This is a genomic window from Nocardia sp. NPDC041819 (assembly GCF_055590505.1).
Genome location: NZ_JBVJAP010000013.1, coordinates 1 through 113,570, shown reverse-complemented (window position 1 = coordinate 113,570; position 113,570 = coordinate 1). Strand labels below are relative to the sequence as shown.

Annotated in this window: 109 protein-coding genes, 3 tRNA genes and 1 pseudogene (1 of these 113 running past the window's edge); 53 read left to right on the top strand and 60 right to left on the bottom strand. The window is 69.2% G+C overall.

Features of this window, described 5'->3' with window-relative positions; all coding sequences use genetic code 11:
* From ACZ6DL_RS29435 to ACZ6DL_RS29415, 5 genes are all read left to right on the top strand, one after another.
* Positions 1-243, top strand: partial view of an AMIN-like domain-containing (lipo)protein gene (locus ACZ6DL_RS29435; protein WP_040869644.1) — the end only. It extends 333 nt beyond the left edge of the window; 243 of the gene's 576 nt are visible here — the last part of the coding sequence; its start codon lies off the left edge, out of view; its stop codon occupies positions 241-243.
* Positions 244-291: 48 nt separating this feature from the next.
* The gene (locus tag ACZ6DL_RS29430; RefSeq protein WP_466055951.1) at positions 292-957 is read left to right on the top strand and encodes a hypothetical protein; all 666 of its coding nucleotides are present in this window, start codon (positions 292-294) and stop codon (positions 955-957) included.
* 87 nt (positions 958-1,044) lie between these two features.
* Positions 1,045-1,656: a DUF305 domain-containing protein gene (locus tag ACZ6DL_RS29425; RefSeq protein ID WP_466055949.1), complete on the top strand. Its 612-nt coding sequence runs from the start codon at positions 1,045-1,047 to the stop codon at positions 1,654-1,656.
* Positions 1,657-1,793: 137 nt separating this feature from the next.
* Complete coding sequence (locus tag ACZ6DL_RS29420) at positions 1,794-2,345, top strand: hypothetical protein (RefSeq protein ID WP_466055947.1); 552 nt, start codon at positions 1,794-1,796, stop codon at positions 2,343-2,345.
* A 299-nt stretch (positions 2,346-2,644) separates the two neighbouring features.
* Positions 2,645-8,812 (top strand): non-ribosomal peptide synthetase, encoded by a 6,168-nt coding sequence (locus ACZ6DL_RS29415; protein WP_466055945.1) that lies wholly within the window; start codon positions 2,645-2,647, stop codon positions 8,810-8,812.
* A gap of 6 nt (positions 8,813-8,818) precedes the next feature.
* Here the strand turns inward: ACZ6DL_RS29415 and ACZ6DL_RS29410 are convergent, their stop codons facing one another.
* Both ACZ6DL_RS29410 and ACZ6DL_RS29405 read right to left on the bottom strand, forming a co-directional pair.
* Positions 8,819-9,160, bottom strand: a complete 342-nt coding sequence (locus ACZ6DL_RS29410) for a hypothetical protein (protein WP_466055943.1) — start codon at positions 9,158-9,160, stop codon at positions 8,819-8,821.
* A gap of 95 nt (positions 9,161-9,255) precedes the next feature.
* A complete protein-coding gene (locus ACZ6DL_RS29405) occupies positions 9,256-10,659 on the bottom strand; it encodes a three-helix bundle dimerization domain-containing protein (protein WP_466055941.1) in 1,404 nt (467 codons plus the stop codon).
* A gap of 461 nt (positions 10,660-11,120) precedes the next feature.
* Between ACZ6DL_RS29405 and ACZ6DL_RS29400 the strand changes: the two genes are divergently transcribed.
* Together ACZ6DL_RS29400 and ACZ6DL_RS29395 are read left to right on the top strand one after the other, a co-directional pair.
* Positions 11,121-11,924, top strand: coding sequence for an SDR family oxidoreductase (locus ACZ6DL_RS29400; RefSeq protein ID WP_466055939.1), 804 nt, complete (start codon positions 11,121-11,123; stop codon positions 11,922-11,924).
* A gap of 5 nt (positions 11,925-11,929) precedes the next feature.
* Entirely contained in the window at positions 11,930-12,160 is a 231-nt protein-coding gene (locus tag ACZ6DL_RS29395) for a hypothetical protein (RefSeq protein WP_466055937.1), read from the top strand.
* 80 nt (positions 12,161-12,240) lie between these two features.
* On the opposite strand, the gene ACZ6DL_RS29390 is transcribed toward ACZ6DL_RS29395, so the two are convergent.
* The 4 genes from ACZ6DL_RS29390 to ACZ6DL_RS29375 form a co-directional block, all read right to left on the bottom strand.
* Positions 12,241-12,314, bottom strand: a tRNA-Leu gene (locus ACZ6DL_RS29390).
* Between the two features lie 217 nt (positions 12,315-12,531).
* Complete coding sequence (locus ACZ6DL_RS29385) at positions 12,532-13,449, bottom strand: ribonuclease Z (RefSeq protein ID WP_466055935.1); 918 nt, start codon at positions 13,447-13,449, stop codon at positions 12,532-12,534.
* 45 nt (positions 13,450-13,494) lie between these two features.
* On the bottom strand, positions 13,495-15,003 hold the full coding sequence (locus ACZ6DL_RS29380) for an amino acid permease (protein WP_466055933.1): 1,509 nt from the start codon (positions 15,001-15,003) through the stop codon (positions 13,495-13,497).
* A 9-nt stretch (positions 15,004-15,012) separates the two neighbouring features.
* Positions 15,013-15,177, bottom strand: coding sequence for a hypothetical protein (locus ACZ6DL_RS29375; RefSeq protein WP_466055931.1), 165 nt, complete (start codon positions 15,175-15,177; stop codon positions 15,013-15,015).
* 235 nt (positions 15,178-15,412) lie between these two features.
* Between ACZ6DL_RS29375 and ACZ6DL_RS29370 the strand changes: the two genes are divergently transcribed.
* Positions 15,413-15,931, top strand: a complete 519-nt coding sequence (locus tag ACZ6DL_RS29370) for an SRPBCC family protein (RefSeq protein ID WP_466055929.1) — start codon at positions 15,413-15,415, stop codon at positions 15,929-15,931.
* A gap of 27 nt (positions 15,932-15,958) precedes the next feature.
* On the opposite strand, the gene ACZ6DL_RS29365 is transcribed toward ACZ6DL_RS29370, so the two are convergent.
* From ACZ6DL_RS29365 to ACZ6DL_RS29325, 9 genes are all read right to left on the bottom strand, one after another.
* A complete protein-coding gene (locus ACZ6DL_RS29365) occupies positions 15,959-16,906 on the bottom strand; it encodes a Ppx/GppA phosphatase family protein (protein ID WP_466055927.1) in 948 nt (315 codons plus the stop codon).
* Entirely contained in the window at positions 16,906-17,439 is a 534-nt protein-coding gene (locus tag ACZ6DL_RS29360; protein WP_466055925.1) for a DUF501 domain-containing protein, read from the bottom strand. The genes ACZ6DL_RS29365 and ACZ6DL_RS29360 overlap by 1 nt, the downstream gene beginning before the upstream one ends.
* On the bottom strand, positions 17,436-18,050 hold the full coding sequence (locus ACZ6DL_RS29355) for an FtsB family cell division protein (RefSeq protein WP_466055923.1): 615 nt from the start codon (positions 18,048-18,050) through the stop codon (positions 17,436-17,438). Before ACZ6DL_RS29355 ends, ACZ6DL_RS29360 begins: the two co-directional genes overlap by 4 nt.
* A gap of 91 nt (positions 18,051-18,141) precedes the next feature.
* Positions 18,142-19,428 (bottom strand): phosphopyruvate hydratase, encoded by a 1,287-nt coding sequence (eno, locus tag ACZ6DL_RS29350; RefSeq protein ID WP_040869660.1) that lies wholly within the window; start codon positions 19,426-19,428, stop codon positions 18,142-18,144.
* Between the two features lie 114 nt (positions 19,429-19,542).
* Positions 19,543-20,268 (bottom strand): lytic transglycosylase domain-containing protein, encoded by a 726-nt coding sequence (locus tag ACZ6DL_RS29345; RefSeq protein ID WP_466056085.1) that lies wholly within the window; start codon positions 20,266-20,268, stop codon positions 19,543-19,545.
* 80 nt (positions 20,269-20,348) lie between these two features.
* Positions 20,349-22,034: an ABC transporter ATP-binding protein gene (locus tag ACZ6DL_RS29340; protein WP_466055920.1), complete on the bottom strand. Its 1,686-nt coding sequence runs from the start codon at positions 22,032-22,034 to the stop codon at positions 20,349-20,351.
* Positions 22,031-22,852 (bottom strand): ABC transporter permease, encoded by an 822-nt coding sequence (locus tag ACZ6DL_RS29335; RefSeq protein WP_466055918.1) that lies wholly within the window; start codon positions 22,850-22,852, stop codon positions 22,031-22,033. Before ACZ6DL_RS29335 ends, ACZ6DL_RS29340 begins: the two co-directional genes overlap by 4 nt.
* On the bottom strand, positions 22,849-23,790 hold the full coding sequence (locus ACZ6DL_RS29330) for an ABC transporter permease (protein ID WP_466055917.1): 942 nt from the start codon (positions 23,788-23,790) through the stop codon (positions 22,849-22,851). The genes ACZ6DL_RS29335 and ACZ6DL_RS29330 overlap by 4 nt, the downstream gene beginning before the upstream one ends.
* Positions 23,775-25,292, bottom strand: a complete 1,518-nt coding sequence (locus ACZ6DL_RS29325; protein WP_466055915.1) for an ABC transporter substrate-binding protein — start codon at positions 25,290-25,292, stop codon at positions 23,775-23,777. The genes ACZ6DL_RS29330 and ACZ6DL_RS29325 overlap by 16 nt, the downstream gene beginning before the upstream one ends.
* A 381-nt stretch (positions 25,293-25,673) precedes the next feature.
* Here ACZ6DL_RS29325 and ACZ6DL_RS29320 point away from each other — a divergent pair, with 381 nt between their 5' ends.
* The 7 genes from ACZ6DL_RS29320 to ACZ6DL_RS29290 all read left to right on the top strand — a co-directional run bounded on the left by ACZ6DL_RS29320 (position 25,674) and on the right by ACZ6DL_RS29290 (position 34,244).
* Complete coding sequence (locus ACZ6DL_RS29320) at positions 25,674-26,771, top strand: TauD/TfdA family dioxygenase (RefSeq protein WP_466055913.1); 1,098 nt, start codon at positions 25,674-25,676, stop codon at positions 26,769-26,771.
* Positions 26,743-27,753 (top strand): ornithine cyclodeaminase family protein, encoded by a 1,011-nt coding sequence (locus ACZ6DL_RS29315; RefSeq protein WP_466056083.1) that lies wholly within the window; start codon positions 26,743-26,745, stop codon positions 27,751-27,753. The genes ACZ6DL_RS29320 and ACZ6DL_RS29315 overlap by 29 nt, the downstream gene beginning before the upstream one ends.
* 94 nt (positions 27,754-27,847) lie before the next feature.
* Positions 27,848-29,152 (top strand): alanine racemase, encoded by a 1,305-nt coding sequence (locus ACZ6DL_RS29310; RefSeq protein WP_466056081.1) that lies wholly within the window; start codon positions 27,848-27,850, stop codon positions 29,150-29,152.
* A 25-nt stretch (positions 29,153-29,177) separates the two neighbouring features.
* Complete coding sequence (locus tag ACZ6DL_RS29305; protein WP_466055911.1) at positions 29,178-30,209, top strand: PLP-dependent cysteine synthase family protein; 1,032 nt, start codon at positions 29,178-29,180, stop codon at positions 30,207-30,209.
* Between the two features lie 73 nt (positions 30,210-30,282).
* Entirely contained in the window at positions 30,283-31,686 is a 1,404-nt protein-coding gene (locus tag ACZ6DL_RS29300; RefSeq protein WP_466055909.1) for an MATE family efflux transporter, read from the top strand.
* 352 nt (positions 31,687-32,038) lie between these two features.
* Positions 32,039-33,127 carry a glycerol dehydrogenase gene (locus ACZ6DL_RS29295; protein WP_466055907.1) on the top strand — a complete coding sequence of 363 codons (1,089 nt, stop codon included), beginning with the start codon at positions 32,039-32,041 and terminating at the stop codon, positions 33,125-33,127.
* Positions 33,128-33,290: 163 nt separating this feature from the next.
* Entirely contained in the window at positions 33,291-34,244 is a 954-nt protein-coding gene (locus ACZ6DL_RS29290) for a phosphodiesterase (protein ID WP_466055905.1), read from the top strand.
* Here ACZ6DL_RS29290 and ACZ6DL_RS29285 read toward each other — a convergent pair.
* Positions 34,192-35,655 (bottom strand): stealth family protein, encoded by a 1,464-nt coding sequence (locus ACZ6DL_RS29285; protein ID WP_466055903.1) that lies wholly within the window; start codon positions 35,653-35,655, stop codon positions 34,192-34,194. The two genes, ACZ6DL_RS29290 and ACZ6DL_RS29285, sit on opposite strands and share 53 nt — an antisense overlap.
* Before the next feature lie 506 nt (positions 35,656-36,161).
* On the opposite strand from ACZ6DL_RS29285, the gene ACZ6DL_RS29280 reads away from it, so the two are divergent.
* The 3 genes from ACZ6DL_RS29280 to ACZ6DL_RS29270 all read left to right on the top strand — a co-directional run bounded on the left by ACZ6DL_RS29280 (position 36,162) and on the right by ACZ6DL_RS29270 (position 37,884).
* Positions 36,162-36,617 (top strand): flavodoxin domain-containing protein, encoded by a 456-nt coding sequence (locus ACZ6DL_RS29280; protein ID WP_466055901.1) that lies wholly within the window; start codon positions 36,162-36,164, stop codon positions 36,615-36,617.
* A gap of 141 nt (positions 36,618-36,758) precedes the next feature.
* Positions 36,759-37,244 carry a hypothetical protein gene (locus ACZ6DL_RS29275; protein ID WP_466056079.1) on the top strand — a complete coding sequence of 162 codons (486 nt, stop codon included), beginning with the start codon at positions 36,759-36,761 and terminating at the stop codon, positions 37,242-37,244.
* A 64-nt stretch (positions 37,245-37,308) separates the two neighbouring features.
* Complete coding sequence (locus tag ACZ6DL_RS29270; RefSeq protein ID WP_040869776.1) at positions 37,309-37,884, top strand: TerD family protein; 576 nt, start codon at positions 37,309-37,311, stop codon at positions 37,882-37,884.
* Positions 37,885-38,049: 165 nt separating this feature from the next.
* Here ACZ6DL_RS29270 and ACZ6DL_RS29265 read toward each other — a convergent pair.
* A pseudogene (locus ACZ6DL_RS29265) lies at positions 38,050-38,169 on the bottom strand (DUF397 domain-containing protein); the annotation flags it as partial.
* A 46-nt stretch (positions 38,170-38,215) separates the two neighbouring features.
* On the opposite strand from ACZ6DL_RS29265, the gene ACZ6DL_RS29260 reads away from it, so the two are divergent.
* Positions 38,216-39,763: an MAB_1171c family putative transporter gene (locus tag ACZ6DL_RS29260; protein ID WP_466055899.1), complete on the top strand. Its 1,548-nt coding sequence runs from the start codon at positions 38,216-38,218 to the stop codon at positions 39,761-39,763.
* Positions 39,764-39,902: 139 nt separating this feature from the next.
* Here ACZ6DL_RS29260 and ACZ6DL_RS29255 read toward each other — a convergent pair whose 3' ends face one another.
* The 5 genes from ACZ6DL_RS29255 to ACZ6DL_RS29235 form a co-directional block, all read right to left on the bottom strand.
* Positions 39,903-40,226 (bottom strand): hypothetical protein, encoded by a 324-nt coding sequence (locus tag ACZ6DL_RS29255; RefSeq protein ID WP_466055897.1) that lies wholly within the window; start codon positions 40,224-40,226, stop codon positions 39,903-39,905.
* A 218-nt stretch (positions 40,227-40,444) separates the two neighbouring features.
* Entirely contained in the window at positions 40,445-41,086 is a 642-nt protein-coding gene (locus ACZ6DL_RS29250; RefSeq protein ID WP_466056077.1) for a nucleoside triphosphate pyrophosphohydrolase, read from the bottom strand.
* Positions 41,087-41,235: 149 nt separating this feature from the next.
* Positions 41,236-44,847, bottom strand: a complete 3,612-nt coding sequence (mfd, locus tag ACZ6DL_RS29245) for a transcription-repair coupling factor (protein WP_466055895.1) — start codon at positions 44,845-44,847, stop codon at positions 41,236-41,238.
* A 643-nt stretch (positions 44,848-45,490) separates the two neighbouring features.
* Positions 45,491-46,138: a TetR/AcrR family transcriptional regulator gene (locus ACZ6DL_RS29240; RefSeq protein WP_063052570.1), complete on the bottom strand. Its 648-nt coding sequence runs from the start codon at positions 46,136-46,138 to the stop codon at positions 45,491-45,493.
* Positions 46,139-46,319: 181 nt separating this feature from the next.
* On the bottom strand, positions 46,320-46,934 hold the full coding sequence (locus tag ACZ6DL_RS29235; RefSeq protein ID WP_040869782.1) for a TetR/AcrR family transcriptional regulator: 615 nt from the start codon (positions 46,932-46,934) through the stop codon (positions 46,320-46,322).
* A 419-nt stretch (positions 46,935-47,353) separates the two neighbouring features.
* On the opposite strand from ACZ6DL_RS29235, the gene ACZ6DL_RS29230 reads away from it, so the two are divergent.
* The 6 genes from ACZ6DL_RS29230 to ACZ6DL_RS29205 all read left to right on the top strand — a co-directional run bounded on the left by ACZ6DL_RS29230 (position 47,354) and on the right by ACZ6DL_RS29205 (position 51,988).
* Positions 47,354-47,424: transfer RNA gene (locus tag ACZ6DL_RS29230), tRNA-Gln, on the top strand.
* A gap of 90 nt (positions 47,425-47,514) precedes the next feature.
* Positions 47,515-49,005: a bifunctional UDP-N-acetylglucosamine diphosphorylase/glucosamine-1-phosphate N-acetyltransferase GlmU gene (gene glmU / locus ACZ6DL_RS29225; protein ID WP_357121944.1), complete on the top strand. Its 1,491-nt coding sequence runs from the start codon at positions 47,515-47,517 to the stop codon at positions 49,003-49,005.
* Positions 49,002-49,982: a ribose-phosphate diphosphokinase gene (locus tag ACZ6DL_RS29220; RefSeq protein ID WP_466055892.1), complete on the top strand. Its 981-nt coding sequence runs from the start codon at positions 49,002-49,004 to the stop codon at positions 49,980-49,982. The genes glmU and ACZ6DL_RS29220 overlap by 4 nt, the downstream gene beginning before the upstream one ends.
* Before the next feature lie 94 nt (positions 49,983-50,076).
* Complete coding sequence (locus tag ACZ6DL_RS29215) at positions 50,077-50,337, top strand: hypothetical protein (protein ID WP_357035844.1); 261 nt, start codon at positions 50,077-50,079, stop codon at positions 50,335-50,337.
* Between the two features lie 104 nt (positions 50,338-50,441).
* Positions 50,442-51,290: a hypothetical protein gene (locus ACZ6DL_RS29210; RefSeq protein ID WP_466055890.1), complete on the top strand. Its 849-nt coding sequence runs from the start codon at positions 50,442-50,444 to the stop codon at positions 51,288-51,290.
* 50 nt (positions 51,291-51,340) lie between these two features.
* Complete coding sequence (locus tag ACZ6DL_RS29205) at positions 51,341-51,988, top strand: DUF2461 domain-containing protein (protein WP_466055888.1); 648 nt, start codon at positions 51,341-51,343, stop codon at positions 51,986-51,988.
* A gap of 27 nt (positions 51,989-52,015) precedes the next feature.
* On the opposite strand, the gene egtD is transcribed toward ACZ6DL_RS29205, so the two are convergent.
* From egtD to egtA, 4 genes are all read right to left on the bottom strand, one after another.
* Positions 52,016-52,987, bottom strand: coding sequence for an L-histidine N(alpha)-methyltransferase (gene egtD, locus ACZ6DL_RS29200; protein WP_466055886.1), 972 nt, complete (start codon positions 52,985-52,987; stop codon positions 52,016-52,018).
* A gap of 15 nt (positions 52,988-53,002) precedes the next feature.
* Positions 53,003-53,812 carry an ergothioneine biosynthesis protein EgtC gene (gene egtC, locus ACZ6DL_RS29195; protein ID WP_466055884.1) on the bottom strand — a complete coding sequence of 270 codons (810 nt, stop codon included), beginning with the start codon at positions 53,810-53,812 and terminating at the stop codon, positions 53,003-53,005.
* Positions 53,813-53,899: 87 nt separating this feature from the next.
* Positions 53,900-55,246 carry an ergothioneine biosynthesis protein EgtB gene (gene egtB / locus ACZ6DL_RS29190; RefSeq protein WP_466055882.1) on the bottom strand — a complete coding sequence of 449 codons (1,347 nt, stop codon included), beginning with the start codon at positions 55,244-55,246 and terminating at the stop codon, positions 53,900-53,902.
* Positions 55,247-55,346: 100 nt separating this feature from the next.
* On the bottom strand, positions 55,347-56,684 hold the full coding sequence (egtA, locus tag ACZ6DL_RS29185) for an ergothioneine biosynthesis glutamate--cysteine ligase EgtA (protein ID WP_466055880.1): 1,338 nt from the start codon (positions 56,682-56,684) through the stop codon (positions 55,347-55,349).
* A 176-nt stretch (positions 56,685-56,860) separates the two neighbouring features.
* Between egtA and ACZ6DL_RS29180 the strand changes: the two genes are divergently transcribed.
* Positions 56,861-58,051, top strand: coding sequence for an aminotransferase class V-fold PLP-dependent enzyme (locus ACZ6DL_RS29180; RefSeq protein ID WP_466055878.1), 1,191 nt, complete (start codon positions 56,861-56,863; stop codon positions 58,049-58,051).
* Between the two features lie 21 nt (positions 58,052-58,072).
* Here the strand turns inward: ACZ6DL_RS29180 and ACZ6DL_RS29175 are convergent, their stop codons facing one another.
* Positions 58,073-58,627, bottom strand: coding sequence for a TetR/AcrR family transcriptional regulator (locus ACZ6DL_RS29175; RefSeq protein WP_466055876.1), 555 nt, complete (start codon positions 58,625-58,627; stop codon positions 58,073-58,075).
* Positions 58,628-58,732: 105 nt separating this feature from the next.
* Between ACZ6DL_RS29175 and ACZ6DL_RS29170 the strand changes: the two genes are divergently transcribed.
* The gene (locus tag ACZ6DL_RS29170) at positions 58,733-59,392 is read left to right on the top strand and encodes a lysophospholipid acyltransferase family protein (protein ID WP_466055874.1); all 660 of its coding nucleotides are present in this window, start codon (positions 58,733-58,735) and stop codon (positions 59,390-59,392) included.
* 98 nt (positions 59,393-59,490) lie between these two features.
* Positions 59,491-61,143: a fatty acyl-AMP ligase gene (locus tag ACZ6DL_RS29165; RefSeq protein WP_466055872.1), complete on the top strand. Its 1,653-nt coding sequence runs from the start codon at positions 59,491-59,493 to the stop codon at positions 61,141-61,143.
* A 36-nt stretch (positions 61,144-61,179) separates the two neighbouring features.
* On the opposite strand, the gene pth is transcribed toward ACZ6DL_RS29165, so the two are convergent.
* On the bottom strand, positions 61,180-61,767 hold the full coding sequence (gene pth / locus ACZ6DL_RS29160) for an aminoacyl-tRNA hydrolase (RefSeq protein ID WP_466056075.1): 588 nt from the start codon (positions 61,765-61,767) through the stop codon (positions 61,180-61,182).
* On the bottom strand, positions 61,760-62,362 hold the full coding sequence (locus ACZ6DL_RS29155) for a 50S ribosomal protein L25/general stress protein Ctc (protein WP_466055870.1): 603 nt from the start codon (positions 62,360-62,362) through the stop codon (positions 61,760-61,762). The genes pth and ACZ6DL_RS29155 overlap by 8 nt, the downstream gene beginning before the upstream one ends.
* Before the next feature lie 304 nt (positions 62,363-62,666).
* Between ACZ6DL_RS29155 and ACZ6DL_RS29150 the strand changes: the two genes are divergently transcribed.
* Positions 62,667-64,310 carry a peptide chain release factor 3 gene (locus tag ACZ6DL_RS29150; protein ID WP_062972610.1) on the top strand — a complete coding sequence of 548 codons (1,644 nt, stop codon included), beginning with the start codon at positions 62,667-62,669 and terminating at the stop codon, positions 64,308-64,310.
* A 1-nt stretch (position 64,311) separates the two neighbouring features.
* Here the strand turns inward: ACZ6DL_RS29150 and ACZ6DL_RS29145 are convergent, their stop codons facing one another.
* Positions 64,312-64,839 (bottom strand): nuclear transport factor 2 family protein, encoded by a 528-nt coding sequence (locus tag ACZ6DL_RS29145; protein WP_157114124.1) that lies wholly within the window; start codon positions 64,837-64,839, stop codon positions 64,312-64,314.
* A 443-nt stretch (positions 64,840-65,282) separates the two neighbouring features.
* Positions 65,283-66,161, bottom strand: coding sequence for an Abi-alpha family protein (locus tag ACZ6DL_RS29140; protein ID WP_393233692.1), 879 nt, complete (start codon positions 66,159-66,161; stop codon positions 65,283-65,285).
* Between the two features lie 192 nt (positions 66,162-66,353).
* Here ACZ6DL_RS29140 and ACZ6DL_RS29135 point away from each other — a divergent pair, with 192 nt between their 5' ends.
* Positions 66,354-67,676 (top strand): DUF445 domain-containing protein, encoded by a 1,323-nt coding sequence (locus ACZ6DL_RS29135; RefSeq protein ID WP_391464118.1) that lies wholly within the window; start codon positions 66,354-66,356, stop codon positions 67,674-67,676.
* On the top strand, positions 67,667-68,560 hold the full coding sequence (locus ACZ6DL_RS29130; protein WP_357952906.1) for an Abi-alpha family protein: 894 nt from the start codon (positions 67,667-67,669) through the stop codon (positions 68,558-68,560). Before ACZ6DL_RS29135 ends, ACZ6DL_RS29130 begins: the two co-directional genes overlap by 10 nt.
* Here ACZ6DL_RS29130 and ACZ6DL_RS29125 read toward each other — a convergent pair.
* A complete protein-coding gene (locus ACZ6DL_RS29125; RefSeq protein WP_466055866.1) occupies positions 68,557-69,150 on the bottom strand; it encodes a TetR/AcrR family transcriptional regulator in 594 nt (197 codons plus the stop codon). The two genes, ACZ6DL_RS29130 and ACZ6DL_RS29125, sit on opposite strands and share 4 nt — an antisense overlap.
* 76 nt (positions 69,151-69,226) lie before the next feature.
* Here ACZ6DL_RS29125 and ACZ6DL_RS29120 point away from each other — a divergent pair, with 76 nt between their 5' ends.
* A complete protein-coding gene (locus ACZ6DL_RS29120; protein ID WP_466055865.1) occupies positions 69,227-69,979 on the top strand; it encodes an SDR family oxidoreductase in 753 nt (250 codons plus the stop codon).
* Positions 69,980-70,069: 90 nt separating this feature from the next.
* Positions 70,070-71,005: a 4-(cytidine 5'-diphospho)-2-C-methyl-D-erythritol kinase gene (locus tag ACZ6DL_RS29115; RefSeq protein WP_062972681.1), complete on the top strand. Its 936-nt coding sequence runs from the start codon at positions 70,070-70,072 to the stop codon at positions 71,003-71,005.
* Positions 71,006-71,098: 93 nt separating this feature from the next.
* On the opposite strand, the gene ACZ6DL_RS29110 is transcribed toward ACZ6DL_RS29115, so the two are convergent.
* The gene (locus ACZ6DL_RS29110; protein ID WP_466056072.1) at positions 71,099-72,055 is read right to left on the bottom strand and encodes an LLM class flavin-dependent oxidoreductase; all 957 of its coding nucleotides are present in this window, start codon (positions 72,053-72,055) and stop codon (positions 71,099-71,101) included.
* Between the two features lie 164 nt (positions 72,056-72,219).
* On the opposite strand from ACZ6DL_RS29110, the gene ACZ6DL_RS29105 reads away from it, so the two are divergent.
* Together ACZ6DL_RS29105 and ACZ6DL_RS29100 are read left to right on the top strand one after the other, a co-directional pair.
* On the top strand, positions 72,220-74,022 hold the full coding sequence (locus ACZ6DL_RS29105; RefSeq protein ID WP_466055862.1) for an ABC-F family ATP-binding cassette domain-containing protein: 1,803 nt from the start codon (positions 72,220-72,222) through the stop codon (positions 74,020-74,022).
* Between the two features lie 102 nt (positions 74,023-74,124).
* A complete protein-coding gene (locus tag ACZ6DL_RS29100; RefSeq protein ID WP_062972683.1) occupies positions 74,125-74,331 on the top strand; it encodes a heavy-metal-associated domain-containing protein in 207 nt (68 codons plus the stop codon).
* Between the two features lie 70 nt (positions 74,332-74,401).
* On the opposite strand, the gene rsmA is transcribed toward ACZ6DL_RS29100, so the two are convergent.
* From rsmA to ACZ6DL_RS29080, 4 genes are all read right to left on the bottom strand, one after another.
* Positions 74,402-75,283 (bottom strand): 16S rRNA (adenine(1518)-N(6)/adenine(1519)-N(6))-dimethyltransferase RsmA, encoded by an 882-nt coding sequence (gene rsmA / locus ACZ6DL_RS29095; RefSeq protein WP_466055860.1) that lies wholly within the window; start codon positions 75,281-75,283, stop codon positions 74,402-74,404.
* Positions 75,284-75,333: 50 nt separating this feature from the next.
* Complete coding sequence (locus ACZ6DL_RS29090; RefSeq protein ID WP_466055858.1) at positions 75,334-76,461, bottom strand: transglycosylase family protein; 1,128 nt, start codon at positions 76,459-76,461, stop codon at positions 75,334-75,336.
* Positions 76,462-76,463: 2 nt separating this feature from the next.
* Positions 76,464-76,595: a hypothetical protein gene (locus tag ACZ6DL_RS29085; RefSeq protein ID WP_466055856.1), complete on the bottom strand. Its 132-nt coding sequence runs from the start codon at positions 76,593-76,595 to the stop codon at positions 76,464-76,466.
* 63 nt (positions 76,596-76,658) lie between these two features.
* A complete protein-coding gene (locus ACZ6DL_RS29080; RefSeq protein ID WP_357122007.1) occupies positions 76,659-77,486 on the bottom strand; it encodes a TatD family hydrolase in 828 nt (275 codons plus the stop codon).
* Positions 77,487-77,557: 71 nt separating this feature from the next.
* Here ACZ6DL_RS29080 and metG point away from each other — a divergent pair, with 71 nt between their 5' ends.
* Positions 77,558-79,144 carry a methionine--tRNA ligase gene (metG, locus tag ACZ6DL_RS29075; RefSeq protein WP_466055854.1) on the top strand — a complete coding sequence of 529 codons (1,587 nt, stop codon included), beginning with the start codon at positions 77,558-77,560 and terminating at the stop codon, positions 79,142-79,144.
* Between the two features lie 223 nt (positions 79,145-79,367).
* Positions 79,368-80,036: a TetR/AcrR family transcriptional regulator gene (locus ACZ6DL_RS29070; RefSeq protein WP_062972630.1), complete on the top strand. Its 669-nt coding sequence runs from the start codon at positions 79,368-79,370 to the stop codon at positions 80,034-80,036.
* 80 nt (positions 80,037-80,116) lie between these two features.
* On the opposite strand, the gene ACZ6DL_RS29065 is transcribed toward ACZ6DL_RS29070, so the two are convergent.
* Positions 80,117-80,869: an isocitrate lyase/PEP mutase family protein gene (locus ACZ6DL_RS29065; RefSeq protein ID WP_393233662.1), complete on the bottom strand. Its 753-nt coding sequence runs from the start codon at positions 80,867-80,869 to the stop codon at positions 80,117-80,119.
* A 76-nt stretch (positions 80,870-80,945) separates the two neighbouring features.
* Positions 80,946-81,785, bottom strand: a complete 840-nt coding sequence (gene rsmI / locus ACZ6DL_RS29060) for a 16S rRNA (cytidine(1402)-2'-O)-methyltransferase (RefSeq protein WP_466055851.1) — start codon at positions 81,783-81,785, stop codon at positions 80,946-80,948.
* Positions 81,786-81,957: 172 nt separating this feature from the next.
* Here rsmI and ACZ6DL_RS29055 point away from each other — a divergent pair, with 172 nt between their 5' ends.
* Complete coding sequence (locus tag ACZ6DL_RS29055) at positions 81,958-83,583, top strand: dolichyl-phosphate-mannose--protein mannosyltransferase (RefSeq protein WP_466055849.1); 1,626 nt, start codon at positions 81,958-81,960, stop codon at positions 83,581-83,583.
* A gap of 5 nt (positions 83,584-83,588) precedes the next feature.
* On the opposite strand, the gene ACZ6DL_RS29050 is transcribed toward ACZ6DL_RS29055, so the two are convergent.
* The gene (locus tag ACZ6DL_RS29050) at positions 83,589-83,948 is read right to left on the bottom strand and encodes a GntR family transcriptional regulator (protein WP_063052633.1); all 360 of its coding nucleotides are present in this window, start codon (positions 83,946-83,948) and stop codon (positions 83,589-83,591) included.
* Between the two features lie 8 nt (positions 83,949-83,956).
* Positions 83,957-85,213, bottom strand: a complete 1,257-nt coding sequence (gene arcA, locus ACZ6DL_RS29045; RefSeq protein ID WP_040869824.1) for an arginine deiminase — start codon at positions 85,211-85,213, stop codon at positions 83,957-83,959.
* Between the two features lie 134 nt (positions 85,214-85,347).
* On the opposite strand from arcA, the gene soxR reads away from it, so the two are divergent.
* Complete coding sequence (soxR, locus tag ACZ6DL_RS29040; protein WP_040869825.1) at positions 85,348-85,836, top strand: redox-sensitive transcriptional activator SoxR; 489 nt, start codon at positions 85,348-85,350, stop codon at positions 85,834-85,836.
* On the opposite strand, the gene ACZ6DL_RS29035 is transcribed toward soxR, so the two are convergent.
* The 7 genes from ACZ6DL_RS29035 to ACZ6DL_RS29005 all read right to left on the bottom strand — a co-directional run bounded on the left by ACZ6DL_RS29035 (position 85,805) and on the right by ACZ6DL_RS29005 (position 93,888).
* The gene (locus tag ACZ6DL_RS29035) at positions 85,805-86,644 is read right to left on the bottom strand and encodes an SDR family oxidoreductase (RefSeq protein ID WP_466055846.1); all 840 of its coding nucleotides are present in this window, start codon (positions 86,642-86,644) and stop codon (positions 85,805-85,807) included. The genes soxR and ACZ6DL_RS29035 overlap by 32 nt on opposite strands.
* 114 nt (positions 86,645-86,758) lie before the next feature.
* Positions 86,759-87,886 carry a glycosyltransferase gene (locus ACZ6DL_RS29030; protein ID WP_466055844.1) on the bottom strand — a complete coding sequence of 376 codons (1,128 nt, stop codon included), beginning with the start codon at positions 87,884-87,886 and terminating at the stop codon, positions 86,759-86,761.
* 93 nt (positions 87,887-87,979) lie between these two features.
* Positions 87,980-89,797, bottom strand: a complete 1,818-nt coding sequence (locus ACZ6DL_RS29025) for a putative bifunctional diguanylate cyclase/phosphodiesterase (protein ID WP_466056070.1) — start codon at positions 89,795-89,797, stop codon at positions 87,980-87,982.
* A 67-nt stretch (positions 89,798-89,864) separates the two neighbouring features.
* On the bottom strand, positions 89,865-92,003 hold the full coding sequence (locus ACZ6DL_RS29020; protein WP_466055843.1) for an Rv1355c family protein: 2,139 nt from the start codon (positions 92,001-92,003) through the stop codon (positions 89,865-89,867).
* Positions 91,993-92,766, bottom strand: a complete 774-nt coding sequence (locus ACZ6DL_RS29015; RefSeq protein WP_466055841.1) for a hypothetical protein — start codon at positions 92,764-92,766, stop codon at positions 91,993-91,995. The genes ACZ6DL_RS29020 and ACZ6DL_RS29015 overlap by 11 nt, the downstream gene beginning before the upstream one ends.
* Before the next feature lie 247 nt (positions 92,767-93,013).
* Entirely contained in the window at positions 93,014-93,448 is a 435-nt protein-coding gene (locus tag ACZ6DL_RS29010; RefSeq protein WP_062975927.1) for an effector binding domain-containing protein, read from the bottom strand.
* Positions 93,445-93,888 carry a GyrI-like domain-containing protein gene (locus ACZ6DL_RS29005; RefSeq protein ID WP_040869994.1) on the bottom strand — a complete coding sequence of 148 codons (444 nt, stop codon included), beginning with the start codon at positions 93,886-93,888 and terminating at the stop codon, positions 93,445-93,447. Before ACZ6DL_RS29005 ends, ACZ6DL_RS29010 begins: the two co-directional genes overlap by 4 nt.
* 363 nt (positions 93,889-94,251) lie before the next feature.
* On the opposite strand from ACZ6DL_RS29005, the gene ACZ6DL_RS29000 reads away from it, so the two are divergent.
* A complete protein-coding gene (locus ACZ6DL_RS29000; RefSeq protein WP_466055838.1) occupies positions 94,252-94,989 on the top strand; it encodes a uracil-DNA glycosylase in 738 nt (245 codons plus the stop codon).
* Between the two features lie 29 nt (positions 94,990-95,018).
* On the opposite strand, the gene ACZ6DL_RS28995 is transcribed toward ACZ6DL_RS29000, so the two are convergent.
* From ACZ6DL_RS28995 to ACZ6DL_RS28985, 3 genes are all read right to left on the bottom strand, one after another.
* The gene (locus tag ACZ6DL_RS28995) at positions 95,019-95,252 is read right to left on the bottom strand and encodes a hypothetical protein (RefSeq protein WP_357035746.1); all 234 of its coding nucleotides are present in this window, start codon (positions 95,250-95,252) and stop codon (positions 95,019-95,021) included.
* A 90-nt stretch (positions 95,253-95,342) separates the two neighbouring features.
* Positions 95,343-95,528 (bottom strand): ferredoxin, encoded by a 186-nt coding sequence (locus tag ACZ6DL_RS28990; RefSeq protein ID WP_357122046.1) that lies wholly within the window; start codon positions 95,526-95,528, stop codon positions 95,343-95,345.
* Complete coding sequence (locus tag ACZ6DL_RS28985; protein ID WP_466055836.1) at positions 95,525-96,994, bottom strand: cytochrome P450; 1,470 nt, start codon at positions 96,992-96,994, stop codon at positions 95,525-95,527. Before ACZ6DL_RS28985 ends, ACZ6DL_RS28990 begins: the two co-directional genes overlap by 4 nt.
* A 101-nt stretch (positions 96,995-97,095) precedes the next feature.
* Between ACZ6DL_RS28985 and ACZ6DL_RS28980 the strand changes: the two genes are divergently transcribed.
* A complete protein-coding gene (locus tag ACZ6DL_RS28980) occupies positions 97,096-97,761 on the top strand; it encodes a TetR/AcrR family transcriptional regulator (RefSeq protein ID WP_466055834.1) in 666 nt (221 codons plus the stop codon).
* Here ACZ6DL_RS28980 and ACZ6DL_RS28975 read toward each other — a convergent pair.
* Entirely contained in the window at positions 97,745-98,371 is a 627-nt protein-coding gene (locus tag ACZ6DL_RS28975; protein WP_393233627.1) for a TetR/AcrR family transcriptional regulator, read from the bottom strand. The two genes, ACZ6DL_RS28980 and ACZ6DL_RS28975, sit on opposite strands and share 17 nt — an antisense overlap.
* A gap of 137 nt (positions 98,372-98,508) precedes the next feature.
* On the opposite strand from ACZ6DL_RS28975, the gene ACZ6DL_RS28970 reads away from it, so the two are divergent.
* The 3 genes from ACZ6DL_RS28970 to ACZ6DL_RS28960 all read left to right on the top strand — a co-directional run bounded on the left by ACZ6DL_RS28970 (position 98,509) and on the right by ACZ6DL_RS28960 (position 100,411).
* Positions 98,509-98,961, top strand: coding sequence for a hypothetical protein (locus ACZ6DL_RS28970; protein WP_466055832.1), 453 nt, complete (start codon positions 98,509-98,511; stop codon positions 98,959-98,961).
* A 158-nt stretch (positions 98,962-99,119) separates the two neighbouring features.
* On the top strand, positions 99,120-99,491 hold the full coding sequence (locus ACZ6DL_RS28965; RefSeq protein WP_466055830.1) for a DUF2511 domain-containing protein: 372 nt from the start codon (positions 99,120-99,122) through the stop codon (positions 99,489-99,491).
* Between the two features lie 383 nt (positions 99,492-99,874).
* A complete protein-coding gene (locus tag ACZ6DL_RS28960; RefSeq protein WP_466055828.1) occupies positions 99,875-100,411 on the top strand; it encodes a hypothetical protein in 537 nt (178 codons plus the stop codon).
* A gap of 55 nt (positions 100,412-100,466) precedes the next feature.
* On the opposite strand, the gene ACZ6DL_RS28955 is transcribed toward ACZ6DL_RS28960, so the two are convergent.
* On the bottom strand, positions 100,467-101,033 hold the full coding sequence (locus ACZ6DL_RS28955; protein WP_466055826.1) for a CGNR zinc finger domain-containing protein: 567 nt from the start codon (positions 101,031-101,033) through the stop codon (positions 100,467-100,469).
* A 103-nt stretch (positions 101,034-101,136) separates the two neighbouring features.
* On the opposite strand from ACZ6DL_RS28955, the gene ACZ6DL_RS28950 reads away from it, so the two are divergent.
* Together ACZ6DL_RS28950 and ACZ6DL_RS28945 are read left to right on the top strand one after the other, a co-directional pair.
* On the top strand, positions 101,137-102,351 hold the full coding sequence (locus tag ACZ6DL_RS28950) for an epoxide hydrolase family protein (protein ID WP_466055824.1): 1,215 nt from the start codon (positions 101,137-101,139) through the stop codon (positions 102,349-102,351).
* A gap of 177 nt (positions 102,352-102,528) precedes the next feature.
* The gene (locus tag ACZ6DL_RS28945; RefSeq protein WP_466055822.1) at positions 102,529-103,230 is read left to right on the top strand and encodes a 2'-5' RNA ligase family protein; all 702 of its coding nucleotides are present in this window, start codon (positions 102,529-102,531) and stop codon (positions 103,228-103,230) included.
* A 4-nt stretch (positions 103,231-103,234) separates the two neighbouring features.
* Here ACZ6DL_RS28945 and ACZ6DL_RS28940 read toward each other — a convergent pair whose 3' ends face one another.
* Entirely contained in the window at positions 103,235-104,491 is a 1,257-nt protein-coding gene (locus ACZ6DL_RS28940) for a helix-turn-helix domain-containing protein (protein WP_466055819.1), read from the bottom strand.
* Positions 104,492-104,706: 215 nt separating this feature from the next.
* Between ACZ6DL_RS28940 and ACZ6DL_RS28935 the strand changes: the two genes are divergently transcribed.
* From ACZ6DL_RS28935 to ACZ6DL_RS28920, 4 genes are all read left to right on the top strand, one after another.
* Complete coding sequence (locus ACZ6DL_RS28935; protein ID WP_466055818.1) at positions 104,707-105,018, top strand: hypothetical protein; 312 nt, start codon at positions 104,707-104,709, stop codon at positions 105,016-105,018.
* Between the two features lie 3 nt (positions 105,019-105,021).
* Positions 105,022-105,348: a hypothetical protein gene (locus tag ACZ6DL_RS28930; protein WP_466055816.1), complete on the top strand. Its 327-nt coding sequence runs from the start codon at positions 105,022-105,024 to the stop codon at positions 105,346-105,348.
* A gap of 5 nt (positions 105,349-105,353) precedes the next feature.
* A complete protein-coding gene (locus tag ACZ6DL_RS28925) occupies positions 105,354-105,680 on the top strand; it encodes a hypothetical protein (protein ID WP_466055814.1) in 327 nt (108 codons plus the stop codon).
* Between the two features lie 70 nt (positions 105,681-105,750).
* Positions 105,751-106,212, top strand: a complete 462-nt coding sequence (locus ACZ6DL_RS28920) for a hypothetical protein (protein ID WP_466055812.1) — start codon at positions 105,751-105,753, stop codon at positions 106,210-106,212.
* Between the two features lie 635 nt (positions 106,213-106,847).
* On the opposite strand, the gene ACZ6DL_RS28915 is transcribed toward ACZ6DL_RS28920, so the two are convergent.
* The 5 genes from ACZ6DL_RS28915 to ACZ6DL_RS28895 form a co-directional block, all read right to left on the bottom strand.
* Positions 106,848-106,923: transfer RNA gene (locus tag ACZ6DL_RS28915), tRNA-Ala, on the bottom strand.
* A 91-nt stretch (positions 106,924-107,014) separates the two neighbouring features.
* Positions 107,015-108,145 (bottom strand): divisome protein SepX/GlpR, encoded by a 1,131-nt coding sequence (gene sepX / locus ACZ6DL_RS28910; RefSeq protein WP_466055810.1) that lies wholly within the window; start codon positions 108,143-108,145, stop codon positions 107,015-107,017.
* Positions 108,146-108,408: 263 nt separating this feature from the next.
* Positions 108,409-109,059, bottom strand: a complete 651-nt coding sequence (locus ACZ6DL_RS28905) for a GNAT family N-acetyltransferase (protein WP_466056068.1) — start codon at positions 109,057-109,059, stop codon at positions 108,409-108,411.
* 12 nt (positions 109,060-109,071) lie between these two features.
* A complete protein-coding gene (glp, locus tag ACZ6DL_RS28900) occupies positions 109,072-110,328 on the bottom strand; it encodes a molybdotransferase-like divisome protein Glp (protein WP_466055809.1) in 1,257 nt (418 codons plus the stop codon).
* A gap of 151 nt (positions 110,329-110,479) precedes the next feature.
* Positions 110,480-111,436 carry a UTP--glucose-1-phosphate uridylyltransferase gene (locus ACZ6DL_RS28895; protein ID WP_466055808.1) on the bottom strand — a complete coding sequence of 319 codons (957 nt, stop codon included), beginning with the start codon at positions 111,434-111,436 and terminating at the stop codon, positions 110,480-110,482.
* Between the two features lie 68 nt (positions 111,437-111,504).
* Between ACZ6DL_RS28895 and ACZ6DL_RS28890 the strand changes: the two genes are divergently transcribed.
* The 3 genes from ACZ6DL_RS28890 (at position 111,505) to ACZ6DL_RS28880 (ending at position 113,241) form a co-directional block, all read left to right on the top strand.
* Positions 111,505-112,113 (top strand): 5-formyltetrahydrofolate cyclo-ligase, encoded by a 609-nt coding sequence (locus ACZ6DL_RS28890; RefSeq protein ID WP_466055807.1) that lies wholly within the window; start codon positions 111,505-111,507, stop codon positions 112,111-112,113.
* Positions 112,114-112,182: 69 nt separating this feature from the next.
* Positions 112,183-112,488: an FmdB family zinc ribbon protein gene (locus ACZ6DL_RS28885; RefSeq protein ID WP_466055805.1), complete on the top strand. Its 306-nt coding sequence runs from the start codon at positions 112,183-112,185 to the stop codon at positions 112,486-112,488.
* A gap of 87 nt (positions 112,489-112,575) precedes the next feature.
* Positions 112,576-113,241 (top strand): SAF domain-containing protein, encoded by a 666-nt coding sequence (locus ACZ6DL_RS28880; protein WP_466055803.1) that lies wholly within the window; start codon positions 112,576-112,578, stop codon positions 113,239-113,241.
* 173 nt (positions 113,242-113,414) lie between these two features.
* Here the strand turns inward: ACZ6DL_RS28880 and ACZ6DL_RS28875 are convergent.
* On the bottom strand, positions 113,415-113,570 hold a 156-nt coding region (locus ACZ6DL_RS28875; protein WP_466056066.1), incomplete at its 5' end, for an MspA family porin.

Sequence of the window (113,570 nt, the reverse complement as noted above, 5' to 3'; positions counted from 1 at the left end):
CGCTCGATCCTTGAAGTGCGCATTCTCGGGTCGGCCTACCCGTTCGACAGCGGCGTGACGCCGTACGAGGGCCCCGACCCCGCCGTGAACCCGGAGGTCCCCGGCATCGCGGGCGTTTACCGGACGACGGTGTTCGAGGGCGTGACCCAGTCGTTCATCGGCATACAGGCCGACCGGCCCCCGTTCACCGTCACCGCGCTCTCCAACCCGACCCGGCTCGTCGTGGACATCGCACACCCCTAGATACGGGTACCACCAACGGGTATCCGAGCAGGGGTAGACTGGGCGCTCGTGGTCGAACGCCGCATACTCGACGCCACCGGGCCTGCCCGGCTGCTGGGGATGCTCGCGCTGCTCGCCGGGGTGGTCGTTATGCATTCGGCGGTCTTCGGGTCCTCTGGCCACGTCCACGCCGGTGCGCACGCCGCGCCAGCGCTCGCTTCCGGAGCATCGGCCGATGGCCGCGGGCGGGAGGCCGCGATCCGTGATATCTCCGGTCACGATGTCGCCCGGTCGAGCCACGCGACAATTGACAGCCGCGAACCGGCAACCACTCCTCCACGCACCTCCCGTCACGACGCGACCCGCCCGCACCACACGACACCCGACAGTCGCGAACAGGCCACCACAGGCGCTCCGGCATGGGCTGGAAACGCGCGAGGCGTCGCGGCCAGCACAGACACCGCACCAGGGATCGTGACCACGCGAGCCATCGGCGCGGCGACGCTCCCGCACTGCGCGGGCGGCGGGTGCGACGGCACGCACAGCGCGCTGCACAGCTGTGTGTTCATCTTGACCGGCCTGAGCGCGCTGGCCGCGTTGGTGCTGCTCTACCGGATGGCTGTCGATCGGCCCGGCGGCGGCGCGGCGCGGCCACGGCACTGGCGGGCGCGGCGGGAACGACCGCCGCCATGGACCGTGCTCACCTTGGCCGAACTGGCGATTCTGCGGATCTGAAAGGTCCGCCGCGGCCGTGTGTCCGAACCACGGTCGCGGCGTTGTCCACTCCGTCCCTCAGACTTCGCACCTCGCAAGGAGCAATCCATGTTCATCACTCGCACCCGCTCGATCCTCGCCCTCGCCGCGATCGCAGCGATGAGCCTCGCCGGATGCGGCGACGCCGACACCGGGCACACCACCGAGCACGGCACCTCGGCAACCGCCTCGGCCGTCACGAGCGCACCCGCACGCGCGGAGTACGACGACGCCGACGTGATGTTTTTGCAGATGATGTATCCGCATCACGCCCAAGCCGTGGAGATGGCGCGGCTGGTGCCGAGCCACACCGACAACCCGCAGTTGCGGACGCTCGCCACGCAGGTCGAGCAAGCTCAAGCGCCGGAGATGCAGCAGATCACCGCCCTCCTGCAAAGCTTCGGCAAGCCGGCTCCCACCGCGAACGAAGGGCACGGCGGCCACGGGATGCCCGGCATGATGTCCGCCGAGCAGATGACCGCGCTGCAGGCGGCCTCCGGTCCGGACTTCGACCGTCAGTGGCTGACCATGATGATCGAGCACCACGCGGGCGCGATCACCATGTCCGAAACGGAATCGGCCGAAGGCCGCAATGCCGACGCGAAGGCGCTCGCCGAGGCGATCATCGCCGCTCAGCGGACCGAGATCGAGCAGATGCGCACCATGCTCGGCCAGCGCTGAACCCCACTCCGCGCCGATATCGGTTGGCCATCGATATCGGCGCGGGCGGGCGTGTCCCGCCTACGCGACGTACGGTCGGAATGTCCGGCGCTCCTGCTGTCCCGGCCGGACTTTCGAGGGGAGTGAGGGGACCGACCATGCGACGACTCGAACGCGCGGGCCTGCTGGCCGCCGCCGTGGCCACCACGGCCGGCGTGCTGCTCATCGGCGCCTGCGCACAGCAAGTTTCCGGCACGGCGGAGGTCAACCGGACCGACCTGGCCGCGTATGCCTCGGAGGTCACTTCCTCCTCGGCCGCCGCATCCTCGTCCAAAGCCGCGGCCGTCGAACGCGCGACCGGATCGGCGTGCGGCGCCTTCCTGGCCGCGAACGGCAGCTCGGTACGGGCATTCAACGATTACATCGATGCCAGCAACGCCAAAGGCCGCGGCGATCCCGATACGAACAGCAAAGCCGACACCGCGGTGTCGACGCTGCGCAACAACGCGCGCTCGGTCGACCAGAACGTGACCAGAGAGGTGCCGTCCGGGGTCGCCGACCCGCTGCGCGCCTACCGCGACGACACGAACGCCCTGGCCGACACGTTGGCCCGTCGCGCCGACACCGACACTCTGAACGCGGTGATCGACCGGTTCAACGCCACCAAGAACACCGCGCTGACCGCCTGTCAGGGGCACGGCACCCGCTGACGGGCAACGCTTCCGGGCGACACCGGACGCAGCGCGCCGACCGGAGCCCGGTCCGCGCGCGGGCCACCATGCGAACGACCTGGTCCGGACGCCGAGGTCGTAGCGAGCGGCGCGTATCCGGAGTTCGCCCGGCGGGTGGTGACGCGGAGGTCTTGCGTGCTGGACGAGGTTGCGGCACACGCCGCCGGATGGCCCGAGCGGCGCGTGAAGCCGGTGCGGACGCCTTCTCATCGGTGAAGAATCCCGCCGCACGGCTATAGCATCTGGCGCGTTACTGCCACGCGGAACGGGACGAAGATATGACCAGCGGTATCCGGAATCCTCGTCCACCCGCTCGGAACAGCCGTCGCCGCAGATCAGCCGACTCCGCCACACCGACGTTCGCCGCCCTGCTGGCCGCCGCGGCGGAGCACAATCCCGACGGCGTCGCGGTTCTGGACGGCGACACCACGATCACCTACCGCGACCTCGACGCCCGCTCGTCCCAGCTGGCCCGCACGTTGATCGGCGCCGGCGCGGGGCCCGAAACAGCAGTGGCGGTGGCGCTTCCGCGATCCCTCGAATCGGTGCTCGCGGTGTGGGCGATAGCCAAGACCGGCGCCACCTTCGTCCCGATCGATCCTGCGCTTCCGTTGTCGCGCATCACGTTCCAAGTGATCGACAGCGGCGCTGCGCTGGGGCTGACCCGAACCGGGCTCGCGACGACACTGCCCACCGAGGTGCACTGGCTCGCGCTGGACGACGCGGAAGTGATCGCGCGGGTAGCGGCGAACCCCGCGAACCCGATCGCGTACTTCGAACGAACGGCGCGAGTTCGAGCCACCCACGCGGCCTACCTGATCTACACCTCGGGATCTACCGGACGCCCGAAAGGCGTCGCCGTCACCCATGCCGGGCTCGCCCCGCTGTGCACCGAATTGGCCGCGCGGCACGGGCTGGACAAAGACTCGCGGGTGCTGCACTTCGCGTCACCGAGCTTCGACGCCTCGATTCTGGAGTTGCTGCTCGCGATCTGCTCCGCGGCGACTCTCGTGATCGCCCCGCCCGGCCTCTACGGCGGCACCGCCTTGGTGGAACTGCTCGCGCGGCACGCGATCACCCATGCCTTCCTCACCCCCTCCGCGCTGGCCACGATCGAGCCGGCCGGACTGCCGGCCCTGCGGTCGGTCCTGGTCGGCGGTGAGCCCTGTCCCCCGATGTTGCCGCAGCACTGGGCCGCCGACGGCCGCCTGTTCCACAATGCTTACGGCCCTACCGAATCCACCATCGTGGCGACAATCAGCCCGGCGCTGTCGCCGGACACACCGGTCACCATCGGATCTGCCGTGCCGGGCACGCGCTGCCAGGTGCTCGATCACCGGCTGCGGCCGGTCGGCATCGGCGTCGTCGGCGAGCTGTACGTGGCCGGACCCGGCGTGGCGCGGGGATATCACGGACGCCCCGATCTGACCGCGCAACGGTTCCTCGCCGATCCGTTCGGACCGCCCGGTTCCCGGATGTACCGCACCGGCGATCTCGTCCGGCGCACCACCACCGGTGATCTGGACTATTTCGGCAGGGCCGACGACCAGGTCAAAGTCCGCGGCTTCCGCATCGAGCTCGGCGAGATCGACGCGATCCTTTCGACGCAGCCCGGCGTCCGGCTGGCGGTGACCGTCGACCGCAAGACCGCCGTGGGCGAGACCACGCTCGCCGCGTTCGTCCAGCCCGAACCGGGACACGCCCCGGATCCCACCGCTCTGGCCGACGCGCTCGCCGCGCTGCTGCCGAAGTACATGGTGCCCAACACGATCACCGTCGTCGAACGGATCCCGCGCACTCCCACGGGCAAGGCCGATCGGCCCGCACTACGCCTGCGCGCCCTCGACGAGCCGGACTATCGGCCCGCCGCGGACCTCGGCGAGGAAACGGTCGCCGAGGTCCTCGCCCGCGTGCTGGGCCGGGAGCGGTTCGGCGCCGACGCCGATTTCTTCGCCGCGGGCGGAAATTCGCTGCTGGCGACGCAGGTCGCCGCGCGATTGAGCGAAATCTGGCGGCTGCGCATTCCGCCGCGGCTGGTGTTCGACCATCCCACCGTCGCGGGCTTGTCGAAGGCGATCCGCTCGCAGCAATTCGATACCGCGCGCCCGGTTCTGCGTGCGCGAACCAGGCCGGAACGCATCCCCCTGTCCCCCGCCCAGCTGCGGTTCTGGCTGCGCAACCAGTTCGACACGACGTCCTCGGTGGACAACATCGGCTTCGCGCTGCGGCTGTCGGAGCTGGACGTGCCCGCCTTGCGCGCGGCGTTCGCCGATACCGTCGAACGGCACGAGTCGTTGCGCACCAGATACCCCGCCGACGAAGCCGGACCACGGCAGTTGATCCTCGACACCGAACGGGTGGTCGAGGATTTCGCGGTCGAGGAACTGTCCGACAACGCGGTGCCCGGCCGGGTACGCGCGATCCTGCGGCACGGGTTCGACGTAGCGGCCGAGGTGCCGCTGCGTGTCCGGCTGCTGCGCACCCCCACCGAGTACGTGCTGGTCTGCGCCTTGCACCACATTTGCGCCGACGGGTCCTCGCTGGCGCCGCTGGCCCGCGACGTGGCCCTGGCCTACGCCGCACGGAGCGCGGGCGCCGCTCCGGCCTGGCAGCCGCCGGACGTCCAGTACGCCGACTACGCCCTGTGGCAGCGGGATCTGCTCGGCTCCCGTGACGACCCGGATTCGCCGCTGTCGCGGCAACTGGCGTACTGGACCGGCGAGCTGGCAGGCCTGCCCGACGAACTCGACCTGCCCGCCGACCGGCCACGCCCGCCGGTGGCCACGCTGCGCGGCTCGGCCACCCAGCGGACGGTGCCCGCGACCCTGCACCGCGACCTGCTCACCGTCGCCCGCGCACACCGGGCGACGCTGTTCATGGTGATGCGCTCGGCGCTCGCCGTGCTGCTGTCCCGCCTGTCCGGCAGCACCGACATCGCGATCGGCGTGCCGATGACGAACCGGGCCGAGCCCGCGCTCGCCGACGTCGTCGGCATGTTCGTCAACACGACCGTCTCCCGGACCGGGATCGAGCCCGCGGAGAGTTTCACCGCCCTGCTGCGGCGCACCAGGGAGCGCGATCTGGTCAACTTCGCGCACTCCGAGGTGCCCTTCGAGCACGTGGTCGACGCGGTCGATCCGACCCGATCGCCCGGGCGTCACCCGCTCTACCAGGTCGGCTTCGCGTTCCAGAATTTCACGCAGGCCACCCTCGAGCTGTCGGGGCCCAGCGTGTCGTTCCTCGATGTGGACGCCGACACGGCGAAGACCGACCTGCACATCGGTGTGGTCGACACCCGCGACGACGACGGCGAGCCGGGCGAGATCATCATCCGATTCGGTTACAGCACCGACCTGTTCGACGAACACACCGTGCAACGTTTCCTCGACGGTTACATCCGCATCCTGCTCCAGGTCGCGGCCGACCCCGGTGCCGTCGTCGGTGACATCGACATCATGGACCCGGTCGAGCACAAGCGCATCCGTTCCTGGGGCGCCGGAGCCGAGCACGAGGTCCCGGTCGAGCCGCTCACCGCCGCGACGGCGCGGCAGGCCGCGGCGACCCCGGACGCGATCGCCGTGGTCTGCGGAACCGAGACCCTCACCTACGCGCGGCTGCGCGAGCGGACCGCCCGCCTGGCGCGCTGGCTGATCGAACGGGGCGTGGGTCCGGAGACCGTCGTGGCGGTGGCGATGCGGCGGTCGATCCAGCAGGTGGTCGCGCTGAACGCGATCGTGGAGGCGGGCGCGGCCTGGGTGCCGATCGATCCGGGCCATCCCGCCGAACGCATCCGCTACGTGCTCGAATCGGCGGCGCCGCGATGCGTGCTCACCACCGCCGCCGACGGCTTCACGGCCGCCGAGGCCTACGACGTCGACACCTTGGACCTCGACCGCTTCGGTCCGGAGCCCGTGGCCGACGCCGAGCGCCGAGCGCCATGGCGCGCCGATCAGCCCGCCTACCTCATCTACACCTCCGGCTCGACCGGCCGCCCCAAGGGCGTCGTGGTCGGCCATCGGGCGATCGTGCACCAACTCGCCTGGATGCAGGCCGAATACGACGTCGACGCCACCGACGTCTATCTGCACAAGACCCCCGCGACCTTCGACGTGTCCCTGTGGGGCTACTTCCTGCCGCTGCGCGCGGGCGCGCGGCTGGTCCTGGCCGGGCCGGACGAGCATCGCGATCCGGCGGCGCTGGTCCGGCTGATCGCCGAGCACCGGGTGACGCTCACCGATTTCGTTCCCGCGATGCTCACCGTTTTCGCCCAGCACGCGACCGAGGACGAACTGTCCTCGCTGCGCGCGGTCTTCGTCATCGGTGAAGCGCTGCCTCCGGAGACCGCACGGGCTTTCGCGAGCGTGGCCCCGGCCGACTTGCACAACCTGTACGGACCGACCGAGGCCGCGGTGAGCATCACCCGGCACGCCGTCTCGGCTGCCGACCGCACCGCTCCCGCCGTCTCCATCGGTGTGCCGGAATGGAATTCGCGCTGCCACGTACTGGACGACCGTCTGCGGCCGGTTCCGGTGGGCGTGGCGGGCGAACTCTACCTGGGTGGAGTTCAGCTCGCACGCGGCTATCACGGCGCGCCCGGCCTGAGCGCGGCCCGGTTCGTCGCCGATCCCCTGCATCCCGGCGAGCGGATGTACCGGACCGGCGACCTGGTGCGGTGGAACCGCGGCGGCACCCTGGACTATCTAGGCCGCACCGACTTCCAGGTCAAGGTCCGCGGCCATCGCATCGAACTCGGCGAGATCGAAGCGGCCTTGCTGGCCGATCCGGCGGTCGGCAGGGCCGCGGTGGCGGTCAAAGGCTCCGATGCGGGAGACCGGCTGGTCGGCTACGTGGTGGCCGCGCCGGGGGCCACGGTCGATCCGGATGCGGTGCGTCACTCGGTGGCCCGGGTGCTGCCCGGTTACATGGTGCCGTCGGCGGTGCTGGCGCTGGACACGTTCCCGGTGAACACCAGCGGGAAACTCGACCGCGCCGCGCTGCCTCAGCCGGTGTTCACCGCACGCGCCGGCGCGCGCCCCGGCACCCCGCTGGAGCGCACGATCGCGGAGGTCTTCGCCGATGTGCTCGCCGTGTCCCCGATCGGGGTGGGCGACGACTTCTTCGAACTCGGCGGGTCGTCACTGCTCGCGTTCACCTTGCACCAGCGGCTGTCGGACCGGCTGCGGCGCGACGTGCCCATGTCGGCGATTCTCGCGGCCCCGACCGTCGGCGGCCTCGCGGCGCGGCTGACCGGCGAGTGCGCGCCCGCCGCGCCGACGCCGGAACGCGACGCCGTCCTCGAGCCGGAAATCGGCATCGGGGGCTGCGCACCCGCGCACAGCGGGCCGCCGCAGGAGGTCCTGCTCACCGGCGCGACCGGCTTTCTCGGCGCGCACCTGCTGCAAGAACTGCTGGATCGCACCGAGGCGCGCGTATGGTGCGTGGTGCGCGCCGACGACGCCGAAGAGGGCATCGACCGGATCCTGAGTGCGCTGAACCACTACCGGCTCTCCGGGACGACCGCGGCGGAGCGGATCGTCGTGGTCGCGGGCGATCTCACCGCACCGCGCCTCGGCCTGGACCCCGCCGACTACGACTGCCTGGCCGACAGTATCGACGCGATCTACCACAACGGCGCGCGCGTCAATCACGTCGATCCCTACGCCCGGCTACGGCAGGCCAACGTAGAGGGCACCCGGGAGTTGTTGCGGCTGGCGACCACTCGCCGGGTGAAGCCGTTCCATCTGATCTCCACGATGGGCGCGGCCGTCGGCGCCGCACCGGAATCCCCGGTGGTCGCCGAGGGCGTCCGCTTGCGTGCCGACCAGGTGCCCGGGAACGGCTATCTGGCGTCCAAATGGGTTGCCGAGGAACTGGTCCGCCAAGCAGGTGAGCGCGGGCTGCCGATCGCCATCTACCGGCCGGGCACCATCTGCGGTTGCCCGGAGGTCGGGGTGAACAGCCCGGACGATTCGCTGTGGAACATGGTCCGCGCCGCCGTGATGCTCGGTATGGCGCCCGATGTGGGCGACGCCACCGTCTCACTGGTTCCGGTGAGCTATGTGGCGGGCGCGGTGGTAGAGATTTCGGCCCGCCCGCGCCCGGAAACCGTATTTCACCTGGTCAATCGGGCCCCCGTCGCGGTCGGCGACATTCTCGCCAGTCTGCGCGCCCACGGGCTGCCGGTGGCGACGATGCCGGAGGACGCCGTGCGCGCCGGTCTGGTCAGGGAAGCGCGCCGCCGGGACGCGCTCGGCGACGATTCGCTGGTGCGCGCGGCGCTGCTGAGTCACGGTTTCGCCGAACTCGCCGGTCACCTCGACTGGGCCGACGAGCACACCCGCGCGGCACTGGCGGGCACCGGCGTGGACTGCCCGAAGGTGGACCGCACGGTGGTGGACACCTTCGTCCGCGAGTTCATCGCGTCCGGTTTCCTGCCCCGGGATTGAGGAAGCTCAGTACCCCGGCGGGACGGTGGCCCGCTCGGCGGGCTGTTCGGTGTGCTCACGGGCCCGCGCTCGTGCGCGCACCTGCTCCAGCACGATCAGGCCCACCCCGATCACCAGGAAGACGGCCGCGATGATCGCGGCTACGGTCGATAGCTGGGCGAACCCCCAGCCCGCCAGCACCGCGGCGGCTATCGCGACCGCCGCCGCGACCAGCAGCAACCCGTAGCCCGGCCAGTTCCTGGTGTCGGCCATCGTCGCTCCGGGCGCGGGCGCGGGCGCGGAGTCGCGCGCGATGTCCGGAGCGTTATCGATCGGAGGGATCTCCCATGGCCCGTCGTCCGCTGTCACCGGTGTTTCCTCCCGCCGCGATACCGGCCGTTTCTTCCGGTACCTGATGCGGAGAGGATGCCCGCATCATCTCCACCGAAACCGCGCCCCCGGCTTCAGTTGTAGGTCTTGGTGACTCCGTCGAGCAGGTGCTCGAGCGTGTCGTAGGTCGGGGTGGCGACGACGTCCAGCAGATCCGCGGCCACCGGAGCGTTGCGTTCGGCGGCGACCTTCGCGAACTGGGCGCCGTCGTTGGTCCGGAAGCCGTGCTCGGCGGCCAGCCGCTGCAACTCCGGGTCGGTGGACAACAGGCGTCCGAGCCGGTCACCCGTCTCGCCGAACGGCACCAGCGTGTGCCGGGACAGCACCGTCGGGGAGGGGTACACCAGCGTCATCTCGGGTTTGATCTGGCCGCGCACCAGCGCCTCGACGTACTGCGCCTCGTAGATCCACGCCATCGGCGTCGGGCCCATTCCCGTGGCGAGGTAGTTGTTGAACGGGCCCTCGGTGGTGTTCTCGGTGTAGCCCTGGCCCACGAACAGCCGCGACACCGCGGGCAGGACGGCCTGCTCGGCGGTTTGTCCCTGCACGATCGTGTTGTTGTTCGCGGCATAGCTCGCCGCGGCCAGGTACATGGCGGCGGAATTCGAGCTACGCGGGTCGGTGGTGGAGATCAGGATGTTCTTGCGCACCGGGTAGGCGGTGTTGTCGGGCAGCTCGTCCCAGCGCGTGCCGCTGCGAACGAGTTCGAGGTAGCGGCGCAGGTCCAGCGCCGGCACCGGGCCTGGGCGCACCGCGCCCGCCCGGGTGAGCAGATCGGTGATCGGCGCGAACGTCGCGACGGCCATCGGCGAGGAGAACGGGGTGTACTTGGCGGTCACATTGCGCTGCCGCTGGATTCGCTCGGCCGCCTGCTCACTGGATGGGAAGGCGAAGTCGAATTTCGCGAGATCGATGGACGTGGCGATCTGGCGGGACCCGGCGGGCTCGACCTCCACCCGCACGCCGCCCCGCGCCAGCGCGTCGATCACCTTCGGGTCCTGGAAGAACGGCATCTTCTCCGACCCGACCACGCCGCGCACGACCGTGAGCGGCGCTACGGGAGCCGGAGCGGCCGCGGGCGCTTCGGGACCGGGTTGCCGCACGGCGAGAACGACCGCGATCACCGTCAGGATGACGACGGCGCCCACCGCATAGGGTGCGAAACGCTTCTTCGACGACCACAAGTCACGCAGCCGCGACAGTTTCCCCGCAGGGCTCGCGGAGGGCTCGGGCGCCTTGTCCATCGAGACCGTAGCGGGTTGGACTTCCGCTTCGGGAGACTTCTCCAACTCCCGTCGCACCACGCGCTCGATCAGGATCGGAACGAATTGCCGCACCGGATGGCCCGCGAACTTCTGCCGAGCCGCGCCCACGGTGCTCTCGATATGCTCGGGAGAATAGGTCTCGGTGTAGTTTTCGACCAGCCGCTCCGTCATCTGACGGATCGCCTGTTCCTCGCGGACGGTATCGACAACCACCACAGTCTCCTCGGCGTCGGGGTAACGCGGCAGCGTCTCCGGCCTGCACCGCGCCGGCCAACACTAGCCCCATCACGCGACCGCCGACATCCGCGCGGACTTCCCTCGGTTGAACGATTTCGGCTGCGCCGGTGCGCATCTCACGACGATGCGCGGGTCCGTCTGCCCAGGTCACAGGCTCGCGATCGACCCGAGCGGAGCGCACGCGGCAGCACCGTGCCACCGCGGGCGGTGCCTGACCCGCCATGGAGAATTCAATGGGCAATCCCCGACCCGCCACCACACGTTGTATTCCCGTTTCCCGCCGCCGCGCGGACGGGACGTGCCCATCGACGCCACACTCGTGGCGCTCGGTGCCCCACCCCACCGGACACCCTCGTCAGCGGCAGAAGGTTACTTCCGGGTAGCGCGAACCGAGGAGTTGACGATATCGTCAGCGTATTACCGTCGAAAGGAGCCCCATGTCTCGCGTCGCCGTGGTCACCGGTGCGTCGTCCGGAATCGGGAAGGCCACGGCCGCCGCACTGGCCGGGCGGGGGTATCGCGTGATCGGAACCAGCCGCAACCCTGCCACCATCGGCTCCGACGCCGTTGTGCCCGGCGTCGAGTACCGGGCGCTCGACCTCACCGACCCGGCATCGATCGCCGCCTTCGCCGCCGGCCTGGACCAGGTCGACGTACTGGTGAACAACGCGGGCGAAAGCCAGGCGGGCCCGCTCGCCGAATTGCCCACCGACGCCGTCGAACGGCTGTTCCAGCTGAATGTGCTCGGGCCTGTCGCCCTGACCAGTGCGGTGCTGCCCGGCATGCGGGAACGCCGGTACGGCCGCGTCGTCATGGTCGGATCAATGCTCGCCAGCTTCCCGATGCCCTACCGCTCGTCCTACGTCGCCACCAAGGCGGCGCTGCGCGGCTTCGCGGTGGCCGCCCGCTTCGAGGAATCCCCCTTCGGCGTCTGGATCACCGCCGTCGAGCCCGGCCAGATCGACACCGGTCTGCGCGAGCGCCGCACCAAGTACCTCACCGAAAACTCCCCGCACACCGCCGATTTCACGACTTTCATGGCGAAACTGGACGACAAGCAGGGCAAGGGCATCACCCCGGAGAAGGTCGCCGACACGATCGTCAAAGCGATCGAAGCCGACCGCCCCCAACCCCTCTACGCCGTAGGCAGCAACGCCCCCGCCCTCTTCACCCTCCGCCGCCTCCTCCCCCGCACAGTCATGGAACGCATCATCGCCCGCGCCCACGGCCTTTCGCGCTGAAACGCATGGCACTGTACGCGGAGATCCGAAAGATAGCGGAAGACCAGCGACAGGTCCGCTACGCCTACACCACCGCGTCGGGAATCGAGCGAACCCTTCTCCTCGACAAGGTCGCCGAGACGATACGCCCCGAGACCGGCACCGAGGACATACTGTTCCGCGTGGTCGCACGCAAGATCGCCTCGACGTGGTTGAACGACAGAAGCGCACCTGATCGTTTACTCGTGCAGTCGTAGCCCGCTCCGAATCACACCGGTCGGCCGTTATGGTTCCGAGCCGACAAGGTCGCGCCGTCGCGAACTCGGGGTGATCGCGGTGCCCCCAGTCGGACTCGAACCGACACTTGGCGGATTTTAAGTCCGCTGCCTCTGCCAATTGGGCTATAGGGGCGTCCGGGACAGCGTACCGAGTCGTACGGCTGTACCGGAATTCCGAGTGTTCCTCGGGGTGGCGGGGCGTCGGCCGTGGGCGGATGCCGGAGGGCGCGGTCGGGTGACCGGCGCCGGTGGCGGTTGTTTCGAGCCCGGGTCGGCAGGCGTCCCAGAGAACTAGATCGGTTTGGGCGGGCCGGTGTTAACGTCCGCCGGTCGGCTCGGCGTGTCGGGCGTCAGCGCCGGGGTGGCACCGGGATTCGGGCGAGGTCGGTGGCGATGTGGATCTCGCCGGTGAAGTACTTCGCCGCTTCGGCCAGGTGCTCGTCGAGGTCGCGGTAGCGCTGGGAGAAGTGGGTGAGGACCAGGGTGCGGACGCCCGCGTCGGCGGCGGCCCGCGCGGCTTGGCCCGCGGTGAGATGGCCGTATTCGACGGCCAGGTCTTCGTCGGCGTCCAGGAAGGTGGCTTCGATGACGAGCATGTCGGCGTCGGCGGCGAGTTCGCCGACCCCGGCACACAGCCGGGTGTCCATCACGAAAGCGAAGCTCTGACCGGCTCGGGGTTCGCTGATCTCCGCCAAAGTGATGGTGCGACCGTCGAACTCGACCTCGCCGCGCTGTTGCAGTTCGGAGATGATCGGCCCGCGCAACCCCAAGGCGCGCAAGCGATCCGGCAGGATGCGCCGGCCGGGCGGCTCACTGAGCCGATAGCCGAAGGTGTCCACCGGATGCGAGAGCCGTACCGCCGTCACCGTGAACGGCGCCTCCGGCAAGTCCACGGGGCCGGGGCCCGCGACCGGGCGCGGCCGCAGTTCGGCGCGGTGATAGTAGGACGTCGCGTTGACCAAGCGGTCGTAGTACACGGCGCCCGACGCCGGGAAGCAGACGTCGACCGGATGCGGCACCCGATCGAGGTTGATCCGCTGCACCACCCCGGCCAGCCCGAGGCTGTGGTCGCCGTGGAAATGGGTGATGGCGATCCGGGTGATCCCGGTGACGGACACACCGGCGTAGGTCATCTGCCGCTGCGTACCCTCACCGGGGTCGAACAGGATCGCCTCGTCGTCCCACCGGAGCAGGTACCCGTTGTGGTTTCGCTGTTTCGTCGGCACCTGACTCGCGGTTCCGAGCACAACCAACTCACGCTGCGACACCGCGTCAGGCTACCGCCGGCCTGCGGCACGCCGAACAGGGCCGCGCTACCGGGTGGCCGCGGCCTTCCGGACCAGGGAGTGGCGCCGGGAGTAGGCGAAGTAGACGACGAAGCCGATCAGCATCCACACCAGGAACCGCAGCCAGGTCTCCACCGACAGGTTCAGCATCAGCCACAGGCACGACAGCACCGCCAGGATGGGGATCAGCGGCACCAGCGGCACCCGGAATCCGCGCGGCAGGTCCGGACGCGTGCGTCGCAGGATGAGCACGCCGATCGACACCAGCACGAACGCGAACAGCGTCCCGATGTTGACCATCTCCTCCAGCGTGCCGAAATCCACGAACCCTGCCAGTAGCGCGCAGGCCACGCCCACGATGACGGTGACCCGCACCGGCGTGCCGTTGGTGCCGGTGTGCGCGAGCCTGCGCGGCATCAGTCCGTCGCGCGCCATCGCGAACAGCACCCGGGTCTGTCCGAGGTACATCACCATGACCACCGTGGTGAGACCGGCGAGGGCGCCGATCGAGATGATGTTCTTCGCCCAGGTCACCCCGTGGATGGCGAACGCCGTCGCCAGCGTCGCGTCGCCGCCGGACAGCTCGGTGTAGGGCACCATGCCGGTGAGCACGAGCGACACCGCGACGTACAAGACGGTGACGATCAGCAGCGAGCCGAAGATGCCGCGCGGCACCGCCTTCTGCGGGTTGCGGGTCTCCTCCGCGGTCGTGGCGACCACGTCGAAGCCGATGAACGCGAAGAACACCAGGCTGGCCGCGGCGAGCAGGCCGTACCAGCCGAAGTTGCTAGCCCCGGCGCCGGTCAGATAGGAGAACAGCGACTGCCGCAGGCCCTCGCCCCGCTCACCGGGTTGCGACGGCGGAATGTAGGGCGAGAGGTTCGAGGACTTGAAATAGGTGAAGCCGACGACCAGCACCAGCGCGATCACACCGAGCTTGATGGCGACCGCCACCGCCGACACCCGCGAGGACACCTTGGTGCCGGTCGCGAGCAGCACGCCGAGCACGGCGATCAGCAGCACCGCGCCCCAGTCGAAGGTCACCGGGCCGAGGTGCGCGATCGGGGAGATGTCCCCGAGCACCTCCCCGAGGTACTGCGACCAGCCCTTGGCCACCACCGCCGCGGCCAGGGCGAACTCCAGGATCAGGTCCCAGCCGATGATCCAGGCGACGAGCTCGCCGAAGGTGGCGTAGGAGTAGGTGTAGGCGCTGCCCGCCACCGGCACGGTGGAGGCGAACTCGGCGTAGCACAGCGCGGTCAGCCCGCAGGCGATCGCGGCGAACACGAAGGCCAGCGAGACCGACGGTCCCGCGACATTGCCCGCGGTGCGTGCGGTGAGGGTGAAGATGCCCGCCCCGACCACGACGGCCACGCCGAAGACGGTGAGGTCCCAGGCGGTCAGGTCCTTGCGGAGTTTCGAGTCGGGTTCGTCGGTGTCGCGGATCGACTGTTCGATGGACTTGGTTCGGAACAAACCGCCCCACCGAGACGAGACATCACCCGCCGGATCGGCTTGTGGCCCGGGGTTAGTCACGCGTTCTCCTTAGATCGTGCTGCTGTGCTTGGTGTTCTGTACCCATACGGCGAGGTGATGCACGCCGGCCAGGAATTTGCTGATCCATGGTGCGATGGCGGCGACGATCAGCCCCCGCACAAACCATGACCGTCCCGGCGGTACCGGAATCGGCGAACTCGTGACCTGGGTCATAGAACCGAGCCAAACTACCCGACATCGACATTCCGAGACCAACCGAGCCGTGGTGTTGCCGCTTCAACCATTCTTAGAAGATCGCAGCTCGGACCGCGTTGTGGAGGATTCGTATGTTCTGTTCACGCCCCTGGGGCAGCCAGGTCGCGGCAGGTGGTTTGCCCGCCGCACCACCGGGCACCCCGCAATCGACAGGCAAACCCGCAACGGCCTACCTCCAGAAAGCGTTGAGCTGATGGTCCACGTGGAAATCACCGTGCCGACGACACCGGAACAGGTCTTCGACGTCCTCGCCGACGGATGGCTGTTCTGCGCCTGGGTGGTCGGCGCCACGCACATCCGCGACGTCGACGGCGAATGGCCCGGCGTCGGCTCCCAGCTGCACTACAGCGCGGGCGTATGGCCGTTCACCGTGAACGACACCACGCAGGTCGTGTCGGTGGAGCCGCCGCACATGCTCGAACTCGAGGCCAAACTCTCGCCGCTCGGCGCCGCGTGGATCCGCCTGGAACTCGTGGAGACCGCACCCGGCGAGACCCAGATCCGGATGTACGAGCACGCCGAGCGAGGGCTGGGCAACCTGGTGCCCAACATTCTGCAAGAGCTGCTCCTGGTGCCGCGGAACAAGGAATCGCTGTCCCGGCTGGCCGATATCGCGGTCGGCAAAGCCCGTCTCGCGGGCCGCACGCAAGCCCGCCCGGGAGCGGAGACACACGCCGAGGCGCGGCTCGACGGTCACGTACCGCAGAACTGACCGGCCCGGTCGCCGGATGGGGCCCGGTCAGGCGATCGACAGGGCGATGCCGTCGAGGATGTCGTGCTCGCTGACGACCAGCTCGGCGATGCCAGCGCGCCGGGACAGTTCCTCCGCGAGCACCTCGGTGATGACCGCGCCGCCGCCGATCACGTCGACCCGGCCCGGGTGCATCGGCCCCAGCGCGGCGCGCTGATCGTGGTCCATGGCGATCAGCCGGTCGCAGACCTGGCGGACCTGGTCCATGGTCAATCGGGTGAGATGCACCCGCTCCGAGTCGTATTCGGGAAGATCGAGCGCGACCGCGGCCAAGGTGGTCATCGTGCCCGCCACGCCGACCCAGGTGTGCGCGCCCTCCACGGGGACGTGCGTGAACGCTTCGGTCAACCGCTCGGTGGCGAAGGCGCGGGCTGCGGCGATCTCTTCGGCGGTGGGCGGGTTGCCCGCGAGGCAGCGCTCGGTGATCCGGACGCAGCCGATGTCGGCGGAGAACGCCGATCGCACCCCCGCGCTGTCCCCGAACACCAGCTCGGTCGACCCGCCGCCCAGATCCACCACGACGAAGGGACCCGAGGCGCTGGACAGTTCGCCGATCGCGCCCGCGAACGACAGGCGTGCCTCCTCGTCGCCGGTGATCACCTCGGCTTCCGCACCCGCGACCACGGTGCCGAGTTCGGCCCTGGCCATGGCGAAGAAGTCCTCGCGGTTGGCGGCGTCCCTGGTGGCGGAGGTGGCCACCATCCGCACCCGGCCGACGCCCGCCTCACGCATCAGCGCGACGTAGTCGGCCAGGGCGGCGCGGGTGCGTTCGATCGCCTCGGGCGCCAGCGAACCGGTCGCGTCGACCCCTTGGCCCAGGCGGACGATGCGCATCTCGCGGTGCACGTCGGCCAGGCGCCCGTCACCGAGCACGTCGGCGATCAGCAGCCGGATGGAGTTCGTGCCGCAATCCACGGCGGCTACGCGGTCACTCATCACTGTGCTCCAGTCTCTCGCGGGCCGGTCGGGCGCGGCGCGGGCCAGTCGGCCGGAATGGCGGTGCCACGCAGGCCGTGCTCGGCGGCCAGCGCCACCGCTTCGTCGCCGAGCGGATTCACCCCCGGCCCCTTGGCCAGTGCGTGCGCGATCAGGACGTGCAGGCACTTGACCCGCTCGGGCATCCCACCGCCGGTGAAATCCGTACCGAGCGATTCGATTTCGTCCCGTTCGGCCAGATAGCTCTCGTGCGCGGCGCGGTAGGCGGCGGCCAGCTCCGCGTCGGCGGCCAGCCGCTCGGTCATCTCGCGCATCACACCGGCGGATTCCTGCCTGCTCGCCTCCGCGGTGAGCCGGGGATCGGTCAGATAGTAGAGCGTCGGGAAGGGGGTGCCGTCGGGCAACCGGGGCGCGGTCTTCACCACGGCCGGGATCCCGTCCGGGGTGCGATAGGCGATGGCGAGCACGCCGCGCGGCGCACGGCCGAGCTGCTCGGCGATGATCGCGAGATCCTGGTCGTTCGGGGCGGTCACCTAGGTCCTTCCAGTACTTGCGGTGCGGCGGGCGGCGGCGGAGCGGCCCCGGGCGTCGGCTGTGGCTCGGCGATGCTGCGCCACAGTTCGGTGTACCAGGGATCGGGTTGCCTGGCTCTGGTGGGCGCCGGGGGCGGGGCGGGCGCCTCGATGCCGGGCACCTGCACGATGTACGGCGTCTCGCCCGGCAGCACCAGGCGAAGGCGGTCGCGCGCCTCGGTCCGGATGTAGGCCGGATCTTGTTGCTGCGCACGGCGATCCCGCAACCGGGCCAGATCCGCCTCGAGTTCCTCGCGCTGCTGCGCGAGTTGCGCGGCCTCCGCGCGCTGGGTGAAGTACGTGCGCATCGGCACGGCGAGGGTGAGCGCGAGCCCGCACACCACCATCGCGAGGATCACCGCCTTGCCGGTGGAGAGCCCCAGGAACGTGTGGTCGTGCCTGCCGACGGCCGAACCCCGCGCGCTCTTGCGCGGTTTCGGCTTCTCCGCGGTCTCCGATCGCCTGCGGCCGCGCTTGGCCGCGGCATCGGCCGGGCGCGATCCGTCGGCACGCGACGTGCGGCGGTCCCCACGTCCGGCCGGACTGGTCCCACGCGCACGTCGCTCCGTCATCTCACGCCTCGGTCTCTGCTTCGCGGCACTCCCGGGGCCCTGGGTGGTCACGCACCGCTACCTCCTCAGGGCCCGTCGCTCGTACCGCAGGTCAGCCTTCGAACGCGAAGCGAGGAAACGCGACGTCGCCGGCGTAACGAGCCGAATCGCCGAGCGCGTCCTCGATGCGCAGCAGCTGGTTGTACTTGGCGACCCGCTCGCTGCGAGCGGGGGCGCCGGTCTTGATCTGGCCGCTGCCCACCGCGACGGCGAGGTCGGCGATGGTGGTGTCCTCGGTCTCGCCGGACCGGTGCGACATCATCGTCTTGTAGCCGTTGCGGTGCGCCAGCTCCACCGCGTCCAGGGTCTCGGTGAGCGTGCCGATCTGGTTGACCTTCACCAGCAGCGCGTTGGCGGCGCCCTTGGCGATGCCCTCTTCCAGGCGCTCCGGGTTGGTGACGAACAGGTCGTCGCCGACGAGCTGGATCTTCTCGCCGATCTGGTCGGTCAGGGTCACCCAGCCGTCCCAGTCGTCCTCCGACAGCGGGTCCTCGATGGACACCAGCGGGTAGGCGCCGATCAGGTCGGCGTAGAACTGCGCCATCTCCTCGGCCGAGCGCACGACGCCCTCGAACTTGTAGCCGCTGCCGGTGCTGTAGAACTCGGTGGCCGCGACATCCAGCGCGAGTGCCACGTCGCTGCCCAGCTTCAGGCCGGTCTTGGCGATGGCCTCGCTGATCAGGTCGAGCGCGGCCTTGGTGCCCGCGACGTCGGGTGCGAAACCGCCTTCGTCACCGAGGCCGGTGGACAGGCCCTTGGCCTTCAGCACCGACTTCAGCGCGTGGTAGACCTCCGCGCCCCAGCGCAGCGACTCCTTGAAGGTGGGCGCGCCGATCGGGGCGACCATGAATTCCTGCACGTCGACGCCGGTGTCGGCGTGCGCGCCGCCGTTGAGGATGTTCATCATCGGGACGGGCAGCACGTGCGCGTTCGGACCGCCGAGGTAGCGGAACAGCTCGAGCCCCGAGGACTCGGCGGCGGCGCGGGCCACGGCCAGCGAGACACCGAGCAGGGCGTTTGCGCCGAGCCGGGACTTGTCCTGGGTGCCGTCCAGGTCCAGCAGCACCTGATCGACGGTGCGCTGCTCCACGGCGTCCAGGCCGATGACGGCGGGCGCGATCTCGTCGAGCACACCATCGACCGCCTTGCGCACGCCCTTGCCGCCGTAGCGTTCGCCACCGTCGCGCAGTTCGACGGCCTCGTGCTCGCCGGTGGACGCGCCGGAGGGCACGGCCGCCCGGGTCAGGGTGCCGTCGTCGAGAGCGATCTCGACCTCGACGGTGGGGTTACCGCGGGAATCCAGGATCTCGCGAGCTCCGACCTGTTCGATGATGGCCACGAAAACGACACTCCTTCGGCTGCTGACACGGTTGGTCTCACGGGATGGGCCGTGCGTTGCGAGCCTATCGTCCCGGCAGCGAGGCGGGTAACCGGCACTCCGGGGACCGGAGGATCACACCCGGCGGCCGACGCTGTAGCTCGCGGCTCGATCGCGCACCGTCAGCAGGTAGCTGTGCGACTGGTTGTAGGTGAGCAACGCGCTCTGCCAACCGTGCTCGGAGGTGAGATCACCGCCGCTGGCGCACAGGTACCTGGCGGCGGTGAGCGCGGCGTCGTCGATGTTCTGCGGATCCGCGGTCGCGTCTCCGTTGGCGTCGACGCCCCAGCGCTTCCAGGTCTCCGGGATGAACTGCAGCGGGCCGACGGCGCGGTCGTGCACCGGATCGCCGTCGAGTGCGCCGCGGTCGGTGTCCTCGACCAGCGCGACGCCGGGTGAGCCGTCCAGCGGGATGCCGATGATCGGCGGGCGGATCGAGCCGTCATCGCCGAGCCGCGCACCGCGATGGGTGCCGTGCCCGCTCTCCACGCTCGCGATGCCCGCCAGCGTCGTCCACGCGATGCCGCAGTCGGGGCGGGCCCTGGTCATCACGGCCGCGGCGTAGCCGTACGCCTCCAGGGCGACCTGCGGGATGCCGAGCCGCCCGGCCTGCTCGCCTGCCCAGCCGTGCAACTGGACGGCTGTGCGGCCGGGAGCGTCCAGGTCGATCACGGGCAGCGGCGCCCCGGGTCCGGGCGGAATGCCCTCCGGGATCGGGGTGCGGTCGATCCCGCAACCGGCGAGCCCGAGAATCACCACGACGGCGGCCGAGACGCCGGTCTTTCGCAACACCCCTTCCATGATCCAGATGACGGCTCGTGCCCGCGGGAAGCCGGTGACGGAGTCCACGGCGTGTCGCCGCGCGCATGACCCGCGGCGGTTCAGACGAGCAACTCGTTGGTCGCGTTGTGGGTCGGCGCGGCGAGAACGGTTCCGGTGTGACCCGATTCGGCGATCCGCCCCTGATCGAGGACCAGCAGGCCGGGACAGTATTCGGCGACCAAGGCCATGTCGTGGGTGATGATCAGCAGGGCGGTGTCGCGTTCGGCCCGGATCCGGTCCAGCAGTGCCATGATCGCGGATGCCGTGGTGTGGTCCAGTGCCGAGGTGATCTCGTCGCACAGGAGCACGGCGGGTTCGGCGGCGAGGGCGCGCGCCAGGGCCACGCGCTGGCGTTGTCCGCCGGACAGCTCGTGCGGGTAGCGGGCGGCCAGGTCGGCGGACAGTTCGACCGCGGCGAGCAGCTCGGTGATCCGCAGCGCGAGGTCCCGCCGCGCGACGCGCCCGATCCGCCGCAGCGGACGGCCGAGCGTCTGCGCCACGGTGCGGCGCGGGTTGAGCGCGGAGCGCGGGTTCTGGGTGACCAACTGAATGCCGCCCGCGCCGTACCGGATTCGCCTGTTCGCGCCCACGACGATCGGGGTCCCGCGCAACTCCAGTGATCCGGTCGCCGAACGGTGCAACCCCGCGATGACGCGCGCCAGAGTGGTCTTGCCCGCGCCCGACGCGCCGACCACCGCGAGCGCCGAACCCGCTTCGAGCGCGAAACCGATGTCGGCGAGCACCTGGTGTCCGTCGATCGAGGCGTTGATCCCCTCGGCGCGCAGCGCGAGGTCCGGCGGTCGATCGTCCGTCGCGACGACAACGGAGGACGTGTGACCGTTGCTCGCCGAGCCGCCGGGCCGCAACCATCCGCTGTCGGGCACCGGCGCGAGCTCGGCCCGGCCACCGACCGCCATGGCGTCGACCGGATCAGCGGACGTGGCGGTCGGCGGGCCGAGTGCGGACCCGGTGACCACACCGGATGTTCTCGCTGCTGTAGCGGTCGCCCGAACCGGAGGTACGGACACCTGAGGCACCACACCGAGTTCGACGATGTCGTCGGCGATCGAGTGCACGAGGGCGGTGTCGTGACCGGACAGCAGGATCGCCGTCGACCGCTCACGGGCGAGCGCCGCGAGTTGTCCGGCGATGTCGGTGCGCAGCGCGCCGTGCAGCCCGGCGAGCGGCTCGTCGAGCACCACCACGCCGGTGCGGCGGATCAGTGCCCTGGCGAGGGCGACGCGGCGCTGCTGGCCGCCGGAGAGTTCACCGGGACGGCGGCGCAGATAGTCCGGCGACAGGCCGACCAGTGCCAGCGTGTCGGTCAGGGTGGACTCGGGCGCGTCCGGAGCGACCTCGCGCAGCAGGGCGCGCACGCGCAGCAGCGGATTCAGCGCCGAACCCGGGTCCTGCCCGACGAATGCGATGTGCCGACGCCGAAACCTGTGCAGGGCAGAACGGTCGAGCGTCAGTACGTCGTGTCCGGCGACCGACGCCGATCCCGTCGCGCGCGCCTGAGCGGATGGCAGCTGCCCGAGCAGGGCGCGCATCACCGTCGTCTTACCCGACCCCGACGGGCCGGTGAGCGCCGTCACCGTGCCCGCCGGGATCCGGAAAGTCGCGGGACCCGCCAATTCCCGGCCGTTCGGTCCCAGCACGGTCAGACGGTCGACCGAGACGAGATCGGTCGCGGCACCCTCCGCCTCCACCGCAGCCGCCGGGCAACCGCGTTTCGTCACGTTCATTCCCGCTCCCCTCGCCCGAACGCCGAGACCGCCAGGTTCACGCTCACCGCGACGATCGCGATGGCGAGGCTCGGGGCCAGCACGGCCCATGGATTGAGCAGCATTCCGGAAGTGTTCTCGCGCACCATGACCGCCCAGTTGGTCGCGCCGAGCGTCGTGGGCAGTTGCAGGAAGGACGCCGTGCTCACGAGATAGACCCCAGCCACGAAACGCAGCCCGAGCTGCGTCGTCGACACTTCGCGCAGATTCGGGATCACTTCCCGGAACACCAGGTGCGTCAGCGGCTCACCGGCGGCCCGGGCGCTCTCGACATATCCGGATGCCGCGACCCCGGCAGCGGCGGCGGTGAAGATCCGCGCGCAATAGGGGACGCCGAACAGCAGCGCCAGAACGATCAGGCCCCAGGTGCCGGCGTCGGGCCACGAGGTGAGCACGAGCAGGATCCCCAGCACCGCGGGCAGCAGAATGAACAGGTCGGTGCCCAGTTCGATCCACTCCCCTATCCGCGGGCGCAGTGCCGCGACCGCGCCGAGGACACACGACACCCCGGTCACCGTCACCGCGATGATCGCGGCCACCAGCAGCAATCCCCAACCGCCGTACAGCAGTTGGCTGAGCACGTCGCGGCCCAGCCGGTCGGTGCCCAGCGGCGCGCCCGCGCCGGGATCGCCGAACGGGATGCCGATCGCTCGCTCCGCCGGGTGCGGCGCCAGCGTCGGGCCAAGCACCGCCAGCAGGGTGACCAGCAGCGCCGGCGCGACCGTCAGACGGCCGAGCCGTCGCCGCGCCGGACTCGCGCCCGCGGAGGAGGGCTTCATCGCCGCCCCCGCAACGACCAGCTGCGGATGCCGTCGGCGGCGGCCAGCATGATCATGATGATCACCCCGGACAGCGCGACCACCGCCGCGACCACCGAGGTGTCCCGATCGGCCACCGAGCCGGCCAGGACCGCACCGAGACCGGGGTAGTTGAAGACCGTCTCCACCACCAGGGCCCCGCCGAGCAGCATCCCCACCGTGGTGGCGAAGCTGGCGACGATGGTCGGCAGCGCGAACGGCAGCACGTGCCGAACCAGCACCGTCCTGCTCGAAATCCCGTCCAGCACCGCGCTTTCCACATGCGGCGCCAGCGCGGCGTCGGCCAGGGCGGCACGTACCACCCTGGTGTTCCAGCCGGCCTGGGGCAATGCGAGCGCAAGCACCGGCAGCACCAGCATCTCGGGCCCGGCGGGCATCCCGGAACGGCCGGTGATGGTGACCGCGGGCAGCCACCCGAGCGCCAGCGCGAACACCAGGATCAGCAGCGTGGAGATCACGAACTCGGGAACCGCCACGGCGGTGGTCGTCGTCGGCTGCAACACGCGCGCGGCCACGCTGCCCGGACGCGTCGCCCACCACGCGCCGAGCGCGAGCGACGCGAGCACGGTCACCGCGAGGGCGAGCCCACCGAGCAGCAGCGTCGGCGGGAACTTGTCGACGAGCAGGTCGTTGACCGGCCGTCCGCGCGCGGTGCGCCCGAAATCACCGGTCATGACGCCCGATATCCAGTGCCAGAACCGCACCGTCAGGGGGCGGTCCAGTCCGAGTTCGTGTTCTTTGGCCGCGATCTGCTCCGGTGTGGCCTCCCGGCCGAGGACGGCGCGGGCGGTGTTGCCCGGCAGCAGGTCCACGGCGACGAAGACGCAGGCCAGCAGCGTCACCAGCAGGATGACGCGCCGGAGCAGGAGTCGCGCGAAGGAGATCACCCGGCCAGCCAAGCCCTTTCCAATTGGACGCGGGCGAAGCCGCCGAGCGTCGGCAGGTCGCGCACCCGGGACGCGGCGATGTCGATACCGTCGGCCATGCCCCAGACCAGGTATCCGCCGCGCTCGTACTGGATGCGCTGTAGTTCCTTGGCGGCCAGCTGATATTCCTCGTCGCTGTGCGCGCCGAGCGCTTTCGCCGTGGCCGCGTCGAACGCCGCGTCCTTGAAGGCGGTCTCGTTGCGATTCGATCCGCCCGCCAGCAACTTGCTCGCGAAGAAGAGCGTGGAATCGTTCGTGCCCCAGGAGATCGTGTACAGCGGCGCCTTCAGCCAGGTCTGGTCGTAGAAGGCGTTCGGCTCCTGGGTGACCACGTCCAGCCGCACACCGATCTCGGCGAGCTGGGTGGCGATCACCTTCGCCGACTCGACCTCGCCGGGCGCCTCGGCCTTGGTGACGAACGGATAGCCACGCCCGGTGTCGAAATTCGCCTCGCGCAGCAGCGCCTTCGCGCGGTCCACGTCGCGGGTGCGCTGGGCGAGGGAGGTGTCGTAGAGCGGGTCTCCGGTGCCGAGGACGTCGTTGGCTACTGTTCCGTATCCGGAGTGCACCTGGTTGACCAGAGCTGTGCGGTCGACGCCGAGCCGCAGGGCGGCGCGCACCCGCGGGTCGGCGAACGGGCCGTCGGAGGTGCGCATGGCGACGCCGACCACCGTGTCGTTCGGGCGGCGCACGACTGTCAGGTCACCGCGGCCCTCGGCGGTGCGTCCCGCGATGGCGCCGACGTTCGAGGCGAGATCGATCTGCCCGCCGAGCACCGCGTTGCCCAGCGCGGTCACGCTTTCGAATATGGTGACCTCGATGGCGTCCAGCGGCGGCGGCCCGCCGTGCCACTGCTCGTTGCGCACCAGTCGGGCGTTGCCGCCCTGATAGGACTCCAACCGGAACGGTCCGCTGCCGACCGCCTTGGTGAAATCGGTGCTGTCCTTCTTCATCGTGAAGGTCATCAACCGGACCAGCAGCGGCAGTTGATTATTCGGCTCGGGCACCGTGAGGATCACGCGGTTCGGCCCGTCGGCGGTGATGTCCTCCACGGCCACCGGCATCTTCGACGCGCCGCCGACCGTGCGCAGCCTGCGCAGCGACCACACGACATCCTCGGACGTCACCGGTGATCCGTCGTGGAAGGTCGCGTTCTCGGCGAGGGTGAAACTCCAGCGCCGCCGATCGGCATCCGGCTCCCAGCGAGTGGCCAAGCGCGGCAAGACATTCGGGTTACCGCCCGGCACGGTGAGGGCGTCGTACACCAGGGAGGCGATCAGGAAGTCGCTGTCGTTGCTGAGGTTGGCGTGTGGGTCGCGTTCGATGCGAGCCGCGGTGCCGAGCACGCCCACCCGCAGCGTGCCGCCGCGCCGCGCGGGGCCGGACGAGTCCGCGCCGTCGGAACAGGCGGCTACCAGCAACACCGCCCCCGCCCCGAGACTCGATCGCAGCAGTTGCCGTCGATTCAAAACCATTGCGTTGCCCTCATTCCTGAACCGAACCCACCTCGGTACCGCCCACCCAGTGTATTGATCAGGACAGGCTAGCCTAATGGATTGCGCGACTCGCCGATTCCGGCACCGAAACGGCAGCGCAAGGGCGTACCGCCCGCAAACTCCCGAATCGAGCGCGAGCACACCCGCCGACCGCAGGCCCGGAGCGAAGCGTGGCTATACGATCCGGCTATTTTTCGCCGACTCGCTTAGGTAAGCCTTGCTTCACTAAGACGGAAGGGATACCTTCGCATACAGAACGTGACCCCTGCTTTTCGAACCGATGCGAAGAAGGGACTCTTGGTGAAAAGCGTTCTCTCCGAACGTAAGACGCTTCACCCACAAGACCTCGAACGACGTGAGATGTCCGCGGAGGCGGGCCGGGCGGTGCGGGAGCTCGCCAGAGCGATATCCGCCACACTCGATCACGCACTCGCCGATCCGGCCACCGCCGCGCGCACCCTCGCGGACCCGGCGATCATCGAACGGATCGATGCGGGCGCCGCGGAACTCCCGAGCGAGGTGCGCGATGCCATGCGCCCGCCGGCCACCGCGGCGGGCGCCGCGGTCGTAGGACGTCTTCCGCTGGCGGACAACGAGTTCGGGCCGACTCCGCCGAGCTGGCGCGAGGCGGCGAGCTGGAGCGGCGATCCGGTGCGCCGCGCGCGTTCGTTCGAACTCGACCTGGTCATGCTCTTGCTCGCGCGCAGTACGGGTGAGCCGTTCGGCTGGCAGGGGCAGCAGGGCGGACGGTTGGTCAACAACATCGTTCCCGCGGCCGGTCACGAATACGAACAGTCCGGCGCCAGTAGCGAAGTGCTACTGAGCCCGCACACCGAGGACGCCTTCCACCCGCAACGCGCCCACTTACTGATGCTCGGTTGCCTGCGCAACCCGGACCTGGTGGGCACCACCGTGTCGTCGGTGCGCCGGATCGAACTCACCACCGAGCAGCGCGCATTGCTCAGCACTCCCGCCCTGCCGATCCTGCCCGACGTCTCCTACGGCGGCACACACGAAACATACTCTGCCGCAGCTATTCCGACGCTGTGGAGCGCTGCCGGGCCAGACCGGCAGACACTGCGCTACGACCCCGCATACACTCCGCTCGCCGAGGCGGACGCCGAATTCCGCGCAGCCTACGAACAACTCGCCGCCGAACTCGAACGTGTCTGCGTGACCGCCACGCTGTCCCCCGGTGAGTTGTTGTTGGTGGACAACGACGTCGCCGTGCACGGCCGGGTACCGTTCACCGCGCGATACGACGGCACCGACCGATGGCTCAAGCGAGTGAACATCCGGCTTCCGGAACGACAGCGGCGGGCCGAGGAAGCCGACGAGAATGGCTACGGGCAACAAATCGTGGCCCCGTTCCGGACGGCGGACACCCCGCCGGTCGCGAGCGGCACTCATGAGCGGGATGCAGTACGACATGATCGAGGACCCCTTGAGCACGCGTGACCGAAGCACACCTTTGCGGGTGTTGAGCCGCAGCGACCTCGCCGACGTGCCGATCACACCGGCCGCGGTGGTGCGCGCGGTGGAGGAGGCGTATCTCGCCTTCGCGGCGGGCGATTCGGACAACCCACGCAAACTCAGCGTCGCGAACCCGGACGGCTGGTCGGTCGCCTACGCCATGCTCGGCCGGGACGGCCGCAGGCGCGTGGTGGCGATGAAGACCTCCTACAAGTTCGACCCCGGCCACGATCGCAGCACCAAGCGGTACTACACGACCATCACGCTCTACGACGACAGCACCGGTGCGCCGATCGCGATGATGGACTGCGCACGGGTCGGCGCGTTGCGCACGCCCGCGGTGTCGGCGCTGCTGGTGCGCGAGACGATCCGGCGCGGCGCGGAGAGCGTGCTGCTGATCGGTACCGGCACCCAGGGCCGCAACGCCCTGCCGCATCTGCTCGCCGCCAACCCGCAGCTGCGCAAACTGATGGTCTACGGCACCCATCCGGAGGGGCTGGAAGCCGTGCACCGCGGGCTCGCCGAGCATCATCCGCACGCCCTGCTCGAGACCGTGACCGATCCCCGCGCCGCGGCGGCCACGGCCGATGTCGTGCTGGCCACCGCGGGCCCGGCCACCGAGGTGGCGCTCGAATCCGAGGATCTGGCACCCGGTTCGGTGGCGGTGCTGGTCGGCTACGGACTCGCGCCCTCGACGCTGGCGGATGCCGATCGCGTGATCGCGACCAGCGCCGAGCAGATGGCGCTGACCGGCACCGACATGGCGGGGCCGGACGGCACGCTGCGCGCGGTGGACGCCGAGCTGCCGCAGATCCTGAATCGCCGTGCGTTGGCCCGACGCTCGGACGACGAACGCGTCTTCGTCTACAACAGCGGACTGGTGCTGACCGACATCGCGGTGGCCCACGCGCTGGCCGAGCGAGCGATCGCGGAGGGCCGGGGTACGGAGGTGCCGCTGTGGGACTAGCGCAGGGAGGCACGCGGTGGAACTAGAACATTCGAGTATCGCCGTGGAGCCGGGGGCCGACGCGAACGCGCACGAGTCGATCAGCGCGCCACCGATGCCCGCGCATCTCGACCCGTGGGAGCGCCGCCTGCTCGCCGATCCGAACCTGCTCGGTGACCTGTCTTTCGCGATGGGCGGCCCGTTTCACGTGATGTATCCGGCACGGGTCGGCCACAACGTCCGCGCCTTCCGCGCCGCTTTCACCCGCGCCGGAGTGCACGGCACGATCTACTACGGCAAGAAGGCGAACAAGGCCGCTTGTGTGGCGCGGGCGTGCGCGGAACACGGCGCGGGCGTCGACGTCGCCAGCGTCGGCGAGTTGACCGCCGCGCTGGCGCAGGGTGTGCGCGGGCCCGAGCTCATGGTGACCGGCCCGGCCAAGGCGGACGAGCTGCTGTGGCTGGCCGCCCGGCACGGTTCGCTGATCGCCGTGGACGACCTCGGGGAACTCGAGCGGCTCGCGGCGCTGACGTCTCCCGGCGAGCCCGCGCGCGTGCTGCTTCGCGTGCTGCCCGCTGCCTCGGCCAGCCGATTCGGCATGACATCCGGCGAAATCGAGGACGCGCTGGCGCTGTGCGGCGCTCGCGCATCGATCCGGCTGGAAGGTTTCAGTTTTCACCTGTCCGGCTACGACGCGGTCGCGCGGGCGGAATTGGCGGGCGAGCTGATCGCCCGCTGCCTGCACGCGCGCACACTGGGGCATCCGGCCACCACCGTGTCGATCGGCGGTGGCTTCGGCGTCGACTACGTTCCGGCGGACGCCGCCCTGGAGTTCACCGCGGGGATGGGCAGGCAGTGGTTCCACTCCGGGAAGTCCTTCGATTCGTACTACCCGTACCACTTTCCGGCACCCGGCGCGGCCATGCTCACACAGATCCTCGACCACGACGATCTCGCCGGGCGACTGCGCGACAACGCCGTGCGCCTGGCGATCGAACCGGGCCGCGCGCTGCTCGCCCACGCGGGCTGCACCGTCTTCCGCGTCCAGGGCGGCAAGACCAGGCACGCGCACGGCAAGCCCTACCGATTGCTCACCGTCGACGGCACCAGTCTCAGCCTCTCGGAGCAATGGTTCGACAGCGAGTACCTGCCCGATCCGGTGCTGTGGCCCGCCCGGCCCGGCGCAGTGACGCCGACGTGCGTCGGCGCGGCCAGTTGTCTGGATTCCGACATGCTGAGCTGGCGCCGGGTGCCGCTGCCGCGCCCCGCCGAAGTCGGTGACCTGCTGATCTACCCCAATACGGCGGGCTATCAGATGGATTCGAACGAGTCCGCCTTCCACGAACTGCCCATCCCACCGAAAGTCGTGCTGCACGACGCGTCCGGCGAGCGCTTCCGCTGGACCCGCGACGGTAGCTGACCCCGACCCGAACCAGGAGACATCAATGCCGCTCGTCACGCGCGTGACGGATCTGATCGGCCGCACGCCGCTGTTCGAGCTCGCGGCCACCGCGGCGGGCACCCGCCTGCTACTCAAACTCGAGCAGTTCAACCCGACCGGCGCGGCCAAGATCAGGATGGCGCGCGAAATGGTGCTCGATGCCGAGCGTCGCGGTTTGCTGCGCAGTGGTGGACATATCATCGAGTCCACGTCCGGCAACACCGGGCTCGGCCTGGCGGTAGTCGCCGCCGAACGTGGGTATCGCTTCACCGCAGTGGTCGACCATCACGCATGTAAGGACAAACTGCGCGCGATGCGGGCAATGGGTGCGGAACTCGTGTACGTCGCCGACGAGGGCGACGACAATCTCGCCACCTCGGCACGGGAGGACCTGGCCGAGGCGATGGCGGCCGAGCGCGCCGACGCGTTCTTCACCGAGCAGCACAACAACGACGCCAACGCGGTGGGCTACTACCCGGTGGCGGAGGAATTGCTCGAGGACGTCGAGCGGGTCGACATTCTGCTGTCCGCGGTGGGAACCGGAGGTTCGCTGTTCGGCACCGCGACCCGGCTGCGCCAGCTCGGCTGCCCGCCCTACGTGATCGGCGTCGAGCCGGTCGGTTCGATCGCCTTCGGCGGGCCCGGCGGCCCGTATTGGCAGTCGGGCACCGGCACCCCGCCGGGCGCCACCATCGGCACCGCCGTCGACTATTCGCTGCTGGACGAGGGCGTGAAGGTCTCCGACGTGGCGGCCTTCGCGACCGCCAGGGCGGTGGCGGCCGAGCTCGGCCTGATGATCGGCGGGTCGGCGGGCGGTTCGGTGCACGCCGGGCTGACCCGGCTCGAGGAGTTCCCGCCGGGCTCGACCGTGGTCACCATCGTCTGCGACGGCGGGGAGAAGTACCTGGACACGGTGTTCGACGACGACTGGATGAACGAGCGCGACCTGCTCGACGCCGACGCCGAACGCGAGGTCGCGGAACTGCTGCGGCGCTACACGCCCGCTGCCAGGAACACGCTGGTGCAAGCGCGGTGAGGTCCGGTCGCTCGTACCGCATGACGTTGCGCCCGCGCGGGACCGCGCTCCCGCCTTCCGCGAAGGAGAACCGGTGATCGTGACGAGTTTCCGCGGCGACGGCGGGCGGCTCACCGCGCTCGCGACGCCGATCGCGCTGACCCAGCTGGCCCAGATCGCGGTGTCCACCACCAACATCGCGCTGATGGGCACGCTCGGCGTGCGGCAGGTGGCCGCGGGCGGCCTGGCGATCGTGCTGTTCAACCAGATCCGCACCATGTGCGTCGGCTTGATCACCGGCAGCGGCAACCAGATCGCCACCGCCGTGAGCGCGGCAGGCAAGCGCGGCGACTCGCCGGATCCGGAGATCCGCGACCTGCTGCGCTCGAGCTTCGCGATCGCCACGGTCGCGGGCCTGCTCGGCGGCGCGGCGCTGATCGGGCTGGGCTGGGTGCTGCCGTGGCTCGGGCAGGACCCGGGCGTGCTCGCCGACGCCCGCCCCCTGCTGGTGGCGCTCGCACCGGGCCTGCTGCCCTGCCTGTGGTTCCAGGTGCTGCGCCAATACACGGTCGGCATGCAGCGCCCGCAGGCGCTGTTGCTGGTGACGCTCGGCTCGGTGGCGCTGAACCTGCTGCTGGCCCTCGGCTTCATCCACGGCAAGGGCGGGCTGCCCGAGCTCGGGCTGACCGGCATCGGCGTCGCGACCTCGCTCGTCTTCCTGATCACCTTCGGCGTGTTCTGGGCGATGGTGTGGCGTGACGAGGAACTCGGCCGCACCCTGCCCGTGACGCCGTTGCCGGTGCGGCTGAGCACGGTGCGCGCCGAGCTGAAACTGGGCACGCCGATCGCGTTGACCTACGGCTCCGAGGCGGGCATGTTCTCGGTGCTCGCCCTCGTCATGGGCAGCATCGGCCCCGCGGCGCTGGCCGCCCACAACGTCGTCTACCAGATCATCTACATCGTCTTCCAAGTCGCGATCGGCCTGTCGCACGGTGCGTCGATCCTGGTCAGCCACGCGGTCGCGCGCGACGAGCACACGCACGCACGCGCGCTGGCGTGGCTCGCGCTGCGGCACGCCGCGGTGATCGCGGCGGTGACGGGCGCGGTGTACGTGGTCGCTCCCGATCTGGTGCTGCGCCCCTTCCTGGATTCCTCGGACGCCGACACCATCCGGGTCGCGCACACCCTGCTGCTGATCGGCATCGTGCTCCAGTTCTTCGACGCCGCCCAGAACATCGGCAACGGTTTGCTGCGCGGACTCAAGGCGACCAATGCGGGCTTCCAGCTCTCGCTGATCGGCTACTGGGGCGTGGGCCTGCCCGTCGCCCTGCTGCTGGCCTACCCCGCGGGTCTCGGCGCGGCGGGCGTCTGGTGGGGCCTCACCGCAGGCCTGGCCACCACCGCCATCCTCATGCTGCGCCGCTACTTCGCGTTGCTGAGCGAGCGGGCACACGACCGACCCCGCCTGCTTCCGGAAACCCTCACCACACCGAGCTGACCGGGCCGCGAGCGCTCCTTACGCCACACACGGGTGGAGGAAGGGGGGCGCTCGCGATCGCAAAGGCCGCCTCGGACCGGACAAGCGGCCGCACGGCAGACGACAGATCCTTTCCGGCTGCGGCAGACCTGATCCCGAGAACGCGGGAATGCGTTCCGGCACCGGCAGTCCCGGAGGGCCGGAGTTCGCGGCCGCAAGCGCGCCGAGCACCGTCGCAGGAAGCGACGCGCCGTCCGAACGAGGGTCCGGCGAGTTCGGCTGACCACGGCCGCGGGAGCGGGAGCCTCGCGTAATGTTGAATCGTCGTCGGTCGGTCCGGGATGACGTGCGGCCCGGGATCGGGAGGTGCCAGGTGCTGAGTGTGTTCTCCTCGCCGGGACATTATGTGCAGGGCCGGGATGCCACCGCCGCGCTCGGCGCCGAGATGACGCGGCTCGGGATCGGCGGTCCGGTGCTGATCGTGGCCGGGTCGAGCGCCTTCCGGCTGCTCGCCGACACCTGGGAACGCTCGCTGACCGACGCGAAGATCGCCTATTCCATCCATCTGTCCGGCGGGGAATGCAGCAGGGCCGAGATCGCGCGGATCGCCCACGCCGTCGAACAATCCGGCAGCACGGTGGTCCTCGGCGCGGGCGGCGGCAAGGTGCTCGACGCGGCCCGCGCGGTCGCCGACGATCTCGACCTGCCGATGATCAGCTGCCCCAGCACCGCCTCCAGCGACGCGCCGTGCAGCGCGCTGTCGGTGATCTACACCGATGCGGGCGAGTTCGAGGCCTATCAGCTGGTCCGGCGGAATCCGGCGCTGGTGCTGGTGGACACCTCGGTGGTCGCGCAGGCCCCGGCCCGGCTGCTGACCGCGGGGATGGGCGACGCCTTGGCCACCTGGTTCGAGGCGCGCACATGCAGCGCCGCCCAGGTGCGCAATATGCGCGGCGGGGCCTCCACGCGCAGCGCCACCGCCTTGGCCGAACTCTGCTACCGCACCCTGCTCGCCGACGGAACGCAGGCGCTGACCGCGGTCCGCGCGCGCAGCGTCACACCGGCGCTGGAGCGCGTCGTCGAGGCCAACACGCTGCTGTCCGGGCTCGGCTTCGAATCGTCGGGGCTGGCCGCGGCGCACGCCGTGCACAACGGCCTCACCGCCGCCGCGCAAACGCGCCCGTTCCTGCACGGCGAGAAGGTGGCCTTCGGCACCGTCACCCAGCTGGTGCTCGAGGGCGCGCCCGCGTCCGAGATCGGCACGGTGCTCGATTTCTGCGCCGAGGTGGGCTTGCCGACCACGCTCGCCGCACTCGGTCTGCCCGACGCCGACGACGAGACACTGTGGGCCGTCGCGAAGCGAGCGACCGCCGCGGGCGAGACCATCCACAACGAACCCTTCACGGTGGATGCCGCGATGGTGGCGGACGCCCTGCGCACCGCCGACGCGCTCGGCCGGTGACCAATCCCACACCGGTCGGCGTTTCCCCAGCGTTCGACACCGAAAACTCACCTTCCCGCAAGCGTGTCTTCATCAAACGTCGGGAAACCTGTCCGTAACCGACGCTATCGTTGCGACGGAGCCAAGCCAATGGCGGGCAAACCGCCAGGAGGAGTTCGGTCCGGTGTCCATCACCAGAGTCGCGGAGTATCCGCGTCCGGATCACGTGTTGTTCCACTTCAGCGACACACATCTCATCGCGGGCGACGACCCCTTGTACGGCGATGTCGACGCCGACCTGCGGTTACGGCAACTGCTCGAGCAGGCCGCGGCCAGCCGGATCCGACCGACCGCGATCGTGTTCACCGGCGACCTCACCGATCGGGGCGAGCCCGCCGCATACGCCAAGCTGAAGTCGATCGTCGAGCCGTTCGCTAGAAGTTTGCAATCGCCCATTGTGTGGGTGACCGGCAACCACGACGACCGCGCCGCCCTGCGCGCCCGCCTGCTCGGCGAGTACCCCACGACTTCCCCGCTGGATCGCGTGCACCTGATCGACGGGCTGCGGGTCATCGCCCTGGACACCTCGGTCCCCGGGCACCACCACGGCGAGATCTCCGACGGCCAGCTGGAGTGGCTGCGCTCGGTGCTGGCCGAGCCCGCTCCCTTCGGCACCATCCTGGCCATGCACCACCCGCCGGTGCCGTGCGTGGTCGACCTCGCCGTCACCGTGGAACTGCGCGATCAGCGCAGACTGGCCGACGTGCTGGACGGCAGCGACGTGCGCGCCATCCTCGCGGGGCACCTGCACTTCTCCACCAGCGCGACCTTCGCGGGCATCCCGGTCTCGGTGGCGTCGGCCACCTGCTACAGCCAGGATCTCGGTGTGGCGCAGGGCGGCCTGCGCGGCCGGGACGGCGCGCAGGCCTTCAACTACGTGCACATCTACCCGGACACCGTGGTGCATTCGGTGGTGCCCATCGAACGCGGCAGCACGGTCGGCGTTCCCGCGACGCCGGAGGAGGCGCAGCGGCGGCTGGCGGAGGAGGGCATCGTGATCCCGCCCGCCGGGCGCATCCCGCACGTCATGCGGCGCCCTGCGTCGACTCCGGAAGCGGATGACGAGGCGGTGTGCTGAACCGCTCCCACGGCGCGGGCTCCGGGTAGTACGCGGCGAGGAACTCCGAGACGATCCGCACCCGCTCCGACTCGGCGACCTCGGGGAAACTGCCGTCGTTGAGGCAGAAGAAGTCGACGTCGCGCCTGCGCGCCAGCCCGTCGAGCAAGGTCAGTCCGCTGTAGCTGGTGGTGTCGACGTAGCGCACCTTCGCCGCCTCCTGCGGCACCGCGCGTCCGGTCAGCATGGCGTAGTAGTGGTACAGCGAATTGGTGACCGAGATGTCGGTGGCCGCCCGGAACCGGCTCGCGCTGGTGCGTGCGAAGTCCCCGGCGAATTCCTCTTCCATCTCCAGCAGCACGCTGCGGCGCAACGGCACCGGCGTGTGCTCCAGGTGCCGGGTGATGACATGACCGAAGCGATCGGCCAGCAGAGCCCGGTTCACCCGCGCGGCGTTCTCGAAACCGCTGCGCCGCTCGTCGCTGTGCCCCGGACCGATTCTGAGGTCCGCTTCGATGAACCGGCTCACGCCGCCCGGCGTGAAGAACATCGACGGACGCACCGGCCGCGCGAAGAACATGTCGTCGTTGGAGTACAGGAAGTGCTCGCTGAGCCCGTCGATGTGCTGCAACTGGCATTCCACCGCGTGCGAGTTGAACACCGGCAAGCCGCTGACGTCGCGGAAGTGGTCCACCGCCCGCACCACGGTCACCTTCGGGTGCGCGGTCAGCCAGCGCGGCGGCGTTGAGTCGGTCGCGATGAAGATCCTGCGGATCCACGGCGCGTTCTTGTGCACCGACCGCAGTGCGTACTTCAGCTCGTCGATCTGCCTGATCCTGGCGTCCGCGTCGTCGCCCTCACCGACCACGACCTGGGCGAGCATCCCGGCTCGGCGGGCACGGAATTCCGGATCGGAGCCGTCCACCCAGGAGAACACCAGGTCGATGTCGAAACCGACGTCGTCGGTCTGCGGCGCGAACATGTCCACCAGGGTGGGCCAGGTCCGGTCGAACAGCCGCACCTGCGTGCGCTGGACGTCGGCGAGGTCGAAGACCGTCCGGGTCAGCGCGTTCGGGCGCGGGCAGGTCACCGTGTCACCGTGGTACTCCCACAGTTCCAGCTCGACGTGATGCGCCGGATCATGGTCGCGCCCGAGCCGGAAGACGTTGTGCTGCACCTCGACGCAGGTGAATCCGGCCGAGATCGCCGCGGCGGTCACCCGGCGCACCATCAGGCGGTGCGCCGCGTCCGCCGCGAGCACGAGCCGGTGCTCGCCGTCGCGTACGAGCAGAAACGGCACCTCGGCGGCCGCCAGCTCCGCGCGCAGATGCCCGAGATCCGCGATCGTCGCGGCCGACACGGCGAAGTTGCTCGCCATGAGCCGCGTCACCATTTCCACTGCCCCCGAATCCACTGCTCCCCTGTCCACCATGACTGTCTCCACATCCGTCGATCCACCGGTTTCGATACGTCCGGGGCACCGCGCCGAGCTGCGAGTCCGCCGATGCGAGACATCGGCGAGAGAAGACCGCGCCCGGCGCGGTGACATTCAGAAGTGGGGAAGGGAGCCGAAGCGGGCGCGCGAATTGATCACCTGGAATGCAGACGACTGGTAGACCATTTCGTTTTCACCTCACTCACGGCCGGACGCGCGAAGCGTCGTGGATGGAAGCGCTGCACTCGTGCGAGAACTCGAAGGGCACGGGTGGCAACCGCGCAGCCGGACGGTCATCGGCCGGCGAAAAAGTGGTCAGCCCAGAAAACACCGGGCACCCTTACGAATGATGCAACGCGCTGGGGATTCCGTCAATCGTTGCAGCTCGACCGCCCGTGTCCGGCCTCTGACGCCGGTGACGACCATCCACCGGAGCCGCAGCGCATCTTCGGCTATAGTTAGGGTAGCCTCACCACATTCACGCTGGAGAAAGGGTCGCGCCGGTGCGTGTCGTCATCCTGTTCGGAACCGAGATGGGTACCGCGGAGTCCGCGGCGGACAGCATCGCCGAGGAACTGCGCGGGGCGCACAAGGTCTCGGTGCACGATATGGCGGAGGTCGACATCGAGGATCTGGACGTCCGCGACTTTCACATCGTCGTGTGCTCGACCTACGGCGACGGCGACCTGCCGACCGGCGCCGAGCCCTTCGCCGACGCGCTCGACCGCCTCGCGCCGGAATTGAGCGGCCTGCGATTCGCCGTCTTCGGGCTCGGCGACACCGTCTACGGCGACACGTTCAACCGGGGCGGCGAGATCATCGCCGAGAAGCTCATCGCCCGCGGCGCCGTCCAACTCGGCGAACACGCGCGGCACGACGCCTCGACCGAGATCCGCGTCCGGGACATGGCTCGGCGATGGGCCACCGCGCTGGACATTCCCGCGCTGCTCTCGGCGTGACCGCGCCCCGCACGGACCACGGGTCTCCGAAGTGAGGTCCGGACAAAGCACCCAGCGCCAGCGCGCAAGGGGCACAGCGCCTTAGACTGCTATCAAGCGCGGCACAGCCCGCCGCGCTCGACGATCCATGAGGTGACGAAGATGGCAGCCGGAGCGAGCCCCGCCCAACGTCAGCACAACTCGACAGATCATCCCGAGCTGGACGTGCTCCCGGAATGGCCACTGGAAACGATCGGCGTGCTGGTGACGACCGATCCCGCGCCGCATGCGATTCCGGTGTCCTGGCCGGTGCGGGCCGGTGACCGGCGAATCCTGCTCAGCCTGAAGTACGATCGCGGCTCGCTGGCCCGGCTGCGCGACCATCCCGAGGTGGCGCTGCTGATCCTCGGCGGGGGCAACGTGGCGATGTGCGCCCGGGGCACCGCGCACGTGGTCGCCGAGCAGATGCCCGGCGCCGACGACTACGTCGCCGTCCGCATCGACGTCGACGTGATCGACGACCACCGCCAGTCGGCCTTCGCGGTCGTGCAAGGCATCCAGCGCACGGTGCTCGACGACGAGAGCGAACTGCGCGCGCTGAAGGACCGGGTCAGCACACTGCGATCCTGGGCCGACCACCAGAACTGAAGCAGCCCGACGTTTCCGGGAGCAGAGAGAAGGCGGCACCGGCCGTGCCGCGCGGAAGGGGATCATGAGCGTCACTCTGGCCAAAGGCGGCAACGTCTCGCTGTCGAAGCAGGCGGCGAATCTCACCAAGGTGTCGGTGGGGCTCGGCTGGGACGTACGCACCACCACCGGCGCCGACTACGACCTCGACGCCAGCGCGCTGGCCTGCGGACCGAACCTGAAAGTGCTGTCCGATCAGCATTTCATCTTCTACAACAACCTGCGTTCGCCCGATGGATCCATCGAGCACACCGGCGACAACCTCACCGGCGCGGGTGAAGGCGACGACGAGGTGATCAACGTCGACCTCACCGCCGCCCCGCCGGAGATCACCAACATCTTCTTCCCGGTGTCCATCCACGACGCCGACGCCCGCGGCCAGTCGTTCGGCCAGATCCGCAACGCCTTCATCCGCGTCGTCGACGCGGGCACGGGCGTCGAACTGGCTCGCTACGACCTCACCGAGGACGCGTCCACCGAGACGGCCATGATCTTCGGCGAGCTGTACCGCCACAACAACGAGTGGAAATTCCGCGCCATCGGACAGGGCTACGCCTCCGGCCTGGCGGGCATCGCCCGCGACTACGGCGTCAACGTCTGACCGAATTCTTTGACGCCGTTCGAGTCTTCCGGTCGATGCACACCATCGAATTCCGGAAGACCCGAGCGCCGTCGGTTCGGTACCGGCCGAGCTGAGCCCAACCGCTACCGCCTGTGCATGTGGTGGATCACGTCCGATCGAACCCCCCGCGACTACTCCGGCCGTAAAGACATCCCACTCGTCACGAGCGAAGACCAACGCCGGACCAGTGGTGTTCTTCGAGTCTCGGACGCCGACGACGCCGCTATCGAGGAACGCACCCTCGACGCACTCCACATCTCCGGCGCTGTTAGTACTCTCGAATCACTTCGCGGTAGATAGATCGACCTTCATGCTGGGCACTCGTTTCATGGGAGCCTTCGGCGCGCAGCGACCAGGCTGCGCGGGATCTGGCACCTGCCGTGTTCTCACTGTGGTGTCGGTATCAGTCGTCATCGATTTCCACCAGATCCCCTTGCCCCGGATCGTCGATAGGAGCACACTCGGCTATGGTCCGGTGGTGTTGTCGCCACTTCCCGGAGTCATCGCGTGGCCGGCGATCGGCTATGCCACGGTTCTGATCGCCGGAAGGCTGCTGCTGTTCAGGGACAGGATCGCCGACCAGTTCCTGAATCGGATATTCCTGTGGTGCCTGCTCAGCTTGCTGCTGTTCCGGTGCACGTGGACGCCCGGCATCACCAGTCTGGCGCAGCTGTTGGCCCTCGGCTGCCTGGTCATGATGTCCATGTACATTCTTGGCCTCGCTCAATTCTGGGACGCCGACAGCGATGTGGCGGCGATCTGGCGCCGCCAGCGCTGCTACTGCCAGGTCGCGGTTGTCGCGGCGGTCGCGATACTTGTTGCAGGGGCCCACGCTCGCGCCGCAGAGGGGTCGGTCGATTTCGGCCTGGGGCTCCAGGGGATGATCCTCGCGATCGCCTTCGGCGTCCCAATGGCGGTGTGCACGTCGACGCTGATGTATGCCGGTCTTCGAGAACTCCGGCGAAGTGAATCGGCGACGGAAAGGATCTTCTGCTTCGCCCAGATAGGCTGCTGCGCCTTCATCCTCACCAATCAGGCGGTCTCTACGACGCAGGCACTGACCGGATGGCCCGATCTCGGACCCCAACTGCCGCGCGTGGAGTTCATCACCGTCGTATGCTTCCTCATCAGCATAACGTTCGCCGCGGTACCGCTGGGTACCTGGTTGATCGAAAGCGGGGGTTTGGACCGGAGCGGACGATCCTGTCGTCGGCTGCAACCACTGTGGCGCGATCTAACCGCCGCGGTGCCGGAGATCGTGCTGTCACCGGACATCGACGCGCCTGCGCCGACCATTCCGGACACCCGCCTACTTCGGATGACCGTCGAGATCCGCGACGCCCTGTTGCATCTGAGGCCATATCTTCTAGAGGAACTCGACAGTTCGAGCACGGAAATTGACCAATCGCATTCGGGTGTAGCAGATTACGCACATCGCCTCGCCCACGCCGTGCAGGCCAGGAAAGCTGGTGGATCACCGACTGGTTCGGAGGCTATTCCGCAGCTATCCTCGGGCGCACAGGATTTCGACACCGACCTGCGGTTTCTGCTCGATCTGGCGCGCGTCTGGCCACGCGCTTGCGCCGCGATCGCCCGGGATGAGCCGAGCAAGTCGGCCGGTACCTGCGTCGAATACTCAGCTGTGAGCGGAAAACATTGGCCGCGATTTTCCCAGCCGGCGCCTTCCGCCGCGCGGATGGTTGCGCACAGGCGGGTGGCCTCGCGGAGGCATTCCGCGCGGCAGGTCGGTTCGGCCGGATTCGAACGTCTTCATCCGCGCGAGTCGGCCCAGCATGTGACGCCTGCCGATATCGCGCCTACGACCGAGAGAACTTGCCCTCGGCAACGCCAGCGGTGAATGCTTCCCATTCGGCCGGAAAGACAACCAGCGCGGGGGCTCTGGATGGTCGATCCCTCACGCCACGCGACACTTTCCGCTCTTCAGGACCGGCTGATCACCGACATCGTGTGCCCATGGAAATCCATGCGCACATCGGTCAACCGCAGCAGACTGGGTCGTCGCAGGGTTTCCCTACTTCACTGCCGTAGGCCATGAAGTCCTTGAGGCGCGCCAAGATCTTTTCGGCTGTTTTGGGCTCGAGCGGCGGTAGAGATCGAGTGCTCGGTCCACCCCAGGTGGCCGGGGGGTCATCGAGGTCGAAACGCGGTGCGCCGTCGATGAACAGTGTCCACAGCGGATGGTCGGGAAAACCGTTCATCCGCAAGACCCACCACTGGCCGTCGACGTGGGCGGCGACGGGAAACCGGCCGTTCCCGGTCGACTGCCATCGTGGTCGTGCTTTCAGCTCGGGGTACGGCATCGTCTCAGTGTCCCTGCTGATTTGTGTTCCTCCCAGAGGCATTCCTGCACGGCGGTCTCCGCAACCGACGCGGACAGGTCGACCGACCGTCCGACGGGTGCTAACCGCGAATTTGCCAGTGGGGCAATTGAGCCGACATGGCAAAAAGGCGCAGGTCATTGGGGGTGGGTCACAGTGTGGGGATTGGTTGTCTGAGTTGTGTGGCAGAGGCGCCCGGCCTACTCGTCTTCCTTCGGCCAGAAAGCGCGCCAGTCCTCGGCGGTGAGCGGGAGGCGTTCACCGCGTTCCTTTTCCGCCGCGTCCTCGGTCGCACGGATAGCGGCGGCGAACGTCAGCGTCGCTTTCCGGAGACGTTCTTCGGCGCTTTCCGGACCACCGAGACGCACCACCCCCAGCGCTTCGGGGACGAGATCGGGCGGGAGACCGGCCTTGGTGCTGCGGGAGACGACCTTCTCGGCGAGTGCCAGGGCGGGCTGGGCCATGGCGATGCCGTCCAGGCAGGAGCGGCGGGACTTCTCGGTGGATTTGCGCTCCTCCCAGGCGCGTTCCTGCGCGGCGATCTTCTCCGCTATCGAGGCGGACGGATCGATCGGGGCGTCGACGAGGTGCGGGCTGCGGTTGACCAGCTTGGCGACCAGGGCGGCGGCGACGTCGTCGACCGTGAACTCCCCCGCCGCCTCGGCGATCCGGGAATGGAACAGCACTTGCAACAGCAGGTCGCCGAGTTCTTCCTTGATCGTCTCGGCATCGCTGTGCTGGATGGCGTCGAGCAGCTCGTAGGTCTCCTCGAGCAGATAGGGACGCAGGGAATCGTGGGTCTGGGTGACCTCCCACCCACCGAAATGCCAGAGGCGGTCCATCACCTCGACAGCACCGGCCAGCCCCGCCGCGACCACCGCCGTGTCCGTGGGCGGCAGCGAGTCGCCGTTCGGCGCGCTACCGGACGACACGCCCGCGGCGGCACGATGCCGGGCGGCCCGAAGGACGGACTCGTCGCGACCCGTCGAACTCATCGCGGCGCCATCTCGGCGGCGACGGTGAGATCGACCGCCCCTTGCGCCTTTCCGTCCAATGCCAGCAGCAGATCGGCGACGAATTGCAGCAGCACCACATCTCGGACGCGCTCGGCCCCGACACTGTCCTCGACACGCGGCAACGGAAGCTGCACCACTCCGGACGCGGCGCGGTATCCCGCGCTCGGGTAGAGCCGCTTGAGCCGCATCTGCTTGGAATCGGGCAGATGCAGGGGCGAGATCTTCAACGTCGTCCCGGTGACCGCGATCTCGGTGACCTCGTACTCGCGGGCGAGCAGCCGCAACTTGGCCACCGACACCAGGCGCCCGACCTCCACCGGCAGCGGGCCGTAACGGTCGACGAGTTCTTCCACGACCAGCGCGAGCGCCGCATCCTCTTGCGCCGCGGCCAGTTTGCGATACGCCTCCAGGCGCAGCCGGTCGCTGGCGATGTAGTCGGGCGGGATGTGCGCGTCCACGGGCAGGTCGATGCGCACCTCCTTGACCTCCTCGGTGGTGATCGGCTTGCCGTCCGCGGCGGCGCGGTACGCCTCGACGGCCTCGCCGACCAGCCGCACGTAGAGATCGAAGCCGACGCCCGCGACGTGACCGGACTGCTCGGCGCCGAGCACGTTGCCCGCGCCGCGGATCTCCAGGTCCTTCATCGCGACCGCCATGCCCGCGCCGAGGTCGGAGTTCTGCGAGATGGTGGCCAGCCGGTCGTAGGCCGTCTCGGTGAGCGGCTTCTCCGGCGGGTACAGGAAGTAGGCGTAGCCGCGCTCCCGGCTGCGCCCCACCCGGCCGCGCAACTGGTGCAACTGCGAAAGGCCCAGCGCGTCGGCGCGTTCCACGATCAGCGTGTTGGCGTTGGAGATGTCCAGGCCGGTCTCGATGATCGTGGTGCACACCAGCACGTCGTATTCGCGCTGCCAGAAACCCTGCACGGTGGACTCCAGCGCGTCCTCGTTCATCTGGCCGTGCGCGACCACCACCCGCGCCTCCGGCACGAGATCGCGAATCCGCTTGGCGGCCTTGTCGATCGACGACACCCGGTTGTGCACGTAGAAGACCTGCCCGTCGCGCAGCAGTTCGCGGCGGATCGCGGCGGTGACCTGCTTGTCGTTATATCCGCCCACATAGGTGAGCACCGGGTGGCGTTCCTCCGGCGGGGTGAGGATGGTCGACATCTCGCGGATCCCGGCCAGGCTCATCTCGAGGGTGCGCGGGATCGGGGTCGCCGACATGGTGAGCACGTCGACGTGCGTGCGCAGCGCCTTGATGTGCTCCTTGTGCTCGACACCGAACCGCTGCTCCTCGTCGACCACGACGAGGCCGAGGTCCTTCCAGCGCACGCCGGTCTGTAGCAGCCGGTGGGTGCCCACCACGATATCGACGCTGCCGTCGGCCATTCCCTCCAGTACGGCACGGGCCTCGGCCGGATCGGTGAAGCGGGACAGGCCCTTCACGGTGATCGGGAAACCCGCGACACGCTCGGCGAACGTCTGTAGATGCTGTTGGGCGAGCAGCGTGGTCGGCACCAGCACGACGACTTGTTTGCCGTCCTGCACCGCCTTGAACGCCGCGCGCACCGCGATCTCGGTCTTGCCGTAGCCGACGTCGCCGCAGACCACGCGGTCCATCGGGACCGGCTTCTCCATATCCGCCTTCACCTCGGCGATGGCGGTCATCTGGTCGACGGTCTCGGTGAACGCGAACGCGTCCTCCATCTCCTTCTGCCACGGCGTGTCGGCCCCGAAGGCGTGGCCCGGCGCGGCCTGACGGGCCGCGTACAGCTGCACGAGCTCGCCCGCGATCTCACGAACGGCCTTGCGCGCCTTGCGTTTCGTGTTGGCCCAGTCCGAGCCGCCGAGCTTGGACAGGCTGGGCATCTCGCCGCCGACGTAGCGGGAGAGCTGGTCGAGCGACTCCATCGGCACGAACAGCCGGTCGCCGGGCTGGCCGCGCTTGCCCGGCGCGTACTCGATCACCAGGTACTCGCGGCGGGCGCCGCCGACGGTGCGTTCGATCATCTCGACGAACTTGCCGATGCCGTGCTGGTCGTGCACCACCATGTCACCGGCGCTCAACGCGAGCGGGTCGACCTGGTTGCGCCGTTTCGCGGGCATCCGCTTGCCCTCGGTCGGCGCGGTGACCCGGTTGCCGGTCAGGTCGGACTCGGCGACCACTACCAAACGGGCGTCTTCGAACACCAGGCCGTCGTGCAGGGAGCCGCACAGCACGCCCACCACGCCCTCGTTCGGCTCGCCGCCCGTCTCCAGCTCCGCGGCTGGCACGTCGGCGTCCGCCAACCGTTCCATGATGCGCTGCGCGGTGCCGTGACCTGCGACGACCACCACTGCCCTGCCGCCGGTGGTCACGTGGGCGCGCAACGAGGCGAACATGGTCGCCACCAGTTCGTCGGACCCGCGCGCGGCGGGGCCGGGCAGCACCCCCAGGACGACCTCGGACGAATCGCCGGAGGCGAGCGGGCTCAGCGTCCACCAGGGCAGGCCCTGCCGGTCGGCGCTGGCGCGGACGTCGGACAGCGGCTGGTAGGCCGACGCGGCAAGGTCGAGCCCGTGGCCGCCGAGCGGCGCGGCGCCACCGAACGAGGCAGCCGTCCAGGACGCCTCCAGGAATTCCTCACCGGTGCGCACCAGGTCGGCGGCGCGGGTGCGGATCTTCTCCGGATCGCACAGCAGCACGTGGGTGTCTTCCGGCAGCACCTCGGTGAGCAACCGCAGCTGCCCCGGCCGCAGCACCGGCAGCAGCGCCTCCATGCCCTCTACCGGGATGCCCTGGGCCAGTTTCTCGAGCATCTCCACCAGCGCCGCGTCGGCGGAGTTGGCGGCGGCCACCTCGGCGGCCCGCTCGCGCACCTCGGTGGTGAGCAGCAGCTCCCGGCACGGCGGCGCGACCACGACGTCCACCGCGACGTCCGGCAGCGAACGCTGGTCGGCGACGGCGAACGGCCGCAGTTCGGTGATCTCGTCGCCCCAGAACTCGACACGCACCGGATGGTCGGCGGTGGGCGGGAAGACATCGAGGATGCCGCCGCGCACCGCGAACTCGCCGCGCTTGCCCACCATGTCGACCCGGGTGTAGGCGAATTCCACCAGCCGCAAGAGCAATTCGTCGAAGTCCAACTCGACCCCCACGCGCAGCACGATCGGCTCGATGTCGCCGAGACCGCCCGCCATCGGCTGCATCAGCGATCGCACCGTCGTCACCACCACGCGCAGTGGCGCGGGGAAATGCGGGTCGTCGGGGTGCGCGATCCGGCGCAGCACCTCCAGCCTGCGCCCCACCGTGTCCGCGCCCGGTGAGAGCCGCTCGTGCGGCAACGTCTCCCAGGACGGGAACTGCGCGACCGCGGGACCGAGCATCTCCGCCAGCTCGACGGTCAGGTCGTCGGCCTCCCGCCCCGTGGCCGTGACCACCACCAGCGGCCGCTCGGCGGCCACCCGCGCCGCGACGAACGGCCGCACCGCCGACGGCGCGACCAACGCCACCGACGTGGTCCCGATCAGCTCCGCGACGGTCCGTAGCGAGGTATCGGCACCGGCCGCAGCGGCCAGTCCCGCCAACGGTGGGCGGTGGGTGGACATCGACAACTCCTGAGCGCAGGCGACACGGTTCGAGCGGCCAACCGAGTCTAGTTAAGCGGGTGTCCCGTAATTGCAGCGCCTGCGGCGACGCGCGCTCCCGGGCCTGTCATCGATGTGCGCCGCAGCGACCGCCTCAGGACGGCGCCGCGGCGAACACGGCGATCACCTGGTCGCCCACCGGCGAGCCGGTCAGAGCCCCGGTGATCGAGCCGCGCCGCGGCACACCTGACTGTGAACGCCGTCCGCGAAGACCATCCGCACCTCGACCCCGGACCCACACGCCGCCCGAACCTCCTCTACCCGCCCCACTCACGTTCCCGGCGCACCCCCCACGCCAGAGCACGAACGAAGCATGCGGCCCGCCCTGCATACGTGCGACGAGGCAGCCATCGAAGAATCACACCCACCGGCCCACCGAACTCCCCCACCCGAACCGCGTGCGCTTCATCCCACGCTCGAGAACTCACGCGCCCAGCTGACCTCGACTCCCGGTTCCGAGCGAAGCGAGACCCAGCATCCGCCGTTCGCGGCCCGGCTCGCGTCCGAGTGGCCGCCGCGTCCGCGACGAAGTCGCCAGCGGTGGTCGCTCGGACGCGAGCCATAAGAGGGCCGCGAACACGCCGCGCCGCAGGCGCGGCCAAAATTACGGCACGTAGCGGCGCAGGCGCCTAGCGGCGAACTCGCGGAAGTAGGACAACTTCTCCGGCGGCACGAGGGCCGGGAGCAGGAAGTACCACGCGCGCTCCATCCGGACCGCCATCTGGTCGATGGATTCGGTGCCGACGGCGATGATGTGCACGCCCGCGGCCATCTCCTGCCAGAGCAGGCCGATGACCTCCGCGTCCAGGTCGGCGATCAGGTCGCCCTGGGCGATGGCTCGCTCGGCGAGCAGCCGGTAGGTGTCGCCCCAGTTCTTGGCGATGTTGTCGCCTTGGGCGCCGCGGTAGTCGCCGATCTGGTGGGTCAGCTTCAGCATGGCGCCGACCATCGGGTCGTTCATCGATAGATCGGCGACGACGTAGGTGATGCCGATGCACGCTTCCAGCGCGGGCACCCGGGGATCGAAGAAGCCCTGACACGAGCTGGTCAGTCGCTCGTTGCCCTGGTCGACCACGGCGCGCGCCAGCTCTTCCTTCGAGCCGAAGTGAAAATACAAGGCGCCCTTGGTCACATTGGACTGCGCGATGATCTCGCTCAGGCTCGCATTCGCGTATCCCAAGCGCAGAAAGACATCGGCCGCGCCTGCCAGGACGGAGTCGCGGGTGATCTCCGCGCGCGCTTGCCTAGCCATCAGATCCGCCTGTCATCCCAAAACCAGCCATCCTGAAGTAGACCGACATCCCGAAGTTGACCGACTTACCGCCCGAACAGCACCCAAAGGATGGGTGAACCGTACCACCAGGCGCGCGCCCGGCAGCCAATTCGAGCATTCGGCAAGACCCGTCGCGCAATTTGCTGGTTAACAATCCGGGTCACTCACCTGCGCTCGCGCGCCACTCCGAACTCAGTTGCGGCTCGGCCTCCAGATGGCTCAGCCCGTTCCAGCACAGGTTCACCAAGTGTGCCGCCACAACCTCTTTCGAGGGTTGGCGCTCGTCGAGCCACCAGGTCGCGGCGGTGGCGACCTGGCCGACGAGCGCCTGCGCGTAGAGGGTGGACAGACTGGTGTCGAACCCGCGCCGCGCGAAATCTCCGGCCAGGATGTGCGCCACCTGATTGGTCGCCTCGTTGAGCAAACTGGAGTACCTGCCCTCCGCCGCCGCGGCGGGCTGATCGCGCACCAGAATTCGAAACCCGTCGGTTCGTTCTTCGATGTAGGTCAGCAGTGCCAGCGCGACCTGTTCGAGCCGGATACGCGATCGGTTCTGCGTGAGCGAGGAGGTGATCATGTCGAGCAGCATCGACATCTCGCGGTCGACGACGACCGCGTACAACCCCTCCTTGCCGCCGAAGTGTTCGTACACCACGGGTTTGGAGACCTGGGCGCGTTGCGCGATCTCCTCGATGGAGGTCGCGTCGTAACCGCGTTCGGCGAACAGCGCGCGCCCGATCTCGATGAGCTGCTGACGCCGCTGCGTACCGGTCATCCGCGGCCGGGACACTCGATGCGACTCACCCGAAGACACCCCTGCTCCTCCGCCCTCTCCGCGTTGTTGCCGGTCGTGAGTGCCTCGGCGGTTCCCTCCGACCGACGGTCGCATGCCGGGCGGGTCGCGGGGCGAGCCCGGCGAGTTGCCCTCGTGCGTGTCGAGTCGGCCGTCGCACCGGGGCTCCGACGCACGACACCGACATTCGGATACCACTGTCCCAGACCCGCCGGGGATCCACCCGCCCGGCCCACCGGTCCGCCGCCGGCGTGTCTCCGGCCGTCCCGGCTCCGCCCTGGTACGGCCGGAATACGCGCACAGGCGGGCCGAACAATTCGCGGGGAGGCGGCCGAGTATGCGAGGATTCATCCCGTGCCGTGGCACAGCGGCGGGGTGTTCGCCAACCGCCGGTGTGGCAATCCGCCGTGGTGTAATGGCAGCACATCTGATTTTGGTTCAGAGAGTTCAGGTTCGAGTCCTGGCGGCGGAGCTCGAGAGCACGATGCCCTATCGTTGGCCCGCAGATCGCTGACCAAGCACGACGATGCCCCGCACGAGGACAGGCAGCCGAGGGAGATCCATGCCACAGCAGACCGCCGTCGTCGTTCTCGCAGCCGGTGCCGGGACGCGAATGCGGTCGAAGACCCCCAAGGTCCTGCATTCGCTGGCCGGTCGGAGCATGCTCGCGCACGCGCTGCATGCGGCGAACGAGATCGACCCCGCGTACCTCATCACCGTGGTGGGGCACGACCGCGAGCAGGTCGGCGCGGCGGTGACCGCGGTCGCCGACGAGCTGGGCCGGGAGATCACCCCGGCGATCCAGGAACAGCAGCTCGGCACCGGGCACGCCGTACAGTGCGCGCTGGCCGCCCTGCCGGTCGGATTCACCGGTGACGTACTGGTCACCTCCGCGGACGTGCCGCTGCTGGACGGGCACACCCTGGCCGCACTGCTCGACGAGCACCGCAGCTACGCCGAACGCCCCGCGGTCACCGTGCTGACCTTCGTACCGCCGGACCCGAACGGCTACGGCCGCATCGTGCGCGACGCCGAGGGCCAGCTGGCCGAGATCGTCGAGCACGCCGACGCCACCCCCGAGCAGGCCGCGATCACCGAGGTGAACTCCGGTGTGTACGCGTTCGACGCGGCGGTGCTGCGCACCATGATCAGCCGGCTGTCCACCGCCAACGCCCAGCACGAGCTGTACCTCACCGACGTGCTGCGCCTGGCCCGCGAGGCGGGTCACCCGGTGCACGGCGCACGCCTGGTCGACGCGGCCAAAGTCACCGGCGTCAACGACCGGGTGCAACTGGCCTCGGCGGCGCACACACTCAACCGCTACATCCTGGAACGCCACATGCGCGCGGGCGTCACGATCATGGATCCCGCCTCGACCTGGGTCGACGCCGGGGTGCGCATCGGAAGGGACGCCGTGCTACGCCCCGGCGTGCAACTTATCGGCAACACCGTCGTGGGCGAGGACGCCGAGATCGGGCCGGACAGCACGCTCACCGATGTCGTCGTGGGCGACGGCGCCCGGGTGATCCGCACCCACGGCGAGGGCGCCACCATCGGCCCGAAGGCGACCATCGGTCCGTTCAGTTACCTGCGGCCCGGCACCGTCGTGGGCGAAGTGGGCAAGCTCGGCGCGTTCGTCGAGACCAAGAACGCCTCGATCGGCGCGCATTCGAAGGTCCCGCACCTGACCTACGTCGGCGACGCCACCATCGGGGAGCACAGCAACATCGGTGCGTCCAGTGTCTTCGTCAACTACGACGGGGTGACCAAGCACCACACCGTGGTCGGCTCGCACGTGCGCACCGGCAGCGACACCATGTTCGTCGCGCCGGTGACGGTGGGTGACGGAGCCTATACGGCGGCGGGTACTGTACTGCGCAGAAACGTTCCGCCCGGAGCTCTCGCGGTCTCCGGCGGACCGCAGAAGAACATCGAGGGCTGGGTGCAGCGACACCGTCCTGGGACGGACGCGGCCCGTGCGGCGGCGGAAGCCGTCGCGGCCAAGGAGATGTCGGGTCAGGCAATAGAGCAAAAGGATGGCAATCAGCAGTGACCGCGTCATGGATCGACAACCAGAAGAACCTGATGCTCTTCTCGGGACGCGCTCATCCTGAGCTGGCCGAGCAGGTCGCCAAGGAACTCGACGTCCACGTCACGCCGCAGATCGCGCGGGACTTCGCCAACGGCGAGATCTTCGTCCGGTTCGAGGAGTCGGTCCGCGGATCCGACGCCTTCGTCCTGCAGAGCTTTCCCGCGCCGCTGAACCAGTGGCTGATGGAGCAGCTCATCATGATCGACGCGCTCAAGCGTGGTTCGGCCAAGCGGATCACCGCGGTGCTGCCGTTCTACCCCTACGCCCGCCAAGACAAGAAGCACCGCGGCCGCGAGCCCATCTCGGCCCGTCTGGTCGCGGATCTGCTGAAGACCGCGGGCGCGGACCGGATCATCACCGTCGACCTGCACACCGACCAGATCCAGGGCTTCTTCGACGGTCCGGTCGATCACATGCACGCCCAGCTGCAGCTGGCGGAGTACATCCGCAACAACTACAGCCTCGAGCACATCACCGTCGTCTCCCCCGACTCCGGCCGCGTGCGCGTCGCCGAGAAGTGGGCCGACTCGCTGGGCGGCTCGCCGCTGGCCTTCATCCACAAGACCCGCGACCCGCTGGTGCCCAACCAGGTGAAGTCCAACCGCGTGGTCGGTGAGGTCGAGGGCCGCACCTGCATCCTGATCGACGACATGATCGACACCGGCGGCACCATCGCGGGCGCGGTCAAGGTGCTGAAGGAGGCCGGCGCCGGTGACGTGGTCATCGCCGCGACCCACGGCGTGCTGAGCTCGCCCGCCGCCGAGCGCCTCGCCTCCTGCGGCGCCAAGGAGGTCGTGGTGACCAACACCCTGCCCCTGGCGGAGGAGAAGAAGTTCCCGCAGCTGACCGTCCTCTCCATCGCGCCGCTGCTGGCCCGCACCATCCGCGAGGTCTTCGAAAACGGTTCGGTCACCGGCCTTTTCAACGGCAACGCCTAAGCCTCACACCGCGGAAACGGCGGCTCGGACTCCGGTCCGGGCCGCCGTTTTCGCGTTCGCGTTAGCCGCGGCGATCGGTGGGGATACTGAGGGTATGGACCGTGACCCGCTGGAGACCGAGATGGGGGATGACGACCAGGAGGACGAGATCCGCGAGTATCAGCGCAATATCGAGGATCCGCCCGACGACCTGCGCATCCGCTACCACGAGGACGAGGACGACGGCAGGCTCGGCATCGGTGACGAGCTGGATCAGGAGTGGACGCCGCACGACGGCCGCACCGAGGACGACGAGGCGGACGACCGGTCCGCCGAGGTGGCCGCGATCGAGATCGTCGACGACGAGGACCTCTGAGCCGAATACCGCCCCGACGCGCCGCGCTGTAGCAATCGGCTATGACGATGCGTGCAGCGTGGTAGGCATAGGTTGCGTGACCGGGACGACACGAGGAGGGTGCGATGAGCACGCCGAAGGATCCGGACCACACCGGCGACGAGCGGCGGGAGCCGGAGGCACCGTCGTTGTCGAAACAGACCGGTGACACCTCCGGTGACGAGCCTGCTCAGCCACTGACCGGCGCCGCCCCGGCCCAGACCGGCGCACCACCCACCGAGCACGATCCGGCCGCCGCGCGGCCACCGGAAAGCGAGCAGGGCCCGGCGGACCAATGGTGGCAGTCGGGCGGCACACCGCCCGCGGGCCCGCTGGGCGGTCAGTGGGGCGCGGAACCCAGCGGTCAACCGGCCGAACCTCAGCCGTGGGGCGCCGACGGGCCGGGCGGCCAGCAGTCCTGGGGCGCCGAACCCGCCGCGCCGGGGTCCCCGCTGTCGGGTTCCGCTCCACAGCCTCCGACCGACGAGGAGACGCGCCGGTTCACGCCGGACGACCACGCTCGATACGGATCGGGCGGACAACTGCCCTACCCGCCGTACGGACAGCCCGCTGACGCCGGGCAACCGTATCCGCCGACCGGGCAACCTCAGTACCCGGCGGGCGGAGGGTACGAACAACCGCCGGCCGGTCCGCAGTACGGCTACCCGTCCTACCCGCAGGAGGGGTACGAGCCGTATGCCACCCCGCCGAGGCAGCCGGGTAGCCAGGTGTACTCGATCATCGGGTTCGTCTGCGCGGTGACCGCGGTGCTGTTCTGCCCGATCTTGTTCGGTCCGGCCGGGATAGTCCTGGGGATCGTCGGGCACAACAAGGGCGAATCGCTCGGCAAATGGGCAGCGATCGCGGCGGCCGTCGGGATGCTCATCGGCTTCATCGTGGGATTCGCCGTGTTCGGCGGAGACTTCACGACGTAGATTTCCGGTATGCGTTCCTTCGGTGACACCAGCGCGGCGAGTGTGCGCGCATGACCGGATTCACAGGCTTCCCGCTGGCCGGGCTGGACTTCTACGAAGACTTGGAGGCCGACAACTCCAAGGCTTTCTGGACCGCGCACAAGAGTATCTACGACGAATCGGTACTCACGCCGATGAAGGCGCTCGCAGCCGAGCTGGAGCCGGATTTCGGCGCGGCGAAGATCTTCCGGCCCTATCGGGATGTGCGATTCGCCAAGGACAAGACGCCGTACAAGACCGCGCAGGGCGCGGTGGTGCGCGCCGCGCCTGGCGTCGGCTGGTACGTCCAGATCAACGCCGCGGGCCTGTTCGTCGGCGGCGGCTTCTATCAGGGCTCGCCCGATCAGCTCGCGCAACTGCGCGCCACCATCGACGACGAGGTGCGCGGCGGCGAACTGGCGGCGATCCTCGCGAAACTCGCCGACGCCGGCTTCACCATCGGCGGCGAGAAGCTGAAGACCAAACCCAAGGGCTACGACGCCGACCATCCGCGCATCGACCTGCTGCGGCACAAATCCATCACGTGCGGCAGGGAATTCGGCGCACCCGGGTGGCTGGACACGCCGCGGACGGCGAAGGAGGTCCGCGCCGCGTGGGAGACGATGCGGCCGCTGGTCGAGTGGCTCGCGGCGGTGGCCGGCGGCGTGCCCTCCCGGTGACCGCCGCCGACCGGAGCCGAGCCCCGGTCAGCGCCGTCCGGCGAGGACCAGCGCGAAGCGATCGTCCGGATCGGTCCACACGTGCCCGGTGGCGAAGCCCGCGGCGGCGAGCTCGGCGTCGAGCCCCTCGACCCGGAACTTCGCGGAGATCTCGGTGCGCATCTGTTCGCCGCGGCCGAAACGCACGGTGAGACCGAGGTCGGCGACCGTGACGGTCATGTCCTCGCTCGCCTCCAGTCGCATCTCGATCCACTCCCGCGCCGCGTCCCATACCGCGATGTGCCGAAACTTCTCCGGCGCGAAGTCGGCGCGCAGGCGAGCGTTCAACACGTGCAGCACATTCCGGTTGAACTCGGCGGTGACGCCCGCCGCGTCGTCGTAGGCGGGCACGAGCACCGCCGGGTCGGTGACCAGCCCGGCGCCGAGCAGCAGTTGCTCGCCCGGCTCGAGCACGGCGTGGATCCTGGCGAGGAATTCGGCCCTCTCCTCGGGGACGAGGTTGCCGATGGTGCCGCCGAGGAAGGCGATCATCCGGCGACCGCCGCGCGGGAGGTTGTCCAGGGTGTCGGTGAAATCGCTGACGACACCGTGCACGCCGAGACCAGGGAACTCGGCCGCGACCTCGTCGGCCGCCGCTCGCAGCGCCGCGGACGAAACGTCCTGCGGTACATACGTCTTCAAGGGACCGCGCGCGCTGAGGGCGGTGAGCAGCAGGCGGGTCTTGGCCGCCGATCCGGCACCCAGTTCGACCAGCACCTCGGCCTGGGCGGCGTCGGCGATCTCGTCGACCACCCGCTCGAGCAGCGCGCGCTCTGTGCGCGTCGGGTAGTACTCGGGCAGCTCGGTGATCCGCTCGAAGAGTTCGCTGCCCTTGGCGTCGTAGAACCATTTGGGCGGCAGCCATTTCGGGGTCGCGGTCAGGCCCTGTGAGGCGTCCGAGCGGAGCGCCGTGTTCAGGTCGTCTTCGGTGAGGTGGATGTCCAGCGTGACTGCGGTCATGGCGGGCCTTTCGGGTCAGAGGAGGGCGTCGACGGACAGCGCGCCGGGCCTGGCGCTCACCAGGCTGCGGTCCGGGATCGACCGCCAGCGGGGGTCGTCGTCGAAGGGTTCGGAGGACACGAGCGCGAAATCGTCGGTGACCAGCACCGACAACGAATGGTGGCAGGTGGTCGCCCACAGTTTCGCGCCGTCGGAGAGCAGGAGATTCAGGCGTGCTTCCGGCGCCCGGTCGAGGATCGCGGACACCAGCAGCCGCAGTGCCGCCGGAGCAGCGGACCATTCGCCGTCTGGTGCGCCGGTCGCCAGCAGATCGCACAGCAGTACCCACAGCGTGGCCGCGTCGGTGGCGGATTCCGCCTCCAGCAAACGCGCAGGGGTGAACAGATCCTCGGCGCCGAGTTCGGCGGCGATGAGCGCGAACTCCTCGGCCACGCCGGTCAGCGTGCGCCGCCAGTCCGGCACCACGCCGTTGTGACTGAACGCCCAGCGGTCACGGGTGAACGGCGCGCACGCGGACCGCTCGACCGGCATGCCGACCGTCGCCGACCGCACCGCCGCGAGCACGGCGGCGGACTCCAGCTGCGGAAGCACCTCGTCCACGGCCGGGTCGGTCCAGATCGGGGCCGCGTTGCGATAACGGCTGGCGGTGACCGTGTCGTCCGCTCCGACGCGCCACCAGGCGACGCCGAACCCGTCGGCGTTGATGGTGCCGCCGTGGCGCATGTCGCGCGGCGCCCACGCCTGCGTGCGCAACGAATGGGAGCCGAGGGTCACCATGTCGCCTACCCGCACCGGCGGGCCGATGTAACCCAGGTGTCTACACATCGGCACCCGCCGACGCCACCTTCGACCTGCACGGACCGCTCACCGCGTGACCACGGCCCGGCCACCGGCCGGAATGACGGGCGTCGCTCACTCGCCTTCTCCCGGACCCAGATCCCGCGCCAGGCGGAACCCGGCGAAGATCTGGCGACGGATGGGATGGTCCCAGTTGCGGAAGGTGCCGCGACAGGCCACCGGATCGGTGCCGAAGGAACCGCCGCGCAGCACACGGTAATCGCCGCCGAAGAACACCTCGGAGTACTCCCGGTACGGGAATACGCGGAAACCCGGGTACGGCTCGAAACCCGAAGCGGTCCATTCCCACACGTCACCGATCAGCTGGTGCACGCCCGCGGGAGACGCGCCGGACGGATACGCGCCGACCTCGGCGGGTTCCAGATGCCGCTGCCCCAGGTTCGCGGTGGTCGCGTCGGGATCGGCGTCGCCCCACGGGAATCGGCGCGACGCGCCGGTGGCCGGATCGAACCTGGCCGCCTTCTCCCATTCCGCTTCGGTGGGCAGGCGCTTACCCGCCCAGTTCGCGTAGGCCTCGGCCTCGAACCAGCACACGTGCACGACCGGCTGCCGCGGCCGCAGCGGGGTCATCACCCCGAATACCCGCCGCCACCAGCGCCCGGACGGATCGCGCTCCCAGAACTGCGGCGCGACGAGGCCCGCCTCGGTGCGATGCGCCCAGCCGCGCTCGGACCAGAGCTCGGGCCGCTCGTAGCCGCCGTCGTCGACGAAAGCCAGATATTGCTCGTTGGTCACCGGCGCGGCATCGATCGCGAAGCCGGGCACCCGGACCGGATGTGCGGGGCGCTCGTTGTCCAGCGCCCACACGTCGGTCGAGGTGCCCATGGTGAATTCGCCCGCGGGGATCACGACTTCTCCGGTGGCCGGCGTCGCGGCGGTGGGTGCGGCCGCCGCGGCGAGCACGGGCGCGCCCGCGCGCAACTGATGGGTGGCCAGCATGGTCTCGTCGTGCTGCTGCTCGTGCTGGGCGATCATGCCGAACGCGAACCCGTCATCGATCAGTTGCCGGCCTCGTAGGTCGCTGCGCTCCAGCACATCCCACACCTTGTCGCGAACGGCGCCGACGTAGTCGCGGGCCTGGCCGGGATCGAGCAACGGTAGTTCGGGCCGGTTCGCGCGGGCGTGTTTGAAGGCGTCGTAGAGCTCGTCGATGTCGGCGCGCACCGCGTCGCGTCCGCCGACGTCGCGCACGAGCCAGAGTTCTTCCTGATTGCCGATGTGCGCGAGGTCCCAGACGAGTGGGCTCATCAGTCGCGAATGCTGGGCTACCAGTTCGGCTTCGTCGAGGCAGTCGGTGAGGGTGAGGGTTCGTTGCCGGGCGCGCGTGAGCACCTCGGCGATCCGGTCGCGCAGCTGTTCGGTACCGGAGTGGTCGGTGAAGGCGGAATGGGAAGTGGTCACGGGAAACGTCTCCGGGATTCGTGCTGATCGGCGTCTGCGCTGCTGGGCGACTCGGTGCGGTCGACCGGGTCGCTGTCGGGGAAATGCGGTCGGCTGCTGGTCACAGGGCTGTCTCCGTGGGCTCCGGGCTGTGCTCCGTGTCGCCCTCGGTCGGGGTGCGTCCGTGGCGACATCGTTTCGCGGCGGATTCCACGGCGCGGGCCGCGTCGTCGGTCGCGGTGTGCTCGGCCGCCAGGCGTAGCAGGGCGACCGCACCGGCCCTGATGTCGGGATCGGCCAATCCGTAGCGGGCGGCATCGACCCAGCGGCCGGCCAGCGGCGCGGCGATCGAGCTCGCCTCCGCGACCACCGCCGGGCTGGACATGAGCGCGTCGATCACGTGCACCGGCACGGTCCACGCGTCGCCGGGCTGGGCGTCGATGTAGCGGACCTCCAGGTGGCCCGAGGCGCGCACCGGCGGGAACAGCGTGGTCAGGTGGTAGTCGAGGTCGCCGATGCCGGGGCGGCGGCCGACCTCGTCGTCCAGTGCGCCGGACAGCCAGTCGGCGAAGGTCGCACCGGGCGGTGCGGACCATTCCGCGCAGTCGCCGTCACCGCCCTCGGCGCCGTCCGGTCGGCGCACGCACAGCAGCGGCACGTCCAGCGCCCATCTGCCGTACGCGGCGATCGGGTCCGCCCAGTCCAGCACCGGCGGGCGGGTGCGCGTGTTGTCCAGCCGCAACCAGGCCCGCATGCGCTGAGAGGCCCATGCTCCCGGCGGCGCGCCACGCAGGCCGGGTGAACAGGCGAAGGCGGCCAGCAGCGCCGGGCCGACGGCGTAGAGGGCGCTCCAGCGCGCGGTGACGTCCGCGCGGTCGGCCCCTGCGTCGACGCTGACCTGGGTGGCCGCGGTATTGCACATCATCAGTTTGCCGAACGGCCCGATGCCGCCGAAGGAGCGCTCCATCGCGCGATAGCGCGGCAGCTGAAGCAACCGCTTGGGGCGGCGGTCCGCGTCGGCGGCGACGGAAACGGTGCGGATGGACCGGGATTCGAGAAGTTCCCGCAACAGGCGGGCATCATCGCGCAGCCGATCACACAACTGCGCGGCGGCTCCGTACGGAGCGCTGGAGAGTTCGATCTGACCGCCGGGTTCCAGAGTGACCCGGCTGCCCCCCGGCAAGGCGAGCGCCGGCGAATCGGGGGCGATGGACCGTGGTGCGTACGGTCCGAGTGCGTCCGCCATGGCGGACAGCTGGGGGCGCGGAGCGGCCGAAGGACCCGACGCCGAACACTCACCCTGCACCGTGAGCCATTCGAGTTCGGCGCCGATCAGCGCCGGTGGCCCGAGCTTGAAACACACCCCCCCGATATATGCTTCCGCCGCCGCGCGGGAGGACAGTTCTCCCTGCTCGGTGGCACACCCGGCCGACTCAGGACTCTCGAGCGTGACCGCCATGCCAACCTCCAGTGGGCTCCGGGACGTAGTCCGCTGCTCTTCGGTTATCGCCATTCTGGGCGGTGGTATTCCACTCCCCGGCCGAAATTCGCGTGCGGCGATCCATCCAGCGTAGCGACGCAGGCCGACAAGAAACCGACATGAAGCCGAACAATTCACCCGATAAGGTCGGCTCCATGCTGGATGACGATCGCGTACGAGCCGACACTCCCGGATGCGCGCCGGGGCCCGGACCGGGACCCGTTTTCCTAGATAGCGCCGGCTCGTCGCTGCCCCCTCGGGTCGTCACCGACACCGTGATCGCGCATCTGCGCAGGGAGGCGGAGATCGGCGGCTATCGCGCCGCGAACGAGCGGCTCGACGATCTGGCCGACGTCAAGGCCGCGATCGGCGCGCTGATCAACGCCGCACCCGAGAGCATCGCGCTCAGCGACAGCGCCACGCGCTCGTGGGCGGACTTCTTCTACTCGGTACCGCTCGCCGCGGGCGATCGCATCCTGGTCTCCGAGGCGGACTACGCCAGCAACGCCATCGCCGCTCTGCAGCGGGCCCGCGCCACCGGCGCAACGGTGGAGAAGATTCCCAGCGACGGGACCGGGCAGATCGACTTGGACGCGCTGTCGGCGCTGGTCGACGAACGGGTCAAGCTGGTGTCGGTGCTGCACGCGCCGACCAACGGCGGGCTGGTGAACCCGGCGGCCGAGGCGACCCGGATCGCGCACTCGGTCGGCGCGCTGGTGCTGCTGGACGCCTGTCAGTCCGCCGGTCAGCTGCCCTTGGACGTGGCCGAACTCGGCGTCGACGCCTTGTCGGCCACCGGCCGCAAGTGGCTGCGCGGCCCGCGTGGCACCGGTTTCCTCTACCTGCGGCCGGAGTTGGCGCGCTCGATGGAACCCGCCCGGCTCGACCTGCACGGCGCGCAATGGACCGGACCGCACGACTACCGGCTCGCGCCCGATGCCAGCCGCTTCGAGTTCTGGGAATGCGACGTCGCGGGCAGGCTCGGCCTGGGCGCCGCCGTGCGATACCTGCTCGAACTGGGCCAGGAAGACGTCTACGCCGCGATCGCGGCCCGCGCCGAGCACCTGCGCAAGGCGCTGCCGGAGATTCCGGGGGTGACCGTGCGCGACATCGGTCTGCGGCACAGCGGCATCGTGTCGTTCACCGTGGACGGCGTCGACTCCGTCGAGGTGCGCGACCGGCTGCTGGCGCAGGACATCACGGTCACGGTCAGCCACGCCGGTTCGACCCTGCTGGATATGACCGGCCGTGGCCTCGCCTCCGTCGTGCGCGCCTCGCCGCACTGCTTCGTCGGCTTCGACGAACTCGATCGCTTCGTCGCCGCGGTGGCGGAACTGCGCGCTTGAGCCGTGAGCGGCCCGCGACACTCAGGCCAGATGCACCGCGAGCGCCCTGGCCACCAGAGCCTCGACGTCGGCGCCGGGTGCGACCAGACGCAGGCTGCGATTGGCCTGCGTGGTGGCGATGCCGTGCAGATTCGTCCACAGGGCGATCGCGCGGTCGCGCGGATCGGTCGTGCCCGCCGCCGCGCCGACCAGCTCGGCGAACCGCGCGAACAGCGGCAGGGTGACCGACCGCAGGTTCTCGCCGGAGCCTTCGAGCAGATCGTGCCGGAACATGAGGGTGAACATCTCCGGCCGCCGCGCGGCGAACTCGATGTACTCGGCGCTCATCCGCCCGAGACGGTCGCGCGCGGACTCGGCGTCCACCGCCGTGAACCGGTCGGCGAGGTCGGCGAACCCCCGGGCGGCAATGGCGGCCAGCAGTGCGCGGTGGGTCGGAAAGTAGCGCCGCGGCGCACCGTGTGAGACGCCCGCCGCCCGGGTGATCGCACGCAACCCCAGGTGCGCGACGCCCACCTCCTCGAGCAGGTCGACGCCGACGTCGACCAGTCGATCTCGCAACGTCTCGCTCTCGGCCATGCGGACATTGTCTACGCCTGCCACGGCAGAACCACACTCCCGCACATAGACACTGTCTACGCGATGCGGTAGACAATGTCTACGCATTCGTCTACGGAGGTCTCCATGTGGTACTCGCTGTTCAAGTACGTGCTGCTCGGTCCGCTGCTGCGGCTGCTGGGCAGGCCCGATGTCGCTGGGCTGGACAACATCCCGCGCACCGGGCCCGTGATCATCGCGGCCAATCACCTCGCCGTGATCGACTCGCTCTACCTCGCGCTGGTCGTCCCCCGGCGCGTGACGTTCCTGGCGAAACAGGAGTACTTCACCGGGACGGGCCTGCGCGGCCGGTTCAATCGGTGGTTCTACTCCGTCTCCGGGCAGGTTCCGGTCGACCGGACGGGCGGCGACGCGGCCGCGGGCGCACTGGCCGCGGCCACCCGCATCCTGGAAGCGGGCGGCGTCTGGGCGATCCATCCCGAGGGCACCCGTTCACCGGACGGGCGGATCTACCGCGGCCGCACCGGCACCCTGCGGGTCGCCATGGCCACCGGCGCGCCGGTCGTTCCGGTGACGCTGTCGGGTACCGATCGGGTGAACCCACGCGGCAGGCGTCTGCCGCGGTTCGGCAAAGTGCGCATCGAGTTCGGGACGCCGCGCCGCTACCCGCCCGCCGAGCAACACCACATGGTGCGCGCCGCCACCGACGAGCTGATGCGCGAGCTGGCCGCGCGCTCGGGCCGGTGCTATGTGGATCGCTACGCGGCCACCTTCTCGTCGCTGTGACCTGGGGCCCCCGGAAAAGGGGTTAACGCCGCCCCCCGATGGCGGGATAGTGGGGGGAGGCCGGTTCCCGGCGACAGCTGGTGGTTAGGAGATGAACGTTGAGCAGGTTCACCGACGAAATGTATGCCACGGCGCGAAACTCCGAGCGCGGACTGGTAACCGGCGAGCCCAGCGCCCCGCTGCGGCGCACCTGGGCGGAGATCCACCGGATCGCCCGGCGCATGGCGGGCGGGCTGGCCGAAGCGGGCATCGGGCACGGCGACGCGGTCGGCGTGCTCGCGGGCATGCCGGTCGACATCGCCCCGGCCTGCCAGGCCGTCTGGATGCGCGGCGCGTCGATCACCATGCTGCACCAGCCGACGCCGCGCACCGATCTGGTGGTCTGGGCGCGCGACACCGAGACCGTGCTGACCATGATCGAAGCGCGCGCGGTCGTGCTGGGCGCGCCGTTCGAGGCGGCCGAGCCGCTGCTGCGCGAACGCGGCATCACCGTGGTGCGCATCGACCAGCTGCCCGACGGTCCCGACACCGACCCGGTGCCCACCGCCGAGGGCGATATCGCGTTGCAGCAGTTGACCTCCGGGTCCACCGGCTCGCCCAAGGCGGTCCGGATCACGCACGAGAACTTCTTCGTCAACGCCCACGCCATGTTCGACCGGGTGAAATTCCAGCTCGACGACGACGTGATGGTCAGCTGGCTGCCCCTGTTCCACGACATGGGCATGGTCGGATTCCTCAGCGTCCCGATGCAATTCGGTGCCGAAGTGGTGTGCGTGACACCGCTGGACTTCCTCACCAGGCCGCTGCTGTGGGCCGAGCTGATCAGCAAGTACCGCGGAACCGTCACCGCCGCGCCGAATTTCGCCTACTCGCTGCTGGCCCGGCGGCTGCGGCAGGCCGACGACGGCGCGTTCGATCTCAGCAGCGTGCGCTACATGTGGAACGGCGCCGAACCGGTGGACCCGGACACCATGGACGCTCTGGCCGCCGCCGGGAAACGCTTCGGGCTCAACCCGATGGCGCTCACCCCGGTCTACGGCATGGCCGAGACCACGCTCGCCGTGTCGATCCCCGACGCCGGTCACGGACAGGTGCTCGACGTGATCGATGGCGATCTGCTCGAAGCGATCGGCAAGGCGGTGCCGGTGCCGGAGGAGCACGGCCAGCCCGCCAACATCCGCAGACTGCCCACCCTCGGCTATCTGGTCGACCATCTGGAGGGCCGTATCGTCGACAGCGAACGTCAGCCGCTGCCCACCCGGTCGGTGGGCGTGATCGAATTGCGCGGCCCCGCGGTCACTTCCGGGTATGTGACGGTGGACGGATTCCAACCGGCCCAGGACGACGATGGCTGGCTGGACACCGGCGACATCGGCTACTTCACCGACGAGGGGCTGATCGTGGTGTGCGGCCGGATGAAGGACGTGATCATCATGGGCGGCCGCAACATCTACCCCACCGACATCGAGCGCGCCGCGACCAGGGTGAGCGGCGTACGTCCGGGCAACGCGGTGGCGGTGCGCCTCGACGCGGGCCAGAAGCGGGAGAGTTTCGCCGTGGTGGTGGAGAGCGGCAGCCACCAGAACCCCGACGAGGTCAAGCGCATCGAGCGCGAGATCGTGCATTCGGTGTTCGCGGAGGTCGGCGCCCGGCCGCGCACCGTCACCGTGCTCGGCCCCGGCGCACTGCCGAAGACCTCTTCGGGCAAACTGCGCAGGGCCGCGACCGCGATTCATCTGCCGCGCGGATGATCGGCCGGGCGCACCCCGTATCGAGCGAGGTGCGCCTCAGTGCACTTGGTTCTGCGCGGTCTCGAGACCCACGCGCAGCAGCAGCTCCACCGCGTCGGCGGCCTGCTCGACGATCACCGGGACCTCCTTGCGCTCCGGCGCGGAGAACGGCTTCAGCACGTAGTCGGCCGGATCCTGGCGGCCCGGCGGGCGGCCGATGCCGATGCGGGTGCGCAGGTAGTCCTTGGTGGTCAGGGCGCTGGAGACGGAGCGCAGACCGTTGTGCCCGCCCTCGCCGCCGCCGCGCTTGAGCCGGATGGCGCCGAACGGAAGGTCGAGTTCGTCGTGCACGACGATCACCTCGGTCGGCGGCACGGAGAAGAACTTCGCCAGCGCGGCCACCGGCCGCCCGGACAGGTTCATGAACGCCCGCGGCTTCGCGATCAGCACTTGGCGCCCGTCCAGCCGCGCCTGCAGCAGGTCGGCGCCGGATTTCTTGTGCACACCGAAACGGCCGCCGACGCGCTCGGCGAGCACGTCGGCGACCAGGAAACCCACATTGTGCCGGGTGCGCTCGTATTCGGGACCGGGGTTGCCCAGTCCGACGACGAGCGCGGGCCCGGCGGACGGTGCGCTGTTACTCAGCGCTCTCGCCCTCGGCCTCGGCCGTTTCCTCGCCCTCGACGGGCTCCGCGGCCGGGGCGGCGATCACGTTGACGATCAGGATCTCCGCATCGGCGGCCAGCTCGACGCCCTCGGGCAGCTGCAGCTCGCCGGCGGTGATCTGGGTGCCCGCCTCGACGCCCTCGACGGAGACCTCGATGGCCTCGGGCAGCTTCATCGCGTCGGCCAGGACGGAGACGGTGGTGGCTTCCTGGGTGACCAGGGTGCCGGGGACGGCGTCGCCGGCGACGGTGACGTTCACGTCGGCGGTGACTTTCTCGCCACGCTTGATGATCAGCAGGTCGGCGTGCTCGATGTAGCGGCGGATCGGGTGCACCACGACGGACTTGGTCAGCGCGAGCTGCTTCTGTCCGTCGATGACGAGGTTCAGCACCGCGTTGGTGCCGTGCTCACGCAGGATGGCAGCGAAGGCCTGGGCGTTCACCGACAGGTGCTGCGGGTCGGCCTGGTGGCCGTACAGCACGGCCGGGACGTTGCCCGCACGACGGGTACGGCGGGCGGCGCCCTTGCCGAACTCGGTACGTACGGATGCTTCGAGAAGGTTGACGTCGGACATGACTGGATCTACTCCTACGGCTCTTCCGGGCTGTCAGTTACACGTCAGGGGTTCCGCACACCTGACGGGGGTGGTCTACTCGTCGGGGCGAAGACCGAACGAGGACGGCCGGAAGCCGAGCCGCGTCGATCACGGTGTCGCAAAACTGGTCTGCGGTCACCCTCGCCGAGACAACCCGAACACCATACCCCAGCGCAGAGGCGCTCTTTGAATCGGGTGGTCACCGGCGGTTCGGCTCGCGCTCGAGCGAGTCGCGTACGCTGGCGTGGTTGCCGATCGGTTGTCTGCGAAAGGTTGTCTTGCGTTGAGCGCCTCCCCTGAGGGTGTTGTCGCGCCCGCACCCCGCGGGCTGTCCGCCGAGGTAGCCCGCCGGCGCACGTTCGCGGTGATCTCCCACCCCGACGCGGGCAAGTCCACGCTCACCGAGGCACTCGCCCTGCACGCCAGGATGATCTCCGAGGCGGGCGCGATCCACGGCAAGGCCGGGCGCAAGTCCACCGTCTCGGACTGGATGGAGATGGAGAAGGCGCGCGGCATCTCGGTCAGCTCGACCGCGCTGCAGTTCAACTACCGCGCAGCGGGGTCCGAGGTCGACAGCGTCATCAACCTGGTGGACACCCCCGGCCACTCCGATTTCTCCGAGGACACCTACCGGGTGCTCACCGCCGTCGACGCCGCGGTGATGCTGATCGACGCCGCCAAGGGCCTGGAGCCGCAGACGCTGAAGCTGTTCCAGGTCTGCCGCCACCGCGGCATCCCGGTGATCACCGTGATCAACAAGTGGGACCGGCCGGGCCGGGCTCCGCTGGAACTGCTCGACGAGATCGATGAGCGGATCGGCCTCACCCCCACTCCGCTGTTCCTCCCGGTCGGTATCGCGGGAGACTTCCGCGGCCTGCTGCGCCGGGGCCCGGACGGCGCGGCGCTCGAATACATCCACTTCACTCGCACCGCGGGCGGCGCGACCATCGCGCCGGAGGAGTCGCTGACTCCGGAGGCGGCCGAGGCGCGCGAAGGCGAGCCGTGGACCACCGCCGCGGAGGAGAGCGAGCTGCTCTCGGCCACCGGCCAGGACCACGACCAGGAGTTGTTCCTGGCCGGGCAGACCTCACCGGTCATCTACGCCTCCGCGATGCTGAACTTCGGCGTGCGGCAGCTGCTGGAGACCCTGGTGGCGCTCGCGCCCGCCCCGGGTCCGCGCCGCGATGTCGAGGGCAAGCCGCGCGAGACCGGCGATCCGTTCAGCGCGGTGGTGTTCAAGGTGCAGGCGGGCATGGACGCCGCCCACCGGGACCGGCTCGCGTTCATGCGGATCGTGTCGGGCGAGTTCGAGCGCGGCATGGTGGTCACCCACGCGCAGACCGGGCGGCCGTTCGCCACCAAGTACGCGCTGACCGTGTTCGGCCGCGAACGCGCCACCGTCGACACCGCCTACCCCGGTGACGTGGTGGGCCTGGTCAACGCGACGGCGCTGGCTCCGGGTCACACGCTGTTCGTGGACAAGAAGGTGGAGTTCCCGCCGATCCCGTCGTTCGCACCGGAGCATTTCGCCGTGCTGCGGGCCCGTAGCGCGGGCAAGTACAAGCAGTTCCGCAAGGCGATGGACCAGCTCGACTCCGAGGGCGTCGTGCAGGTGCTGCGCAACGACATCCGCGGCGACGCCGCTCCGGTCCTGGCGGCCGTCGGCCCGATGCAGTTCGAAGTGGTGACCGCGCGCATGCTCACGGAGTTCAACGTCGAGACCACGATGGAGCACCTCGGCTACACGCTGGCCCGGCGCACCGATGCCGCGTCGGCGGACGAACTCGGGCGGCAGCGCGGGGTGGAGGTGTTCACCCGCTCAGACGGTGCGCTGCTCGCGCTGTTCAGCGATAAATGGCGGCTGCAATACATCGAGAAGGAGCACCCGGCGCTCACCTTGGAGCCCCTGGTGGCCACCGCCGACTGAGTCAGCCGGCCTCGGACTCCGGCCGCATCGGCGGGGCCCCTGGGTCGCGTTCGATCGAAGAGATGCCGTCTTCTTTCGCGATCAGGCCCCAGCGGCTCGAGGTCAGCCGCAGGCTGGGCAGGTCGCTGAGGGAGAGCACCACTTCATAGGTGCGTTCGTAGCCGGTGTGCGAGATGCGCCAGTGGCCGTCGTCGCAGCGGACGTAGCGGTCGGTGTAGAAGGCCGCGCCGCGCAGCAGCATGTTGTGGCCCGGAATGAGCACCGTGTCGGCGAGGTACCACGTGCCGGTCGCGGTGTCGCCGTCCACATCGATTTCCGGGTGGTCGCAGCGGTGTTCGGTGATCACGTGCGGCCCGAGCGTGTTGCGCATGAACGCGATGAACGCCTCGCGCGACTCGAACTGCAGATATTCGCTGTAGGTCGCGGTCGCCTCGGGCACCATGGTGTCGGCGAAGTCATCCCAGGATTTGGTGTCGAGGGTGCGCAGGTACCGGTACTTCAGCCGGGAGATCGCCGAGACGTCGTCCAGCTCCCGCTCGTCGCGGCCGCGGCCCGCCCGCGGATCGTCGCGCACCTGCCCGAAGTCGATGGTTCCCGCGTCGAAGCGCAGCCGGTCCTCGGCGTCCGCATCCCCTTCACCGGCGCTGGTCGCCCGCCTGTCGCGGTTCGGACCCGCACCGACCGGGTCGAAATCTCGTTCCTCCGGCTCCGGTATGCCGGAATCGATGTCCACCCCGCCGCGCTCTTGGCCACCCGGGGGAAATCCCAGGTCGTCGCGCTGCGGCCCACCGGAGCCCGTGCCCCGGTCGTTACGCACTTGCCCAGCGATGCCCAAACCTGGGTCGCCGCGCCCCTGCCCGCCGGTTCGCTGATCCATACCCTCAACAATCCCATTCCGAGTGCCGGATTGGGAGGGTTGTATCAGATTGCTATCACGGCGAGCGGAACATTCCGGTCAAGATCAACTTCGGGTCAGCTTCCGATCGTGAAGCAGGTACGGCAGAAGTCCTCGCCGAACTCGGTCAGCCGGAGACTCTTGCGCACGATCTTCGGCGCCCGGCCCGCCTTCTTCAGCGCCGCCTCCACCACGGGCTGCACCTCGAGCACCATGTACCGGCTCAGCACTACCGGATCGTCCGAGGTCAGCGTCAGCCCGAGGCGATTGAGATTGATCAGGTAGGACCGCGCGCGGTCGGGGTAGCGCACGCCGGCCTGCTCGGGCACCGAGGTGAGATCGCCCTGCACCAGTTCCGAGCCGATCCCCAGCGGCCGGTTGGTGCGCACGTCGACCGCGGGCTGCGGGCCGTTGAGCGCCATGAAGCGCAGGATGCGCGCCTCGTCGGGAGCGAGTTCGTCGAGGATGCGGTCGTAGGCCGGGTGTACGTCCTCGGTGAAGTAGACGTCGGCGGACCTGGCCAGCAGCGCGTCGCCACGGCGGCGCAATTCCTCGGTGCTCGCCGAACGCAGGTAGGGGCCGACGGCGAGCGGCTGCTGCGAGGTGGGGCCGTTGGAGGTCGGGACGTAGCTGACGATCTCCCGGACCGAGCCCTCGGTGACGCCGAGGGCGCTGCGGGCGATGGAACGCAACGCGTTTCCGGTCCGCTCGGCGATCTCGGCCGAGGACTCCCCGTCCAGTGCGGCCTGGGTGATCTCCCTGGTGACCTCGTAGGTCGTGCCGACCGCCCATTGGCTTCCGCGCACGACGGTGCCCGCGGCCACTCCTGCCGCGCGGAACACGCCGCGGATCAGCCGGGCCTCATTGCTGATCTGCCGCTGTTCGACATCCGAACTGCGCTCGACGGCGCGGGAACCTGGCCGTGCCACGTCCTGTCCGGTCCTGTCGTCTGCCACGTTTTCTCCGATATCGCCGGGGGAACGAATCCGCTCCACAGATTACTTCCCCTTGTGTCGCGGGTCATTCGCACCGCCTGACTCGGACAGTGCGACCGGCACGCGGCGCGCAATAGGGTTTCCTCGAGGAGGGGGTGCTAGTTTTGGGTGCCGGTGAGGCGGCGATCACCGGTGTATCGGCAGGAGGGTGTCGTGTTAGAGAGCGTATTCGGAATCCACCCCACGATCCTCCTCGAGCTCGTGACCATACCGCTTTTCACCGGCGTGATCGGCTACATCACCAACTGGACCGGCGTGCTCATGCTGTTCAAGCCGGTCGCCTTCCACGGTGTCCGAGTTCCCGGTCTGCGCGCGCTGTATCCATTCCTGCCCAAGCGAATTCAGGTCCTCCCGCTGCTCAGCTATGACGGCCGGTTCGGGTGGCAGGGCATCGTCCCGTCGCGCGCCGACAAGATGGCGAGCATCGCGGTCGACAAGGGCCTGGCCAAGCTGGGCAGCGTAGCCGACTTCTACCGGGAGCTCGAGCCGGACAAGCTGGCCGAGCATCTCACCAGCATCGCCGACGCGCAGATCAAAGACATCGTCGAGGACATCCTGCGCCGCGAGCATCCTCAGCTCTGGTACAACCTGCCCGCCCAGGTGCGCGACATGGTGCATGCCAGGGTGCGCCAGCAGCTGCCGGAGATCCTGCGTGAGCTGACCGAGGAATTAGGCGCGAATATCGATCAGCTGCTCGATGTGAAGCAGATGGTGATCCGCTACTTCCAGGCCCGGCCGCATCTGCTCAACACGCTGTTCCAAGTGCTCGGCGCGAAGGAACTGCGATTCATGCAGAACTTCGGTTTCTACTTCGGCGCGCCGATGGGCGTGCTGCTGGTGGCCGTCCTGCATCTGAGCGGCTGGTCCAGCCTGGTCGTGCTGCCGATCGGCGGCGTGATCATCGGCTGGGTGGTCAACTGGATCGGCATCAATATGATCTTCGCGCCCGCATATCCGAAGTGGTGGGTCCCGTGGCGGCAGGGCCTGCTGATCAAACGCAAGTCCGAAATCACCGACGGATACGCGGAATTGGTTTCCAGCCAGGTGATCACCGTGGCGAATATCGGCGACGAGTTGCTCAACGGCCCGCGCTCGGACCGCACCATGCAGATGCTGGAGGACACGCTGCGCCCGGCCGCCGACCGCGCGCTCGGCCCCGCGCGTCCTGCGGTCAAGTTCATGCTCGGCAGCCGCGAATACGACTCGTTGCAATCGACCTTCACCAACGAAGCCATGTCCATCGCGCCGATCGCGTTCGCGGACCCGGAGTTCAATGTCCGCCAGGGCAGGCAGATCAACGAATACATCGCCAGGCAGATGGCGATGTTGTCGCCGCCGGACTTCGTCGACATGCTTCGCGCGGCCATCAAACAGGATGAATGGCTCCTTTTCGTCCATGGCGGCGTGCTGGGGCTCTTCGCCGGATACGCTCATATCCTGATCTTCGGAACGGGAGTGGCGACATCATGGCTGTAGCGAGTCCGGACGACGGCGATCTCGAGGCCGTCGAGCACCTCGACGCGACGGCGGCGAATGCCGGGCCATCGCAGGAGATCGCCCGGCGGCCGGCTTCGGACATCGCTCACACCGACGAATTACCAAGACGGGTCACGGTTCCCGTGGCCACCGTGCGCGCCGCGACGGGCGTCGCACGGGTCGCGTGGACCGCCGTCACCGGGGTGACCTCCTGGGGAGTCGGCACCGCGGTCGACGTCACCTCGACCGTCGTGCGGCGCAGCATCGAGGGAGCGCCGCCGCGAGAAGTGCTGGCCGAGGCGGAGTCCGAAGTCCGTGACGCGATGCGCAAAGCGCTCGGCCTGTCCGCCGCCGCGCAACCGCCCGCGCAGGATGCCGTGCCGACGCTGCGCGAGCAGGGCGCCGCGCTGCTGCGGTTGTCGGCGAGCCCGCACGGCGAGGACGACAACCATCCGGCCTTCGCGGGCATGCTCGCCGAGCTGACCCCCGACGAGGCGCGCATCCTGCGTTTCCTGCATCTGGACGGGCCGCAGCCCTCGATCGACATCCGCACCGGACGCCCGCGCGCGCTCGGTTCCGAACGCCTCGGCTCGATGCTCACCCTGATCGGCGAGCACGCAGGCCTGCGCTTCCCCAACCGGATCCAGCAGTACCTGACCAACCTGCGCAGACTGGGCCTGGTCGAGCACGCGCGCGAGCCGGTCGGCAATCCGAACCGGTATCAGCTGCTGGAGGCGCAGTCACCGGTGCGGGAGATGCTGAAGCGGTCCGGCTTCGGCACCAAGGTGATCTACCGCAGCGTGGTGCTCACCGACTTCGGCGCGGACTTCGTGCGCACCTGCCTGCCCGTGGTGGTGCAGGACGGACGCGCCTCGGGGCACTAGGGTTCCCAGCCGCGCAGCGCCAGCTCGGCCACCCGCTGCAATTCGGCCCGGCTCGCGCCGTCCCGCGCCGCCTGGGACATTCCCTGCATCACCGTGCCGACATAGCGGGCCAGCGTGCGCGCGTCGAGGTGACGCGGCAGGACGCCCGCGTCGATGTCGGCCTGGATGCGCGCGGCGAACGCGTCGATGTTCCGGTTGCGCATGTCGCGCAGGAAATCGGCGATCTCGGCGCTCGTGGTGTTGACGCCCGCGCTGATCACCAGACAGCCGTGCGGGCACTCCGGCCGGGTGTACTCCACCGCCGCCTCCCGCAGGATGCGCCGGACCGCCGCGTCGGCGGTGCCCTCCTCGGCGAGCGCTCGCGTGACGAATCCGCCGTAGCGCGCGCCGAATTTCGCGACGGCCTCGGCGAACAACGTCTTCTTGTCCCCGAACGCCGCGTACAGGCTGGGCGCACCGATGCCCATCGCCGCGGTCAGGTCTCCGATCGACGTGGCCTCGTACCCGCGTTCCCAGAACAGCCGCATGGCCTTCTCCAGCGCGGCGTCCCGGTCGAAGGATCGGGGCCGCCCGCGGGTCGTGGTACTCATGCCGCAATTTTATAGCGGTCACTAGAGAATGTGCTACCTTCCTTTCTGTAGCGACCGCTAGAGAAAGGGGCCCGTGATGGGCGCACTGACGGGCAAGACGGCACTGGTGACCGGAGGCAGCCGGGGTATCGGCCGGGCGATAGCCGAACGACTGGCCCGCGACGGCGCACGGGTGGCGGTTCACTACAACAGCGACGAGCAGGCCGCGAAGGCGACCGTGGCCGCGATCGAGGCGTCGGGCGGCGCGGCATTCGCGATTCGCGCCGAACTGGGCGTGCCCGGTGACGCCGAGGCGCTGTGGGCGGCCTTCGACGCGCACGCCGACGGCCTGGACATCCTGGTGAACAATGCCGGCACCGACGGCATCCGGGAGCCGATCGCCGGGACCGACGAGGCGGCGTTCGACCGGGTCTTCGCGATCAACGCCAAGGCACCCTTCTTCATCACCCGTCTCGGCCTGGATCGGTTGCGGCCGGGCGGGCGGATCGTCAACATCTCCACCGGCCTGACCCACGGCGCGTACATGCCGCAGCTGATCGCGTACACCATGACCAAGGGCGCGATCGACAGTTTCACCAGCGTGCTCGCCAAGGAGGTCGGGGCGCGCGGCATCACCGTGAACGCGGTGGCGCCGGGCATCATCGACACCGACATGAACGCGAACTGGCTGCGCAACGCCGAAAGCCAGGCGGCGGTGGCGGCGATGTCCCCGCTGAAACGAGTGGGGCAGCCCGCCGACGTCGCCGACGTGGTCGGATTCCTCGCCTCCGACGAGGCGCGCTGGGTGACCGGGCAGTGGATCGACGCCACCGGCGGCGGCCTGCTGTAACGGCCAGGGGATTGCCCCGCCCCCGGTTCCTTTTCGCGACGCCCGCTACGGAACGGCATCGCCCGGCCGCTCCCATTAGGCTTGAGCACCGTGCTGTCAGTTGTGCCGAGTCCCGTCACCGTGCGGGCGCCGTCGAAGGTGAACCTCCATCTCGGAGTGGGCGACCTGCGTGCCGACGGCTACCACGACCTGACCACGGTGTTCCAAGCGCTGTCCCTGAGCGACGATCTGGAGATCTCCCCCTCGGGTTCGCTGGCCGTCCGGGTCACCGGAGAGGGCGCCGCGGACGTGCCGACCGACCGGACGAACCTGGTCTGGAAGGCGGCCGTCCGGCTCGCACACCTCGGCGGCCGCGCTCCCCTGGTGGAAATCGCCATCGCCAAAGGCATTCCGGTAGCCGGGGGTATGGCGGGCGGGAGCGCCGACGCCGCCGCCGCGCTGGTCGGGCTGAACGAGCTGTGGGACCTGGGACTGTCCAGGGAGGAACTGAGCGCGGTGGCGGCCGAACTCGGCAGCGATGTGCCGTTCGCCCTGCACGGCGGCACCGCGCTGGGCACCGGCCGCGGGGAGCGCCTGCTGCCGGTGCTGTCGCGCAATACCTTTCACTGGGTGCTCGCCTTCGCCAAAGGCGGCCTGTCCACGCCAGCGGTCTTCGCCGAACTCGACCGGTTGCGCGAGCACGGCGATCCGCCTCGGGTCGGCGAACCGCAGCAGTTGATGCAAGCCCTGGCCTCCGGCGACGCGCACCAGCTCGCACCCTTGCTCGGCAACGACCTCCAGGCGGCGGCGGTGTCGCTGAAGCCGGAACTGCGCCGCACGCTGCGGGCGGGCGTCACGGCGGGCGCGCTGGCCGGGCTGGTGTCCGGCTCCGGGCCCACGTGCGCGTTCCTGTGCGAGAGCGAGGAATCGGCGATCTCGGTGGCCGCCGAACTCGCGGGCGCGGGCGTCTGCCGCAGCGTGCGGACGGCCGGCGGACCCGTGCCGGGCGCGCGCATTCTCAGCGCCGACCCGTCGGGGAAGCACTGACCGGCAGCGCCTCGCCGACGGACTGAGGCGCCCGACCGGCAGCGACCGGAGGACAGAAGCGTCCAGTCCTCCGCCGCTGCACGAAGGCGTTGCTCAGGGCAGGGCGTCGGCGAGCCGATCGACCTGATCGGCATCGCGCCCGTAGCAGTAGAACATCACCTCGTCCGCGCCCAGATCGCCGAATTCGGCGATGGTGGCGCGGATCTGCGCGGGCGTGGTGAGCATTCCGGCGAGGAAGCCCTCGGCGTAATCGCTGAACGCGTAGTAGGCGCCCATCGACGCGCGGGCGTCCTCGATGACGTGATCAGGGCCGAGAGCCACGTTGACCTGGGCGACGATCCTCGGCTCACCCGAGCGGCCGTGGTCGACCCAGGAACGGCGCACGGTATCGAAGAGGTTGCCCGCCCAGGAGGGCGGCGCGGCGGCGAGGAATCCGCCGCCGAACCGCCCGACACGTTCGAGCGCGGCGGGCTGGAAACCGCCGAACAGGATCTCGGGCCCTTCCGGGCGCAGCGGCGCGGGGCCGATCGGCCCGCACTCGTCGCTGTAGGCCTCCCCCGCCCACAGGCGGCGCAGGAGCGCGAGTTGCTCGTCGAGGCGGCGGCCGCGGGTGCGCAGGTCGGTGCCCGAGGCGAGGTGGTCGTCGGCGCGTCCGCCGACGCCGAGGCCGAGCACCAGCCGTCCGCCGGTCATCCGGTCGAGCGTGGCGGCCTGCTTGGCGAGCAGCACCGGATCGCGCAGCGGCGCGAGCAGCACTTCGGTTTGCACCTTGACGCGGCTGGTCGCGCCGGCGATCGTGGCCAGCGCGATCAGCGGTTCGGGGTTGTCGTAGACCAGCCGGTCGAGCAGGCCGAGCGTGCGGAACGGGCCCGCGTCGGCGCGCCGGGCCCAGTCGAGCAGGGCGGCGGGATCGGAAATGGGCAGGCCGAGGCCGACGTGCATGGAATTCCTCCAGGGAAGCGATGCGGAATGGGACGGGTGCCGCCCGCCGACACCTCGAGGCGAGGTGGGCGTCCCACTCTGCGGCTGTACTTCTGGGGAACGCCGGATCGGTTACATGGAACGAACAGTGTTCGTTCACCGATCAATCTAAACGAACATTGTTCGTCCCGCAAGCTCTCCCGCTGCTCGCCGGGCGAACGGACGCCCCGCCCTGGTCGGTACGCTGGCCCGGGGCGCTCATCGGAGCGCTCCCGCAAGACACGGAAGGATCCATGTCCAACCTGATCAATCTCGAACAGGTCCACAAGAGCTTCGGGATCAAGCCGCTGCTGGACAACGTCTCGCTCGGCGTGCACGCGGGCGAACGGATCGGAGTCGTCGGCCTCAACGGCGGCGGCAAGACCACCCTGCTCGAGGTGCTCACCGGTATCGAGGAACCGGACAGCGGCCGAGTCAGCCGGCTCGGCGGCCTGCGCATGGCGGTGGTGACCCAGCGCGGCGTGCTGCCGCCGGGGGCGACGGTCGGTTCGGTGGTGCTGGCCGGGCTGGCCGACGACGCCATGACCGACGAGGTCGCCGAACACGAGTGGGCCGCCGACCCGCGCATCCGCTCGGTGATGGAAGGCATCGGCATCGCCGATCTCGGCTTGGACACCTCGGTGGACAATCTCTCCGGCGGCGAGCGCCGCCGGGTCGCGCTCGCCGCCGCGCTGGTGCGCGAACTCGACCTGCTGGTGCTCGACGAGCCGACCAACCACCTGGACGTGGAGGGCGTGCAGTGGCTGGCCGCGCATCTGCTCGGCCGCCGCAGCGCCCTCGTCGTGGTGACCCACGACCGCTGGTTCCTCGACACCATCGCCACCAACACCTGGGAAGTGGTCGGCGGCAAGGTCGAGAGCTACGAGGGCGGCTACGGCGATTGGATCTTCGCCCGCGCCGAGCGCGCCCGCCAGGCGGACGCGTCCGAGGCCCGGCGGCGCAATCTGGCCCGCAAGGAATTGGCCTGGCTGCGGCGTGGCCCGCAGGCGCGCACCTCCAAGCCGCGCTATCGAGTCGAGGCCGCCGAGGCCCTGATCGCCGACGTGCCGCCGCCGCGCGACAGCGTCTCGCTGGCGGCCTTCGCGCGCAAACGCCTCGGCCGCGTCGTCGTCGAGCTGGAAGACGCCACGCTCACCACCCCGGACGGCAGGGAACTGGTGCGGGACCTGACCTGGCGGCTGGCGCCGGGCGAGCGCGTCGGCCTGGTCGGCGTCAACGGCTCGGGCAAGACGACGTTGCTGCGCGCTCTGGCCGGAGACACCGGCGCGATCTGGGCCGGGGGCAAGCGCGTCCAGGGCCAGACCGTCCAGATCGGCTGGCTGCGCCAGGAACTCGACGACCTGCCGACCGGCCTGCGGGTGCTGGAGGCGGTGCAGCAGGTCGCACAGCGAATCATGCTGGGCGACAAGGAGGTCTCCGCCGGCCAGCTGGCCGAGCGGCTCGGCTTCACCCCCGCCCGCCAGCGCACCCCGGTCGGTGACCTGTCCGGCGGCGAGCGGCGGCGCCTGCAACTGACCCGCATCCTCATGTCCGAGCCGAACGTGCTGCTGCTCGACGAGCCGACCAACGACCTGGACATCGACACCCTGCAACAACTGGAGGACCTGCTCGACAACTGGGCGGGCACGCTGGTCGTGATCAGCCACGACCGGTATCTCATCGAGCGGATCTGCGACTCGACCTGGGCGCTGTTCGGCGACGGCAAGCTCACGAACCTGCCCGGGGGCATCGAGGAGTACCTCACCAGGCGCGCGGCCATCACGGCGAGCCGGAGCCGCGCCGCCGCGCCGGAGGCCAAGCCCGCCGACGCACCGGCCACCGACTCCGCCACCTACCGCGCGGCCCGCAAGGAACTCACCCGGCTGGAACGCGCCATCGACAAGCTCTCCGAACGCGAGCAGCGCTTGCACTCGGCGCTCGCCGACGCGGCCACCGAGCCGGACAAGCTGGTCACCTTGGGCGCGGAACTCAAGCAGGTACTCGCGGAGAAGGAGACGGCAGAGGAGCGCTGGCTGGAACTGGCCGACGACGTGTGAGTTCGCGGCACCCTTGCGAACTCATACCCATAGGGGGTATCTTTCGGAGGTGGTCGAGGTACCCCCCGGCCGTATGAGAATTTGGATGCGAAGGAGTCGGACATGCCCACTACCACCTACACCGTCACGGGGATGACCTGCGGGCACTGCGTCAGCTCCGTCAAGACCGAGATCGGCAAGATCGACGGCGTGACCGGCGTGGATGTGGATCTTGCCAGCGGCGCCGTCCGCGTCGACAGCACCGCGCCGATCGCCGACGCCGACATCGTCGCCGCGGTGGACGAAGCGGGCTACGAAGTCGCCGTCTGATCCGGACCGTTCGCGTGGCTCCTCGCTCCGGCCGATGCCGGTACGGGGAGCCACTGCCTTGTGCGCAGTGCTACGCCGGGGCCGCCAGGCGGACGAAGGCGGCGGTGTCCAGGGTTTCGCCGCGGGCGGTGGGGGCGATGCCCGCGGCGAGCAGGCGGCGCTCGGCTTCGGCGGGCGAGCCCGCCCAGCCGGCGAGCGCGGCGCGAAGGGTCTTGCGGCGCTGCGCGAACGCGGCGTCGACGACCGCGAAGACGCGGCGGCGATGCTCGGCGTCCATCGGCCACGGGGGCTGGGCGTAGCGGTCGATCCGGACCAGCCCCGACTCGACTCGCGGAACCGGCCAGAACACCTGGGTGCCCACCGCCCCAGCACGCCGGACCGTCCCGAAGAAGCCCGCTTTCACACTGGGCACGCCGTAGGTGCGACTGCCGGGAGCGGCGGCAAGCCGATCGGCCACCTCCGCCTGCACCATGACCAAAGCGACTGCGATGCTGGGCAATTCGGCGAGCAGATGCAGCAGCACGGGCACTGCCACGTTGTACGGGAGATTGGCCACCAGCGCGGTCGGCGCCGCGGGCAGATCCGCGGCGGTGACGCGCAGCGCGTCCGCCTCGACCACCGACAGGCGCGCCGTCAGATCCGGCGCCCGGTCCGCGACCGTCATCGGAAGGTGGCGCGCCAGCACGGGATCGATTTCGACCGCGACCACCGAGTCCACCACGTCCAGCAGCGCGAGGGTCAGCGAACCGAGACCGGGCCCGACCTCGAGCACCACGTCCCCGCGCCCTACCCCGGCGGCCGCGACGATCCGCCGCACCGTGTTCGCGTCGTGCACGAAGTTCTGCCCGAGTTGCTTGGTCGGCCGCACCCCCAGCCGCTCGGCGAGCACCCGCACTTCGGCGGGCCCGAGCAGCGCCGCACTTCCACGAGCGGAGATTTCAGGTTCGGACACCTCGAGAATCTATCAACCGCGCCGCGACGCCCCCGGCGTCCGGTGGAGCGTCAGCCGATACCGAGCCGGCCGGTGCAGGCGGGCCACGCGCCCCAGCCCTGCCGCTGGCGGGTGATCTCGGCGATGGCGATCTGCTCTTCCCTGGTGGCCATGTCGGCGCGGGGGGCATACCGCAGCCCGCCCTGCCGCTCCCAGGTGCCCTGGTCGAACTGCACGCCGCCGTAGTAGCCGTTACCGGTGTTGATCGACCAGTTGCCGGTCGACTCGCAGCGGGCCAGCGCGTCCCAGATCGCGCCGTCGCGCACCGGCGGCACCTCGGTGCCCGGCTTGGCGCCCTTGCGGACGGTCTTCGGCTGCGCCGCCACGGTCACCGTGGAACCGACCGCCTGACGGTCCACTTCCTGGCCGTTGACCATGGTGACCGCGAACGTGACGTCCTGGACGCCGGGAGCGCCGGGTGACTCGACCACCGTGCGGCTCATGTTCATGGTCGGGTCTTCGATGACGTTCTCCGGCGGGTCCAGCGGCAGCGTCTCGGTGTGCTGTTCTACCCGCTTGCGCGTCACGGTGACGCGCAAGCCGTTCGTCACCGGGGTGGACGCGGCCGGTTCGACGGAATCCTGCTCGATCAGCGGGATGCCCGCCACCTCGAGGAATTTGCCGACGGTGGGGGCGGCGGCGCGCACATCCACCGGGCTACCGATGCCGTCGACCAGCGAGACCACGCGCGGGGTCGCGATCATGAGCGTGGCGCCCTGCAACGGGAGCCGCTCATCGCGGGCGGGCGAGACGTACACCTCTTTCGAGATCTTCAACTGCTCGAGCGCCTCGCCCGCGGTCACGCCGGTGGTCCAGACCCGCTGCGTCATCCCGTCCACGGACAGATCCACCTCGCGGGCGCGGTTGAGCGTGATGGTCGCGCCGTCGCCGATGTGCGCGGCCAGGGCGGGCGCCACCTTGTCCCGATCGGTCACGGCGAAGCCCGCGGCCTTCAGCACACCCCGCACGTCGCGCGACATCGTGGTCTGGAAGAGCTTCTCGCCGTCCACGACGACGGTCACCGTCTTGCGATTCACGATCGCGAGGCCGGCGCCGATGATCAGCGTCAGCAGCAGCGCGCCGACCGCGATGTGCAGCAGCGGCGAACGCGACTGGTTGATCCGCGTGAAGGGGGACATGGTCACAGCACGATAACGAGGGGGGCGGGGGCGGACAACAGCAAGCTCAGGAACAGCGCCTTTTCAATATCACGATCAAATATCGACCCCGCAGGTAAATCACGAAACGGAACACCGAAAGTGACATAGGACACATTTCGCATACACCGATGCATTCCGGGCATCCGTGGGCCCCCGCGGGTATGCGGGCGCGGCGCTCAGAGCCGGTAGACGCGCCGCGCGTTGTCCGTGGTGATCTTCGCCAGTTCCAGCGGATCCTGGCCGCGCACCTCGGCCAGCGCCCGCACGGTGTACGGCAGGCAATACGGCTCGTTCGGCGCTCCGCGGAACGGATGCGGGGTCAGATACGGCGCGTCCGTCTCGACCAGGATCTGGTCGTCGGGCACCACCTTCGCCGCTTCCCGCAATTCGTGCGCGTTCTTGAAGCTCACCGTCCCGGAGAAGCTGAGGATGTAGCCCTCGGCCACGCAGGACAGCGCCATGTTCGTGTCCGAGGAGAAGCAGTGGAAGATCACCCGATCCGGCGGGCCCTCGTCCAGCAGCACGGTCAGCAGGTCGTGATCGGCCTCGCGGTTGTGGATCATGAGCGGCTTGCGGACCCGCTTGGCCAGGTCGATGTGCCAGCGGAAACCGTCGATCTGCGTCTCGATGTCGGCGCAGCCGTCCAGCTTGCCCGGCCAGTAGTAATCGAGGCCGGTCTCGCCGACAGCGACCACCCGCGGGTCGTCGGCCAGGCGCTCCAGCTCGGCCTTGGCGTCGTCGTCGAGTGCGTTCGCCCTGGTCGGATGCAGCGCGACGGCGGCGTACACGCGATCGTCCCAGTGCGCGGCCCGCACCGCCCACTGCGCGGCGGCCAGGTCGTCGGCGACGGTGACCACTCGGCCGACGCCGACCGAGGCGGCGCGGTCGACGATCGCGGCGGTGGACGCCGCGTCGGTCGCTCCACAGGCGTCCAGGTGGGTGTGCGCGTCCACGATCGGCGCCAGCGGCTCGGGCAGCTCCGGCGCGGGACGTCCTGCGCTCATCGGCGGCCACCGCGCGGCGCGGAGGCGGGGACCCGCGCGTCGGCGCAGGGCATATTCACGCGAGCGAAAGAATGCACGCGCATTACAGTAGACACACCATGAGCGAAGCTGACCGCCCCGCCTTCTACATCACCACGGCCATCGCCTACCCGAACGGCGCGCCGCACATCGGGCACGCGTACGAGTACATCTCGGCCGACGCCATCGCCCGCTTCAAGCGCCTCGACGGTTACGACGTGTTCTTCATGACCGGCACCGACGAGCACGGCCAGAAGATGCAGCAGGCAGCGGCCGCCGAGGGCCTCCCGGTGGAAGAGCTCGCGGCGCGCAACTCCGACGTGTTCGAGGCGATGGACAAGACGCTCGACATCTCCTTCGACCGGTTCATCCGCACCACCGACGAGGACCACCACGCCGCCAGCGTCGCCATCTGGGAGCGGATGCTGGCCAACGGCGACATCTACCTGGGCAACTATTCGGGCTGGTACTCGGTGCGCGACGAGGCGTTCTACACCGACGAGGAGACCACGGTGCTGGAGGACGGCACCCGCATCTCGACCGAGTCCAAGACGCCGGTCACCTGGACCGAGGAGTCGAACTACTTCTTCCGGCTGTCGGCCTACCAGGACAAGCTGCTGGCGCTCTACGAGGAGCACCCGGAGTTCATCGCGCCGGCCACCCGGCGCAACGAGATCGTCAGCTACGTCAAGGCGGGCCTGAAGGACCTCTCCATCTCGCGCACCACCTTCGACTGGGGTGTGCCGGTGCCCGGCCACCCCGACCACGTCATGTACGTGTGGGTGGACGCGCTGACGAACTACATCACCGGCGTCGGATTCCCCGACACCTCCTCCGCCGCCTTCGGCAAGTTCTGGCCTGCCGATGTGCACATCATCGGCAAGGACATCACGCGGTTCCACACGGTGTACTGGCCCGCGTTCCTGATGTCGGCCGGCATCGAGCTGCCCAAACGCGTGTTCGTGCACGGGTTCCTGTACAACAAGGGCGAGAAGATGTCCAAGTCGGTCGGCAACGTGGTCGACCCGCTGGAACTGGTCGAGAACTACGGCTTGGACGCGGTGCGCTTCTTCCTGCTGCGCGAGATCTCCTACGGCCAGGACGGCAGCTACAGCCACGAGGCCATCGTGGGCCGGATCAACAGCGACCTGGCCAACGAGTTCGGCAATCTGGTGCAGCGCAGCACCAAGCTGGTCGCACGGGACTGCGGCGGCGTGGTGCCGACCCCCGGCGAGTTCATCGATGACGACCGCGCGCTGCTGGATCTGGCGGGCGGTCTGCTGGATCGCTGCCGGGCCGAGTTCGACGCGCAGCAGATGCATCTCGCGCTGGAGGCGATCTGGCTGACCCTGGGCGAGACCAACCGGTACTTCTCCGCGCAGGCGCCGTGGGCGCTGGCGAAGTCCGGTACGCCGGAGGATCTCGCCCGCGAGGCCACCGTGTTGTACGTGACGCTGGAAGTGCTGCGCATCGTCGCGATCCTGGTGCAGCCGGTACTGCCGGGGTCGGCGAGCCGCATCCTCGACCAACTGGGACAACAGAGCCGGACGTTCGCCGATATCGCCACCCCGATCGAGCCCGGACTGACGCTGCCCGCGCCGGAACCGGTGTTCCCCAAGTACATCGAGCCGAAGGACTGATCGCTTCGGCCCAGCGTCGCGGCGGGCCGGAAAGATAAGGCGCACAACACTTTCGCCGTGTTGCGCGGCACCATGCCCACGGGTGGATCCACCTGCCTTCCCACCGTGGAATGCGTTGTCGGATAATGAAACACCGGTTCGCGGCCTGGCGACACCCCGGACCGTGTGCGATCGGTACGACGACGTTCCGTTCGGGATCGGTTCCGGCACAGAGAGGGCACACATGGGCCAGCAGCACGCGACGGCATCCGTTCACCGGTCCGGTTTCGCCGAGCGGCATCGGGCGGCACGCGAAGCCGTGCTCACGTCGCAACGCGGCAGGCTGGTCGAGGCGATGGTGGAATCCGTGGACAGCAAGGGCTACCCGGCCACCACACTCACTGACATCGTTGCCAGAGCCAGGGTTTCGCGCACCACCTTCTACGACCACTTCGCCAACAAAGAGGAGTGCTTCGCCGAGGCGGTGCACACCGGGGTCGACATCATGGCGACCCGGATCGCGGACGAACTCGCCCAGTTGCCGCCGGACGCCGACGCCTACGCGAAGATCGAATCCATCGTGGTCACCTTCTGCCGGACCGTCGCCACCGAGCCGGATTTCGCCCGGCTGGTGCTGGTGGAGTCGTTCAAGGTGAATCAGGACGCCGTGGGCTACCGCGACCTGGCCGTCGACCGGTTCGCCCAGCTGTATCGGGTGTTCTACGACCAGGCTCGCGCGGCGGACCCCGCGCTCCCGGAACTCTCCGACGGGCTGATCGCCCTGATCCCGGACGCGATCGGCGAACGGACACGGCGGGTGATCGTCTCCGACGGACCCGCGCGGGTGCCGGATCTGGCGCCGCTGTTCGTCGAGTTCGTCATGACCGCCCTGGGGCTGGCGGTTCCGTCCTGAATACCGCGACTGCCGTGCGGGCTCTCACCGGGCGCGGCCGGTAACCCACCCGTCGTCCGGTGGGGTACCGGCCGCGGGTCTCACTTCCAGCGGCCGAGCAAGGTCTCGATCTCCTTGGTCAGCACGGCTTGCAGGAAGGGGCCGAAGGTGATCCGTGCGACGCCCTGGTCGGCGAGGGCGGCCTTGTCGGCCTGGTCCGGCGCGACGGTGGCGCTGATCGGCAGCGGCAATTCACCGGTCAGACGGCGCATGTCGGCCTCGGCGTGGCGGCCCACCGGGAACAGCACGTCCGCGCCCGCCTCGGCGGCCAGCTTCAGGCGCTCGATGGCACGGTCGACGCGATCGGAAGCCTCGCCGTCCTGACGCAGGAACAGATCGGTGCGCGCGTTGATCACCAGGTGCACACCCGCCGCGTCGGCGGCCTCGCGCAGGCCGTGCACGAGGTCGGCGTGCTCCTGCGCCGCGCGCAGCCGCTTGCCCTCGCTGTGCACCGTGTCCTCGATGTTGAGCCCGATCGCACCCGCTTCCAGCAGCCCGTCGACCAGCCGGGCCGGCTCCTGCCCGTAGCCCGACTCGATGTCGACCGATACCGGAACGTCCACCGCGGCCGTGATCTGCCGTACCCGGGTCATCGACTCGTCGAACGTCATCTTCTCCCCGTCCTCGCGGCCGATCGAGTCGGCCAGCGGGTGACTGCCGACCGTCAGGGCCGGAAAGCCCGCCGCCACGGCGACTTTCGCGGACCAGGCATCCCACACCGTGGGAAAGACTCCGGGGTCCCCCGGCACGTGCAATCCGAGGAACGTCGTGGCCTTGCTCTCCAGAGAAGTCATACCGATGATCATGCCCGCCGCACCACCTCGGGTCGACTACCCGCGGCGGAGCGAAACCTCACAGGGACGCGTCGGCCTACGAGGTGCGGCGCGCGGTGAGAACCGCGTCGTAGAGTTCGCGACGGGAAACGGCGTGGACGGCGGCGACCTCCGCGCAGGCGTCCTTGAGGCGCGCGCCCGCGGCGGTCAGCGATTCGACGGCGTCGACCAGGTCCGCGGGGTCGGCGGCGGAAGGCTGGGCGCCCGCCAGCACCACCGTGATCTCGCCGCGCGCGCCCTCGACTGCCCACTGGGCGAGTTCGGCCAGCGTGCCGCGCACCACTTCCTCGTAGGTCTTGGTCAGCTCCCGGCAGACGGCGGCGCGGCGGTCCGGACCGAGGATCTCGACCGCGTCGGCCAGGCAGTCGGCGAGCCGGTGCGGCGCCTCGAAGAAGACGCAGGCACGTGATTCGGCGGCCAGCGTGCGCAACCATTCCCGGCGCTGGCCGGATTTACGCGGCGGGAATCCGTCGAAGCAGAACCGTTCTACCGGCAAGGCCGACAGCGCGAGTGCCGTGGTCACCGCCGAGGGGCCGGGCAGGCAGGTCACCGGCAGGTCGCGCTCGACACACGCCGCCACCATGCGGTAGCCGGGATCGCTCACCGACGGCATGCCCGCGTCGGTGACCAGCAGCACCGTGCGGCCGTCGGCGATCTCCTCGAGCAGCATCGGGATCCGCGCGGCCTCGACGTGGTCGTAGAAACTCACCACCCGGCCGGCGATCTCGACGCCCAGCGCCTTGGCCAGCGACTTGGTGCGCCGGGTGTCCTCCGCGGCCACCACGTCGGCGGTCGCCAGTCCCTCGCGCAGGCGCTGCGAGGCATCCCCGATGTCGCCCATCGGTGTCGCCGCGAGCACCAGCCTGCCCGTCGTCACTGTCGCTGTTCCGCCTCTCCGAGTAGTCAGGCCGTCCGAGTCGGGTGTCGAGAGATTCGCGAGCTACCCGTGTGCTGAGGAAATCGGTTCGTAGCGTATTCCGGTCCCGGCGAAACCACCCAACGCGTACGGCCTGAATACTCGGAGAGGCGGCACAGCATACGATCGGGGCGTGACCCAGGTGACCGACCAGCGCGCGACCGCACGGTTCGGAACCGTGCCCTCCTGGTCGAGCCCGGGCCCGCTGCGGCCGCCGCCCGACTTCGGGCCCGACGACCGCCTGCGCGGCTGGCTGGTGACCGCGTTCCTCACCGCGATCGCGGCGGTGACCCGCTTCACGATGCTCAACTACCCGACCGACGCAGGCACCCCGGTGTTCGACGAGAAGCACTACGCCCCGCAGGCCTGGCAGATGCTCACCGGCGGCTGGGTGGAGGACAACCCCGGCTACGGGCTGGTGGTGCATCCTCCGGTCGGCAAGCAGTTCATCGCGATCGGCGAGGCGATGTTCGGCTACAACGGCTGGGGCTGGCGCTTCACCGCCGCGCTGGCCGGAACCGTGCTGGTGCTGCTGGTCATCCGGATCGTGCGCCGGATGGCGCGCTCCACCCTGATCGGCGCGATCGCGGGCATCCTGCTGATCGCCGACGGGCTCACCTTCGTGTCCTCGCGCATCGGCATGCTCGACATCTTCATGGGGTTGTTCGTCACCGCAGCCTTCGGTTGCCTGATCGTCGATCGCGACGAGGTCCGCGCCCGGTTCGCCCGCGCGGACGCCGAGGGCCGGATCGGCGTGACGGACTGGGGGCCGCGTCTCGGGGTGCGCTGGTGGCGCTTCGGCGCGGGCGTGCTGCTCGGCCTGGCCTGTGGAACCAAATGGTCCGGCGTCTATTTCATCGCCGCCTTCGGCCTGCTGAGCGTCTACTACGATCTCGCGGCGCGGCGCGACTACGGCGTGCGCCGTCCCTGGCTCGGCGTCGCGCTGCGCGATATCGGGCCCGCGCTCTACGCGCTGGTCCTCGTGCCCCTCGGCGTCTATCTGGCCGGCTATTGGGCCTGGTTCGCGAGCGAGACGGGCGTGTACCGGTACATGCCGGGCAATCCGTCCGCGCCGACCGACCCGATCGGTACCGGCGGATTCTGGTCGCATGTGGCGCCGGGCGCGCTGCGTTCGCTCTGGTTCTTCAACGCAAGGTCGCTGGAATTCCACACGGAGCTGACCAATTCGGCGGGCAACCATCACCCGTGGGAATCCAAACCATGGACCTGGCCCATGGGTCTGCGGCCGATGCTGTACTACTACGCCGACAGCGGCGTCAGCGGTTGCGGCCAGACCCAATGCGTGAAGGCCGTGATGCTGATCGGGACGCCCGCCATCTGGTGGGTCGCGGGCCCGGTGCTGGCCTGGATGCTGTGGCGCGCCGTAACCCGTCGCGACTGGCGCTACGGCGCCGTGCTGGTCGGCTACGGCGCCGCGCTGCTGCCCTGGTTCGCCACGCTCGACCGGCAGATGTACTACTTCTACGCCGTCCCGATGGCCCCGTTCCTGGTGATGGGCGTGGCGCTGGCGCTCGGCGACGTGCTCGGCCCGGCGCACCCGAGCACCATTCCGCGCAGCCCCGCCGGGACCTATCTACCCGCCCCGCCGAACGAACGGCGCAGCCTCGGACTGCTCGCGGTCTGTCTCTACCTGGGCCTGGTGATCGCCAACTTCATCTGGCTCTGGCCGATTCTCACCGCCCTCCCGATCACCCCGGGCAATTGGCACGACCATCTCTGGCTGCCAAGCTGGCGGTAAGGGGCTCACCCTTCCAAGGCCGCCTGCACGTAACGCAGGGCCGTGGCGTCGTCCAATCCCAATCTGCGCACTGTCGCGACGTAGGCGGTGGCCGCGCGGCCCGCGACGTCGCGGGTGGGGTCGCCGGATGACGCGATGAACGAGCCTTGCCTGCCCCGGGTTTCGACCACGCCGTCGGCCTCCAGCTCACGGTAGGCCCGCGCCACCGTGTTGGGGGCGAGGCCGAGCTGGGCGGCCAGGGCGCGGACGGTCGGGATCTTGGTTCCGGCCGTCAGCTCACCGGAGCGCACCTGGGCGATGACGGCGAGGCGTAGCTGCTCGTAGGGCGGCACAGCGGATTCGTGGGAGACCGTGACGGTGAACATGCCCGCGCTCACAAGTCGTCTCGGGACAACGGGCAGGACAGGCAGCGGGGTCCGCCGCGGCCGGAGCCCAACTCGGAGCCGGGGATGCGCAGCACCTCGATGCCCGCGTCCTCCAGCCTGGCGTTGGTCATCTCGTTGCGCTCGTAGGCGACCACCACGCCGGGAGCGAGGGCGAGGGTGTTATTGCCGTCGTCCCACTGCTCGCGTTCGGCGGTGACGCCGTCCAGCCCCGTGTCGATCACCCGCAGCTTGCCGATGCCCATGGCCTCGGCGGCCGCGGGCAGGAACGGGTCCGGGCCGCTGATGCCGACCCGGCCGCTGCCGGACCGTCCGCCGTAATCGTCCTCCTTGCGGATCGTGAAGGCGCACAGCGACTCGCGCACCGCCGGATACATCACGACGGCGTCCGCGTCGACCATGGTGCACACCGTGTCCAGGTGCATGGTCGCGCGGGTCTGCACGATCGGCACCACGAGCACGGTGTGCGCGAGGTCGTCGTCGAACAAGCTGCGCGCCAACGCTTCCGCACCCGCGGGCGAGGTGCGCTCCCCGACGCCCACCGCGACCACACCCTCCGACAGCAGCAGCACGTCGCCCCCTTCGATCGGAGCGGTGTGCGATTCGTAGGCGCGACGCACCCCGAGAAACCGGGGATGGAAGGCGTAGATGAGGTCGGTCAGCGAGGTTTCCCTGCCGCGGGCGGGCAGCGCGAGCGAGGTGATCGCGACACGCGGACCGACCCAGAACGAGGAGTCCCTGGTGAACAGCAGATTGGGCAGCGGATCGATGACGAAGTCGCCGCCGTGGTGCATACGGCGCACCAGCGAGGTGGCATCGGGCCCGAAGGGCAACTCGTCGAAGGTCATTCCCGCCACCAGGATCTCGGCCAGTTCCGTGGCGGGCACACCGCGCAGGAAGGCGGCCAGTTCGTCGGCCAGCGTGTGCCCGAGCCTGCGCGCGTCGACCGCGGCGGCGATGCCCTGGATGCGGGCGGCGCCGCTGACCTCGATGGTTTCGGCGAGCAGGTCCGACAACAGCAGCACCTCGGTGCCGCGGCCGCGCAGGACCTCGGCGAAGGCGTCGTGCTCCTGCTGCGCGCGCTCCACCCAGGGGATGCCGTCGAACAGCAGCTGATCGTTGTTGCGCGGGGTGAGCCTGCGCAACTCGTTGCCCGGCCGGTGCAGCAGCACCGTGCGCAGCGTGCCGACTTCGGACGTCACGGCCAGGCGCGCACCCTCCCGCGCGGATACAGCATCTGCTCCCATGATCAGACCGTAGTGCGCCGAGGCCAGGAGAGCACGGAATTCCCAGCTTCGGATGCCGATCGTCCGCGATCACCGAATCCGGTCCCGGCACATCCGTACCTCAAGTATTGTTGAGGTGATTGGGAGGAGCGTGCATGTCGACAGCAGCCGATTGGCGGGCGAAGGAGCTGACCCCCGGGCAGCTTTCCGAGCGTAGTGGAGTCGCGGTCTCCGCGTTGCACTTCTACGAACGCGAGGGGCTCATCACGAGTAGACGTACCAGCGGCAATCAGCGCAGGTATGCCCGCGAGACCTTGCGCCGCGTGGCGTTCATCCGCATCTCCCAGCGCGTCGGCATACCGTTGAGCGAGATCCGGGCCGCACTCGATCAGCTGCCAGAGGGCCGCACCCCCACCCGGCGCGACTGGGAGGCCCTTTCCACGGTCTGGCGCGCCGATCTCGACGACCGGATCACTCAGCTGATCCGCCTGCGCGACAGCCTCACCGGCTGCATCGGCTGCGGCTGCCTGTCGCTGGGCAGCTGCCGCCTGGTCAACGAGCACGACCGGCTCGGTGCCGAGGGTCCGGGCGCCCGCGTGCTCGACGTACAGCTCAACTGCCCGTCGAAGCCAGCAGCCTGCTGAAACGCGCACTGGTGCGCCGCATCACGAACTCGTAGGGGAACGCGAATTTGCGTGCCCACCAATATCCGAAGCGGATGTCGAATGAGCTGTAGACCAGGAACCGGTTGCGTTCGATCCCGCGCAGGATCGCGGTGGCCACCCGTTCCGGCGGCACCGCGTGCTCGGCGAAAGCCGCGGTGAGCCGCTTGATCTTCGGGTCTTCCTTGTTCACCCCGGCCAGCTCGACGCTCTGCACCAGCGGCGTGTTCACCGCGCCCGGCGCCACCAAGTGCACCGTGATGCCGTGTTGCGCCAGATCGAAACGCAGCACCTCCGACACGCCGCGAATGCCGTATTTGCCCGCGCTGTAGGCCGCGTGCCATGGCAGCGCGAGCAGCCCCGCCGCCGAGGACACGTTGACCAGCGCACCGCCCTTGCCCGCGCGCACCATGGGCGGCACGAAGGTCTCGATGACGTGGATCGGGCCCATCAGGTTGACCTCCACCATGCGCCGCCAGTGCTTGTGCTCCAGGTTCTCCACGGTCCCCCACACCGAGGTGCCCGCGATGTTCATGACGACGTCCAGACTGCCGAGTTCGGCGTGCACCCGGTCGGCGAAGGCGCGCACCGCGTCGTAGTCGGTGATGTCCAGCGCTTCCGCCAGGGCGACGCGACCGCCCGCGGCGCGGATGTCGGTCACCGTGGCGTCCAGGCCCTCGGCATTGATGTCGGTGAGCACCAGCTCGGCGCCGTCCGCGGCGGCGGCCAGCGCGGTGGCCCGGCCGATGCCGCTCGCCGCACCCGTGACCAGAACCTTCGCATCGCGCATCGTCGTTCGCCCCGCTCGCACACGACCTCTACCCAGCACCGCGCATCCCATCTCGAATCGCCGAATCGGTTCCCCGCAGGGTAGTCCAGTGGGCGGTCGCCGACCGGGACGCCGCTATCGCCCCAGGACCGCGAGCATGCCCGCGACGGCTCGCGGCCAAGTGAACTGCTCGGCGCGGCTGCGGGCGGCGCGGCGGCGACCGGCCTGCGGCATGGCCAGCACGTCGCTGACCGCCGCCGCGAACGCGGAGGGATGGTCGGCGGCCACCGCGCCGCAGTCGGCCGTCACGATGTCGGCCAAGGCGGAGGATCGGCTGGCCACCACGGGTGTGCCCGCGGCGAGCGCTTCCAGCGCCGCGAGGCCGAAGGTCTCGTGCGGGCCCGGCGCCAGCGAGACATCCGCGGTGGCGAGCAGCTTGGCGACCATCGCGCGCTCGGTGATGAAGCCGGTGAAGTGCACGGCGGGCACCCCGCCCGGCAGCGGGGCCAGCGCGCGGGCCCGCCGTTGCAGCGCGTCCCGGCGCGGACCGTCCCCGGCGACGACCAACCGCGCCTCGACCCCCGCGTCTCGCAACGCGCCGATCGCCTCGATGCTGCGATCCACCCGTTTCTCGACCGACAATCGGCCGCAGTGCACCAGCAGCGGATGACCCGGCACGCCGAGGTCGGCGCGCAGCCTGCGATCGCGCCGGTGCGGGCTGAACAGCTCGAGGTCCACCCCGAGCGGGACCAACTCCACGTTCGCCGCGCCGATGCGCAGGAACTCCTCGCGGGCGAACTCGGTGGTGCACACGACCATGTCGTAGTCGGTGGCGGTGTGCCGGTTGGCCGCGTCGGCGCAGCGCCGCGCCAGCGGACCGGGCAGCACCTGACCGAGCAGCCGGTCGAGCCGCTCGTGCGAGATCATCACGCCGGTCACGTCGCGCCGCCGAGCCCAGCGGCCGAAGCCGCGCAGTGTCAGCCGGTCGGACACCTCGAGCACGTCGGGCCGCAATCCGTCCAGGACATCGGCCACCCGGCGTGGATCAGCCGCACGGTAGCCACCCGTCCACGGAATGGCCAACGCGGGCAGCGTGATCCGCGCGACCCCGGTGGGCAGGATCTCCTCCGACCGGCGCGGACCCGGCACGATCAGTACCACGTCGTGTCCGGCGGCGACGTATCCCTCTCCCAGGTGGTGCAGCGCCGTGCGCAGCCCACCCGAACGCGGGCCGTAGAAGTTCGCAAGCTGAACTATGCGCACGCGGCCGATCGTGCAGCGCATCGGGGCACCCGTGCCCAACGGTGCGTGAACGGGCGTGGAAGACCCGGATAACCGGCGGCTGCGGCCGTGATCTCAGTGCGCGGGCAACCCGCGCCCGGCCCGGGGCAGATCCAGATCGAGCGGGATGCGGCCCGCGGTGAGGTGCGTTTCGACCTGCTCGGCGGGCATCGGCTTGGCGATCAGGAAGCCCTGCGCGCGGTAGCAGCCGAGACCGACCAGGGTGCGCGCGGCGACGGCCGTCTCGACGCCCTCGCCGACGACACCGAGCCCGAACGAGCCGGCCAGGCCGATGATGGATTTCACGATCGCCAGATCGTCGGTGCTGGCGCCGAGCCGCTGCACGAACCCCCGATCGATCTTCACCGCGTCCACCGGCAGCGCCTTCAGATGCGACAGCGAGCTGTAACCGGTGCCGAAGTCGTCGATGGCGATCTGCACACCCATCCGCTTCAGCCCGCGCAGCGTGACCTGGGTCCGGGCCAGGTCCTGCACCACGACGTGCTCGGTGATCTCCAGGCACACCGAGCTGCCATCGATGCCGAACAGGCGAAGGATGTCCTCGATGCGCTCGACGAAGTCGAGGCTGACCAGCTGCACCGGCGACACGTTGATCCGCATCACCACGTTGCCCGCCAGGCCGCGCCTGCGCCATTCGGCGAACTGCGCGCACGCCGAACGGATCACCCAGCGCCCCAGCTCCCCGGCCAGGTTGGTGGCCTCGGCGACGGTGACGAACGCGGCGGGCGGCAGCAGCCCCCTGGTCGGGTGCAGCCAGCGGACCAGCGCCTCCAACGCCACGATGCGGCCCGTGCGCAGATCCACCTCGGGCTGATAGTGCAGCAGCAGCGAGCCGTCCGACACCGCGCCGCGCAGGTTGAGCTCCACATCGTCCTGGAGTTCGAATTGCGCGCGCATGGTGTCGGTGAACACCGCGACGCCGTTGCCGCCGCCTGATTTCGCCGACAACAAGGCGTGATCGGCGCGGCGCAGCACGTCGGCGACGGTGGTCTCACCGGGGAAGCCGAGCGCTACGCCGACACTCGCGCCCCGGCTGACCGACTCGCCGCCGACGGTGACGCGCCGGGCGATCAACTGCTGGATGCGGTTCGCCTCGTATTCGGCGGCCACCGCGTCCATGGGCTTGGCGGGCACGATGACGAATTCGTCGCCGCCCAGTCGGGCGATCATGTCGTTCGGGTCCAGGTTCTCCCGCAACCGCGTCGACAACGTGCGGATGAAATTGTCCCCGGCGGTGTGACCGAGGAAATCGTTGAGGGCTTTCAAGCGGTCCAGGTCGAGGAAGAAGGCGGCCACCGGGCCGGGACTGCCGGAGCGTAATCGCTCCTCCATGTGCTCGAGCAGCGCACGCCGATTCGCCAGGCCGGTCAGGTCGTCGTGCAGCGCGATATATCGGAGACGTTCCTCCGCGACCACCCGCGCCTGCAGCTGCGCGAACAGCGCCGCGATGGCTTTCAGCACGTTGAGTTCGCGAGTGCTCCACTCGCGATCGCCGGACTTGACGAAGCCGAGCACGCCGGTCGGCTCGCCCCTCGACAGCAGCGGCACGGCGGCCGAGGTCACCCCCACGATGCCGGACCCGCGGCGGACGGTCTCCTGGTAATCGGCGAACTCCGGGGTCGGGCGCGCGACCATCGGCTCGGTCGCGTTCTCCAGCGCACGGAACACGGGATCGGCCCCGTCGAAGTAGATCACGCCGAGGGGGTCGGGATCGGGAATGTTCTGCCGGTGCGGCCATTCCGCGACGAGCACCGTTGCCCGGCGTTCGCGGTCGGTGTGCCGCACGTAGCTGAAATCCACGTCGAAGTACTCGACCAGTTGAGCGAGCACGCGTTCGGTGGCGGCGACCATGGTCGTGGCGTCCACACCCATGAGCTCAGAGGCGACCTGGGTCACCAACGAGTCGAGTGTCCGCCGTGGCACATTGTCTCCGATCGCGCTAACTACTGGTGTCCACACCGAGCACCGGACGCCGCCTGCTGCGTACGGTGGCGGCGGAGGCGTAGCTCAGGCGAAGCACCAACGCCATGGTCTCATGCTCAGGCACTTCCAGCAGGTCCAGGAAACGGCCCTGAAGTGACGCTAGTGTATCCGCGAAGTCGGGGGAAATCGCAGCAAGTTCGCCATGGCGTCGGGCGTAGAGGTATACGGGGGAAATCGGTTGCACACTCAATCCGAGGCGCTCGGCCTGCACCCAAACCCGCACGACCGCCGCTCCGGCCGCGGCGTAGTCGGTCAATCGCGGGTCGATCCCGTCGAATGTCACCGCCAGAATGGCGGAGCTGGAGCGCACCCGGTCACCGGTGTATTTGCCCAGCGCCGAACCGCCCGCCCAGGACCGCAACTGCGCCATGACGTCGGCGCGGGTGGTGATCTCGAATGCCGCCCACTCGTCGTCGGTCAGCTCCAGGCTGCGCGCGTCGATTCCGGTCTCCGGGTCGTCGTCGGAGGCCCAACGGACCTCGGCGAGCATTTCCTCGTATAAGCGCGGCGTGAGATAGCGGATTCGATCGGAATCGCCCAGCAAACGTGCAGCTTCTTCGATGTCCTGCCGATCCACGACCGCGCGCACGTGCGCCCCGGCTGATTCGGCGACCGCTGTGAGCGTGTCGAGTACGCCGTCGGCAGGCCCGGCCCCGGTGCCGATCCTTCGGTTGGTCTCGCGGCGCAGCACAGCGGGATACTCCGCGGCCAGCTCTGCACTGCGGCCGTCTCCCAGTCGCAGGCGGGCGAGGAGACGACCGGACCCCGGCGGCCCCTCGACGAACTCGTGCGGCCCGAGAATCCCGTGCGCGGCGGCGGCGGCCCGCGCGTTGTACACGGCCGCGCCGAGCGCGACGGCGCTGCCGCGATAGCCGATGTCCATCGCCGTGCTGTGCTGTGGCGCCAGTTCGATGGAGATCTCCCCTGCCTCGGCGCGCAGCGACCACGGCTGCATGTTTCCCCCGGACGGCGCCCGTTGGGCGCAGGCCAGGACGCTTTCGACGGGTCCACCGACGGGCTCGGGCGGCGCCTCGGCCCACACCGGCTCGTCGTTCGGCGGAGGGTCGGCCAGCTCGTCGAGATGCCGCTCCACATCGACCCGGACGCGACCGGAAGCCAGCTTCATCCCCAGTCCGATGCGCCGTACCGCGGCGACCACGCCGGCGGCGCCGAGGGTGACGTCACCGGCCAGCTGCGGCCAGCTGGTCACCGTCTCGCCGACTTCGACCAGGCTCGCACCCAGTCTCGGCGACAGGCCGGCGGCGCCGAGCAGCTTCACCACGAACGGCGCCTTCTCGCGCGAGGTCAGCCCGCGCAGATCCTGCGCGCGAACCTCGCCGAGCAATCCGTGAAACGCCGGACGCCCCGGTTCGAGATCGAAACGCTCGACGTCCAGCAAACCGCGGTCACTGGTTTCCATCAGCACCGGAATGCGATGCCGAGCCGCCGCCTCGCGAATCACCAGTTTCATATCGAGAGAATCGCATTCCTCGACCACGATCGCGAGGCCGTCCAAGAATTCATCCGCCGAATTCTCGTCGACACCGGCCGCGAAGATCTCCACCGGAAGATAGGGATCCAACTCGGCGATACGGCGGGCGGTCACCACCGCTTTGTTGACGCCGACGTCGAACAGCGTTCCCGCCACCCGGTTGAGATTCGACAATTCTATTTCGTCCAGATCGGCCAAGCGCAGCCCGCCGCAAACACCCTCGAGTGCGAGCAGTTGCGCGATCGCGTTTCCCGCGCTTTGTCCGATTATCCCGATGGTGCCTTCGGCCAGACGTTCCTGTTCGGCTCCGGTCAGTTTGTTCCGATTGCGATCCAGCCGAATCGACCGGAAAGTACGCGGCCCCGGCAATCCGACCACCGCGGCGCGCCACGGATAGTAGATCCAGCGATCCGCTTCGGGCCCCTCCGGGAAATCCGGCGCGGCGACCATCTTGCGACGCTCGGCGCGCAACGACACACGCAGGTCGCGGAACTCGACGTGCGGGTCGTCGCGCAGGCCCGCGAGGGTCCGCGCGTCCGCCGGATCGGCCGGGTCGAGGATCAGCGGCCGGTATTCCGCCATTCGGTTCCGGTCATCGCCCATGGCCGCGCCGGCCCTCCGTCGCCCGGCCTGCCCCGCACCGCGTGTCGAGCGGACGCGTGGTGGGCAAGCCGAGCGCGTCCTGCTCGGCTCGCGTCGCGGACCGCTGGGATTCCTCGGCCAACGCGCCATAGCTTCGTGTGTCCCACCACAGCGGAACGGTTCGGTAGCGCTCGTCCGGATACGGCACCGCCGGGATGCACTCGGCCGCGACCGCACCGCACGCCTCGTGCCGGGACACGGTGAAGGAGGCCACCGTCGCGAAGCCGTACCGTGCGCCGAGCAGGCGCGCGCCGTGCAGCACGGTGCGCGAGATCGCGGCACCGAGTTCGGCCCGGTTGGCCGCGTCGCGGGCGACCCATGCCCCCTTGGCCTCGACCACGCCGTGCGGTATCCGGTCGGCGATCATCCGCCGCAAGTCCTCCGCGCCCGGATGACCGGCCCATTCCACCAGCGCGTGCGCCTGCCGCGCGTCGGTGTACGGCCCTTGCATCCGCGTTCCGGCGACCATGTCGCCGTCGGCGTCGAGCGCGGCGAAGAACAGCGACGTCGACGCACCGTCAGAGACGGCGTCGTATTCGAGCGCCTGTTCGACTCCGAATCGCCGGTAAACATCGCGCGCCCCGTTCAGATACCGGTGCCAGAGTTCCGGATGACCACTCGGTTCGGAGACAAAGAACGCACACTCGGATTGCGCGTCGTAATACCGTTGCACTCCCCGTCCACGGGAGTTCCTCGGCACGACTGCAATCAGATCCACAGTCATGTTGTTCCACTCCATCGCCGCGCTGCCCTGCGCGATAGTCCAGCCCGATGCAGCCCCACACGGCCCCGAGCCGAGACGAAGTTGCCCAGGGCAGTATCCGTCATCGGACAGGAATTGACCAGCCGTCCGGCTAATCTTCCGAAAACTCTGCGGTACATGCAATATTTTTGCAGGTCAAACCCAGCGCAATCGCAATCGGAAATAACGGGGAGACCAGTCGGTTCGACGTCAGTTACTATTTAGCAAGCTAAACGAGGATGGAAATGAACAACTCGACCGATTCCGGCCCGTGCCAGATCTCGATCTCCTCGCGGTAAGCCCGGGTGATCTCGGCGGACGCCGTCGCGTCATCTACCTGCGCCCATACGTCCTCGACGGGATCGTGATAGTCGCCATTCGGCGCGAAACGGGCATAAACGCCTTTGGGCACCCGCACCAAGACGTCGCCCACCGGCACAGCGTCCGGGGACGGATACTCGAAGCAGACCACCGCGTTGTAGTTCCCGGCCGGATCCGGCACATACACCGTGTACATCGGATGGTCGTCGCCGGCCCGGTCGCGCAGCCGGTCCTTGAGGAAATCGATCAGGTCGCTGTTGCTGACCTTGAAGCTCGGGCGCACCCGCGGCACCACAAGCCCGCCGTAGATCGCCTCGGCGCGCACCACGATCGCATAGCTCATCGCGCGTCGACCGCCAGGTACAGATCGATCTTGTAGGCGTGCGGATAGCACTCGAAATCGCCGGTGTAGGTCCGTTTGATCTGGTTGTGCTCCTCGGCATAGGCGATCTGCGTCCACAGGTCGGTCATCACCTGCGGGAAATTGCCGACCGAGGAGAACCGGGCGTAGGCCCCGCCCGGCAGCCGAGCGACCAGGTGCCCGCGGGTGACCTCGTCGAACGACGCGCACTGATAGCCGACGATCTGTGTGTTGTAAGTGCCCAGCTCGCCGGTGTAATCGGTGTAGGCGCTGGCCAGCGGGCCGCCGAGTTCCTGGTGCAACACCGCGGCCCAGGCGGCCTCCAGATCACGGTCACGCAGTTCCCCGAGCGCACGTTTGGGGCTGCGCACCGGCAGCCCGGCAACCCACGTCTCGTCCCGCTCGACGATTTCAAACTGCATGGAAAGACTCTTTCGGAGAAAGCCGGAGGTGAACCACCGCGTCCGGTCGGTCGGAATCGCCATGCTACCAACCCGGACCGGGTGGTACCGATCACACATCGCCCCCCACGACCGCGCGATCACCCCGCTGAACTGGACAGATGTCCGAAGCGGTACGGTCCGGACGGACGCGATCGGCGGCCGACGGCACCGGCGGGTCGCGCTGATGCATAGTGGGCATGATCGTCCGGTTCGCCCCTCGGGCACCCCCGAACGGAGTTCTGATGAACGAGACGCCGATCTCCGAGCGATACCGCCGCGCCGCGCCCGGGCACGCCCGCGAGCCGCGCGAGCACGCCGCCGACCCGAACAGCCGGTACTGACATGTGCCGGACCATCGCCGAACTCGACGCGACGATCGCCGACTGCTTCGCCTGCCCGCGTCTGGTGGCCTGGCGAGAGCTCGTCGCGAGACAGAAGCGCGCCGCCTTCCGCGACCAGACCTATTGGGGCCGCCCCGTCCCCGGCTTCGGCCCGGCGGACGCGCGGATGCTGATCGTCGGACTCGCGCCCGCCGCGCACGGCGGCAACCGGACCGGACGGATGTTCACCGGCGACCGTAGCGGCGACGTGCTCTACGCCGCGCTGCACGCGGTCGGCCTCGCCAACCAGCCGACCGCGATCAGCCTCGACGACGGCCTGCGACTCGACGGCGTGCGGATCACCGCTCCGGTGCATTGCGCGCCACCGGACAACAAGCCGACGCCCGAGGAGCGGGATCGCTGTGGCCACTGGCTGGATACCGAGTTGCGGTTGCTGACGCCCACCGTCCGGTCGGTGGTGGTACTGGGCGCGTTCGGCTGGCAAGCCTTGCTTCCGGTACTGGCACGGGCGGGCTGGGTGGTTCCGCGCCCGCGCCCGCGCTTCGGCCACGGCGCGCACGTGGAACTGGCCGCGACCGACGCCGAGCGGAACCCGCTGCACCTGTTCGGCTGCTATCACGTCAGTCAGCAGAACACCTTCACCGGACGACTCACTCCCGCCATGCTCGAGGCAGTACTCGCCGACGCGGCCGAAACCGCCGGGCTCGAGGTGCGGCGAAGCCACGCACCGCGCGGGTGATCGCTCCCGCATCGCCGCTGTCGAGCGATTCAGACGTGATCGACCAGGGCCGGGTGACCCGCTTCATGGGCGCAGTGCGCGCAGCAGAAGTACTCTCCCCGCGCCTCCACTCCATGGCCGAGGATGCGGCAGGAACAGTGCGTGCACGTGGGCGCCATGGCGTTGATCGCGCATTCGAAGCTGTCGAAGGTGGCGGACTCGCCGTCGCGGGTGATGGTGAACGTCTTGTCGTACTCGTTTCCGCAGGTGTCGCAGGTAGCCATCTGGTCTCACCGGTCCTCTCGCGTCGAATGGACTAGCGCGTCGCAGTTCGCGGTACCCAGCGCCCTCCACGCAAAACGAATCGGGAAACCTCAGGTCAGGCGCAGCGCTTGGACCGGGCAACTGTCCACGACGAGTTCGAGCAGCTCCCGTTCGGTCGGCGCGACCGTGTCCGCGGGCACGACGATTCCGTCCTCGCCGACCCGGAACAGATCCGGCGCCAGCGCTTCGCACATGCCATGGCCCGCGCACACGATGCGGTCGGCGACGATCCTCATCGGCCGATCCGCTCCAACCGGAGGGGCAGGCCGTCGGCGGGCACCGGTCCGGTCCCGGCGACCAGCGGTAGCTCGTAGCCGTCCGGCACGCTCCAGCGATAGCGCAACAACATCTGGTGCACCACGGCTTTGACCGTCATGCCGCCGAAGTAGAGGCCGATGCACTTGTGCGCCCCGCCGCCGAAGGGCGCCCACGCGAAGCGGTGCGATCTGTCCTCACGGCGGTGGTCGGCGAAACGTTCCGGATCGAATGTGTCGGCGTCGTGCCAGTACTCCTCGTTGCGCATGAGCCCGTACGTCCCGCACAGGATGAACGTCCCCTTCGGCAGGTAGTAACCGAGGATGTCGGTGTCGGCGATGGTTTCGCGGACCTGCTGAGCCACCGGCGAGTAGACCCGCAGCGCCTCCTTGAACGCGAGGTCGAGCGAGGGCAGGCGGTCGAGATCGTCGTAGTCCAGCGCGGGCTTGCCCAGCGCGACGGATTCCGCGCGCAGCCGCTCCTGCCATTCCGGATGCCTGCCCAGCTCGTAGACGAGCATGGACGCCGCGATGGTGCTGGTGTCGTGAGCGGCCATCATCACGAAGATCATGTGCTCGACCACCTCGTCGTCGGTGAAGGTCTCGCCCTCCGCGGTGCTCGCCCGGCACAGCACGCTGAACAGATCGTTGCCGCCGCCCGCGCGCTTGGCGGGCAGCTCGCGGCGGAAGTGCTCCTCCAGCACCCGGCGCCCGCGCACGCCGCGGGCCCACACCCCGCCCGGCACGTTCGCCCGGATCAGCGCGGCCCCACCGCGCACCGCGTCCTCGAAGGCGCGCTCCAGCCGTGCGGCGTCCGCGCTGAGTTCCGCGCCCGCGAAGACCTCGGTGGCCTGCTGGAGCAGCAGCTTCTTGATCGCGCGGTAGACGCGGAAGTCGTCGGCCGGCTCCCACCGCGCGATGCCGCGGGTGATCCGCGGCGTGGTCATGTCGAGGTAGCCGATCAACCGCGGCCGCGTGAAAGCCTGTTGCATGACGCGCCGGTGCAAGAGGTGGTCGTCGAAATCGCGCAGCAGCAAGCCGCCGCGGAAGAACGGGCCGATCAGCCACTCCCAGCCGCGTTGCGCCGACAACACCTTGTTCCGGTCCAGCATCACCGCCTCGTAGCCCTCCGGGCTGCCGAAGGTGACCATCCGCCTGCCGAGCATGCCGAACCACTGCACCGGACCGAGGCGATCGAAGCGGGTGCGAGCGAATCCGATCGGATCGGCCAAGGCGTGCACGGTGTACCCGATACCGGGAAGCCCGAAGTCGCCGAGCACCGGTTTCAGTCCGCTACCCTGCGGCGGATCGGCCAGCGGCCGCACGGGTGCCGGGTAACGCGCGACCGCCCGCGCGGCCGCCCGCTGCGCGTACCACGCCCAGGTGGTCCGCGCTCGGCGGATCGTGCCGGAGACCTCATCGAACGACTGGGGCACAAGCAGACTCATGGCCGTCTTCCCTTCGCGACACTGCGGTAGTCCGACGATAGAGGAAACATACGTTTCCGTAAACGTTTGTTTCCCAATTTTGACTGTGCCAAGCTTGCGTGGTGACCCGAACCGTCAGCGGCACCTACCGCGGAGCCTCCACGGCCGAGCGCCGTGAGGACCGGCGCAGGCGGTTGCTCGACGCCGCCCTCGACATCATCGGCACTCAGGGACTGTCGGCGTTGACCGTGCGCGGGGTCTGCGAACAGGCCAAAGTCGGCCCGCGCTTCTTCTACGAAGCGTTTCCCGACCGCGACGCGCTCGCCTCCGTCGTGCTGGTGGAGATCCAGCAGGCGGCACTCGACCGGGCGAAGGCCGCCATCGCCGAGACCGCGGGCACGCCCGCCGACCGGATCCGCGCCGGGGTCGCGGCCCTCATCGTCGAACTCACCGACGATCCGCGGCGGGCGAAGGTGGCCTTCGCCCAGACCTACGGCGACGAGGCGCTCATGCGCAGCAGGTTCGCGGGCATGCGCCAGGTCGCCGACGTCATCATCGAGCAGACGCGCCTGGTGCTCGAATTGCCCGAAGGTCAGGACACCGCCATCGCCGCGACCTCCCAGCTGATCACCGGCGGCGCGGCCGAACTGGTCATGGTCTGGCTGGACGGCGGACTCGACGTCGACCGGGACGGATTGGTCGCGCTGCTCGGCGATTTCACCGTGGCGATGCTCGATCGGCTGCCCGCGGTCGCCGCGCGACTGTCCGGTCTCACACCAGATTCCTGATCAACGACGACATCAGCGGCTCGCGCAACCCGGGCAGCGCGGCGAAGTCGCCCGCGACGACGCGGTTGGTCGCCAAGGAGACGACCGCGCCGATCACCGCCTCGCCCGCCAGCCGCTGATGCGGCCGCGCCGCGCCGAGCGCCGCGGCGAATCCGTCCACCAGAGCGGCCTGGGCCGCCAGCCGCCGCTCCAGCACGGACCTGCCCGCCGCGTACACCTCGACCAGAAAGACCTTCGCCACCTGCGGTTCCTGTGCGAGGGTGGCGAAATACGCGTCGAGTGCGCGGTCTATCCGCTCGAGCGGCGTTCCGTCGGCCGCGAGCGCTCCCGCGATCCGGGTCATCACGATCTCCACGGCCATGTCGTAGGCGGCGAGGAAGCACGCCTCCTTGTTCGCGAAATGCTGATAGAAGGTCATCCGCGACACCTCGGCGCGTTTCAGCACGTCGGCCACCGTCGCCGCCGCGTAGCCCTTGTCCGCGGCCGCTTCGATCATCGCCACCAGCATGCGGGCCCGCTGCGCGGCCACCACGTCTTCCGGCGCGATGCCGTGATTACCGCCGTGCAGTTTCCCGCCCGCCCGCGCTTTCAGCAACGATCCTCGCTCCACGTACCGATGCTAGGCCGATCACGGTCCCGCGCATACCGCGGTGACGATGCGCGCGAATCGGACCGCGAACGGTCCCGGGCGGGGCACAATGGCCGTCCGAGAGTGCTCGATTCGACGAAGAAGGAGCGTGATCGACAGTGCTGGGCAGACAGCCGGCGGGACGAAGCGCCCTGGTCGCGGCGCTGTGCATCGGCGGGTTCGCCGCATCGGCGCCCCCGGCGACGGCGGATGAACCCGTGTTCGTGAACATCGGAGTGATCTACACCTTCGGCGATATCTGCTACGGCGAAGGCCGGGCAGGCGTCTCCTCGCCCACCGGAACACCCGGTGCGGCCCGTTTCGGCATCAGCTTCGCCAATCAGACCCCGGTGGACACGCCGTGCGCCTTCACCGCGTTCGCCAACTGGCGCAACCTCGACACCGGCGCCGCGGGCACCGTGGCCGTCCCCGTCCGCGACGACACGGCCGGAAACCAGCCACCGGGAACCGTCTTCGCCGCCCTGCCCACCGGCCCGGGCCGGATACAGGTCGACGTGACAACCGACTACCCGCACCTGGCGGCCCCGCCGGTCGAGATCAAGATCAACTGAGGTTCGATCCGCCCACCGCGCCGCATCTCTAGCGCTGCGGCGGTTTGCGCCAGTAGGCTGCGTGCCGAGCGCCCCGAGTCGGCGCGACGCAAAGGGGGGATACACGGATGTCCGTGTCAGAAAGGCGCGTCGATACTCGTCGCGGAAATCAACGGCGAATGCTGGTCACCGGTCTCATCGCCGGTACGTTGGCGACCTCCGCATGCGGTGGCGGGTCAGGTCCGAAGGATCCCGCGCACCCGGTTCCGTCACCCCTCCCGACGCCGACTTCCAGCAGTCAAGCGATCAGCGGCGAGAATCTGGGCTACCTGTGGCCGCTCACCGTAGACCACGGCACCCTGGAATGCCGGCCCGGCGACCTCGCCGTGTTCATCGCCCCCGACGGCACCGCCTACGCGCTCAACGACAACGCCTCCACCGCCGGAATCGCGAGCATCGAACCCCTTCGCGCCACCGGTGCGGGAGGCGACAAGATCAGCCTCGGAGCCATACGTAGCAAAACCCTCGCGCTCTGCCATCTTTCCGGCTGACGGCCGGCAGCTTCCTCGGCTCCTCGCAGCCTCTTACCAGGAGCAGAGCGACGCGGCTCGGCGCATCACCCGCTGAACGTCGCGGCTCAGGCGTTCACGGCTGCCCGAGTCGATATGGATCGGTCGAGACCGTGATGACGACCATCGCACAGCAGGGATATCCAGCCCTGAAGAGCGGCCGAATCCGAGGACATCGCGGGCGCTCGCCGGATCCGCCGACGAAAGCGGGTGATGGCGGTGCGCGCGCTGTGCCCGGCTCCTAGACTGGGGAATTGCGGCACGGTCGATCGTCGAAGCGCCGCGGTAGCTTCGCGATCGGCGCAACTCGAAGTCCCGATCCAGCGAGGGCCGGTGCATCCGGTCCGCCCATGCAGGAGGGCCGCATGCCCGACTCGTTCCATCTGCGCGTCTGCCTGGTCGGCCCAGGTTGCCTTTGCCCAACGGTGACGCTGTTCCTCGCACCGGAGCCGCTGATCCCCGGCGGCAATATGCTGCACCTACTCGAGCAGACCCCGCTCTCCACCGACACCGGCGCACCGACCCCCGACGCCGAGGTGATCTACCTGGTCGAGAACGAACCGGCAGCCGGGGGCCCAGGGTTACGTCCCGAACTGCACGAGTTCCGTACCGGCCGCCCCGACCCCCATCAGGTCCACGACATCCTGCACGACCACCACATCACCGACGCCGCGCCGATCGGCTTGGACATCACCGATCCCGCCGAACTGACCCGCCTGGCCCTGCTCCCCGAACACCCCATCGGCTACCGCCGCATCGACGACTTCCAGCAGGAAGCGACGGCCCGCGCCATGCTCGCGGTCTACCGCCTCTTCGAGGTGGACCAGCGAGTCCGCCTGATGTACCACGGCTTCGCCGACCCCGGCACCGGCTGGTTCGCCCTGCGTAGCGCCACTGCTTGAGCCACCGGCCAGCTCTGCCCGGTACAGGTGCACCGGCAGCAGAGCCGCCTGGCATTCAGCGTTTGTTCTTGCGCTGGTTGGCGTTGAAGCGCGCCTTCTTCTGACGATTCCCGCACGTGTTCATGTCACACCATTTGCGGGTGCGACTCTGGCTGGTGTCGAAGAAGGCGGCTCGGCAGGTCGGCGATGCGCACAGGGCCAACTTTCCGTCGCGTTCGCCTGCGATGATGCTGATCGCGTCGGCGGCGATCACGCCTAGAGCATCTTCTACGCAGGAAGCCGAGCCGAGTCGCCATTGACGACTGCCCTCGGGCGTCAGGATGGCCGCCGCCCGACCCCCCATGCTGCGGTCATTGATGACTCGGACAGCAGACGCGGGCAGAGCGTCATGAATCGCGGCCGCTGTCGCGGCGGCATGAATCGATTCCCTCAGTTCCCGGGCGAGTTCGAGCTGAGCGGTGGTACAGGAGTCCACGGCCAAGCCGCTCACGACCAGCCAGTCGACGAGGCGCTGCGGCGTGGGAATGCGTTCCACCGGGTCGCCATGACGCTCCGACAGAGTTCCCGTGAAGCTGGTCGCCAGCACGTTACCGAGGCGAAAGTCAGGAGGCCCAGCAGGCATGGAACCACCTTAGCTGGTTGCCAGCCGATGCGGAGCCATGTTAGAACCGTCTTAGCCGGTTCTCGACATGCCGTGGCCGGTTCCGCGACGACCAGGAGGTCTCATGCCCGCACTCGGCCACCTCGATCCGGTTTTTCCGCCCGACCTCGGCGTGCAAGCATTCGAAGCCCACGCGAGTGACGCCGACCTCGACGATCTGCGCGCGCGACTGGCCGCGGCGCGGCTACCGGAGGCCGAGACGGTCTATCGCGCCGCGCCCGACCCTCGCCGATGGGATCAGGGTGTTCCTCTCGCCGACCTCGTCGACGTCGTGGACTACTGGCGCACCGGGTACAACTGGCGGTCGTTCGAGGAGCGGCTCAACCGGATCGGCCAATTCCGCACGACCATCGACGATCTGGGAATCCACTTCCTGCACCGCCGATCCGCGCGCGCGGACGCCACTCCTCTGATCTTGACGCACGGCTGGCCGGACAGCATTGCTAGGTTCATCGATGTAGTAGACGAGCTGGCAGATCCGAAAGACGCAGACGCGCCGGCGTTCCACGTCGTGGTTCCGTCGCTACCAGGCTTCGGTTACAGCGACAAGCCGGCCACCACCGGGTGGGGAACCGAAAAGATCGCGGCCGCATGGGTGGAACTGATGGGAAGGCTCGGCTACCGCAAGTTCGCGGCCCACGGCGGCGACTGGGGAGGCAATATCACCACGGTTCTCGGCGGCAGGTTCCCGGAGCGTGTTCTCGGCATCCACACGACATTCGCGGAGGCGCCGCCCGGGTTGACAACGGACGGGCTGACGGCGGTCGAGCGCGAATGGACCGAGGAAACCCGCGATTTCTGGAGTGGATCGTCGACACGCCTCCGCGCGGCGTACGCGAAGCAGCAGGCGACCCGGCCGCAGACCATCGGCTACTCGCTCGTCGACTCACCGGTCGGGCTACTCGCCTGGATCCTCGACAAGTTCGCCGAGTGGAGCGATACCGAGGACAGCCCGTTCGAGACGATCTCCAGAGACCGCATTCTCGACGACGTCACCCTGTATTGGCTGACGCGGACGGGAGCGTCGTCGGCCCGCATCTACTACGAGAGCCACAACTCGCTCGACCCCGAACTTCGGGTCGACGTCCCCTCGGCACTCACCATGTATCCCCGCGACATCGAGAAGTGCCCGCGCCCTTGGGCACAGCAGCGGTACCGACAGATCGTCCGATGGAGGACGCCCGAAACCGGGGGACATTTCCCGTCGCTGGAGGTTCCCGAGTATTTCGTCAAGGACCTGCAAGAAGGCCTCGCGGCAGTGCTGGACGCCAGTGGGTGATCGCGGCCGTGCCCAGAGCCCCGACCGGAATCGGGGCCCCTTGAAATTCCATGGTTTCTGGCCTCTGAACTGCGGTTCGAGATTTCGGGACAACTTTCGAGGAGGGCTCGCGACCTGCGGGTTTTCATCCAAGTATTGATGGCATCAACATCGATCAACTCTCCGTACACTCACGGCGTGGTTCCCACCAAGCGCCCCTTCCCGCTGCTGCAACCCGCATCGACGTCCGACCCTGGGGCCATTCGCTTCAACGATTGGACGGCGTTCCGTCAGCTCGGGATTCTGTATGACCACTGGACGTTGAAGTCCTGGGCGCCCGGTCAGTCGGGCTACTACTGGTATCTGACCTTCGACGATCCGGCGCTGACCGATCTCGCCGAACGGTGTCAGAAGGTCCTCGCGGACGACGGAATCGACCCGGTCCCCCTCGACGCTCTGCACATGACACTGCTGAACGTCGGCAAGGTCGGCGATATCTCCAGCGAGCAGCTCACGGGTATCGCCGCCGCGGCACGTTCACAGCTGACCGACATCGCGCCGTTCGATGTCGAGGTCGGGCCGTTGACCGGATCCCGAAGTGCGCTGCGTTTCTCGGTCACGCCATGGGACAACCTGCTCGATCTGCACCGCGCCCTGCGCGAGGCGACCGCCACCCACCGGCCGACGAGCCGCCTCGCCGAGACGACCGAGTTTCGGCCACACCTCGGGATCGGCTACATCAACCGCTCCCAGAACGCTGCGGCGCTGATCGCCGATGTCTCCGCTCTGCGAGACCTACCACCGGTCACTGTGCGCGTGAACACGGTCGACCTCGTCGAGTTGCGCCGCGACGGCCGCCGGTATCGCTGGATCGACCGCGCCGTCCTACCCCTCGGCTGAGCGCCTAACCTTCCGGTGCCGAGAACTCTCGCGCGGACGACGACCACTTTTGCAAGGAGTCGAGGTACTCGCCTGGGCCGCGTGCAGGGATCGCTCCTATGAGCGCGCCGAGTTCGTGTGCCCGCTGCCAGACCGATCGGATCGGCCGATCGCTGGATACTTCGAGCGCCTCGACGCCGAGCTGCGCGGCCTGCTCGACATCTCGACGCCGTCCGGCACCGAGCATCGCGGTCGCCATGTCGAGCCGCACCAGAGACCGGCTCCATACCGAGTCGGATTCGGCGACTCTATCCTCCACCTGCTGCCCGTAGTCGAGGCAGCGCTCATACTCACCGGCTGAGAGAAACGCGGTGGCCGCGTTCGCCATCAGCCGCGCCTCCCCGTACGGAGCGAAGGTCAATGCGGGCGTCAGTCCCGACCCGGTGTCGAGCGCGGCTGCCGTAGTTGTCGCGGCGGCGATCGCCGCCGCGACACCGGTCGAGTCTCCAACCTTGCCGAGAGCACGCGCCAGCCCGTTCGAGTACAGGCGGATGGACTGCGGGCCACCGTTCGCCAAGTCCAGTCCCTCGTAGGCTGCCCGGACAGCTGTCGCATAGTCGCCTTGGTAGTAGGCGCAGAAGCTCTCGGTGCCTTTCACCCACGCCTGCAGGTCGGTGTCGCCGAGTAGCTCACCGATGGCGAACGCCTCGCGGCAGTACATCCGGGCGTGCCCGAATCGTCCGCGGTTGACCGCCATGTAGCCGAGAACGCCGGACAGACGGCCCGCGATCGTATAGAGCGTGTGCAGCTGGGCAGGGTGCCGACGCTGGCCGAGCATCACCTCTACCTGGTGGCGGGCAGTGATCACTTCCGGTGCCAGTCGGCGCGGACCTTCCGATTCGTAGCGGGCGATGACGTCGTCGACGGCCATCGTCAGAATGTCGAGGACGTTGCCGTCCGCCTCCAGCTCGGACAGGCCCTGGACACGCCGCGCGATGTCCGTTGGACTGTCGAAGGTGTCAGCCACCGTACGCATGCTCGTGGGGCGCGGCCCTGGCATGAGTGCGGCTTCGAACCGCGCCCGCTCGGAATCGGTAAGCCGATCGAGCAGGGTATCCATGGCCGCCGCGTACTTGCCTGACAGCTCGATGGTTTCGCGCCGACCCTCCCACTTGCGCACGACTGCGACGGTGAACCCGAGGATCTCAGCGAACTCCGGCTGGCTGACACGCAACGCCGCGGTGCGTAATGCACGAACCTCGACCCCCGTCCACTTGGTCACGATCATCTGATCTGGCCCATCTGTGCGTCCGTTCGTGAAAGCCAGCGTAGATCTTCCGTAGTAGTCGCGTGGATTCAATCGCCGGTACTTCCGCTGGAAAGTGCTGGTAGGCACCTGACGCCGGGTGATGCCAGTCCATCGGTAGCACTGAGCCGCCCGATGGCGAGAGCCCCGGCGCCGGGTGCACACCAACGGCACCCAGCAGCGAGGACGGCATGAACGCGAAGGCAATCGGTTTCCTGCGCAAAGACTTGGCCGGCGATGCGCGACAGGACGCGACGACGATCCGCGAACTGGCCGACCGCGTCGGCTACACGCTCATCGAAATGCTCACGCCCCGTGCTGAGATCGAGCCCGACACGGCGACCTGGTTACTCGCGCGGGTCCACGGGCACCACGCCGCGGCTGTTGCGATCGCGGACGAGCGCCACATTCCCGAGCCCATGATGGATGCGGTCACCGCGGTGTGCAGTGTGGTCACTCCCATACGGATCATCCCCGGCCACGTCCAGTATCCGGCGGGCTGAGCCTTGAGCCTCGGACCGAACGCGATCGGATTCCTGCGGGTCGACATGCCCGGAGACGAGAGCGCGATCGAGCGCCTCGCCATAGAGCACAACTACTTCCTGATCGACACACTGAAGTTCGACGCCAGCGCGAAGACCATGGGTCTGATTCTCATGCAGGGAATCCACCAGGCGGACGCCGCCGCAGTGATCACGCCGAGCCTTCATCATGCCGCCGGGCTTCGGCGGGCGATCACGGAACTATGCGACCTCGTGACGCCCGAGCAGACGTACGAGCGGGGGCACAAGTGGCCCTCGCAGATCCCGACGATGTTCCCCTCCGGGATGTGATCGGCATGCATGGATGGGTCACCTTTGCGATCGGCCTCGGCGCCGCGCTCGTAGTCACGGTGCCGGTAGTCGCGGCTTCGATGTGGTGGCAGGTTCCCACCGACCGCGAGGCCGCTGAGGCCCGCGTCGCCGAGCAACGAATGGACCACACCTTGTGGGCCACAGGGTTCCCGCACGATGCGCCGGATCACGAACTCGGCGTCCAAGAGGCGCACCAAACAATGCAGCGGCATCGCGGGTGCCGCGCAGACGAGTGCCGGCGTAAGGCGGCAGCACGGCAAACCCTGATCAGCGCGGGCCGGATGAAGCCCGATAGCTCACGGGAGTACTGAGCATCCGCCGCATGGGGCGGTTCTGATCTCTCCCGTGGGGTGCGGGAGTAGTAGGTAACGGAGGATATCTGTGAGACACAACGTGATTCGGGCAGCCGTCACGGTTGTCGCTGCCAGCGCCGCATTGCTCGCCGGGCAGACGCTCACCACCGCGCCGGTCGCGCAGGCAACTGGCGGTTCCTGCTCGTTCGCTTTCAACAAGGAGCCTTACCTGCTGCACAACGCCGTCGTCGTAGGCGGCACAGTGAAATGCGACCCCGCCCCGATCGAGTTCTACCTCACGTTGCAGCTGTGGTACCGGTCGAGCCACAGCAATCCCACGCCGAAGGGGGAGCCAGCCGTTGTTAAGGACATCCCCAATCCCACTCGCCACGTCGCCGCAATGGCGTTGGACTGCCTGCCCGGCGTGTGGCAGGGCAAGATCGTCATGCGGGCTACCTGGGGCACCGGGACGGATGAGGTCCGCAAGGAGACCACCCCCCACCATCATCCCGTGCTAGGTTCACCCCGTGAAGCTGCTCTATCTCAGTAGCGGCCCTGTCACATGGTCGACTCGCTGGCTCTGGTTGCGCCAAACTCTGTACCTCCGGTTCCGGGGTGTCTCCCGCCCGCCCGGCTACACCAGGAAACTCCAGTGGAATTCTCGCCGCGAATATGGCGGATGGGTCATCCGGCCATCCATAGGATGGCGTCGGATCCGCTGGATAACCCCACCGCTGCACTACACGCGCGCCATCCCCGCTGACGACATGTACGCCGTCGGCAGCTGGATGTTGGAGAAGCTGGAGAAGTAAGTCCGGCCATCTCAGATACGGCGGGCCCGCCCGGTCCCCTTCCAGCAGCCGGAGTGAAACGCCGAACGCGCCCCAACCCGATACTTGGGTTCACGCGGTCGTCGCAACACTCTGGATTTGAGAGGTTGCGGCGGCCGTGTCGTTTTCTGGGGATTTGGCCGCGTTGGGTGACCAGTTGGTCGGGTTGGTCGGTGCCGGGGTGTCGGTGGCCGAGGCGGTTGCGGTGTTGGGGATCTCCCGGGGGCGGGGTTATGCGATCCTGCGGGCGAAGGGTGTGGCGCGGGGCAAGCCCAGAGACCCGTCACACTGAAGCGGCACTTGGCGAAAAAAGAACTCGCCACCCGAAGAGGTGGCGAGTCGCTGAAAGACCTTTTGGTGGAGCTAAGGGGAATCGAACCCCTGACCTTCTCGATGCGAACGAGACGCGCTACCAACTGCGCTATAGCCCCGTGCGGTTCCGGGGAACCGCGCTGTGACACTGTATCAGGCCATCCGCCCAGACTCCGAATCGGTACTCTGACCTGCGGTAACAGGTGGAGGCTATGCGCCGGCGGCGCGGCGCATGTCGCCGTTGGCTCGGGTGCGCAGGGCGCGGGCGGTGGCGGGGTCGAAGGGGTCGAGGTGGGCGAACATGGGGTCTTCGTCGTCGGGGTCGACCAGGGTGGAGCGGCGGCGCAGGGCGCGGGCGGTGTCGCGGTCCATGGTGCCGTGCGGGGCGCGGGCTCGACGGGCGTGCGGATCGGCCTCGTCCTGGTGGCCACGGTTGAGGCGGGCGGCGCGCCTGCGGCGGATCTCCTCCTCCATCCGCACCTGCTTGCGCAGGTAGGCCAGGTAGGTCACCAGCACGGTCGCGGCGAGCCCGCAGGCCCACCACAGCAAGGGGGTGAGAACCAAGGCGAGCGCGCCGGAGAGGATGGCGGTGAGCAGCAGGCCGAGCACGGCACGCTGCCGGAAGGTGTAGCGGGCCGCGCGCGCGATGGCGTCGGCCTCGGGGTCGTAACCGCCCCGGCCACGACGGCTGGGGACGAAATCCTGTTCCGCCGAGCCTCCGCCGTCGTAGTCGTCGTACTCGTCGTAGTCCACCCGCGCGGGCGCGGTGGAGCGCGCAGGCGGGATTCTGGCCGCGACCGTCTCGGGGTGGTATGCGCCCACGCCGCCATCATCGGTCTCCGCGTCGATCTTCGCAGCGACTTCGGCGGCTTCGGCGGCTTCGGCGTCGTCCGACCGCTCGGCGGCCGACTCGACCTCGTCCGACTCGACCTCGTCCGGTGCGTCGGTCCCGAAGGCGTCGACCTCGGTGTCGTCCGTTTCGGCGTCAGCGATGTCGGATGCCGCGACGTCGTCGGCCGCGGGCATGTTCTCCTCGTCGGTCTCGGTGACGGGCTCGTCGGCCGGTGTCGTCATCCGGTCCTCCGCATCATCGCTGTGGGGATACTTTCTCGGTACGCGGCGTCCATCGTGTCGCCCACGGGGCCGCCAGTTGGGATCGGTTTCGTGCCCGGCGGCCGGGCCTTTCCGCAGACGTCGTTTGCCTCCGCCGCGATGCAGGACCCTGGTCGCCAGCGCGGCGTCGGTGGTCCGGCGGATTCTCGGGTGGCGATCGGCGAGGATCGGGAACAGGACGAAGACCCAGAGCACGACCAGCCCGATCCACAGGATCGAATTCGGCATCGCGTCAGCACCTCCGTCCCGCCTGGGGTTTTGTCCGGCTCGGCCCGCGAGCGGTTCGTCACACGCTCCGCCCTCGGCCGGCCCCCGTCCGACGCAGCGGCGCGGACGCCGGTCCCCTCGCAGGCTCTGTGCCGATGACGCAAGACGCACCATCGACGTCCGTAGGCTAATTCCGGGTAGCACCAAGTTCCGGCAGGCGCGCCGTGCACATCCGCCACACCTGTCACATTTCCACCAATGTCACCGCGGCCGGGTGGCCGGATCTACAGCAGGGTGACGCGCCCCTCTCGCACCAGCCGGTCCACGACCGTTCCGGCCAACTCCTCGACGGTTATGCCGACCAGCAGGTGATCCCGCCAGGCGCCGTCCACGTCGAGGTAGCGCCGTAGCAGTCCCTCTTCCCGGAAACCGACATTGCGCAGCACCGCCTGGCTGGCCAGATTCTCCGGCCGGACGGTCGCCTCGACCCGATGCAGACCGACCGGCCCGAAGCAGTGGTCGAGACCCAGCGCCAACGCCGCCGTCGCGACGCCCTGCCCGCTGAGATCCTTGGCCACCCAGTAGCCGATCCAGGCCGAGCGCAGGGCGCCGCGCACGATATTGCCGACGGTCAACTGCCCGCTGAACACGCCGTCGACTTCGATCACCAACGGGATCATCGCGCCGCGCCTGGCTTCCGCCTTGAGGCTCGACCACAGCGACGGCCAACTGGAGGCGTGATTGCGCGCCTCCCACGACCCGCGGCCGGTCGGCTCCCACGGCTCCAGATGCGCTCTGTCGCGCAAGCGGATCCGGCTCCAGGACGCCGCATCGCGCAGCCGCACCGGACGCAAGGTCACCTGTCCCGCGGCCGCCCGGACCGGGCCCAGTCGCGCGGGCCACCCCGGATGCTGCGTGGCCCGGAAGACATTCATCGCGTCCACGTCTCAGCCACGCTGTGCGAGAAAGGCGACCTGGACTTCGTCACCGGTGCGGATCTCGGTGTCGTCCGGGTCGATCACGATCAAGCTGTTCGCCTCGGCGAGCGTGGCGAGCAGGTGCGAGGAGGAGTTCCCGTTGCCGAGCGGCTGTACGAGGTATTCACCGGTCGCTTCGTCCCGCATGAGCTGCGCGCGCAGGTATCCCTTGCGCCCGGCCATGGAAGTGATCGGGGTGATGGTCCGCGCGCTGATGATCCGGCGCATCGGTTGCCTGCGCCCCAACGCGATCCGGATCAGAGGCCGCACCATCACCTCGAACACGACCAGCGCACCCACCGGGTTGGACGGCAGCAGGAAAGTCGGCACCTCGTCGCGGCCGAGCCGGCCGAAGCCCTGCACGGAACCGGGATGCATGGCCACGCGCGTGATTTCGAGCTCGCCGAGCCCTTCCAGCGCCTCCCTGACCTGTTCGGAGGCCCAGCCGCCGACCGCGCCCGCGATGACGACCACCTCGGAGCGCACCAGCTGCCCCTCGACCACGTCGCGCAACCGGCGCGGATCGGAACTGACGATGCCGACGCGATTCACGTCCGCGCCTGCATCGCGAGCGGCCGCGGCCAGCGCGTAGGAGTTCACGTCGTACACCTGGCCGGGGCCGGGCGTCCGATCGATATCGATCAGTTCGCCGCCCACCGAGAGCACCGATAGTCGCGGGCGCGGATGCACAAGCACTTTGTCTTGACCGACCGCTGCGAGCAGACCGACTTGCGCGGCGCCGATGATGGTCCCCGCCCGCACCGCCACGTCACCCGGCTGAACGTCGTCGCCGATGCGCCGCACGTAGTCGCCGGAGCGCACCGGCTCGTACACCTTGATCCTCGCCCGGCCGCCGTCGGTGAAATCCAGCGGAAGCACCGCGTCGGCGAGGGTCGGCATCGGCGCGCCGGTGTCCACCCGGACGGTCTGGCGCGGCTGCAAGCGAATCGGCTGACGCGAACCGGCGACCACCTCGCCGACCACCGGGAGGGTCAGGTCGACGAGGTCACCCGCTTCGTCGCGGATGTCGGCCCCGGCGGAAGCCACATCGACGCTGCGCACGGCGTAACCGTCGATGGCGGCCTGATCGAAGCCGGGCAACGGCCGCTCGGTGACGACGTCCTCGGCGCACAGCAGGCCCTGGGCCTCGGAAATCGCGACCCGGACCGGCCGGGGCGCGACCGCCGCGGCGGTCACCTTGATCTGCTGATCCTCAACCGAGCGCATCCAGCCCTTCCTGATCCTCTCCGCACTCCATCCGGTCTCGCCTGCGCGGGCACGCGCGATCCCGCCGCGGCGCAAGCGCATTCGCGCGCACCGCGGTGACCATCATTCGTACCCGACGGTCCACGCTCGGCGAAACCCCCGGCCGGGTCCCTCAGTCGTCGGTCGTCAGCTGCGGATCCCAGTCCGGACCGAGGCGGTGCTGCAACCACTCGCGCAGGGCGGGACCGTATTCCTCTCGTTCCAATGCGAAATCGACCGCAGCACGAAGATAACCGCCCGGGTTGCCCAAATCGTGGCGCGACCCACGGTGCACCACCACATGAACCGGATGTCCCTCGGCGATCAGCAGTGCGATCGCGTCGGTGAGTTGCAGTTCGCCGCCCGCACCGGGCTCGATGCGGCGCAGCGCGTCGAAGATCGCGCGGTCCAGCAGATACCGGCCCGCGGCCGCGAACGTCGACGGCGCGTCGGCGAGCGCGGGCTTCTCCACCATTCCCTTGACGCGCAGCACGTTCGGGTTCACCGCGTCCGGCACCGGTGCGACGTCGAACACGCCGTAGGCGCTGACCTCGTCCTTGGGTACGTCGATGGCGCACAGCACCGTTCCGCCGCGCTTGCGGCGCACCCGGCACATCACGTCGAGCACACCGCGGGGCAGCACCAGGTCGTCGGGCAGCAAGACGGCGATGACGTCCTCGTCATCGTCGAGGGCCTGCTCGGCCTGGGCCACGGCATGCCCGAGCCCCAGCGGCTCCTCCTGCACCACCGAGGTCACGTCGAGCAGTCCCGGCGCCTTGCGCACCTTCTCCAGCAGCTTGAACTTGCCGCGCTCTTCCAGCGTGCTCTCCAGCACCAAGTCCTCGACGAAGTGCGCGACCACGCCGTCTTTGCCCGGAGAGGTGACGATCACCAGGCGCTCGGCGCCTGATCCGGCCGCCTCGGCGGCGACCAGCTCGATGCCGGGGGTGTCCACCACCGGGAGAAGTTCTTTGGGCACCGTCTTGGTCGCGGGCAGGAACCGTGTTCCGAGCCCGGCCGCGGGCACCACGGCCGTGCGGAAGCACGACTCCGCCGGGGCGCCACCGGGCTGTCCGGACTTTGCTGTCATACGCATACCCTATCCATCCATCACGCCGCCGGATCGGCGTCGAGCCGACTCGGTCCCGGGGTGAGCCTATGGTGATCCCTGTGGAGATGCCCGGCGAGCGCGATAAACATGCATGGCGCATCGAACTACTCGCCCGGCGAGCTGTGATGAGCGCCACGGAGCGCGAAAAAGAAGCGTTCGCCCTGGCCACGGCGATGGACACCTTGGAAGCCAAGGGGTGGGTCTGCGCCTACGTACCGGTGGCGGGTGAACCGGGATCGACGGCGATGCTGGACGCGCTGCTGGCCGGTGGCGCGCGGATACTCCTGCCGGTCACCGGGCCGCCGGGACCGTTGAGCTGGGCCGAGTACACCGGCGCGGACGCGCTGCGGCGGGCCCGCTACGGCTTGCTCGAACCCACCGGCGCTGTGCTGCCGCCGGACGCCGTGACCAGGGCCGGTCTGATCCTGGTCCCCGCCCTCGCGGTGGACTTGCGCGGCGTGCGGCTGGGTCGCGGCGCGGGCTACTACGACCGCACGCTGCCAGCCGCGCGTCCGGACGCGCGGCTGGTCGCGGTGGTCCGGGACGACGAGCTGGTCGACCGGCTGCCCGAGGAGCCGCACGATCGGCGCATGGGCTGGGCGCTCACGCCACGGGGCGGCCTGCACCGCTTGGGCGACCATTACGCTGGGGAATGAAACACCGATTGGCGGTGTTGGCACTGTCGGCTGTAGAGTGCCAGATCGACGAACACCGCGGAGGATCCTGTGCCTACTTACTCGTATGCGTGCACCCAGTGTGACAACCGCTTCGACATCGTTCAGTCCTTCACGGACGAGGCGCTGACCGTGTGCTCGGAGTGCTCCGGCAAGCTGCGCAAGCTGTTCAACTCGGTCGGCATCGTCTTCAAGGGCAGCGGCTTCTACCGCACCGACAGCCGGGGCGGCTCCACGACCGCCAGCGAGCCGGCCAAGTCCGACAGCGGTTCGAGTTCCTCTTCCGATTCCGGGTCGTCGAGTTCCGGGTCGTCGAGCGGGGCCACCGCATCCGCCAGCACGGCCGTGGCCAGCTGATCCGACGGCTTTCCACAGCCAGTCACCTATCCACAGCCCACCGTGATCCCGGCCGGGTGAGTGCGCGTCCAGCCATAGGATCCGGCCATGACTCGTGCATTCGCCGACCTCGGCCGCGGTGGCTGGAATCCGGCCGGGTGGCAGCGACCGCCCTGGGCCGACGCCGTGCTCGCCCGACGGCTGCTCGCGGCCGCGCTCGCCGCCGTCGCGGTCTTACTCTTCCTTCGCGGTGACCCCGATACCGAACGCACGACGGTCCTCGTCGCGGGCCGGGATCTGGCGCCGGGCCGACTCCTCGAAGCAGGTGACCTGCGCCCCGCACCGCGCGAGGCGGGCACGCTGCCCGCGGGTGCGGTCGCCGATCCCGCCGTGCTCGTCGGCGCGACGCTGACCGGCGCCATGCGGCAGGGAGAGGTCTTCACCGATCTACGCGTCGTCGGGCCGCGTTTGGCCGCGGCCGCGACCGGCGCGCGTGAGGCGCGCATCGTGCCCATCCGCCTCGCCGACACGGCGGTCGCCGACATCTTGCGCGCGGGTGATCGCGTGGACGTGATCGGCGCCGAAGACGCGAACGGCTCCGGCGCCCGTCCCGCCCGCACCCTCGCCACCGATTCCGCCGTCGTTCTCGTCGCCGGCGCGGGTGACGGACGCGGCGCCGCGGAACGCGTGGTGTTGGTGGCGATGGACGCCGAGCACGCTACCGCCGTGGCCGGGGCGTCACTGCGCACCGCGCTCACCGTCGTCTTCCATTGACCCGCCGACAAGCTTCGCCGAAGCACCACACCGAGAGGTGCCGATCCAGATTCGCGATCTGCTCGCCGACAGCCGAACCAGCGCGGGTGGGCGTAACTCACTTCGGCTGCGCCGCAAGTGGAACGGGCCCGTCATCGACGGGCCCGTTCGCGTTGCGCGCGTTGGTCTCCGGCTCAGCCGAGGCTGAAAGGCGCTCCCCACAACGTCACCCAGGTGATCACGTTGTCGGTCTCCACCTCGACGCTGACGAAAGCGCGCGCCTGGGCGTAGCCTCCGCAACCATTCAGACCGATGGTCTCATCGGCCCACGTCACCGAACCGGACGTGCC

Coding starts and splice junctions, on each gene's coding strand:
- ACZ6DL_RS29425 (WP_466055949.1), top strand. CDS start 1,045: ATGTTCATCACTCGCACCCGCTCGATCCTCGCCCTCGCCGCGATCGCA.
- ACZ6DL_RS29420 (WP_466055947.1), top strand. CDS start 1,794: ATGCGACGACTCGAACGCGCGGGCCTGCTGGCCGCCGCCGTGGCCACC.
- ACZ6DL_RS29415 (WP_466055945.1), top strand. CDS start 2,645: ATGACCAGCGGTATCCGGAATCCTCGTCCACCCGCTCGGAACAGCCGT.
- ACZ6DL_RS29400 (WP_466055939.1), top strand. CDS start 11,121: ATGTCTCGCGTCGCCGTGGTCACCGGTGCGTCGTCCGGAATCGGGAAG.
- ACZ6DL_RS29395 (WP_466055937.1), top strand. CDS start 11,930: ATGGCACTGTACGCGGAGATCCGAAAGATAGCGGAAGACCAGCGACAG.
- ACZ6DL_RS29375 (WP_466055931.1), bottom strand. CDS start 15,177: ATGACCCAGGTCACGAGTTCGCCGATTCCGGTACCGCCGGGACGGTCA.
- ACZ6DL_RS29370 (WP_466055929.1), top strand. CDS start 15,413: ATGGTCCACGTGGAAATCACCGTGCCGACGACACCGGAACAGGTCTTC.
- ACZ6DL_RS29365 (WP_466055927.1), bottom strand. CDS start 16,906: ATGAGTGACCGCGTAGCCGCCGTGGATTGCGGCACGAACTCCATCCGG.
- ACZ6DL_RS29355 (WP_466055923.1), bottom strand. CDS start 18,050: ATGACGGAGCGACGTGCGCGTGGGACCAGTCCGGCCGGACGTGGGGAC.
- ACZ6DL_RS29345 (WP_466056085.1), bottom strand. CDS start 20,268: ATGGAAGGGGTGTTGCGAAAGACCGGCGTCTCGGCCGCCGTCGTGGTG.
- ACZ6DL_RS29340 (WP_466055920.1), bottom strand. CDS start 22,034: ATGAACGTGACGAAACGCGGTTGCCCGGCGGCTGCGGTGGAGGCGGAG.
- ACZ6DL_RS29335 (WP_466055918.1), bottom strand. CDS start 22,852: ATGAAGCCCTCCTCCGCGGGCGCGAGTCCGGCGCGGCGACGGCTCGGC.
- ACZ6DL_RS29325 (WP_466055915.1), bottom strand. CDS start 25,292: ATGGTTTTGAATCGACGGCAACTGCTGCGATCGAGTCTCGGGGCGGGG.
- ACZ6DL_RS29320 (WP_466055913.1), top strand. CDS start 25,674: ATGTCCGCGGAGGCGGGCCGGGCGGTGCGGGAGCTCGCCAGAGCGATA.
- ACZ6DL_RS29315 (WP_466056083.1), top strand. CDS start 26,743: ATGATCGAGGACCCCTTGAGCACGCGTGACCGAAGCACACCTTTGCGG.
- ACZ6DL_RS29310 (WP_466056081.1), top strand. CDS start 27,848: ATGCCCGCGCATCTCGACCCGTGGGAGCGCCGCCTGCTCGCCGATCCG.
- ACZ6DL_RS29305 (WP_466055911.1), top strand. CDS start 29,178: ATGCCGCTCGTCACGCGCGTGACGGATCTGATCGGCCGCACGCCGCTG.
- ACZ6DL_RS29285 (WP_466055903.1), bottom strand. CDS start 35,655: ATGGTGGACAGGGGAGCAGTGGATTCGGGGGCAGTGGAAATGGTGACG.
- ACZ6DL_RS29275 (WP_466056079.1), top strand. CDS start 36,759: ATGGCAGCCGGAGCGAGCCCCGCCCAACGTCAGCACAACTCGACAGAT.
- ACZ6DL_RS29270 (WP_040869776.1), top strand. CDS start 37,309: ATGAGCGTCACTCTGGCCAAAGGCGGCAACGTCTCGCTGTCGAAGCAG.
- ACZ6DL_RS29260 (WP_466055899.1), top strand. CDS start 38,216: ATGCTGGGCACTCGTTTCATGGGAGCCTTCGGCGCGCAGCGACCAGGC.
- ACZ6DL_RS29255 (WP_466055897.1), bottom strand. CDS start 40,226: ATGCCGTACCCCGAGCTGAAAGCACGACCACGATGGCAGTCGACCGGG.
- ACZ6DL_RS29250 (WP_466056077.1), bottom strand. CDS start 41,086: ATGGACCGCCTCTGGCATTTCGGTGGGTGGGAGGTCACCCAGACCCAC.
- mfd (WP_466055895.1), bottom strand. CDS start 44,847: ATGTCCACCCACCGCCCACCGTTGGCGGGACTGGCCGCTGCGGCCGGT.
- ACZ6DL_RS29240 (WP_063052570.1), bottom strand. CDS start 46,138: ATGGCTAGGCAAGCGCGCGCGGAGATCACCCGCGACTCCGTCCTGGCA.
- ACZ6DL_RS29235 (WP_040869782.1), bottom strand. CDS start 46,934: ATGACCGGTACGCAGCGGCGTCAGCAGCTCATCGAGATCGGGCGCGCG.
- glmU (WP_357121944.1), top strand. CDS start 47,515: ATGCCACAGCAGACCGCCGTCGTCGTTCTCGCAGCCGGTGCCGGGACG.
- ACZ6DL_RS29215 (WP_357035844.1), top strand. CDS start 50,077: ATGGACCGTGACCCGCTGGAGACCGAGATGGGGGATGACGACCAGGAG.
- ACZ6DL_RS29210 (WP_466055890.1), top strand. CDS start 50,442: ATGAGCACGCCGAAGGATCCGGACCACACCGGCGACGAGCGGCGGGAG.
- ACZ6DL_RS29205 (WP_466055888.1), top strand. CDS start 51,341: ATGACCGGATTCACAGGCTTCCCGCTGGCCGGGCTGGACTTCTACGAA.
- egtD (WP_466055886.1), bottom strand. CDS start 52,987: ATGACCGCAGTCACGCTGGACATCCACCTCACCGAAGACGACCTGAAC.
- egtC (WP_466055884.1), bottom strand. CDS start 53,812: ATGTGTAGACACCTGGGTTACATCGGCCCGCCGGTGCGGGTAGGCGAC.
- egtA (WP_466055880.1), bottom strand. CDS start 56,684: ATGGCGGTCACGCTCGAGAGTCCTGAGTCGGCCGGGTGTGCCACCGAG.
- ACZ6DL_RS29180 (WP_466055878.1), top strand. CDS start 56,861: ATGCTGGATGACGATCGCGTACGAGCCGACACTCCCGGATGCGCGCCG.
- ACZ6DL_RS29175 (WP_466055876.1), bottom strand. CDS start 58,627: ATGGCCGAGAGCGAGACGTTGCGAGATCGACTGGTCGACGTCGGCGTC.
- ACZ6DL_RS29170 (WP_466055874.1), top strand. CDS start 58,733: ATGTGGTACTCGCTGTTCAAGTACGTGCTGCTCGGTCCGCTGCTGCGG.
- ACZ6DL_RS29155 (WP_466055870.1), bottom strand. CDS start 62,362: ATGTCCGACGTCAACCTTCTCGAAGCATCCGTACGTACCGAGTTCGGC.
- ACZ6DL_RS29130 (WP_357952906.1), top strand. CDS start 67,667: ATGGCTGTAGCGAGTCCGGACGACGGCGATCTCGAGGCCGTCGAGCAC.
- ACZ6DL_RS29125 (WP_466055866.1), bottom strand. CDS start 69,150: ATGAGTACCACGACCCGCGGGCGGCCCCGATCCTTCGACCGGGACGCC.
- ACZ6DL_RS29120 (WP_466055865.1), top strand. CDS start 69,227: ATGGGCGCACTGACGGGCAAGACGGCACTGGTGACCGGAGGCAGCCGG.
- ACZ6DL_RS29105 (WP_466055862.1), top strand. CDS start 72,220: ATGTCCAACCTGATCAATCTCGAACAGGTCCACAAGAGCTTCGGGATC.
- ACZ6DL_RS29100 (WP_062972683.1), top strand. CDS start 74,125: ATGCCCACTACCACCTACACCGTCACGGGGATGACCTGCGGGCACTGC.
- ACZ6DL_RS29090 (WP_466055858.1), bottom strand. CDS start 76,461: ATGTCCCCCTTCACGCGGATCAACCAGTCGCGTTCGCCGCTGCTGCAC.
- ACZ6DL_RS29080 (WP_357122007.1), bottom strand. CDS start 77,486: ATGAGCGCAGGACGTCCCGCGCCGGAGCTGCCCGAGCCGCTGGCGCCG.
- metG (WP_466055854.1), top strand. CDS start 77,558: ATGCACGCGCATTACAGTAGACACACCATGAGCGAAGCTGACCGCCCC.
- ACZ6DL_RS29070 (WP_062972630.1), top strand. CDS start 79,368: ATGGGCCAGCAGCACGCGACGGCATCCGTTCACCGGTCCGGTTTCGCC.
- ACZ6DL_RS29065 (WP_393233662.1), bottom strand. CDS start 80,869: ATGACTTCTCTGGAGAGCAAGGCCACGACGTTCCTCGGATTGCACGTG.
- ACZ6DL_RS29050 (WP_063052633.1), bottom strand. CDS start 83,948: ATGTTCACCGTCACGGTCTCCCACGAATCCGCTGTGCCGCCCTACGAG.
- arcA (WP_040869824.1), bottom strand. CDS start 85,213: ATGGGAGCAGATGCTGTATCCGCGCGGGAGGGTGCGCGCCTGGCCGTG.
- soxR (WP_040869825.1), top strand. CDS start 85,348: ATGTCGACAGCAGCCGATTGGCGGGCGAAGGAGCTGACCCCCGGGCAG.
- ACZ6DL_RS29035 (WP_466055846.1), bottom strand. CDS start 86,644: ATGCGCGATGCGAAGGTTCTGGTCACGGGTGCGGCGAGCGGCATCGGC.
- ACZ6DL_RS29025 (WP_466056070.1), bottom strand. CDS start 89,797: ATGGGTGTGGACGCCACGACCATGGTCGCCGCCACCGAACGCGTGCTC.
- ACZ6DL_RS29020 (WP_466055843.1), bottom strand. CDS start 92,003: ATGGGCGATGACCGGAACCGAATGGCGGAATACCGGCCGCTGATCCTC.
- ACZ6DL_RS29015 (WP_466055841.1), bottom strand. CDS start 92,766: ATGACTGTGGATCTGATTGCAGTCGTGCCGAGGAACTCCCGTGGACGG.
- ACZ6DL_RS29010 (WP_062975927.1), bottom strand. CDS start 93,448: ATGAGCTATGCGATCGTGGTGCGCGCCGAGGCGATCTACGGCGGGCTT.
- ACZ6DL_RS29005 (WP_040869994.1), bottom strand. CDS start 93,888: ATGCAGTTTGAAATCGTCGAGCGGGACGAGACGTGGGTTGCCGGGCTG.
- ACZ6DL_RS29000 (WP_466055838.1), top strand. CDS start 94,252: ATGTGCCGGACCATCGCCGAACTCGACGCGACGATCGCCGACTGCTTC.
- ACZ6DL_RS28995 (WP_357035746.1), bottom strand. CDS start 95,252: ATGGCTACCTGCGACACCTGCGGAAACGAGTACGACAAGACGTTCACC.
- ACZ6DL_RS28990 (WP_357122046.1), bottom strand. CDS start 95,528: ATGAGGATCGTCGCCGACCGCATCGTGTGCGCGGGCCATGGCATGTGC.
- ACZ6DL_RS28985 (WP_466055836.1), bottom strand. CDS start 96,994: ATGAGTCTGCTTGTGCCCCAGTCGTTCGATGAGGTCTCCGGCACGATC.
- ACZ6DL_RS28965 (WP_466055830.1), top strand. CDS start 99,120: ATGCTGGTCACCGGTCTCATCGCCGGTACGTTGGCGACCTCCGCATGC.
- ACZ6DL_RS28960 (WP_466055828.1), top strand. CDS start 99,875: ATGCCCGACTCGTTCCATCTGCGCGTCTGCCTGGTCGGCCCAGGTTGC.
- ACZ6DL_RS28955 (WP_466055826.1), bottom strand. CDS start 101,033: ATGCCTGCTGGGCCTCCTGACTTTCGCCTCGGTAACGTGCTGGCGACC.
- ACZ6DL_RS28950 (WP_466055824.1), top strand. CDS start 101,137: ATGCCCGCACTCGGCCACCTCGATCCGGTTTTTCCGCCCGACCTCGGC.
- ACZ6DL_RS28935 (WP_466055818.1), top strand. CDS start 104,707: ATGAACGCGAAGGCAATCGGTTTCCTGCGCAAAGACTTGGCCGGCGAT.
- ACZ6DL_RS28925 (WP_466055814.1), top strand. CDS start 105,354: ATGCATGGATGGGTCACCTTTGCGATCGGCCTCGGCGCCGCGCTCGTA.
- sepX (WP_466055810.1), bottom strand. CDS start 108,145: ATGCCGAATTCGATCCTGTGGATCGGGCTGGTCGTGCTCTGGGTCTTC.
- ACZ6DL_RS28905 (WP_466056068.1), bottom strand. CDS start 109,059: ATGAATGTCTTCCGGGCCACGCAGCATCCGGGGTGGCCCGCGCGACTG.
- glp (WP_466055809.1), bottom strand. CDS start 110,328: ATGCGCTCGGTTGAGGATCAGCAGATCAAGGTGACCGCCGCGGCGGTC.
- ACZ6DL_RS28895 (WP_466055808.1), bottom strand. CDS start 111,436: ATGACAGCAAAGTCCGGACAGCCCGGTGGCGCCCCGGCGGAGTCGTGC.
- ACZ6DL_RS28890 (WP_466055807.1), top strand. CDS start 111,505: ATGGTGATCCCTGTGGAGATGCCCGGCGAGCGCGATAAACATGCATGG.
- ACZ6DL_RS28880 (WP_466055803.1), top strand. CDS start 112,576: ATGACTCGTGCATTCGCCGACCTCGGCCGCGGTGGCTGGAATCCGGCC.